The sequence below is a fragment of the Mycolicibacter nonchromogenicus genome (genome assembly GCF_002101775.1).
Classification (GTDB): Bacteria; Actinomycetota; Actinomycetes; order Mycobacteriales; family Mycobacteriaceae; genus Mycobacterium; species Mycobacterium nonchromogenicum.
In genome coordinates this window covers 1-115343 of record NZ_LQPI01000046.1, presented here as the reverse complement: position 1 = coordinate 115343, position 115343 = coordinate 1, and the positions used below count along the sequence as shown (strand labels likewise).

Sequence of the window (115343 nt, the reverse complement as noted above, 5' to 3'; positions counted from 1 at the left end):
TCCACAGAAGTCGTTGTAGCTGGAGTCGCCCAGCGCCAGCACGGCGTAGCGGGTGTCGGTGAGTTGTGGTGTCGCATCAGCAGTCAACTGCTCCCACAGGACGGCGCCGTTGTCGGGCGGGTCGCCGTCGCCGGTGGTGCTGGAGACCACAATCAACTGCCGGGTGGCGGACAACTCGGTCACCGGAAATTCGTTCATCGTGTGCAGCGCGACCGACAGTCCGGCCTCGGCGAGGTGTGCCGCACAGCGGGCCGCAACTTCTTCGGCATTGCCGGTCTGCGAGGCCCACAGCACCACGATCGACTCGGCCCCGATCCCGTCGTCTCGAGATGGTGCCGACGCAGCCGGCGCGGGGTGCCGGGAGAACAGCCCGGCCAGCAGGCCATTGACCCACACTCGGGTGGCCGGCGCCAACGGGGCATCGGCGGGCACCGTCGGCACACCGGCTGCGCTGCGCCCAGCCTCGGTACGCAGCGCGGTCAGCAGTCCACTCAAGTAGATGCGCTCCATGGGGGTGAAAGAGGGCACGGTGGTCACCGATTCCCCACTGAGCCCGAATAATTCGACCAGGGTGTTCACCCGGTCCAGGCTGATCGCCCCGGGCTGCGGCGTAGCGGCTGCGTCCAGTTCGGGCGGTGATTCGGCCACCACCTTGACCAGGGTGACCGCACACGCCTTGTACTCCGGCTGCTGCGACACCGGGTCGACGGCGTCGTTGGTGACGGCATTGATCGACAGGTACTCACCGAACGCGTCATTCCAGTGGAACGGCGCGAAGCAGTTCCCCGGCCGCACCCGGTCGGTGACCACCGCCGGCAGCACGGCCCGGCCCCGGCGCGAAGCGATCTCCACCCGATCGTCGTCGACGATGCCCAGCAGGGCCGCGTCATCGGGATGGATCTCCACGAACGGTCCCGGGTTGAGTTTGGTGAGCGTGGCGACCTTGCCGGTCTTGGTCAGGGTGTGCCACTGATGCGGCAGCCGACCGGTGTTGAGCAGGAAGGGATAGTCGTCGTCGGGCATCTCGTCGGGCAGCAGGTGCGGGCGGGCGAAGAAGACCGCCCGGCCGGACTCGGTGGCGAACGCCAGCCGTGGCACGCTGCCGTCCTCGCGGACCAGCTGCGTCTGGCTGACCCCGTCATTGAGGTAGCGGATCGGGTTTCGGTCTTCGGTGCCCCCGGGCGGGCACGGCCACTGCATCGGCGACTGACGCAACCGCTCGTAGGTGATGCCGCGTAGGTCATAGCCGGTCTGGGGATTGGCGAATCGTTTGATCTCTTCGAACACCTCCTCGGCACTGGAGTAGTCGAATGCCTTGGCGTATCCCATTTCCGCCGCGATTCGGGCGATGATCTGCCAGTCCGGCAGCGATTGCCCGACCGGGTCGGTCGCCTTCTGAAAGAGGGTGAGACTGCGCTCGGAGTTGACCATCACCCCGTCGCACTCGGTCCACAGCGCCGCCGGCAACAGCACGTCGGCGTAGGCGCTGGTCTCGGTCTCGGCGAACGCGTCCTGGGCGATCACGAACTCCGCCTGTTCCAGGCCTTCCAGTACGGTCCTGCGATTCGCCACTGTCGCAACGGGGTTGGTGCAGATGATCCAGCATGCCTTGATCTGGCCATCGGCCATCCGGGAGAACATGTCGATGGTTCCCGCGCCCACATCGGCGCGTAGTGAGCCGCGCGGGATTCCCCAGATGTCCTCGACCACCTGGCGGTCGTCGGCGGAGAAGACACTGCGCTGACCGGGCAGGCCCGGACCGAGGTAGCCCATTTCCCGGCCACCCATCGCGTTGGGTTGACCGGTCAGCGAGAACGGTCCGCTGCCGGGTTTGCAGATGGCCCCGGTGGCCAGGTGCAGGTTGCAGATGGCGTTGGTGTTCCAGGTGCCGTGGGTGCTCTGGTTGAGTCCCATGGTCCAGCAGCTCATCCAGTTGCCCGCCTCGCCGATCCACGATGCGGCCGTGCGGATGTCGGCTTCGGGGATTCCGGTGAGCTCGGCCACCGACTCCGGGGTGAACTGTTCGAGGAAGCTGGGCATGACTTCCCAACCCTGGGTGTACTCGGCGATGAATTCGTCGTCGGTGTGGCCGTTCGCGACGATCAGATGCAGCAGCCCGTTGAGCAGCGCCAGGTCGGTTCCGGGCGCGATCTGCAGGAACAGGTCGGCCTTTTCGGCGGTGGCGGTGCGGCGCGGGTCGACGACGATCAACTTGGCGCCGGCCTTGACGCGGTCCATCATGCGCAGGAACAGGATCGGATGGCAGTCGGCCATATTCGCGCCGCTCACGAAGAACACGTCGGCGTGATCGAAGTCCTGGTAGGAGCCGGGCGGCCCGTCGGCCCCGAGAGACTGCTTGTAGCCGCTGCCGGCGCTGGCCATGCACAGCCGTGAGTTGGACTCGATCTGGTTGGTGTCGATGAATCCCTTGGCGAGCTTGTTCGCCAGGTATTGGGCCTCGATGGACATCTGGCCGGAGACGTAGAGCGCTACCGCGTCGGGCCCGTGCTGGTCGATGATCGTCCGCAGCCGGGTGGCGCAATGGGTGATCGCGTCATCGATGTCGGTCGGCCGGCCCGGCTCGTCGCGGCACGGCCGCACGAGCGCCGATTCCAACCGGCCGGGCGCGGCAAGCAGGTCAGCGGTCGTGGCCCCCTTGGTGCACAGCCGGCCGAAGTTGGTCGGATGGGACTTGTCGCCGACGGATCTGGCCACGTGGCGGCGCCCGGTGGCGGGATCGGTCTCGACCTGCAGCACCATGCCGCAGCCGACCCCGCAGTAGGCGCACACAGTGGTGATGTCCTGTGCTCGCCGGGAGTCGCCGTGCGCGGGCATGGGAAGTCACCTCCTGCGGTTGCTGGCCTTGCCGCCACCATGCCGCGCGCAGGTTTCAAGATCGTTGCCAGACCATTACCACGGGTTGCGATATTCCGGCGGAGTCGGCGGCCGCCGGTGAGGCCGGCTGCAGCCGCGACGCAATGTTGCGCAGATCACTTCCCAGGCCGCTGAGCCGGGCGCAGAACTGCGAATGAATGCCCCGGCAGTTGGGTGGCCTCCGGCCCGATCGCCGGTGACCCCCAGGCCAGTACCAGTTCGCCGTGGGCCGGCACGCTCACCACGTCGGCGCTCAGGTTGCAGATGAGCAGAAGCGGGCCGCGGCGCATGGCGATCCATCGCGTGTCCTCGTCATAGTCGATCATGAGTTCGCTCAACCAGGGGGAGCCGGCTTCGCTGCGCAGCGCGATCAGCTCCCGGTAGACCTGCAGCAACTGTCGGTGGTGTTGCGCTTCGAGTTCGCCCCAGGCCAGTTTGGACCGGGTGAACGTCTCGGGGTCCTGAGGGTCGGGGATTTCGTCGGCGCTCCAGCCGTGATCGGCGAACTCGGCTTTGCGGCCTTCGGCGGTGGCACGTGCCACCTGCGGGTCCTCATGTGCGGTGAAGAACTGAAAGGGGGTGCTCGCGCCCCATTCCTCCCCCATGAAAAGCATTGCCGTGTAGGGCGACAGCAGCACCAGCGCGGCCTTCACCGCGAGCTGCCCGGCGGTCAGGTTCTGCGAGGGCCGGTCGCCGAGCGCTCTGTTTCCGACCTGGTCGTGTGTGCATGTGTAGGCGAGTAGGCGGGTAGCCGGGATCTGCGAAGTCGGCAGCGGCCGGCCGTGACGCCGGCGGCGGAACGAAGAGTAGGTGGCCGCGTGGAAAAACCCGTTACGCAACGTGGTCGCCAAGGTTGCCATGCTGCCGAAATCAGCGTAATAGCCTTGCCGCTCACCGGATACCGCGGTGTGAATGGCGTGATGGATGTCGTCATCCCATTGCGCGGCGATCCCGTAGCCACCGTCTTCGCGGCGGGTGATGGTGCGCGGGTCGTTGCGATCGCTTTCTGCGATCAGCGACAGCGGGCGCCCCAGCTCCGCTGCGAGTGCCTCGGTTTCGGCCGCCAACTCCTCAAGAATGTTGATTGCCGTGGTGTCGACCAGCGCATGCACGGCGTCCAGGCGTAGACCATCGACGTGAAAGACGCGCATCCAGCGCAGCGCGCAGTCGATGATGTAGCGGCGCACTTCGTCGGAGTCGGGTCCGTCGATGTTGATGGCATCGCCCCACGGGTTACGGGCCTGCGACAGGTATGGACCGAAGCGGGGAAGGTAGTTCCCCGACGGGCCCAGGTGGTTGAAGACGGCGTCGATCAGCACTCCCAGCCCGCGGCCGTGGCAGGCATCGACGAAACGTGCCAACCCGTCCGGGCCACCGTAGGGTTCGTGCACGGCGTACCACAGCACACCGTCGTAGCCCCAGCCGTGCTCGCCGGAAAAGGCGTTGACCGGCATCAATTCCACGAAATCGACGCCCAGATCGACCAGGTGGTCCAGCCTGGCGATGGCGGAGTCGAAGGTGCCGGCCGGGGTGAAGGTGCCGATGTGCAGTTCATAGATCACCGCACCCTGCACTGACCGGCCCGCCCAGTCGCCGTCGGTCCAGGTCAGGCCGGCCTCATCCCACACCGCTGAACGCGCGTGCACACCGTCGGGCTGGCGGGCGGACCGCGGGTCTGGCAGTAGCTGCGGGTCGTCGTCAAGCAGATACCCGTAGCGGGCGCCCGGCGCCACGTCGACCGCCGTGCGCCACCACCCATCCTCTGAACGGTCCATGGGGTGGATCACGCCATCGACATCGAGGCCGACGACTGCCGGTGTCGGTGCCCAAACCGCGAAGTCAGTCATCGACACGCTCCAACAGTGCAACCGGGAGTTCGGTGAACAACTCGGCGGCCGGCACCATTCCCCGGTGTCTGACGCCGGCCAGTGCATCCGACCAGGTGCCGGGCGGCAACGCGACCACCGTGTCGCCCCATCCGGTGCCCTGCAGGCGCACCGTCCATCGGCTGACCGCCACCACCACGTCAGTGCCCCGGGAGAAGGCCACCACATGTTCGCCGGCCGCGCCTGACACCGCCACGGGCTGATAACCGCCATCGGTGAAGGTGTCCGGACGTGCTCGTCGCATCCGCAACGCCGTGGCCACCACCCGCATCTTCCGGTGCTGCAAAGACTTCAGCGCCTCACGACGCACGGCGTAGTCGACTGGCCGTCTGTTGTCCGGGTCGACCAGGCTGTCATCGAACAGTTCGGTGCCCTGATAGACGTCAGGGACGCCGGGAACGGTCAAGGCCAGGAGCTTCTGGCCCAGGATGTCGCTTTCGATGTGCGGAGCGAGTTCGGCGACGAACTGCGTCAGCTCGCCTGCGATAGGCCCGTCCAGGATGGCGTCGAGCCACTCGTGCAGCGCATCCTCGAACGCTGCCTCGGGGTCATGCCACGATGTGCGCCGGCCCGCTTCGCGAACCGCCTTCTCGGCATAGCCGTGCAGCCGCTCGCGCAGCGCGGTGCTCACCCGACCGTCGAGTGGCCACACACCGAAGATGTTCTGCCACAGGAAGAGTCCAGTGCCCAGATCCGGAGAGGGCGATCTGGATTCCCACCGGGCGACGAACTCCGCCCACAGCGACGGCACCTGCGACAACACGCCGATGCGCGCCCGGACATCCTCGCCGCGTTTGGTGTCGTGGGTGGACAAGGTGGTCATCGTGTGTGGCCAGAGCCGGACGCGGGTGGCGGCCCGGTGATGAAACTCGGCCGAACCCACGCCGAAGTACTGCGGGTCGCCGCCGACTTCGTTGAGCGACACCAGCCGGGCGTCCCGGTAGAATATGCAGTCTTCGGTTGCCTTGGCGGTCACCGCTCCGCAAAGTTGCTGTAACCGCACCGCGGCTTGTCCACCGTCGGCGATCGCCGCCGCGACGAGCGCCAGCGGTGCATCGAAGTCCGGCCGCTGCGCACGGGTGTTCGCCAGTGCCGCGGGCAGTATCGCCGTCAGTCCCGGGTAATCGCTGCGGTAGACGCCGATGTGACCGAGCAGGGCCGCGATCGCCTCGGGCAGCAACGGATGATCGGTGCCGGTGGCACTCACCACACAGCGGCACAGGCGCGCGAGCTCGCTGCCCAGCGTCTTGGCCGCCGCGATCTCCTTCTGCTGGGCCAGCAGGGCGGGCATCGCGCGGTAGTCGACACCGGCGGTCTCGCAGAGCTCGGTCAACGCCGGTTCCCCGTCCGGGTCGACGAACAGCCCGCCGATCTCCCGCAGGACGTCGTAACCGGTGGAGCCGGCCACCGGAAGGTTGGGGTCGAGCGACTCGTCCACGGCCAGAATCTTTTCGACGACGATCCAGGCGTCGGGGCCGATCAGCCTGCGCAGCCTCTGCAGATACCCCTGCGGATCCGACAGCCCGTCCGGGTGATCGACTCGCACGCCATCGACCAGGCCCGCCTCGAACCAGCGCGCCGGCTCGGCGTGCCAGGCGTCGAAGACGCTGTCGTCCTCTTGACGCAGGCCGGCCAGCGACGTGATCGAGAAGAAGCGGCGGTAGCCACAGCTGCCGTGGCGCCAGCCGACCAGCCGATAATGCTGGCGATCATGGACTTGCGCACCGCTGCCGCCGCCGGTTCCGGGCGCGATCGGGAACACCAGATCACCCAGGCACAGTGACTCACCGTCGACGGTCAGTTCCGCGACGTCGTCGTCAGATCCCAGCACCGGCAGGATGATTCGGCCATCACCGAGCTCCCAGTCGATATCGAAGAACGCGGCGTACCGGGAGGACCGGCCGTGCTTGAGCACGTCCCACCACCAGGGGTTCTGCTGGGGCCTTTGCACCCCGACGTGATTGGGCACGATGTCGACGATCAGCCCCATCCCGCGAGCATGCGCCGCTGCCGCCAGCCGCGCCAGACCCTGCGCGCCGCCCAGTTCGGCCGACACCGTCGTCGGATCGACGACGTCGTAGCCGTGCGACGATCCGCGGACCGCGGTCATTATCGGCGAGAGGTACAGGTGCGAGATGCCCAGTGCGTCGAGATAGTCGAGAAGATTCTCGGCGTCGGCGAAGGTGAACGCGGAGCCGCTTTCGGCGCCCCGCAGCTGTAACCGGTAGGTGGACAGTACCGGCCGGGCCATGCGTCAGCGTACTTTCCGCAGGACGAGCAGCGAACGCCCCGGAACGGACAGCTCACCTGCTGGCTGCACGGCCTGCTCAGTCGCCGATGTCGGCTCCGCGGTGTCCAATTCGACAGTCCATTCTTGCGCGTAATCCTCGCCGGGAACGGCGAACTCGACCGTCTCCTCATGCGCATTGAAGCACAGCAGGAACGAGTCATCCACCACCCGCTGGCCGCGCATGTCCGGCTCGCGGATTGCCCCGCCGTTGAGAAAGACCATGATGCACTTGTCGAAGCCGTTGTCCCAGTCGTCTTGGCTCATCTCCTGACCGGCGGAGGTGAACCACGCGATGTCACCGATCTCGTCGGCGTGGCGTACCGGGCGGCCTTCGAAGAACCGGCGGCGGCGAAACACCGGATGCTCTTTGCGAAGCTGCGTCACCTGGCGGGTGAAGGCCAGCAGATCGGCGTTCTGTTCGGCCAGCGACCAATCCATCCAGGAGAGTTCGGAGTCCTGACAGTACGTGTTGTTGTTGCCCTGTTGGGTGCGCCCCAGCTCATCGCCGTGGGCGATCATCGGCGTGCCCTGCGACAGCAGCAGGGTGGCCAGAATATTGCGCGTCTGTCGAGCCCGCAGTTCCAGAATCTCCGGATCGTCGGTGGGACCTTCGACGCCGCAGTTCCACGATCGGTTGTGGCTCTCGCCGTCGGAGTTGTCGTCGCCGTTGGCCTCGTTGTGCTTCTCGTTGTAGGAGACCAGGTCGCGCAATGTGAACCCGTCGTGTGCGATGACGAAGTTGATGCTGGCACCCGGCCGACGCCCCGTGGCCTCGTAGAGGTCCGACGACCCGGTGAGCCGGGAGGCGAACTCTCCCAACGTCTCCGGCTCACCCCGCCAATAGTCGCGTACGGTGTCGCGGTACTTGCCGTTCCATTCGGTCCACAGTCCGGGAAAATTGCCGACCTGATATCCGCCTTCCCCGACATCCCACGGCTCGGCTATCAGCTTGACCTGACTGACCACCGGGTCCTGCTGAATCAGGTCGAAGAACGCCGAAAGCCGGTCCACATCATAGAATTCACGGGCCAGGGTGGATGCCAGGTCGAATCGGAACCCGTCCACATGCATTTCGGTCACCCAGTACCGAAGCGAATCCATGATCAGCTGCAGTGCATGCGGATTCCGCGCGTTGAGGCTGTTGCCGGTGCCGGTGTAGTCCATATACATGCTTCGGTCGTCGTCGACGAGCCGGTAGTAGGCGGCATTGTCGATTCCGCGGAAGCTGATGGTCGGCCCGAGGTGGTTGCCCTCTGCAGTGTGGTTGTAGACCACGTCGAGGATCACTTCGATACCGGCTTCGTGCAGGGTGCGCACCATGGTCTTGAATTCCGCGACCGCTGCGCCCGGCTGCCGGCTTGCCGCGTATTGACTGTGCGGGGCGAAGAATCCGAAAGTGTTGTAGCCCCAATAGTTCCGCAGGCCCATCCGAAGCAGGCGGTCGTCGTGCATGAACTGGTGCACCGGCATCAGCTCGACGGCGGTGACGTGCAGGGACTGCAGGTGGTCGATGACGGCCGGGTGAGCCAAGCCGGCGTAGGTGCCGCGCAGTTCCTCGGGGATGTCCGGATGGGTCTGGGTCATACCCTTGACGTGGGTCTCGTAGATGATCGTCTCGTTGTACGGGGTCTTCGGCGGCCGGTCGGTCGCCCAGTCGAAGTACGGATTGATCACCACACTGGTCATGGTGTGCCCGAGCGAGTCGACCCTCGGCAGCGTTTCGGCCACCGGCGGCGTGTCTCCGGCGCCCATGTCGTAGGAGAACAGCGCCTGTCCGAAGTCGAAGTCGCCGGCGAACGCCCGGCCGTAGGGGTCGAGCAACAGCTTGCTGGAATCGCAGCGATGTCCGGCCGGCGGGTCGAAGGGCCCGTGCACTCGGAAGCCGTAGTGCTGCCCCGGCGACACCGTCGGCAGGTAGGCATGCCAGACATAGCCGTCCACCTCTTCGAGCGGGATGCAGGTCTGCTCGCCGTTGTCGTCGATCAGGCACAGATCGACCCGCTCGGCGATCTCCGAGAACAGGGCGAAGTTGGTTCCGCCACCGTCGTAGCTGGCCCCGAGTGGGGCGCTGGTGCCCGGCCAGACGTTATGCGACGCCGGTTTCTCGGCTGGATCCCTGACCGCCTCGACCTCGCTCGCCGGATTTCGGGTAGTTCCCATGCTCACCCAATCTCGTCAGGAGTTTCGCCGCCTCGATATGGCGCCGCGAGTTGTGGCTACCCGCCTGCCCGGCGGTCAAACTATGGCAATGACGACACCGCGATTGGCCAGAAAGAGTTGAAATGCACCGCGGACGGGTATAGGCGTTGTCGTGGCGCCCGATGACCTACGCCGGCTGGCAGCGGCGCACGGCGTCGCCACTGCCTATCGCAACGAACGGCGCGAGTTGGTGCAGGTGGACGCCGACGTCGTGGTCCGGGTTCTCCGGCTGCTCGACGTCGAGGCCGGCACCGCAGCCGATCGTCGCCACGAGTTGATCAAGTTGGCCGAACGCGAGCGGGTGAGCGTTTCGCCGCCGACTGCCGCCGTGCGGTTAACCGGGCGCCCGCTGCCGTTCGCCGGAGCCACCGCATTGGTGAGCGAGGACGGCGTGCGCACGCCGGTTCGCGATGAACTGCCCGCCGACCTGCCACCGGGCTGGTATCAACTCGCGCTGCGCAATGGGCAGGAAGTCACGCTGGTGGCGGCTCCCGCCCGGGCTCCGCGGGCACCGGCCACCTGGGGCTGGATGCTGCAGCTGTATGCGCTGCGCTCGGCAGGTTCCTGGGGCATCGGCGACCTGTCCGACCTGCGGGATTGGGTGACCTGGACCGCCGCCGAACACGGCGCCGGGGCGGTGCTGCTCAATCCGCTGCACGCGCCGGGGCCCACGCACCCGATGCAGCCGTCACCGTATACCCCGTCGAGCCGGCGGTTCGCCAACCCACTGGCCCTGCACATCGAAGACCTGGACGCCTACCGCCGCGCCGACCCGGAGACCCGGGCAGAAGTCGATGCGCTGCGGGTCGCCCCGGACACCGCACGAATCGATTACGACCTGGTGTGGGCCGCCAAGCGCGCGGCCCTGGAGTTGCTCTGGCGCGCTGACGGGCGGCCCTGCCCGCTCGACGAGTCGGTGCAGACCCGGGCGCTGCGGGACTGGGCGACCTACTGCGCGCTGGCCGAACGCCAGGGCGGTACGTGGTCCCGGTGGCCTGCCCCGCTGCGCGATGCGACCGGACCCGCGGTGGCCGCCGCCCGGCGGCAGCTGGCGCCGCGGGTCGCTTTTCATGCCTGGGTGCAGCAGCAATGCGCGCAGCAACTGCTGGCGGTACGCGACGCCGCCAAAAACGCGGGCATGGCATTGGGTGTGTTGCATGACCTGGCAGTCGGCGTCGACGGCGACGGCGCCGATGCGTGGGCCCTGGCCGACGTCCTGGCCGTTGGGGCCAGCGTCGGAGCACCCCCGGATACGTTCAGCCCTCGTGGACAGGACTGGTGCCTGCCGCCCTGGCGGCCGGACCGCCTGGCGGCCACCGGCTATCGCGCGGTGCGCGACATGCTGCGCGCCGTGCTGGCCCACGCCGACGGTGTGCGCATCGATCACGTCGCCGGCCTGTGGCGGCTGTGGTGGATCCCGCCGGGCGAAAGCCCCGACCGCGGCACCTACGTGCACTACGACGCCGACGTCATGCTCGCGGTTCTGGCACTGGAGGCGCATCGCGCCAACGCGGTCGTCATAGGCGAGGACCTGGGAACCGTCGAACCGGAAGTCACCCGCGCACTGGCCGACAACGCCATGCTGGGGTGCGCGGTCTCCTGGTTCACTCGTGATGACTCGGTGCCCGGCCAGCCGTTGCTGCCACCGGCGAACTGGCCGTCACGGGTGGCTGCCAGCATCTCCACCCACGACTTGCCCACCGCTGCCGGATTCTTCCGCACCGAACACGTGCGGGCGCGCGCCGAGCGCGGTCTGCTCGACGACGTGGCGGCCGCACAGGACGCCGCCGAGCAGGAACGAGCCGAATGGCTGGCACTGCTGCGTTCCGAAGGGTTTCTCGACGACGACGATCTGGCTCCCGATGAGTCGCTAATCATCGACGCGATGCACCGCTTTCTGGCCGCCACGCCGAGCCGGCTGAAACTGGTCTCGCTCTATGACGTGCTGGCCGAGCCTCGTCAGCCCAACCTGCCCGGCACCGTGGATCAATATCCGAACTGGCGGCTGCCGTTGCCGCAGCCTCTCGAGCAGTTGCAGACCGATCCGCGGATCGCCCGAACCGCAGCGATGTTCACCGACGATCCAGGCGGTCAGACGTCTGCAAGGTAATCATGTCCGGAAGGGGGTACACGTCGAGATATGGCCATCGACGCTGACAACGAATCCGCCGTGGATCCGGCCGACCCCGCGGCAGGCAGTCATGTCGAGGACGGCATCGTCGAGCACCCGAACGCGGACGACTTCGGCGATGCCGCGGCCCTGCCTGCCGACCCCATCTGGTTCAAACGAGCGGTGTTCTACGAGGTGCTGGTCCGGGCGTTCTACGACTCCAACGGGGATGGCGTCGGCGACCTGCGGGGCCTGACCGAGCGGCTGGACTATCTGCAATGGCTCGGCGTTGACTGTCTGTGGCTGCCGCCGTTCTACGACTCACCGCTACGCGACGGCGGTTACGACATCCGGGATTTCTACAAGGTTCTGCCGGAGTTCGGCACGGTCGATGATTTCGTCGAACTGCTCGACGCTGCGCACCGCCGCGGCATCCGGGTCATCACCGACCTAGTGATGAACCACACCTCGGACAGCCACCCCTGGTTTCAACAGTCCCGGCAGGACCCGGACGGCCCCTATGGCGACTACTACGTGTGGAGCGACACCAGCGAGCGGTACGCCGACGCCCGGATCATCTTCGTCGACACCGAGGAGTCCAACTGGACGTTTGACGCGGTGCGCAAGCAGTTCTATTGGCACCGGTTCTTCTCCCACCAGCCCGACCTGAACTATGACAATCCCGCCGTGCAGGACGCCATGATTGATGTGCTGCGGTTCTGGCTGAACCTCGGCATCGACGGGTTTCGGTTGGACGCGGTGCCGTACCTGTTCGAGAGAGAGGGAACGAACTGCGAAAACCTGCCTGAGACACATGATTTCCTGAAGCGATGCCGCAAAGTCGTCGATGACGAATTCCCGGGCAGGGTTCTGCTGGCCGAGGCCAATCAGTGGCCCACCGACGTGGTCGAATACTTCGGCAACCCCAAAACCGGCGGCGATGAATGCCACATGGCGTTCCACTTCCCGCTGATGCCACGCATTTTCATGGCCGTGCGTCGTGAGTCCCGGTTCCCGATCTCGGAGATCATGGCGCAGACACCGCCGATACCGCACCTGGCGCAATGGGGAATCTTCCTGCGCAACCATGACGAGTTGACGTTGGAGATGGTCACCGACGACGAACGCGACTACATGTACGCCGAATACGCCAAAGACCCGCGGATGAAGGCCAACGTGGGGATCCGGCGCCGGCTGGCTCCACTGTTGGACAAAGACCGCAACCAGATCGAACTGTTCACCGCCCTGTTGCTGTCGTTACCGGGCTCACCGATCCTCTACTACGGCGACGAAATAGGGATGGGCGACATCATCTGGCTCGGCGACCGCGACGCGGTTCGCACCCCGATGCAGTGGACACCGGACCGCAACGCCGGGTTCTCCACAGCCAACCCGGGCAGGCTCTACCTGCCGCCCATTCAAGACGCGGTCTATGGCCATCAGTCGGTCAACGTCGAATCGCAGCGCGACACCTCGACGTCGTTGCTGAACTGGACCCGCACCATGCTCGCCATTCGGCGCCGGTATGAGGCCTTTGCACTCGGCGGGTTTCGCGAACTGGGCGGGTCCAATCCGTCGGTGCTGGCCTACGTTCGCGAGATCTCGGGCGAAGACGGGGACACGGTCCTGTGTGTCAACAACCTGTCCCGGTTTCCGCAGCCGATCGAATTGAATCTGCAGCACTGGGACGGTCATACCCCCGTGGAACTCACCGGTTCGGTGGAGTTTCCCCGAATAGGAAAGCTGCCATATCTGCTTACGCTGCCCGGGCACGGCTTCTACTGGTTTCAGTTGTGTGAGCCATGCGAGCAGAAGGAGGACCTGTCATGACCGGTGATACCGGCGAACCAGCGGGCCTGCCGTGGTCGGAATGGCTACCGACCCGACGCTGGTATGCGGGACGGAATCGGCAACTGGCGACGGCTGATCCCGTCGTGGTGGAGGAGTTGGGAGGCGGGCTGCAGCTGGTACTGATCGACGTCAGCTACACCGACGGCGCCGCCGACCGCTACCAGGTGATCGTCAGCTGGGACGTGGACCTGGCACCGGAGTACGCCCAGGCCGCCACGATCGGCAGCTATCGCGGGCGTACCGCCTACGACGCTCTCTACGACGCTGCCGCGACCCGAACCTTGTTGTCGCTGATCGATTCGTCGGCTCAGCGCGGTGACGTCACGTTTATCCCGGAACCGGGGGTGTCGCTGCCGGTTCAGGCTGATTCGCGGGTGTCGGAGGCCGAGCAGAGCAACACCAGCGTCATCGTCGAGGAAAAGGTGGTCCTCAAGGTTTTTCGGCGGATCAGAGCTGGGATCAATCCGGACATCGAACTCAACGCGGCGCTGGGCCGCGCCGGCAATCCCCATGTTCCGCGCCTGTTCGGCTCCTACCAGATCGAGTTGCCGGGCGATTCCGGCGAGCTGCCCTACGCGTTGGGAATGGTCAGCGAATACGCGATGAACTCGGCCGAAGGCTGGGCGATGGCGACCGCGAGCGTTCGCGACCTGTTCGCCGAAGCCGACCTGTACGCCTATGAGGTGGGTGGCGACTTCGCCGGCGAGTCGTACCGGCTCGGGGAGGCTGTCGCATCGGTGCACCGGACGCTGGCCGAGAGCCTCGGGACTTCGGAATCGGTCTTCCCGGCCGAGTTGCTGTTGTCGCGGCTGAGGGCGACGGCGGAGACGGTGCCCGAAGTACGCCCCCACCTGGCCGCCATCGAAGAGCGGTTCGCCGCGCTGGCCGGTGAGTCCATCACGGTGCAACGAGTCCACGGTGACCTGCATCTGGGTCAGGTGCTGCGCACCCCCAACGGGTGGCTGTTGATCGACTTCGAAGGTGAGCCGGGCGCACCGCTGTCGGAACGTCGCAGGCCGGACTCGCCGCTGCGCGATGTCGCCGGCGTCCTGCGGTCCTACGAGTACGCCGCGTACGGGAAACTGGCCGACCTGTCGCGCGAAGGCCAAGACCGTCAACTGGCCACCCGGGCGCGTGAGTGGCTGGACCGCTGCTGTAGCGCGTTCTGCGAGGGCTATGGGTCGGAGTCGGGCACCGATCCGCGAGACAACGCGGCGCTGTTGACCGCCTACGAAGTGGACAAGGCGGTTTATGAGGCCGGTTATGAAGCCCGGCACCGACCGTCTTGGCTGCCGATTCCGCTGCGGGCACTCAGCCGGCTGAGTTAGCACCCTGGTCGTCAACGGGCTCCAGCCACAGCGCCGACAGTGGCGGCAGCACCAGTACCGCAGAGGCGGGACGACCGTGACGGGGCTCGTCGACCGCGTCCACGCCACCGAAATTGCCTGCGCCCCCGCCCTTGTAGTCCACGGCATCGGTGTTGAGCACCTCACGCCACCGGCCCGCGAACGGCAGGCCGAGGTGATAATCGGCATGCGCCACGCCGGAGAAGTTGAACACCGCCGCCAGCACCGATCCGTCCGCCGCGTACCGCAGGAAGCTCAGCACATTGTTGGCCGAGTCGTTGGCATCGATCCAGGAGTACCCGGCAGGGCTGGTGTCTTGACTCCACAGCGCGGGGCGGCTGCGGTAGGCGGAATTGAGATCACGGGCCAGGCACCGGATCCCGGCGGAGAATCCGTCCGCCTCACCCGCTGAGTCGAGCTGGAACCAGTCCAGCCCGCGTTCCTCGGACCACTCGGCACGCTGGCCGAACTCCTGGCCCATGAACAACAGCTGCTTGCCCGGATGCGCCCACTGGTAGGCCAGCAGGCAGCGCACGCCGGCCGCCTTGGCGTGGTCATCGCCGGGCATGCGGCTCCAGAGCGTGCCTTTGCCGTGTACCACTTCGTCATGGCTGATCGGCAGCACGAAGTTCTCGCTGTAGGCATAGAGCATCGAGAACGTCATCTCGTGGTGATGGTAGGACCGATGCACTGGGTCGTGGCCGAGGTAGGACAGGGTGTCGTGCATCCAGCCCATGTTCCATTTCATCGAAAAGCCGAGTCCACCAAGGCTGGTCGGCCTCGAGACACCGGGCCACGACGTCGACTCCTCGGCGATGGTGACGATTCCGCGCGCCGACTTGTGTGCGGTGGCGTTCATCTCCTGCAGGAACTGCACCGCCTCCAGGTTCTCTCGACCGCCGCGGATGTTGGGTGTCCAACCGCCCTGGGGCCGCGAGTAGTCCAGGTAGAGCATCGATGCCACGGCGTCCACTCGCAGCCCGTCGATGTGGAACTCCAGCAGCCAGTACAGCGCATTGGCCACCAGAAAGTTGCGCACCTCGGGTCGGCCGAAGTCGAAGACGTAGGTGCCCCAGTCGAGTTGTTCACCGCGGCGCGGGTCCGCGTGCTCATACAGCGGGGTGCCGTCGAACCGTCCCAACGCCCAGGCATCCTTGGGAAAGTGTGCGGGCACCCAGTCCACGATGACTCCGATACCGTCGCCGTGCAGCGCGTCGACCAAGAAGCGAAAGTCGTCGGGCGTACCGAATCGTGCCGTCGGCGCGTAGTACGAGGTGACCTGATAGCCCCATGATCCGCCGAACGGGTGCTCGGCGACCGGCAGCAGTTCGACGTGGGTGAACCCCTGCTCCGCGACGTAGTCGGTCAGTTCGGTGGCGAGCCGGCGGTAGCTCAGCCCCGGCCGCCAGGACCCGAGGTGCACCTCATAGATGCTCATCGCTTCGAGCGCCGGATTCGCCGTGGCCCGCCGATCCATCCAATCGCCGTCTTGCCAGGTATAGCGACTGGTGGTGACGCGTGACGCGGTGTGCGGCGGGGTTTCCGCGGCGAACGCCATCGGGTCGGCTCGTTCGGTGACCACATCGTCGGCGCCGTGAACCCGAAACTTGTACAGACCGTCGATGGGAAATCCCGGCCAGAACAGCTCCCACACACCGGAAGATCCGAGTGCTCGCATGGGCGCTCCGATGCCGTCCCAGCCGGTGGTGTCACTGATCAGCCCCACTCCCCGGGCGTTGGGCGCCCACACCGCGAAGGACACGCCCGCCACCGTCCCGTCCGGGGTGGTGAACGTGCGCGGATGCGCGCCAAGCACCTCCCACAGCCGCTCGTGTCGCCCCTCGCCGAACAGGTGCAGGTCGATCTCGCCCAGCGTCGGCAGGAAGCGGTACCCGTCGGCCACTGTCTGCGGTTCCGCGGCGCCGGGGTAGTCGATCTGCAGCCGATAGTCGATCAGGTCGGCGAAGGACAGCGTCACGGCGAACAGCCCGTCACCCAGGTGTTGCATCGGGATCCGGTCAGCGCCAACCACAACCGCCACCGCACTCGCGCCCGGGCGCAGAGCTCGGATCACGGTGCGCTCACCGTCGTCGTGGGCGCCGAGGATCGCATGCGGGTCATAGTGCACGCCCGCCATCAGCCGATCGAGATCCTCGGGATGGAGCTGAAGCCCACCGGCCTGGTGTTTGATGCGGGTCATCGGGTCCTCACCTCCGATGCAACAGCTCGGTTCGCGCCTGCGCACTCATCACCGGCATGTTGATGATGTGGGCGACCGCTCGACTCGGGTCGAGCCGCACGTAATTGTCCTGCCCCCATTGGTATTCCTCCCCGCTGATTTCGTCGCGCACCCAGAACCGCTCGTAGGGCGCCATACCCAGCGCCGCCATGTCGAGCGACAGCGTCGCCTCCTCGGCAGCGAACGCGTTCAACGTCACCACCACCAGCACCGTGTCACCACTGGCCGGATCGAATTTGCTGTAGGCCAAAATCGCGTCGTTGTCGACGTGATGGAAATGCAGGGTGCGCAGCTGCTGCAGGGCTGGATGCCGCCGCCGAACGGCGTTGAGCGCACCGATGAACGGCTCCAGCGATCTGTCCTCACTGCGCGCTGCGGCGAAGTCGCGAGGACGCAGTTCGTACTTCTCCGAATGAAGGTATTCTTCGCTTCCCTCATGCAGCGCCTCGTGTTCGAACAGCTCATAGCCGGAATACACCCCCCACGAGGGGCCCATCGTCGCGGCCAGCACTGCCCGGATAGCGAACATGCCGGGACCGTGATGCTGCAGACTGGCGTGCAGGATGTCCGGGGTGTTGACGAACAGATTCGGTCGGCGAAAATCCGCCAATTCGGCGATCTCCTCACCGAACTCCACCAGCTCAGCCTTGGAAGTGCGCCAGGTGAAATAGGTGTAGGACTGGGTGAAGCCGAGCTTGGCCAGACCATATTGCCGGGCCGGCGGGGTGAAGGCCTCGGACAGGAACAGCACCTCGGGGTCGGTGGCCTTCACGGTGGCGATCAACCATGCCCAGAACCCAGGCGGTTTGGTATGGGGATTGTCGACCCGAAACACCTTGACCCCGTGCCGGATCCAGAACTGCACCACCCGAAGCACCTCGGCATGCAGGCCGGCCGGATCGTTGTCGAAATTCAGCGGGTAGATATCCTGGTATTTCTTCGGCGGATTCTCCGCGTAGGCGATCGTCCCGTCCGGCAACTCGGTGAACCATTGACGGTGGCGCCGGACCCACGGGTGATCGGGAGCGCACTGCAACGCCAGATCCAGGGCGACCTCTAAGCCGAGTTCTGCGGCGCTGGCGACGAATTGGTCGAAATCATCGAGTGTTCCCAGCTCGGGGTGCACTGCATCGTGGCCGCCCTCGTCGCTGCCGATCGCCCACGGCGACCCGACATCGCCGGGCTCGGCCACCGCGGCGTTGTTGCGGCCTTTTCGGTGCACCTTCCCGATCGGGTGGATCGGCGGCAGGTACACCACGTCGAACCCCATCTCGGCGATCCGCGGCAGCTCCGACGCCGCGGTGGCCAGCGTGCCGTGTACTGGAGCACCCGCGGAGTCCCATCCCCCGGTGGAGCGCGGAAACATCTCGTACCAGGAGCTGAATCGCGCCAGCGGGCGATCCACCCAGATCCGGTACTGCTGACCTCGGGTGAGCAGGTCCCGCAGCGGATGGCAGGTGACCAGCTGGGTGACCTCCTCCGACAGCGCCGGCGCCGACCGCACCACCCGGTCGCCGGGTTCGCGCAACGCAGCGGCAGCCACCACCACGGGCCGGCGCCGGCTGGGGGGCATGGCCGCAGCGGCCCGGTCCAGCAGCTCGGCGCCGATCAACAGATCATTGGACAACTCGGCCTCACCCTGGCCGGCGTCCAGCTTGGCAAGCACCGTATTGCGCCAGCTGCGGACCGAATCGGTCCATCCGTCGACCCGAAAAGCCCACATTCCGGGCCGGTCCGGGACGAACTGACCGTGAAAGACGAACGGCTCATCACCCGCCCGCATCGGCAGCAACACCGGCTGCGAGCGAGACACCGCCTGTTCCTCGGCACCCGGCTGCGACGCCGGGTCGCTACCGAGACAGCGCGCCACCAGGGTCGCGGCAAGGACATCGTGTCCCTCACGCCACACGGTGGCGGCGACCGGCACCGTCTCCCCGACCACTGCCTTGGCGGGTTGCCTGCCGCAGGACACCACCGGCGTAACGCCATCGACCTCGATTCGGCCCGGCACCCAGGACTCCGTTCGTCGGCTGCGATTCCGACAGTGAGTACCCGCGGTGGCGGAAAGCTACGCGACCGGCGCCCGGTGAGGGCGGTGAGCTACCCGCGCGGCAGCCCCAGCAGCCGCTCGGCGGCCAGGGTCAACAGGATCTGCTCGGTGCCCCCGGCGATCGACAGGCACCGGGTGTTGAGGAAGTCGTGCACTTCGCGTCCGGCCACCGCACCGGCGCCGTCGGCCACGTCCATCCGGAATTCGGCCAGCTCCTGGCGATAGCGCACCCCGATCAGCTTGCGCACCGAGGACTCCGAGCCGGGGTCTTGGCCGCCGACGGCAAGCTGGGCGATGCGCTGATCGAGCAGGGAACCGGCCTGAGCGGCGATGATCAGCCGGGCCAGTCGTTCCGCGGTGGCGGTGTCGGGTTCGCGATCCGCCAGGGTTTTCAGCAGCTCCTCCATCGGGTTGCCCAGCGCGGTTCCGCCGGCGATCGCGACGCGCTCATTGGCCAAGGTGGTGCGGGCCAGCCGCCAGCCGTCGTTGACACGGCCGACGACCTGCTCGTCGGGGACGAACACGTCGTCGAGGAAGACCTCGTTGAACAGGGCTTCGCCGGTGATCTCCCGCAGCGGCCGGATGTCGATGCCCTCGGCGGCCATGTCGACCAGGAAGTAGGTGATGCCCTTGTGCTTCGGAGCGTCGGGATCCGTTCGGGCCAGGCACACGCCCCATTGCGAGTCATGTGCCCGCGACGTCCAGACCTTCTGCCCGGTCAGACGCCAGCCGCCGTCGACCTTCACCGCTTTGGTGCGCAGCGCCGCCAGGTCAGAGCCGGCCCCCGGCTCGGAGAACAGCTGGCACCAGAACACCTCTCCGGTCAGGGTGGCCGGAATGAAGCGCTCGATCTGCTCGGGCGTGCCGTGCTCGAGAATCGTCGGGGCCGCCCACCAGCCGACCACCAGGTCGGGACGGCCGACACCGGCTGCGGCGAGCTCCTGGTCGATCACCAGTTGCTCGGCCGGGCCGGCCGCGCGTCCGTAGGGCACCGGCCAGTGCGGCGCCAGCAGGCCCGATTCGGCCAGCGCCACCTGATGCTGGTCGGCCGGCAATGCCGCGATGCGCGCCACCTCCGCGGCGATCTCGGCTCGGATGTCGGTGGCCTCCCCCAGGTCGACCTCCAACCGGCGGCGCAGGCCGGCGCGGGTCAGCTCGGCGGTCCGCCGCAGCCACCGCTCGGGGCCGCCCAGCGCCTGCCCGATCCCGTAGGCCCGCCGCAGGTACAGGTGGGCGTCGTGCTCCCAGGTGATGCCGATACCGCCGAGCACCTGGATGCAGTCCTTGGCGTTGGCCTTGGCGGCGTCGATGCAGATCGCGGCGGCCACCGCGGCCGCGATGGTCAACTGCTGGTCATCTGCGTCGGCAGCGGCCCGCGCCACATCGGCGGCCGCCACCGCGGCTTGGTCGGCCCGGCACAGCATCTCCGCACACAGGTGCTTGACGGCCTGGAAGCTGCCGATCGGCTTGCCGAACTGTTCGCGCACCTTGGCATATGCGACCGCGGTGTCCAGCGCCCAGCGGGCCACCCCGGCCGCCTCCGCGGCCAGCACCGTGACCACCAGGTTCTCCACCCGGCTGCCGGTCGCGACGACCACTGCCGGCGCTGCCGACAACGTCACCTTGGCCAACGGCCGGGAGAAGTCGGTGGCGGCGAGCGCCTCGACCTGCACCCCGTCCGCGCGGGCGTCCACCAGGATCCAGGTCTGGCCGTCGGATTCGGCCTCACCGGCCGGCAGCAGCAGCAGCGCGTCCGCGGTGGCGCCGAGCACCCGTTCAGCGGTGCCGGAGGCCTGGCCGGCGGCGTCGAAGCTCACCGCCGCAGCGGAAGGGTCGGTCACCACGCCGGCCACCCGTTCGCCGGCGGCCAAGGCTTCGGCCAGGGCCGGATCGGTGACCACCAGGGTGGCCAGGGCGGTGGTCGCCACCGGCCCGGGGACCAGGGCCTTGGCGGCCTCGTCGACCATCGCGCAGAGGTCTTCGAGTCGACCACCGGCGCCACCGGATTCCTCGGGGACCGCGACTCCGAACAGGCCCAGGTCGGCCAACCGGGCGAAAACGGCTTGCCAGGAATCGGTTTCGCCCGCTTCGGCGGCACGAATCGCCTCAGCGGTGCCCGCGGTGGCGGCCCAGTCGCGGACCAGCTCGCGGGCAGCGAGCTGGTCGGCGGCACTGGTCTCCGTGATATGCACTGACACGCTGGGCTCCTCCGGGTCGAGATCGGCTTGAGAGAGGCGGGGCACGAACGCTCCCGCCAACCACTAGAACGTGTTCTAATAGTGCCAGCGTCCGAGCGTCAAGTCGAACCGTTGTGGCTGGACACGTCGGGTCCGGCCGATGTCGGGAACACGAAATGCACGTACGCGGTGCGTATCGTTATGAGCCAGTGGATCGATGGAGGGAGCCGCAGCGCACATGTCGTCAGCTGAGGGCACAGCAGGCCGCGGATCGGCCAGCCAACCGCGCGAGGTGGCCAACCTCTCTGTGCTGACGGAATCTGATCTGGGCTCCGAAGCGCAGCGCGAACGCCGCAAACGCATCCTCGACGCGACGCTGGCCATCGCCTCCAAGGGCGGTTATGACGCGGTGCAGATGCGCGCGGTCGCCGACCGTGCGGACGTGGCCGTCGGCACCCTCTACCGCTACTTCCCGTCGAAGGTTCACCTGCTGGTCTCAGCGATGGGCCGCGAGATCGCGCGGGTGGACACCAAGACCGACCCGGCGACGTTCGCCGCCACCACCCGTCACCAGCGGCTCAATCTGGTGGTCAACAAGCTCAACCGCGCCATGCAGCGCAACCCGCTGCTCACTGAGGCGATGACTCGGGCCTACGTCTTCGCCGACGCCTCGGCGGCCGGCGAAGTCGACCATGTCCAGAAACTGATCGACTCGATGTTCGCCGGAGCCATGAGCGACGGTGAGCCGACCGAGGAGCAGTACCACATCTCTCGGGTGATCTCGGATGTGTGGCTGTCCAATCTGCTTGCCTGGCTGACTCGGCGGGCATCCGCCACCGATTTCACCACCCGACTGGACCTGGCGGTGCGGCTGCTGATCGGCGACGACGACAGTCCCAAGGTCTAGTCCCACTTCGCCACCACGCCCCCGTTAGCCTAGGCGGATGCGCCTCAAGCTCGGCCGCCCCGACATCGGCCGGTATGCCGACCGGTTCGACGTCACGCCCGCAGCGCCGGGCGCGCCCTTGTCGGTGACGTGGCTCGGCGTGACCAGCATGCTGATCGACGACGGGTCGTCGGCGCTGATGACCGACGGTTACTTCTCTCGCCCAAGCCTTGCGCAGGTGGCACTGCGCAAAGTCGCGCCGTCAGCCGCCCGAATCGACGCCTGCCTGGCCCGGGCCGGAGTGCATGAGCTGGCTGCGGTGATCCCCCTGCACTCACACATCGATCACGCGCTGGACTCCGCTGTGGTGGCCCAACGCACCGGCGCGGTGCTGGTGGGTGGCGAGTCGACAGCCAATGTCGGCCGGGGACAAGGACTCCCCGACGAGCGCCTGGTGATCGCCGCCTCGGGCACGCCCATCACGTTGGGCGCCTACGACGTCACGCTGATCGAGTCGCGGCACTGCCCACCGGACCGTTTTCCCGGCATCATCACCGCCGCGGTCGTCCCACCGATGCGGGCCTCTGCCTACCGGTGTGGTGAGGCCTGGTCGGCGTTGGTGGCCCACCGCCCCTCAGGGTGCACTGCGCTGATCATGGGCAGCGCCGGATTCATCCCGGGGTCGTTGGCCGGCCGCCGCGCCGACGTCGTCTACCTGGGCATCGGCCAACTGGGCATTCAGCCTCGTCAATACCTGGTCGACTACTGGAATGAGACGGTCCGCGCCGTCGGCGCTTCGACGGTGGTGTTGACCCACTGGGACGACTTCTTCCAACCATTGTCCAAGCCGTTGCGGGCCTTGCCGTATGCCGGCGACGACCTCGATGTCACGATGCGGGTTCTGTCCGAGCTGGCCGAAGCAGACGGAGTCGGCCTGCACCTGCCCACGGTGTGGCGTCGTGAGGATCCGTGGGCCTGAACCTGGCTCTTGCACTGCTGCTGCTTGCCGTGGTGCTGGGGTTCGCGGTGGCGCGCCCGCGCGGCTTGCCGGAGATGTTCGCTGCGGTGCCGGCCGCCGCCATTCTTGTTGCCACCGGCGCGATCTCGATGCACGCCGCACTGTCCGAGGCCGCCACGCTGCTGCACGTCGTCGCGTTTTTGGGCGCGGTGCTGGTGCTGGCGCAGCTCTGTGACGACGAGGGCCTGTTCGAGGCGGCCGGCGCTGCGATGGCACGAGCCGACGTCGGCCCGCCGCAACACCTGCTGCGCCGCGTCTTCGTCATCGCCGCCGGTCTGACCGCGGTGCTGAGCCTGGACGCGACGGTGGTGCTGCTGACCCCGGTGGTGCTGATGATGGCCCGCCGCCGCCACGCCCCGATGCGCCCGCACGCCTATGCGACCGCGCACCTGGCCAACACGGCGTCACTGCTGCTGCCGGTGTCGAACCTGACCAACCTGCTGGCGTGGCACCACGCCGGCCTGTCGTTCGTCAGATTCACCGCGCTGATGGCGGCACCGTGGCTGGCCACCATCGCGGTCGTCTACCTGATCTTCCGCTGGTTTTTCCGGGCCGATCTGCGCGCAACACCGGCACATCAGCACGCCGGCCCACCGCCCCCGGTACCGGTGTTCGTGCTGGTGGTGCTGGGGCTGACGCTGGCCGGTTTCGTGGTCGCCGAAACCTTCGATGTGCCGGCGGCATGGGCGGCGGTCGCCGGTGCCACCGTGCTGGCCGCCCGCGGTCTGGCGCAACGGCGCAGCACCCCGGCCGGTATTGCGCGCGCCGCCAACCCCGCATTCCTGGTCTTCGTGCTGGCACTCGGCGTGGTGGTGCGGGCGGTGGTGGACAACGGGCTGGGCGCGCAGATGACCACGGTGCTGCCGGCGGGGTCGAGCCTGCCGGCGCTGCTGGGCATCGCGGCCGTTGCCGCACTGCTGGCGAACGTGGTCAACAACCTGCCCGCGACGCTGGTCCTGGCACCACTGGTGGCAACCAGCGGTCCGCTGGCGGTGCTGGCGGTGTTGATCGGGGTCAACATCGGCCCGAACCTCAGCTACACCGGCTCGCTGTCGAACCTGCTGTGGCGGAGAGTGTTGCGCCGCTACGGCGTCGCGGCCGGCGTCGGCGAATACAGCCGCCTGGGGCTGTGCACCGTTCCGGCCACGCTGCTGATCGCAGTGCTGGCCTTGTGGGCGAGTGCGCGACTTCTGGGGGTCTAGTTGACCGGGTGGGCCCGCGGCAGCGGCATGCCCAGCTCGGCCAGCACCGCGCGAAGACGGCTGGGATAGTCGGTGATGAGCCCGTCGACTCCGGCGGCGATCTGCTGCCGCATAGCGTCGGAATCGTTGACGGTCCAGGGAATCACCCGCAGCCCTGCCGCATGTGCGCGTTCGGTGAGTGCTCGATCCACCATCACGTAGTCCGGGGACACGATATCCGCGCCGACCGCCAGCGCCCCCGAAATCGGATCAGGGCCCTGCTCGGCCAGCGCGACCAGCGGGATACCCGGTTCCGCGGCGCGCACCAAAGGCAGGGTGCGCCAGTCGAAACTCTGGATCTGCACGCCGTCCAGCTTTTCGGCGGCGCGCACCGCCGCCAGGATCACGTCGATGATCTGCTGCTGGTTGTCGCCGTCGACCTTGGCCTCGATGTTGTAGCGGACATCCGTGCGGCCGGCCAGCGCGAAGACGTCCGGCAGAGTCGCGATCACGTTGTGCCGCACGACTTCCGCGTCCGGGAATTCCGGCAGCAGGTGTCCACAGTCCAGGGTGCGGATCTGGTCCAGGGTGAGATCGGCTACCCGCCTGCCCACATAGGGGTAGTCGGGATCGCCGGGGAACGCCGGTCCGGTGTCGGTGCACTTCGCCGGCTCGATCACCGGGTCGTGCCACACCAGCGGCTGCGCGTCGCGCGTGAGCACGATGTCCAACTCCAGGGTGCTGACCCCCAGCGCGAGCGATTTCGCGAATGCGCGTAACGATTCCTCGGTGGTCTCGCCGCGGCCGCCGCGGTGCGCCTGCAGGTCGAACGCCGGCGGCTGGGCGACCGTCGTCGCCGACGCGGTGATCGCCGCGACAAGCAGTGCCGCCGCAACCACTGCGCGGCGAATCACCGTCGCTGACGGGCGATCTCGGCCAGCACCACCCCGGCGGCCACCGATGCGTTGAGCGACTCGGTGGGCCCGGACATCGGAATCGACACGATGACGTCGCAGTTCTGCCGGACCAGGCGGGATAATCCCTTGCCCTCCGAACCGACGACCAGCACCATCGGGGTGGTGCCGTCCAGTTCATCGACCACGGTGTCGCCGCCGGCGTCCAACCCGACGATCTGCAGGCCGCGGTCTGCCCACGCCTTCAGTGTCTGGTTCAGGTTGGGCGCCCGCGCAATGGGAACCCGGGCCGCGGCACCGGCACTGGTTCGCCAGGCCACCGCGGTCACCGAGGCCGACCGGCGCTGCGGGATCACCACACCGTGTCCGCCGAATGCCGCGACCGACCGGACGATGGCGCCGAGATTGCGCGGATCGGAGATGTTGTCCAGTGCGACCAGCAACGGGGGCGCCACATCGCTTCGCGCGGCCGCGATCAGGTCGTCAGGGTGCGCGTAGGCATACGGGGGAACCTGCAGCGCGATGCCCTGGTGCAGACCATTGGTGGTCATCTTGTCCAAGTCGGATCGCGGGACCTCCAGGATCGGCAATCCGGAATCGGCTGCGCGGGTGACCGCCTCGGTCAGTCGCTCATCGGCCTCAGCGCCCAGCGCCACATACAGTGCGGTGGCGGGGATTCCGGCCCGCAGGCACTCCAGCACCGGGTTGCGGCCCAGCACGGTCTCGTTCTCGTCGGTGCGCTTGGCGGTCCGGTAGGCCCGCTGCTTCGCCGCGCGCTTGGCGGCCTTGGCCGCCGGGTGGTATTCGCGCTTGTGGGCCGGCGGGGTGGCCCCGCGGCCCTCGAGCCCGCGGCGGCGCTGGCCCCCGGATCCGACCGTCGGCCCCTTCTTGGTGCCGGGCTTGCGCACCGCACCTTTGCGCTTTGAATTTCCGGCCATCTACTCAGACCCCTCCACCAGTAGTGACCATTGCGGACCGTCCCCGGTGTCGGTGACCTCGATGCCGGCGTCCTTGAGCCTGCAGCGGATCTCGTCGGCCAATTGCCAGTCCCGTTCCGCGCGGGCGGTTTCCCGACGTTCCAACTCGGCTCGCACCAAGACGTCGACCGCGGCCAGCGCCGCGGAGGTCTCGTCGCGCGATTCCCAGCGCTCATTGAGCGGGTCGCAACCCAGCACGTCCATCATCGCCCGGATGGCACCGGCTGCGGCCATCGCGCCCTCGCGGTCGCCGGAGTCCAGCGCCCGGTTGCCCTCCGCGCGCGTGCGGTGCACCTCGGCCAGCGCGATGGGCACCGACAGATCGTCGTCGAGGGCTGCGGCAAACCGGTCCGTCCAGGTGGTGGGAACCACCGCACCCACCCGGCTGCGCACCCGGTGCAGGAAGTCTTCGATACCGACGTAGGCGTTGACGGCGTCGCGCAGCGCGGTCTCGGAGAACTCGAGCATCGACCGGTAGTGCGCACTGCCCAGGTAGTAGCGCAGTTCGGCGGGCCGGACACGTTGCAGCACCGCCGACATCGACAGCACATTGCCCAGCGACTTGCTCATCTTCTCGCCGCCCAGGGTGACCCACCCGTTGTGCAGCCAGTACCTGGCGAACCCGTCTCCGGCGGCCCGACTCTGCGCGATCTCGTTCTCGTGGTGCGGGAAGACCAGGTCCATCCCACCGCAGTGAATGTCGAATTCGGGGCCGAGGTAGGCCCGGGCCATCGCCGAACACTCCAGGTGCCAGCCTGGACGGCCAGGACCCCACGGGGTGGGCCAGCTGGGCTCACCGGGCTTGGCGCCTTTCCACAGGGTGAAGTCACGCGGATCGCGCTTCCCGGTGGCAACCCCCTCACCCTGGTGCACATCGTCGATGCGATGACCGGACAGCTGGCCGTAGTCGGGGTAGCTGAGGACGTCGAAGTAGACGTCACCGCCGCCGGTATAGGCGTGTCCAGAGTCGATCAGGCGCCCGATCAGCTCGATCATCTGGGTGATGTGCCCGGTGGCGCGCGGTTCGGCCGACGGCGGCAGCACCCCCAGCGCGTCATAGGCGGCGGTGAACTCACGCTCGTGGGTGGCAGCCCACTCCCACCAGGGCCGGCCCGCTGCGGCGGCTTTGGCGAGAATCTTGTCGTCAATATCAGTCACGTTGCGCACAAAGGCGACGTCGTAGCCGCGGGCCGTCAGCCACCGGCGCAGAACATCGAACGCCACGCCGCTGCGGACATGGCCGATATGGGGCGCCGCCTGCACGGTGGCGCCGCACAGATAAATAGACACATGACCGGGCCGCAGCGGGACAAATTCACGCACGGCGCCGGTAGCCGTGTCGTGTAGTCGCAGGCTGGGGCGATCGGTCACGACGGGCCAGCTTACCGGGCGCGCAGCCTGCGACTGCCACGCGCGCCGCTTCCGAGGACCTGTCGGGAGCGTCGTATCGGTGGACAGGGGGTGTGACGTGGCATATATTGCGGCAGTGAGTAAACGTCTGGTTGCAGCCTCCGGAGCAGTCTTCACCGCGGTCGCTTTCGCGGGTAGCGGGACCGCCTACGCCGAAGAGCCGAACAACAATCAGCCTGCGGCGCAGCAGGCGGAGGTCGCGGCAGCCCCGATCCAGCCCCCGGCCGAGGTCGCGCCCGTCGAGGCTGAAACCCTGCCTGCCCCTGGTGTCGACCCTGCGGTGATCGATGCCCAGCAGGACATGGTGGCTGAGCAGCAGCGCCAGCAGGCGGAGCAGAATGCCGAAACGGCCGAAACTGCCGCCGCGACCGTCAGCGCGACCCAGGCCTCGGCAATGGGTGCCCAGATCGGCATGTCGATGGCGATGATGGCACCGTCGTTGGCCATGATGGGCGTGCCCCTGGTGATGCCCCTGTTGTCCACCGGGCTGACCACTCTGGCCCGGTCGGGCGTGAACGCCGGCACCAACACGGCTGCCACGGCCGGCACGGCCGCCGCCACCGAGGTCTTCGGTGCGGCCGCTTCCACCGACGCCCTCCTTCCCGGCGCGGCCGCTGCGACCGATCTCTTCAGCGCCCCCGTCGAAGCCGTCTCGGCTCCCGTCGCTGACCTGCCCTTCGGCCTGGGCGACATCGACTTCCTGTCGGCTCTGGACACGAGCGCCCTCACGGATACGGCGGACGTCGTCGGTAGCACTGTGGTTGATGCCGCGGCTGCCGGCCTCACCGACAGCGTCACCCAGGGGCTCACCGACACCGTCACCCAAGGCCTCACCGACAGCGTCACCCAGGGTCTCACCGACAGCGTCACCCAGGGTCTCACCGACAGTGTCACCCAGGGCCTCACCGACACCATCACCGTTGGTGTCACCGACGCCGTGACCCAGGGTGTCACCGACACTCTCGCCGAAGCCGTCACCGAAACCGTCGCCGACACCGTCGCGCTGGGTGTCACCGATGCCGTCACCGAGGCCATCACCGACGCCGTTGTACCGGGGGCGGCTGAGGCCGGCGCGGAGCTTGGCACCGGCCTCGCCCTGTGCATCGTCGGCGCCATCTTCGGCGTGGACTGCTAGTTCCCGCCTGACTGCCTAAGCAGGCACAACCAACGCGGTAGCCACCGCGGCCAGTCCCTCACCTCGACCGGTGAGCCCTAGGCCGTCGGTGGTTGTCGCCGACACCGAGACCGGTGCGCCAAGCAGTTCCGACAGCACCCGCTGCGCTTCGGCGCGGCGGACCCCCACCTTCGGCCGGTTCCCGATCACCTGCACCGTGGCGTTCCCGATCACGAATCCGCTGTCGGTGAGCAGCTGGCGTACGTGGCCGAGCATCACAGCACCGGTTACGCGTGCCCAGCGGGGCTCGTCGACGCCGAAAACCGCCCCCAGGTCCCCGAGGCCTGCCGCAGACAGTAGCGCGTCACACAGGGCGTGTACGGCCACATCGCCGTCGGAGTGCCCCGCGCAGCCGTCAGCATCGGGAAACAGCAGCCCCAACAGCCAGCACGGCCGCCCCGGTTCGATCGGGTGCACGTCCGTGCCCAAACCGACCCGCGGCAGCGCACTCACCGATTCACCACCGCCTCGGCGAGCTTGGCATCCAACGCGGTGGTGATCTTGAAGGCCAGCGGATCGCCTTCGACGGTCTGCACCTGGCCGCCGATGTGCTCGACCAGCGCGGCATCGTCGGTGAACTGCGCGCCCGCACCGGCCTGCTGGTAGGCCCGCAGCAGCAGGTCGGCGGCGAAGCCCTGCGGAGTCTGTACGGCGCGCAGGCCGGCCCGCTCAGGGGTGCCCAGGACCGTTCCATTCGCGTCGACCGCCTTGATGGTGTCGGCGACCGGCAGCGCCGGAACCACGGCTCGGTACCCGGCATGCAACGCCTCGACCACCCGGACCACCAGGGCAGGCGGAGTCAACGGACGTGCGGCGTCGTGAACCAGCACGAAGTCGGGCTCGCCGGCGCTGGCCAACGCCAACCGGACGGAATCGATGCGGTCCGGGCCGCCGGCGACCACGGTGGCGGACCCGCCCAGGATCAACTTGGCCTCGTCCGTGCGATCCGGCGGCACTGCGACCACAACCTGGTCGATGACCCCGGACTCTCGCAGACCGGCCACGGCACGCTCAACCAGCGTCACGCCGCCCAACAGAAAGAATGCCTTCGGCAGGCCGGCGCCCAGGCGCACACCCGCACCGGCCGCCGGTACCACGGCTACTGTGCTTGACACCGGACCCCCGGCAGTTCAGAACGACGCAGTAAGGACACTGCGGTCAGGATGCCGCGGCCAGCACCTCGTCGAGGATGGTCTCCGCCTTGGCGTCATCGGTGTTCTCGGCCAGGGCAAGCTCGCCGACCAGAATCTGGCGCGCCTTGGCCAGCATCCGCTTCTCACCGGCGGACAGGCCACGCTCCTGGTCGCGGCGCCACAGGTCACGAACCACTTCGGCTACCTTGTGCACATCGCCGGAGGCGAGCTTCTCCAGGTTGGCCTTGTAACGGCGCGACCAGTTGGTCGGCTCCTCGGTGTGCGGGGCACGCAGCACCTGGAAGACCTTGTCCAGGCCTTCCTGCCCAACAACGTCACGCACGCCGACATATTCGGCGTTGTCAGCGGGAACTCGAACGGTCAGATCGCCCTGCGCCACCTTGAGGACCAGATAGTCCTTTTGCTCGCCTTTGATGGTCCGGGTTTCAATCGCTTCGATCAACGCTGCACCGTGGTGTGGATATACGACGGTGTCTCCGACCTTAAAGATCATCTGATTCGAGCCCCTTTCGCTACCCCATGCTAACACGTCGCCACAACACGCGACCAACAACGGTGCAGGTCAGGGGCACCGCAGCCCCAGATGGGGGGTTGACACGAGGGCCGAAGCATGCTGGGCCGAACCTGATCGGAGCCTGATCAGGGCTGGTCGAGGGGGGTGGTAGACGACCGGTGGCCCTGCGCTACCGCCGGCAGACGGTTGCTACTACAGTGCATAGTCACAAGTCGCGACGGCCGAGCAGGAGACCACACGTGAACTCGTTCAGCAGCGCCTTCAACAAGGCTGCTATCGCGCTGATTGCTGCGGCGGCGCTGGCCGGCTGCGGCACCGGGCAGATCTCTCAGACCGCTGACCAGGCGTCTGCGGTAAACGGCGCCTCCGCCACCGTCGGCGACCTGGCACTGCGCGACGTGCGTATCCAGGCGACCCAGACCGGCGACGCCCTGCAGCCGGGCGAGACCGTCGACCTGGTGTTCGTGGTCAGCAACTCTTCGGCCGACACCGAGGACGAGCTGAGCGACATCAAGACCTCGGTCGGCAAGGTGTCCTCGACCGGCAGTAAGACCGTGCCCGTCGGCGGCGTGCTGGTGGTCAGCGCCCCGGCAGGCCCCGACCTGCCGACGGCTCCCGCCGCCAAGGCACTGCCCGAGGTGGCCAACGCCAACACCGCCGCGGCGACGGTGTCCCTGGACAAGCCGATCAGCAACGGCCTGACCTACGACTTCACCTTCACCTTCAAGAACGCCGGCGACGTGCACGTGGACGTGCCGATCTCGGCCGGCCCGCTGTCGCACCACCACTGATCTGTCGACGCGGGCACTGTCGGACCTGACCGATACGGTCGCGAGGTGGCCAAGGCACGTTCGCTCTTTCGCTGTTCGGAATGCGGGAACACCACCGCGAAGTGGCTGGGCCGCTGCCCGGAGTGCGGCAGCTGGGGTGGTATCGACCCGATAGCAGAGCCGGCGGCACCGGCGGGTGGGCTGCGGCCGGCGGCGCCGGCGCGGCCCGCGGTGCCGATCAGCTCCATCGAGGCGGGTCGCGCCCGACCGGCGCCGACGGGTGTCACCGAACTCGACCGAGTGCTGGGCGGCGGGTTTGTCCCGGGCTCGGTAACCCTGTTGGCCGGCGATCCCGGTGTCGGCAAATCGACGCTGCTGCTCGAGGTCGCTCACCGCTGGGCGTTGGCCGGGCGCCGGGCGCTGTACGTCTCCGGCGAGGAGTCCGCGGGGCAGATCCGGCTGCGCGCTGAGCGCACCGGATGCAGCCACGACGAGATCTACCTGGCCTCGGAGTCCGACCTGCAGACGGTGCTGGGTCATATCGAGGCGGTGCGGCCCACCCTGGTGGTGGTGGACTCGGTGCAGACCGTGGCCGCCGCCGACACCGACGGTGTGGCCGGCGGGGTCACCCAGGTGCGTGCGGTGACGGCCGCGCTGACCGCGGCAGCCAAGAACGCCGATGTGGCGCTGGTTCTGGTCGGGCACGTGACCAAGGACGGTGCGATCGCGGGCCCACGTTCGCTGGAGCACCTCGTCGATGTGGTGCTGCACTTCGAGGGTGACCGCAATTCGGTGCTGCGCATGGTGCGAGCGGTCAAGAACCGTTTCGGCGCCACCGACGAGGTGGGCTGTTTCCTGCTCCGTGACGACGGCATCGAACCGGTTACCGACCCGTCGGGGCTGTTCCTGGAGCAGCGCAGCGAGCCGGTGCCCGGCACCGCGATCACCGTGGCGCTGGACGGCAAGCGCCCGCTGATCGGCGAAGTACAGGCGTTGCTGGCCAAACCGGCAGGCGGCTCGCCGCGCCGCGCGGTCAGCGGCATCGACCACGCGCGGGCCGCCATGATCACCGCGGTGCTGGACAAACATGCCGAGCTTCCGATCGGGGCCGGCGACATCTACCTGTCCACGGTGGGCGGTATGCGCTTGACCGATCCGTCCACGGATTTGGCTGTCGCCATCGCGCTGGCATCGGCCTATGCGGACCTACCGCTGCCGGCCACCACCGTGGTGGTGGGCGAAGTGGGCCTAGCCGGTGACCTGCGTCAGGTCAACGGAATGGATCGCCGGCTCGCCGAGGCGGCCCGGCTCGGATTCACCACCGCGCTGACTCCCCCGGGCGCGCCGGCCACGGTGGGCGGCCTGCGCACCGTGCCGGCCGCCAACATCGTTGCCGCACTGCACCACCTGGTCGAGATCGCCGACCGGCGGACCGGGCATGTGGCCCCGCCGCAGCTGTTGGATCGAACCTAGAGCCGACGCAGGATCAGTTGCCGGGCTGCCCCGCGTCCGGCGGGAGCACGTCCTGCCCCGGCGGCAATGCGTCCGGCCCAGGTTCGACGAGCATGAACGGCACCGTCGCGGATCTCAGATTGCCCAGTTGGACGACCAGGTTGTAGGTCCCGGGCCCGATCGGCTGCCGCGGCAGCGGACATTGCGGTGCCGAACCCATCCCGGTCCAGGTCACCGTGGTGGTCACCTGCTCGCCCGGGTCGAAAGTCTTCACCAGGGTTTCGTTCGACGGAGCGCAGTCCAGGTTCGACCACAGCCGCTGGTTGTCCAGCGAGTACACGTAAGCGGCCAGCACCGCAGCCCCCACATCCCGCTTGCAGGCCACCAGGCCGATGTTGGTGACGACCATGGTGAACTGCGGCTGCTCACCCACGGTGTACTGCGGACCGGTCAGCCCCTTGACCGCCAGTGTCGAGTCGGGGCAGTCGTCGCCCTCCTTGAGCACCGGAGGCGGAACCACCGCGGCGGTCGGGGTGGGAGCTTGAGGTGGCGCCTGCTCTGCGGGAGCCACCACGGGCGTCTTGACCTCTTCAGGCGAGGCGTTCTGCGGCTTGGCGTGCTGCGCGGTGGTCTGCTTCTTCCCGTCGGCATTGTCGGCACCGGCGCTGCTGTGGAAGAGGCCGAAGATGATGGCCGACACGACTGCGATCACGATGAGCGCAATGCCCAGCGCGAGGCCACGTCGTCGCCAATAGATCTGCGAAGGCAGCGGACCCTGCGGTTCCAAATCGAGCACGTTCTCACGGTAGGACGACCTCACCGCGAGTTGTCCGACCCTTCCCGGCGTGTCGTTGCCGCGTTGTGACCTTCGCCGACTATTCGACGCCGGGATCGCCGATGTCGCCCAGGTGTTGGCGCGGCGAGACCCGTCCGTCGGCCAGGTGATAAGTGGCGCCGACGATCGCCAGCGAGCCGGCCTCGATCCGCGCGGCGATCGCCGAGGACCGGGTCGCCAGCTGCGCCACCGTCTCGGTGACGTGGCGGGCTTCGAACTCGTCGACGGCGCGGAGCCCGTCGCGGCGGCCCAACAGGATCGACGGCAGCACCCGCTCAACGATGTCGCGCAGATAGCCGCCCGGCACCGCGCCACCGTCCAATGCCGACAGGGTCGCCGAGATCGCCCCGCAGCTGTCGTGGCCGAGCACCACGATCAACGGAACGTTGAGGACCTCCACCGCGAACTCGATCGAACCCAGCACCGCCGCGTCGACCACGTGGCCCGCGGTACGGACCACGAACATGTCGCCGAGGCCCTGATCGAAGATCAGCTCGGCGGCCACCCGACTGTCGCCGCAGCCGAACACGACTGCGGTCGGTTTCTGACCGTTGGCCAGTGCGGCGCGGCGCGCGACATCCTGGCTGGGGTGGTTGGGCCGGCCTGCGACGAAGCGCTCGTTACCCTCCTTGAGTGCTTTCCACGCTGATATCGGGTTCGAATTGGGCATGCCCGACATTCTGCACGGGTTCGGGTCCCAGCGCTCGATGAACCTCCGAGCCGACGATCTGCTGAGCTGGTTCGCCGGGGCCGAACGCGAGCTGCCTTGGCGGGCCGGTGATGTCACGCCGTGGCAGATCCTGGTGAGCGAGTTCATGTTGCAGCAGACTCCGGTCGCACGGGTGCTGCCGATCTGGCCGGACTGGGTGGCGCGCTGGCCGACCCCGTCGGCGACGGCGGCCGCGAGCCAGGCCGAGGTGCTGCGCGCCTGGGGCAAGCTCGGCTACCCTCGCCGGGCCATCCGGCTGCACGAATGCGCGACCGTGATCGCCCAAGACTTCGCCGATGTGGTGCCCGACGATGTCGAAGTCCTGCAGCAGCTGCCCGGAATCGGCAGCTACACCGCCCGGGCGGTGGCCAGCTTCGCCTACCGCCAACCTGTGCCGGTGGTCGACACCAACGTGCGCCGGGTGGTGGCCCGGGCCGTGCACGGGCAGCCCGACGCCGGCACGCCGTCGGCCAGGCGCGACCATGCCGACGTCGAGGCCCTGCTGCCCGATGCCGACCGGGCCGCCAGGTTCTCCGCGGCGCTGATGGAGCTGGGCGCCATTGTCTGCACGGCGCGCTCGCCGCGCTGTGACAGCTGCCCGCTGAAGCACAGCTGCAGCTGGCGGCTTGCCGGTTCACCACCGGCCACCGGACCCCGCCGGCCCGCTCAACGTTATGCCGGCACCGATCGTCAGGTCCGTGGTCGACTACTGGATGTGTTGCGAGACAACGTTGTTGCGGTGACTCGCGCGGAGCTCGACCTGGCCTGGCCGGTGGATGCCGTGCAACGCGAACGCGCCCTGAACTCGCTGCTGAGCGACGGCCTGGTGGAACAGCGTTCCGACGGCCGCTTCGCGCTGCCCGGTCAGGACAGGAACGACTCGACGGCCTCGCGGTAGATCTGCGGCGCCTCGTCGTGCACCAGGTGCCCCGCGTCGGGAACGTGCAGATACGTGCTGTCGACCGCGAGGCGGTGCATTTCGCGCATCTGCCCCGGCGGGGTCACCGAATTGCCGGCCTCGATCAACAACGTCGCACAGCGCACGCTGCGCCATTGCTCCCAGTAGTCGCGGGTGCCCCACTCGGCGGCGATCTGCAGCCACCACTCGGGCCGGCCATGCAGCCGCCAGCCGGTTTCGGTGTGGTCGAAGGCCTCCAGGAAGTACCGGCCGGCGATCTCACCGAATTCGGCGATCACCGCCTCGGCAGTGGGGAATTCCACCGGCAGGGCATGCACCCACGGCTCCCACGGTCCGGTGGTGCGGCCCCGGAAGTCCGGCGCCATGTCCTCGACCACCAGCGCGGAGATGAGCTCGGGGTGCCGGGCGGCCAGGCACCACGAGTGCAGACCGCCCATCGAGTGCCCGATCAGGCGCACCGGGCCCGGCAGCTGTTCCACGGCAACGGCCAGGTCGGCGACGAAGCGTTCGGTGGAGATCCGGTGCGGGTCGGCGACGTCCCGACCACGGTGCCAGGGGGCGTCGTAGGTGTAGACCGCGCCCAGCCTGGTCAACCACGGCAGTTGTCGCGGCCAGGTGGTGCCGCGGCCCATCAGTCCGTGGACCAGCACCAGCGGTGCCCCGTGTCCACCGCGGTAGGTCAGCAGCTCGGTCGACGCGTTCCCCACCCGGGGCACGGTAGCCTAGGCCCATGTCAGTGGTGAAGATCAACGCAATCGAGGTGCCCGCCGACGCCGGGCCGGAACTGGAGAAGCGATTCGCCAATCGCGCGCACGCGGTGGAGAACCAGCCCGGTTTTCTTGGCTTCCAGCTGCTGCGCCCGGTCAAGGGCGACGACCGCTACTTCGTGGTGACGCACTGGGAGTCCGACGAAGCGTTCCAGGCCTGGGCTCAGGGACCCGCCGTCGAAGCCCACGCCGGGCAGCGGGCCAAGCCGGTGGCCACGGGCGCCTCGCTGCTGGAGTTCGAGGTCGTGCTTGACGTCTCCGGAACCGCCGCCCAGGCCTAGCCCCGTGCGACGCCACCTGGCGGCATGGACGACCGCGCTGATCCTGGTGCCCCTTGCCGCCGGCTGCGCATCTTCACCGGCAGCACCCGCCGACGCCGGTTCCGACAGCGGCGTGACGATTTCGACCAAGACTCCGCCGGGTCTGCGCGCCAAGCAGACCATGGACATGCTGAACTCCGATTGGCCGATCGGCCCGGTCGGGGTGGCGACCCTGGCCGCACCGGACAAAGTCGAGCAGGTGGTCACCACCATGGAATCGCTGTGGTGGGACCGGCCTTTCCACCTCGACAGCGTCGACATCGGCGCCGCCGAGGCGACCCTGCACCTGACCACCTCCTACGGTGCCCGTCAGGACATCAGGATCCGCACCGACGACAACGGCATGGTGTACCTGTTCAAACCCACCACCGAGACTCCGACCATCAATTCCTGGCACGACCTCGAGGCCGTGCTGAAGCGGACCGGTGCGCGGTACTCCTACCAGGCATCGCGGATCGAGGGTGGGGCCTGTAAACCGGTCGCCGGTGCCAACACCACGCAGTCACTGCCGCTGGCATCGATCTTCAAGTTGTACGTGCTGCTGGCGGTGGCCAACGAGGTGCAGGCGGGCCGGGTGTCCTGGGACGATCCGCTGACCATCACGGGCCGGGCCAAAGCGGTCGGCTCGTCCGGTCTGGAGGAATTGCCCGACGGCGCCAGTGTCTCGGTACGCAGAGCCGCCGAGAAGATGATCGCCACCAGCGACAACATGGCCACCGATCTACTCATCGGCCGGGTGGGGACGCGCGCGGTCGAGCGGGCCCTGGCCGCAGCCGGTCACCACGACCCGGCGAGCATGACGCCGTTTCCCACTATGTACGAACTGTTCTCGGTGGGCTGGGGCAAACCCGACCTGCGCGAGCAGTGGCAGCACGGGTCGCCGCAGGAGCGGGCGAAACTGCTGCAGCAGGCCGATTCCCGGCCCTATGAGCCGGATCCGATTCGCGCGCACATCCCGGCGTCGGCCTACGGTGCCGAGTGGTACGGCAGCGCGGAGGACATCTGCCGGGTACACGTCGCGCTGCAGGACGCCGCGGTGGGCAAGGCGGCACCGGTGCGGGAGATCCTGTCCGCGGTGCGGGGCATCGACCTGCCGCGAAGCGACTGGCCCTATATCGGCGCCAAGGCCGGCGGACTGCCCGGCGACCTGACCTTCAGCTGGTACGCCGTCGAGCAGAGCGGCCAGCCCTGGGTGGTCAGCTTCCAGCTCAACTGGCCGCGCGACCACGGCAAGAGCGTCGGCAGCTGGATGCTGCAGGTGGCCAAGCAGGCGTTCGGCCTGCTGCCCACGCAGCACTAGCGGCCCACGCAGCACTAGCGGCGAGCGCAGCACTCGCGGCGAGCAGTCGCGAAAGCCCCCAATTCCTTACGGAAAAGGGGGCTTTCGTGACTGCTCGGCAGTTACTCCGCGGTCGGTGCGCCTGCCTTGGCCAGGTCGGACGTCTCCGCAGCCGGCTTGGGGCGACCGGCAAAGGTGAACACCGCGTTCTCGTGCGCACCCTCGCCGTCCCAGTTCTCGACATCGACGGTGACCAACTGGCCGGGACCGAGCTCTTCGAACAGGATCTTCTCCGAGAGCTGGTCTTCGATCTCGCGCTGGATGGTGCGCCGCAACGGACGCGCTCCCAACACCGGGTCGAAGCCCCGCTTGGCCAACAGGGACTTGGCCTTGTCGGTCAGCTCGATGTCCATGTCCTTGGCCTTGAGCTGCTTGGCCACCCGGCCGATCATCAGATCGACCATCTGGATGATCTCTTCCTTGGTGAGCTGGTGGAAGACGATGATGTCATCGATACGGTTCAGGAACTCCGGGCGGAAGTGCTTCTTGAGCTCGTCGTTGACCTTGAGCTTCATCCGCTCGTAGTTGTTCTCCCCACCGCCCTGGGTGAAGCCCAGTCCGACCGCCTTGGAGATGTCGGAGGTGCCCAGGTTGGAGGTGAAGATCAGCACGCAGTTCTTGAAGTCCACCGTGCGGCCCTGCCCGTCGGTGAGCCGACCGTCCTCGAGAACCTGCAACAGGCTGTTGTAGATCTCGGAGTGGGCCTTCTCGATCTCGTCGAACAGCACCACCGAGAACGGCTTGCGCCGCACCTTCTCGGTGAGCTGGCCGCCCTCTTCGTAGCCGACGTAGCCCGGAGGGGCGCCGAACAGCCGCGACGCGGTGAAGCGGTCGTGGAACTCACCCATGTCGATCTGGATGAGTGCGTCGTCGTCACCGAACAGGAACTCGGCCAGCGCCTTGGACAGCTCGGTCTTACCGACACCGGACGGGCCGGCGAAGATGAACGAGCCCGAGGGCCGCTTGGGGTCCTTCAGTCCTGCGCGGGTACGCCGGATCGCCTTCGAGACCGCCTTGACGGCGTCCTCCTGGCCGATGATGCGCTTGTGCAGCTCATCTTCCATCCGCAGCAGGCGGGTGGTCTCGGCCTCGGTCAGCTTGAACACCGGAATACCGGTCCAGTTGCCCAGCACCTCGGCGATCTGCTCGTCGTCGACCTCGGCCACGACATCCAGATCACCGGACCGCCACTGCTTCTCACGCTCCGCACGCTGCGCGACGAGCTGCTTCTCCCGGTCCCGCAGACTGGCCGCCTTCTCGAAGTCCTGCGCGTCGATCGCAGACTCCTTCTCCCGGCGCGCGTCGGCGATCTTCTCGTCGAACTCACGCAGGTCCGGTGGCGCGGTCATCCGGCGGATACGCATCCGGGCACCGGCCTCGTCGATCAGGTCGATCGCCTTGTCCGGCAGGAACCGGTCATTGATGTAGCGGTCGGCCAGGGTGGCCGCCGCCACGATCGCCGAGTCGCTGATCGAAACCCGGTGGTGGGCTTCGTAGCGGTCGCGCAGGCCCTTGAGGATCTCGATGGTGTGCTCCACGGTGGGCTCACCGACCTGCACCGGCTGGAACCGGCGCTCCAGTGCGGCGTCCTTCTCGATGTACTTGCGGTACTCGTCGAGAGTCGTGGCGCCGATGGTCTGCAGCTCACCGCGGGCCAGCTTCGGCTTGAGGATCGAGGCCGCGTCGATCGCGCCCTCGGCCGCGCCGGCACCCACCAGGGTGTGCAGCTCGTCGATGAACAGGATGATGTCGCCGCGGGTGTTGATCTCCTTGAGGACCTTCTTCAGGCGCTCCTCGAAGTCACCGCGGTAACGGCTGCCGGCCACCAGCGACCCCAGGTCCAAGGTGTAGAGCTGCTTGTCCTTCAGCGTCTCGGGGACCTCGCCGGCCACGATGGCCTGCGCCAGGCCCTCGACCACAGCTGTCTTGCCGACGCCGGGCTCACCGATGAGCACCGGGTTGTTCTTGGTGCGCCGGCTCAACACCTGCATGACCCGCTCGATTTCCTTCTCGCGGCCGATCACCGGGTCGAGCTTGCCCTCCATGGCGGCCGCGGTCAGGTTGCGCCCGAACTGGTCGAGCACCAGCGAGGTGGACGGTGAGCCGGACTCACCGCCGCGTCCACCGGTGCCGGCCTCGGCGGTCTCCTTGCCCTGGTAGCCACTCAGCAGCTGGATCACCTGCTGGCGGACCCGGGTCAGGTCAGCGCCCAGCTTGACCAGAACCTGGGCGGCGACGCCCTCACCCTCACGGATCAGACCGAGCAGAATGTGCTCGGTGCCGATGTAGTTGTGGCCGAGCTGCAGCGCCTCACGCAGGCTCAGCTCAAGTACCTTCTTGGCGCGCGGGGTGAACGGGATGTGCCCGGACGGCGCCTGCTGGCCCTGGCCGATGATCTCCTCGACCTGGCTGCGCACCCCCTCCAAAGAGATGCCCAGCGACTCCAGCGACTTGGCGGCGACGCCTTCACCCTCGTGGATCAGGCCCAACAGGATGTGCTCGGTCCCGATGTAGTTGTGGTTGAGCATCCGGGCCTCTTCTTGGGCCAGGACGACAACCCTGCGGGCTCGGTCCGTAAATCTCTCGAACATCGGTGGCTACCTGCTCTCCCTCGCGATCGGCACTTGGTCGGCCTCGGCTCGGCCGGCGTGCCTGCCGTCCACTCTAGTGGGCGGCGCGGCGCGCCGTGACCTGCCTTGTAGTGCGTACTGAATCGACCGTCCGATAGCCCGCCCGAAAAAGCCTGGCACCGGATGTAAGGGAGCAACGTCTCAACCCACCGAAAGTGTTCCGACGGGCGCAGGATTCGCCACCGGCGAAACTACCGACTCCCCCGCCGAGCCTGCCCGACCCCCGCCGGTCTAGGTGGCGGCGTGAAATGCGTCGATGATGTCTGCCGGGATACGCCCGCGGGTCGACACGTTGTGCCCATTGCGGCGGGCCCATTCACGAATCGCGGCGCTCTGCTCACGGTCGATGGTTCCACGACGCCCGCTGCCGGAACGGCCCCGCCGACGGCCTCCGACCCGACGGCCGGCGTCGGCCCACTTCTTCAGTTCTGCGCGCAGTTTCGTAGCATTCTTGCTCGAAAGGTCGATCTCGTAGGTCACCCCGTCCAGGCCGAATTCGACCGTTTCGTCGGCGGCACCCTCACCATCGAAATCATCGATCAAGGTGACGGTCACTTTTTTCGCCATTGGTACCCCTTGGTTAGCTTTCCTGCGCGCAATCGTACGCAAAGCCGTATTCGACCTCGCCGACTAATCTGCCACAAAAAAACTCCTGCTTCAACACAACATGCTTCGGTGCAGTTCAGTTGGCTTGGCGGCGAACAATCGGAAACAATACAGTCTCTCTAATTGATAGACCCGTCAAGACCATCAACAGGCGGTCGATACCCATTCCGGTACCTGTGCAGGGCGGCATCGCGTGTTCCATCGCCGCCAGAAAGTCCTCGTCGAGTGCCATCGCCTCGTCATCGCCGGCAGCCGCGGCGCGGGCCTGCGCGGCGAACCGCTCGCGCTGCACCACCGGGTCGATGAGCTCGGAATAGCCGGTGGCCAGTTCGACACCGCGCATATAGAGATCCCACTTCTCGGTAACGCCTTCGATGCTGCGGTGCTGGCGGGTCAACGGCGTGGTCTCGACCGGGAAATCCCGAACGAATGTCGGGGCGCTCAGCGTGTTCCCGACAGCGTGTTCCCAGAGTTCTTCGACAAGTTTGCCGTGCCCGTAGCCGCGGTCTTTCGGTATTTCCACGCCGAGTCGATCCGCGAGCGCCCACAGCTCGTCCGCCGAGGTGGCCGGGGTGATCTCCTGGTCGACTGCGGCGGACAACGACGGATACATTTCGACCGTCGCCCATTCGCCGTCAATGTCATAGATACTGCCGTCGGGCAGCGGCAGTTGACGGGTCCCGATCACCTCATCGGCGACCTCTTGAATAATCTCCCGGGTTGCCACCGCCGAGTCGTCATACGTGCCGTAGGCCTGGTAGGTCTCCAGCATCGAGAACTCGGGCGAATGCGTGGAATCGGCGCCCTCATTACGGAAAACCCGATTCAGTTCGAAGACCCGGTCGAACCCACCGACCACGCACCGTTTCAAGAACAGTTCTGGTGCGATTCTCAGGTAAAGGTCGGCATCCAGGGCGTTCGAATGGGTGACGAAAGGCCTGGCGGCAGCGCCACCGGCCAATGTCTGCAACATCGGTGTTTCGACCTCGAGGAATCCGCGCCGCTCAAGCGCGTTACGCACCGCGCGAATGACCGCGATCCGCTGCCGCGCCACAGTCCGCGCCTCCGGCCGCACGATCAGGTCGACATAGCGCTGCCGAACCCGCGACTCCTCGCTCATCTCCTTGTGCGCGACCGGCAGCGGCCGCAATGACTTGGAGGCCATCTGCCAGGCGTCAGCCAACACCGACAGCTCGCCGCGCCGGGAGCTGATCACCTCGCCGTGCACGTAGACGATGTCGCCGAGGTCGACGTCGGCCTTCCACGCGTCAAGCTCCTGCTGTCCGACACTGGCCAGGCTGATCATCACCTGAAGCTGCGTGCCGTCACCCTCCTGCAGTGTCGCGAAGCACAGTTTGCCCGAGTTACGGGCGAACACCACCCGGCCCGCGACGCCGACGACGTCGCCGGTGGCGGTGTCGGCGGCCAGGTCGGGGTACCCGGCCCGGATCTGAGCCAGGGTGTGGGTGCGATCCACTGCCACCGGGTAGGGGTCACGGCCTTCGGCCAGCAGGCGAGCTCGCTTGTCGCGACGGATCCGGAACTGCTCAGGGAGGTCGGATTCGTCCTGCGTGTCAGGGGAAACATCGGCGGAGCTCACGACCCGCCAGCTTAGAGGAACAGGGGCGAGAGAACGAAAAGCCGGCTCAGCGGGCCGGACGCAGCCTGCCCCGCTGGCTGTCCCGGTTGCGCTCGAACACCAGCCGCAGTCCGTCCAGGGTGAGATTGGCGTCGTGATGGGCGACCGTCTCCAGGTCGGCCAGCAACAACGGTGCGGAGTGACCGGTGGCCACCACGGTCACGTCGTCTCCGGCGCCCGCAGCCTCCTCCCGGACCCGGCGGACCAACCCGTCGACCAGTCCGGCGAACCCGTAGATCGCGCCGGCCTGCATGCATTCGACCGTGTTCTTGCCGATCACCGAGCGCGGCCGGGTGAGTTCGACCCGGCGCAGGCCGGCGGAGCGGGCAGCGGCGGCGTCCGAGGAGATCTGGATGCCGGGCGCGATGGCACCGCCCAGGAATTCACCCTTGGCCGAAACCACGTCTACGCAGATGGACGAACCGAAGTCGACGACGATCGCTGCCGTCTTGAACTTGTGAAACGCGGCCAGGGCGTTGACGATCCGGTCCGCCCCCACTTCTTTGGGGTTGTCCACCAGCAGAGGTATCCCGGTGCGTACACCCGGTTCGATCAACACGGCGGGCACCGAAGCCCAATACTGGTCCAGCATCAGCCGGACTTCGTGCAGCACCGACGGGACGGTGGACAGCGCGGCGGCGCCGGTGAGTTGTTCGCCGTCGTCGCCGATGAGGCCGTCCAGAGTCAGCGCCAGCTCGTCGGCAGTGATCTCCGCCTCGGTCCGAATCCGCCACTGCTGTACGACGTTTGCATGGTCACCGGAACCGGCGATCAGGCCGATGACGGTGTGGGTGTTGCGGACGTCTATCGCCAGCAACACGGCTAATGCACGCTCCTGGGCGAAACCAGATCCGAGACGTCATCGGGGACGAAGGCCGGGTCGTCACCGAGATCCACCGGCTTGTTGTCGGCGTCGACGAACACGATCCGCGGCCGGTAGTCGCGGGCCTCGGCATCCTCCATGGTGCCGTAGGCGATAAGGATGACCAGGTCGCCGGGGTGCACCAGATGCGCTGCCGCACCGTTGATTCCGATGACACCGCTGCCCCGCTCGCCGGTGATGGCATAGGTCACCAGGCGGGCGCCGTTGTCGATGTCGACGATCGTGACCTGCTCACCCTCAAGCAGGTCAGCAGCCTCCATCAGATCGGCGTCGATGGTCACCGAGCCGACATAGTGCAGGTCAGCATGAGTGACCGTGGCACGGTGAATCTTCGACTTCAGCATCGTCCGAAACATCAATTCCTCCGGGTTGATACGTCGGATTCAGTTTCGCCTCTCCGCTGGGGCTCGCTGAACCGCCGGGTTGATACATGCGTTCCATCTGGACCGGTCTGCGAACCGGCTGACGCCAACTCGGCGTCGACGGGCTGTCCGAGGGTGATCGCCGCGTTGTCGATCAGTCGTGTGGTGCCCACCCGGGCGGCGATCAGCAGCCGTGCCGAACCGTCCGCAGGCGCCGGTCCGAGGTCGACGCCTCGAACCTCCAGGTAGTCGACATCGACGGCAGGCACTGCGGACAACACCGCGCCGGCGGCATCCAGGGCCGCCTGGGCGCCGGCCGCAGCCGCACGTTCGCCGGCCGCCAGAGCGGCGGACAGGGCCGTCGCGGCTTCGCGCTGCGCGGGGTCCAGGTAGCGATTACGCGACGACATGGCCAGGCCGTCGGCTTCGCGCACCGTGGGAACACCCACCACGGTCACGTCGAGATTGAGGTCGGTGACCATCTGGCGCACCAACACCAGCTGTTGATAGTCCTTCTCGCCCAAGAACACTCGATCGGGGTTGACGATCGACAGCAGTTTGCAGACCACGGTGAGCATGCCGGCGAAATGGGTCGGGCGCGCGGCGCCTTCGAGTTCGGCTCCCAGCGGCCCCGGATGCAGGCAGGTGCGCGGGCCGTTCGGGTACATGGCCGCGGCAGTCGGCGTGAACACCAGGTCGACCCCGGCGGCACGCAACGCGGCCAGGTCGTCGTCCAGAGTGCGGGGGTAGGCGTCGAGATCCTCTCCGGCACCGAACTGCAGCGGGTTGACGAAGATCGACACCGCCACCACCGCGCCGGGCACCCGCTGCGCCGCACGAACCAGCGACAGGTGGCCTTCGTGCAGGGCGCCCATGGTCGGCACCAGCATCACCCGGCGGCCGGTCGAGCGCAGCGCGCGGCTGACCCGGGCGATGTCTTCCGGCCGCTCATAGACGTTGAATCCGCCGGCGGTGAAGGTGGGCTGCGGGCCGCGAACCAGGTGGGAGCTCACCGGGCCAGCACCTCCAGCACGTCGTCGGCTGCACCGGCGCGGTGCGCGGTGCGCAGGGCGTTGGTGCGATAGGCCTCGGCCAGGTCTGTGTCCACCCTGGCCAGGACCCCCAGGTGCCGGGCCAGGGTGGCCGAGTCGCCGCGGGCCACCGGGCCGGTCAGTGCGGCGTGCCCGTCCCGCAGGGTGTTGGCCAGGGCGGCGCGCACCAGCGGTCCGAGCACCCGCTCGGCGATGCCGTCGGGGTCTTCGGCCACGTTGGAGCCGAGCCGTCCCGGCAGCGCCGCCCGCAACGCCGCCAGCGCGTCGTCGATCACGGTGACCAGGTGGTTTGCGCCGTGACAGAGCGCAGCGTGGTAGAGGGTGCGGGCGGATTCCTCCACCCGGAACGGTTCCGCGCCGATCTCGAGTGTCAGTGCCTCAGCGATGGCGAACCCGATCTCGTCGGCGGCGGTGATGCCGAAGCAGCTCTCCGACAACCGGTCGATGTCCTCTTCTGAGCCGGTGAAGGTCATCGCGGGATGGATGGCCAGGGGCAGGCAACCCTGTTCGGTCAACGGCGCAAGTACGCCGATCCCGGTGGCACCGGAGGTGTGCATCACGATCGTCCCGGCGCGCACCGCGCCCGTGGCGGCCAGCCCGGACACGATGCCGGCCAGTTCGGTGTCGGGAACGGCGAGCAGCAGCAGTTCCGCATCCGAGGCGACATCGGGCGCCGGCCGGATCAGGCTGTCGGGCAGCCGGTGCCGGGCGCGCTGCCGTGATTCCTCGGAGATGGCGCTGCACGCCACCACGACGTGCTCGGCGCGCTCGAGCGCTACACCGAGTGCGGTGCCGACGCGGCCGGCCGAGATAACGCCGACCTTGAGCCGGGCGGGCCGCAGTCCGTCGAACTGCGCCATGCAGACGACCTCACAGGTTCTCTTGGTATTCGTTCCAGTCCCGCGCTGCGGGTACCGGACGGTCGCCGGTGAGTCTATCCCGATCTGTCCCGGCGCTGCGAGTGACGTTGGTCGCAGTTGGCCGCGGTTCAGTCCTCGCGGCGGCGGCGCCGACCGCCTTCGGTCGGGGTGGTCTGCAGCCGGGCCAGCAGATCAGCCACCGACTGACCGCCGGTGCGGGGGCTTTCGGCGCTCCCGTCGGCGCCGGCGGAATGCCGGGCCGCGGGCGTGCCGGCGTGGGCGGGCGCTGCCGGCTCGGCGGGCTCAGTCACCGGCGAGGCCGGGCTGGCCGGCGGCTGTAGTTGGTCATCGGCCGGTTCCGCCGCGTGCCGGGAGCGCGCCCGACGGCGTCCCCCCGCCTCGTGACGTGCCGACTCGGCGACGTCCACCGGACCGGAGTCGGCCGGACTGGAGTGGCGCCCGTGGCGGCTCGGCGCTTCGGTCTGCTGCTCGGACACGCCATGGCGTCCGGCGTCCGCCGGAACGTCCGCGGCCCAGCGGCTGCCGGGTGTGCCGGGTGGCAGCCACTCCCCCTCGGCGCCAACGGGTTTCCAGGAGGATGCCGCCGGGGATGCAACCCAGGAAGGCTGCGGGGCCGATTGTGGCTCGGGGGCCGACGGAGCCGATTGTGGCTCGGGGGCCGGTTGTACCGGGGCCGGCTGAGGGGCGGGCGGAGGCTGCGGCGGCTCCGGCTCGCGGCGGGATTCGGGCGCGACGAAGGGCTGCGGCGGCTGCGCCCAGCGGGAGGCGGCCGGTGCAGGCGGCGGGGCCTCCTGGGGGGTCCAGCGGGGCGCCTCGTCGGCGCTGCGGCGATGCGAACCGCGGCGGCCCTCGGCGTGCGGCGCCTGCGGCTTCTGCGGAGCCGGGGGCACGGAGCCGCCGGTGGGCGGAATCCTTACCTCGGGAACGTCGATGATCGGGTTCTCGGCGGTCTCGGTGACCGAGTCGGGCGGGTAGCTCGGGGTGGTCGACGACGCGACCCGGGTGGCGCCGGTGGTGGGTTGCTCACTGGAGCGCGCCCAGTCGCTGTAGGCACGAACCGTTGTGCGCTCGGTCTCCAGCGCCGGCCGCTGGCTCAGGTCGGCGTCGAAGAGGATCTCGAGGTTGGTGCGCAGCGCGGACAATTCGGCGCGCAGCGCAGCAACCTCATCGGCGGCCTGCGCGCGCAGTTCGGCGGCCAGCTCGCGACGCAGCTGCGACTCCACGGTCAGCTCGTACTCGCGGCGTGCCGATATCTCCCGATCCAGTTGCAGGTCGTAGACCAACTTCAGGTCTCGGGCCCGGGCCTGGTCCACATCGCTTTGCCGCCGATAGATCACCGAGACGAACGCCGCCGCAACCGCGGCCCACAGCGCGATGATCACGGCGAGTTTGAGCAGTTCCACCCGATTGGTGAACACCAGCGCCGAGCTCGCGGCGATCGCGAGGATCAGCAACGCCGTCATCAATGTCCAGCCCGGCCTGCGAACTCCACGCCGACCCGGGGCGCGGGACAGGACCGAATTCATCTGCGCCGCGCTCTCCCGCAAGCGGGAGGTGCCCCCTCCTCGCCGCGGTGTCCCGGAACGTTGCTGGCACGCATTGCCCGACTGTACCTGTACGAGGTCAATCCGCGTGTCGCAGCGCTCCGGCGATTCTTACCCGGGTTGATTTCCGGTCGACTCGGTGGGTGCGCCCGGATCGTGCGGCGACTTGCACCGGTTCTGCAGCCACAGCGCGGCGGCCAGCAGGGCCAGCGCGCTGGCCGCGGCGACCACGGCACCGCCGGTGTCCTGGGCCGCAACCTGCAGCGTGGACCGGCGCGGCAGCAGGAAGCCCAGCACACCCAGCCAAAAGCCTCCGACCAGCGCGCCCATCCACGCCGACGCCTTGGCAACCACCACGGTGCGTGCCACCGCGAGCGGATGCAGCCGGCCGGCCCCGATCCCGATCTCGCCGTCTTCGATCTTCGCGCCGACGTATCGGCCCCAGGCCACCTCGGCGACCGCGACCGCCAGCAGCGATATCCCGGTCCATACCGTGATCGGCGGGAACCACCGGTACAGCAGTGGGACCGCGAGGTAGCTGAGGACGGCGACCACGGCTACCGCGGCGCTCACGTCACGTTTGCGGGTCGGGCCCATCAGAACCGCAGCACCAGGTCGGTCAGCACCACTCCGGCACGCTCTTCGGGTTCCAGCTCCTCGAGCAGTTCTGCCACCGCACGTGGTCGCTCGCCCACGCTCAGTTGAGCCTCCGGCTCGACCTCCAACCACGGCACCAGGACGAACGCGCGCAGATGGGCGCGCGGATGGGGCAGGGTCAGGTCCGGGTCGTCGGAGATCATCTCCATCCCCTCGGCGTTGCGGCAGCTGATCACGTCGACGTCCAGGGTCCGCGGTCCCCACCGCTGGATGCGCACCCGCTCGGCCGCCTGCTCCAGTTCATGCGCGCGTCGTAGCCAGACCTGGCCGTCGGCGGCCGGGTCGTCGACGATCAGCACCGCGTTGAGGAAGGGCCCCTGCTCGACTCCGCCCCACGCCGCGGTCTCGTACACCCCAGAGGCCGCACGCACCGTGGCGGCCAGGCCGTCGACCGCCGACTGCAGCAGGGCCAGCCGGTCCCCCAGATTGGACCCCACCGAAAGCACGGCCCGTGTCATTGGCGCCGCTCCTCCTCATCGCTCCGCTCTGCATCGTCGGCGGCCCGACTCACAGCGGAACCACCTTGCCGCGGCGGTCATTGCGCGATCGCCGGGCCACCACCGCAACATCGGCGAAAGCCAGCGGGATGGGGGCGTGCGGCTTGTGCAGCGTGACCTCCACGGCCTGCACCCGCGCATCACCCATCACCTCTTCGGCGATCTCGGCGGCGACCGTCTCGATCAGATCGCGCGCGGGGCCTGCGACGATATCCGCGGCGCGCTGTGCGAGCAGTCCGTAGTCGTAGGTGTCGGCCAGGTTGTCGCTGGCCGCCGCGACGGCGAGGTCCATCCAGACCGTGATGTCGACGATGAAGTCCTGGCCGTCGGCACGCTCGTGGGCGAACACACCGTGGTTACCGCGAACCTTCAAGCCGCGCAACTCGATCCGATCAGTCACCGCTTGCGCCTCCTTGACTCCAGGCTGCCAGGACCCGCAGCGCGTCGACCGAGGCCCGCACGTCGTGCACCCGCACGCCCCAGGCGCCGTGCAGCCCGGACAACGCCGATATCACCGCGGTCGCCGTTTCGCGCTCGGCGGGCGGCCGCGGCGTGCCGTCCTCGTCGGCCAGCAGCGTACCGAGGAACCGCTTGCGTGACGCACCGATCAGAACCGGTAGACCGATATCCACCAGCTGCGGCAACCCATGCAGCAGAGTCCAATTGTGTTGCGCGGTTTTGGCGAAACCCAGACCGGGATCGACGATCAACTGCGCCGGGTCCACGCCGGCGGCCACCGCTGCGTCGACGGCGGCGAGCAGATCCCGACGGACCTCGGCGGCGACGTCGCCGTAGCGCGGCACCAGATGCGGATTGTCGGGATCGACCGGCCGCCAGTGCATCAGCACCCATCGGGCGCCCGAAGATGCAAGCAGCGGCGCCATGGCGGGGTCCGCCGCTCCTCCGGAGACGTCATTGACGATCGTGGCACCCGCGTCCAGCGCGGCTTCGGCGACAACGGCGTTCATCGTGTCGATGCTGACCGTAATGCCCTGGTCAGCAAGTTCTCTGACCACCGGAAGGACGCGTTGCGCCTCCGCCCGCGGATCGGCGCGCACCGCGCCGGGCCGGGTGGACTCGCCCCCGACGTCGATGATCGCCGCACCCTGGTCTGCCAGGTGGCGGCCGTGCTCAACAGCGCGGTCGACGTTGAGGTAGCGCCCGCCGTCGGAGAAGGAATCGGCGGTGACGTTGACCACCCCGACGACCTGCACGCGTGTCGGGCTCACCTGTGCCGAATAAGTTCCAGGGCCTCAGCGCGTGACGTGCTGTCGGTCTTGAACTGCCCGCGGACCGCCGACGTGGTGGTGATCGCACCGGGCTTGCGCACTCCGCGCATCGCCATGCAGAGGTGCTCCGCCTCGACCACCACGATGACTCCGCGCGGATTGAGTTTGCGCATCAGAGCGTCGGCGACCTGCGCGGTCAACCGCTCCTGCACCTGCGGCCGCTTGGCGTAGAGGTCGACCACCCGCGCCAGTTTGGACAGACCGGTGATCCGGCCGTCGTAGCCGGGGATGTAGCCGACGTGCGCGACGCCGTGAAACGCCACCAGGTGGTGCTCGCAGGTCGAGTACAGCGGGATCTCCTTGACGATCACCAACTCTTCGTGCTCTTCGTCAAAAGTGGTCTCCAGCACCGCATCCGGGTCGGTGTAGAGCCCGGCGAACATCTCCCGATACGCGCGCGCGACCCGCGCCGGGGTGTCGAGCAGACCCGCCCGGTCGGGGTCTTCGCCCACCGCGATCAGCAGCTCGCGCACGGCGGCCTCAGCCCGCGCCTGATCGAAAATTGCCGACGTCATCGTCGACCCCGCTTTCTCAGTCACCGGACGGCTGCTCGGACCGGTTGTTCTCCGCACCATTTCCACCGTCGCCGGTCTCACCCGAGGGCGGCGGTGGCGGCGGCTGGCCCGTACCGGGGTACGGCTGCGGCTGGTGCTGATAGGGCGGGTAGTGCTGGGCGGGCGGGTAACTGTGCTGCGGCCACTGCTGAGGCGGATACCAGTAACCGCCCTGCTGCGGCGCCTGCTGCTGTGGGGCGGGCGGCCAGCCGGGAGCGTGCCAGCCCGCCGGGGCCCCGTAGTCGGGTTGGGTGCCCGCGTCAGCACCCGCGGGCGCGCCGTTGCTGCCGTTGGACTGACCCGACCGGGCCGCCGCCTCTTTGGATGCCTGCGCGATGGCGGCCTTGAACGCCGGCTCCGGCTTTGGCTGCGGCCACGGCTCGCCCCGCTCCATGGCCAGCTCACCGGGGGTCTTGATCGGTGGCTTGTCGGACGGGATCCGGCCGCCGAAGTCGTCGAACGCCGTAAGCCGGGGACGCTTGTTCACGTCGCCGAAGATCTTCTCCAGATCCGCGCGGTGCAGCGTCTCCTTCTCCAACAGCTCGGCGGCCAGCACGTCGAGGACGTCGCGGTATTCGGTGAGAATCTCCCAGGCCTCGGTGTGCGCGGCCTCGATCAGCTTGCGCACCTCGTCATCGATGTCGCGGGCCACCTCGTGCGAGTAGTCGGACTTGGTCCCCATCGCCCGCCCGACGAACGGGTCGCCGTGGTCACTGCCGTAGCGGACCGCACCGAGCTTTGCGCTCATGCCGTACTCGGTGACCATGGCGCGCGCCACCGCGGTGGCCTTCTCGATGTCGGAGACCGCGCCGGTGGTCGGCTCGCGAAACACCAGCTCCTCGGCGGCGCGCCCACCCATGGCGAAGACCAGCTGGGCGATCATCTCCGAGCGGGTCCGCAGGGTCTTGTCCTCTTCGGGCACCGCCACCGCGTGGCCGCCGGTACGGCCCCGGGCCAGGATGGTGACCTTGTAGACGGGGTCGATGTCGGGCATCGCCCACGCCGCCAGGGTGTGGCCGCCCTCGTGGTAGGCGGTGATCTTCTTCTCGCGCTCGCTGATGATCCGGCTCTTGCGCCGCGGCCCGCCGATCACCCGGTCAACCGCCTCTTCGAGCGCGGCGCCGGTGATCACGGTGCCGTTCTCGCGTGCGGTCAGCAACGCCGCCTCATTGATCACGTTGGCCAGGTCGGCGCCGGACATGCCGACGGTGCGCTTGGCCAGCCCGTCCAGGTCGGCGTCGGGCGCGATGGGCTTGCCCGCCGCATGCACCCGCAACACGGCTCGCCGGCCCGCGATGTCGGGGTTGGTCACCGGGATCTGGCGGTCGAAACGGCCGGGCCGCAGCAGGGCGGGGTCGAGGATGTCGGGCCGGTTGGTGGCCGCGATCAGGATGACCCCGGCCCGGTCGCCGAATCCGTCCATCTCCACCAGCAACTGGTTGAGGGTCTGTTCGCGTTCGTCGTGGCCACCGCCCATGCCGGCGCCGCGCTGGCGGCCGACCGCGTCGATCTCGTCGACGAACACGATGCACGGGCTGTTCTGTTTGGCCTGCTCGAACAGGTCGCGCACCCGGGAGGCGCCGACACCGACGAACATCTCCACGAAGTCCGAGCCGGAGATGGTGAAGAAGGGCACGCCGGCCTCTCCGGCGACGGCGCGGGCCAGCAGCGTCTTGCCGGTGCCGGGCGGGCCGTAGAGCAGCACACCCTTGGGGATCTTGGCGCCCAGCGCCTGGTAGCGGCTCGGGTTCTGCAGGAAGTCCTTGATCTCGTAGAGCTCCTCGACCGCCTCGTCCACGCCGGCGACGTCGGCGAAGGTGGTCTTGGGCATGTCTTTGCCCAGCTGCTTGGCTCGGGACTTGCCCATGCCGAAGCCCATCCGGGCGCCGCCCTGCATCCGGGAGAACATCACGAACAACCCGATCAGCAGCAGCATCGGCAGCATGTAGATCAGCAGTGAGCCGAGCAGGCTGCCCTGGTTCACCACGGTGTTGATCTCGGCCTTCTTGGCGGTCAACGCGGTGTAGAGCGGAACCGCGTACCCCGTCGGGTACTTGGTGATCAGCTTGTCGACCTTCTCGGCCCGGCCGGACTTGTCGGCCTTACCGCCGGCTTTGTCGGTCACCTCAACACTGGTGAGCGGGGTCTTCAAGACCAGGCGCAGCTGTTGCTCGCGGTCGTCGAGCTGGGCGCTCTTGACGTTGCCACTGTGGATCTGAGCCACCGCGACCGAGGTGTCGACCGGCTTGTATCCGCGGGTGTCATCGCTGAAATAGAAGAACGACCAACCGAGCAGCAACACCACTGCGACCGCGGTTACGGTGCGGATCACGTTTTTGCGATTCATCAGACATCGGCCGGACGCGGCCAAATCCTTCCAATACATGCAGCTGGGCATGTTCAGGCTACCGTCCCTCGCGGTTTATACGCCTGGCCGGACTCGGAACCCTGTTCGATCGCGGCCCGTTTGTGCTTTGGTGTGACGGTGGCTCCCGTAATCGAACGAGCAACTCAACGATTCGTCGACACCAACGGCGTGACCCTGCGGGTCACCGAAGCGGGCGAGCGTGGCGCCCCGGTGGTGTTGCTGGCTCACGGATTCCCGGAATTGGCGTTTTCCTGGCGCCATCAGATCCCGGCCCTGGCCGCCGCGGGATTCCACGTATTGGCGCCCGATCAGCGCGGATACGGCGGCTCGTCGCGACCGGAGGAGATTGCGGCCTACGACATCGCCTCGCTCACGGCTGACCTGGTCGGCCTGCTGGACGACGTGGGCGCCCAGCGCGCGATCTGGATCGGCCACGACTGGGGCGGGCCGGTGGTGTGGAGCGCCGCGCAGCTGCATCCCGACCGGGTGGCCGGCGTCGTGGGGCTCAGCGTGCCGCCGGTGCCCCGCCCGCAGGCCCCTCCGACGCAGGCCTTCCGCAATATCTTCGGCGAGAACTTTTTCTACATGCTCTATTTCCAGGAGCCGGGCGTAGCCGACGCGGAACTGGATTCCGACCCCGCCCGCACCATGCGCCGGATGATGGGCAGCCTCAGTCCCGACGACCACGAGTCGGCATTGCTGATGACGGCCCCCGGGCCGATGGGCTTCATCGACCGGCTGGCCGAGCCGACGGCACGTCCGGACTGGATCAGCGCCGACGAGCTTGACCACTACATCGCAGAGTTCACCCGAACCGGATTCACCGGCGGGCTCAACTGGTACCGCAACCTCGACCGCAACTGGGAGATCATGGCCAATCCATCCGCCCCCACCATCGATGTTCCGACCCTGTTCATCGCTGGGTCCGCCGACCCGGTGCTGACCTTCACCCGCCGTGACCGCGCCACCGAACTGGTGACCGGCCCCTACCGCGAGGTGATCATCGACGGCGCCGGCCACTGGCTGCAGCAGGAGCGGCCCGACGAGGTCAACACGGTTCTGCTGGAGTTCCTGGCGGGCCTGCCGGCGGGAGCCGCGTCGTGACCGCCCGGCCGCTGCGCTTCGGGGTTTTCATCACGCCGTTTCACGCGCTGGGTCAATCACCGACGGTCGCACTGGAATACGACCTGGAGCGCGTCGTCGCGCTGGACCGGCTGGGCTTCGACGAAGCCTGGTTCGGAGAACATCATTCGGGCGGCTACGAGCTGATCGCCTGCCCCGAGGTGTTCATCGCCGCCGCTGCCGAACGCACCAAGCACATCCGGCTGGGCACCGGCGTGGTTTCGCTGCCCTATCACCACCCGCTGATGGTGGCCGACCGGTGGGTGTTGCTGGATCACCTGACCCGCGGCCGGGTGATGTTCGGCGCGGGACCGGGCGCGCTGCCCACCGATGCGCACATGATGGGCATCGACCCCGTCGAGCAGCGCCGGATGATGCAGGAGTCCCTCGAGGCGATCCTGGCGCTGTTCAGGGCGGAACCGGGCGAGTTGATCACCCGCCATTCGGACTGGTTCACCCTGCGCGACGCCGCCCTGCACATTCGTCCATACACCTGGCCATACCCGGAAGTCTCTGCGGCCGCCATGATTTCCCCGTCCGGTCCACGGCTGGCCGGCGCGCTGGGCACCTCGCTGTTGTCCCTGTCGATGTCGGTGCCGGGCGGGTTCGCCGCACTGGAGAACACCTGGGAGGTGGTGCGCGATCAGGCCGCCAAGGCCGGCCGCGACGAACCGGATCGCAATGACTGGCGGGTGCTGAGCATCATGCACATCGCCGACACCCGCGAGCAGGCGGTGGCCGACTGCACCTATGGACTGCAGGACTTCGCGAACTACTTCGGCGCGGCCGGTTTCGTACCGCTGGCCAGCGAAGTCGAAGGATCGCCGCAGACGCCGACCGAGTTCGTCGAGGCCTATGCCGCGGCTGGAAGCTGCTGTATCGGAACTCCCGACGATGCGATCGAACACATCACCGACTTGCTGGAGCGTTCCGGCGGGTTCGGCACCCTGCTGTTCCTGGGCCACGACTGGGCCTCCCCGGAGGCTACGTATCACAGCTACGAGCTGTTGGCCCGCAAGGTGATTCCACACTTCAAAGGCCAACTCACCGCACCCAAGGCATCACACGAATGGGCTCGCGGCATGCGCGACACACTGTTCGGCCGAGCCGGCGAAGCGATCAAGAACGCCGTCGTCGAGCACGTGACCGAGTCGGCCTCCGCCGAAACGAACAGTTCGTCCTGATGCGCGCGGCGGTGCTGCGCGACGGGCGGATGATCTACCGCGACGACGTGCCGGAGCCGACGCCTGGTCCGGGTCAAGTGCTCGTCGCGGTGACCGCCTGCGGAATATGCGGATCCGACCTGCATTTCGCCTCGCACGGCGAGCAGGTGCTGGCCGCTACGCAGGCCATGTCGGGCAGCCCCTCCGCAGGGGCGTCGGTCGATCTGGACGCCGATATCTACATGGGTCACGAGTTCAGCGCAACGGTGCTCGAAGCCGGCCCGGGAACCGACACGTTTGCCGCCGGAACGCCGGTCACCTCGATCCCGGTCTTGTTGGCCGCCAAGGGTGTTGAGCCGATCGTCTACTCCAACACCACGTTGGGAGGCTACGCGGAGAAGATGCTGCTGTCGGCTCCGCTGCTGGTGCCCATCCCCAACGGGCTGGATCCCCGCCACGCCGCTTTGACCGAGCCGATGGCCGTGGGACTGCATGCGGTCAACAAATCCGGCATCGCGCCCGGCGAGACGGCGCTGGTGCTGGGGTGCGGACCGATCGGGATGGCGATCATCGCGGCCCTGCGAAACGCCGGCGCGGAAGACATTGTGGCCGCGGACTATTCGTCCGTACGGCGGGAACTTGCGACCACGATGGGCGCACATCGCACCCTCGACCCCGCCCAGGGGTCGCCGTTCGACGCCGTCACCCCCACGGTGATATTCGAGGCCGTCGGCGTGCCGGGCATCATCGATGACGTGCTGCGACGGGCACCGGTACGCAGTCGGCTGGTGGTGGCCGGCGTGTGCATGGAATCCGACACCGTGCACCCGTTCTACGGCATCGCCAAAGAGATCAGCGTGCAGTTCGTGTTCGCCTACGAGCCCGCGGAGTTCGCCGCGTCACTGCGGGCCATCTCCGAGGGCCGCATCGACGTGGCCCCGCTGATCACCGGTGAAGTCGGACTCGACGGCGTGGGTAGGGCTTTCGACGAATTGTCCGACCCCGACCGGCACTGCAAGATCCTGGTCACGCCTTAGGGAACGCACCGGCGTCGACCAGCTGCTTCGACCAGCCGCCGACCCGCTCGACCAGCTCCCCCAGGCCGTCGCCGAGGCGGGTGACGATCGGGGCACATGCCGCATCTGTTGCCGTCTCGACGGCCTCGCGAGCATCGCGTCCGGCCTCGCTGAGCACCCCGTCACGCGCCAGGCCACGCTCGGCCAGCCGCTCCTCGCCGGCAGTCAGTTCGTCATCGCTCCATGCCCGCGACCGGACGTAGGTACGCGGCGGGTACCCGCGGTACAGCTCGGTGATCAGGCCGATCTCGACAGCGTCGAATCCCGCCGCAACCCAGGCGTTCACGTGCGCGTCGCCGCGGAATTCACGAAGTCGGTCAGTCAGCAGCCAGGCGTCGGTCAGCGGCTCGCCCACCAGCCCGTCGGCCACCACCCCGGCGAACAGCGGCTTACCCGCCACCGAGAGACCGTCCACGGCACGGCGCAGCAGTTCCACCACGCGGTCAAGGCCGGCTGGGGCCGCACCCAACACCCGGCGCAGTTGGGCCACCGCACCCTCGGTTCGCGCCGCCCGGATGGCTGTCGCGTTGGTCAGCTTCCAGCCGTAGTCGACGGCGGGGACGACCACCGCCGGGTTGAACACCGCGAACGTCGCGGCGATCACTTCGCCGGGTGCCTGCCCCAGCGCGGATCCCCGGCTGCAGAAGTACGCTGGCCCGTCCGGCATTTCGACCCCGTCGGCGGTCGCTGGACTGCCACCGAAACCCAGTGCCGCGTACCCACGATGACACTCGGGGGAGAAGTACACCTGACCGGCGAACGGCTCGATGGCGCTGGACAGTGCTCGCGACGGCGCAGTGGTCATCGCCTCAGTGTGCCGCATGGGACTTTTCCGCCGGTGCGCGCGTCGACTCCGATAAGGTGCCACTCATGCCGACACACAGTGCCCGGGTGGTTCTCCGCTGGTCGACATCGCTGGCGCTGGCCGGCATGGCCGCCCTCGTGATGGCCGGCTGTGATGCCGCGCCGGACGGCGGCGGGTCGGAGATCGGGCGCCAGGTGACTGTGGTGGGCAACGGTGAGGTCCAGGGCGTGCCGGACACGCTGACCACCGAGGCGGGCATCGAGTTCGTCGCCGCGGACGTCACCAGCGCGATGAACCAGACCAGCGAGCGCCAACAAGCAGTGATCGACGCCCTGGTGGACGCCGGCGTCAAACGCAAGGACATCAGCACCACGCAGGTCAGCCTGCAGCCCCAGTACGGCAGTTCCGACGGCGGTTCGGCGAACATCATCGGTTACCGGGCCGGCAACACCATCCGGGTCAAGGTCGAGCGCGACTCCGCATCCCAGGTACTGGCGGTGATCGTGCGAGCCGGCGGGGACGCCACCCGGATCAATGGAGTCAGCTACTCCATCGACGACGATTCGGAGCTGGTCCGCGACGCCCGGGAGCGGGCCTTCAACGACGCCAAGGACCGCGCCGAGCAGTACGCCCAGTTGTCGGGTCTGCGACTCGGCCAGGTGATCTCGATCTCCGAGGTCGCCGACGGGACGCCACCCACTCCGGTCGGGGGGATGCCGTTGCCTCGCGCCATGGCCGCCGCTCCCCCGGTGGAGCCCGGTCAGCAGACCGTGAGCTTCACGGTGACGGCGGTCTGGGAACTGAATTAGTTCACTGACCTGCTGATCGGCCTTCTTGTCGGAGGGTCCACGTACTATCGAAACTATGTTCGAACGGGCGTGGTCCACGACGACAGAGTCGTCAGCATTGGTGGATCGCATCTGCGCCTCGAGCAGGCTGCAGAATCAGGCCGCCGGGCAACGGTTGGCAGCGATCGGGGAATTGGACAGCCTGCGGGCTCGCCAGCACGCCGCCAATGAGCAGTGGGTGACCGACACCTTCGTGGCGGTTGCGGCCGAAGTGGCCGCCGCACTGAACGTCACCGAGGCGCTGGCTGCCAGCTTCGTGCGCTATGCGCGGGCGATGCGGGATCGATTGCCGCAGTGCGGCGCTCTGCTGGTCGCCGGCAACATCGACTATTGGATGTTTCAGTCCGTGGTGTTTCGCACCGATCTGATCACCGATCCCGACGTCTTGGCCCGGGTCGATACCGTGCTGGCGGCCAAGGTGGCACGGTGGTCGTCGTTGTCCCAGGGCCGGTTAGCCGGCTATGTCGACAAGATCGTGGCGCTGGCGGATCGTGACGCGGTACGGCAGATCCGGCGCAGCCAAGCCAGCCGGGAGGTGGTCATCACCGACACCGGCCATGGCGTCAGTGAACTCTACGGGCGCCTGCTGACCCCGGACGCCCGGATCCTTGACGCCCGGCTCGACGCGCTGGTCGCCACCGTGTGTGAGCTGGATCCGCGGACTCGCCAGCAGCGCCGCGCCGACGCCCTGGGTGCACTCGCCGCCGGGGCGGACCGGCTGGATTGTGGTTGCGCGCGCCGGGAATGCCCCGCGGCAGGCAAGCCCTCCGCCAAGCCCGTGGTCATTCATGTCATCGCCGAACAGGCCAGCCTGGATGGGAGCAGTCAGACGCCGGGCAGTCTCATCGGTGACGACGCCCTGATCCCCGCCGAGCTGCTGGCTGAATTGGCGCGCACCGCCCGGCTGCAGCCGCTGCGGTCTCCCACCGAATACGCACCCGAGCGGGGCTACGTCCCGTCGCGAGCCCTGGCGGACTTCGTACGCTGCCGCGACCTCACGTGTCGCTTCCCCGGCTGCGACAAACCGGCCATCGACTGCGATCTGGACCATACGGTGCCCTACGCCGATGGTGGGCTCACCCATGCCTCCAACCTCAAAGCCCTGTGCCGCCAACATCATCTGGTGAAAACGTTCCTGCGCTGGACCGACCAACAGCTACCGGATGGCACGGTGATCTGGCGTGCCCCCTCCGGGCACACCTATGTCACCACCGCGGGCAGCGCACTGTTGTTTCCGCAACTGTGTGTCCCCACCGGAGAGGTGGTCGTCCGACCGAGCGGACCTCGGTGCGCAGCCGACCATGACCGGACGCTGCGAGTACCGCAACGGACTCGCACCCGCGCCGCTGATCACGCCCGCTACGTCGCGGCCGAGCGCAGCCAGAATCGCAAGGCCCGTGAAGCCCGTCGCGCCGCCCGCCAAGCCACCTGGTTCCCGGCCGTGGCCCCCGCCAATACTGACGAGGAACCGCCGCCCTTCTAACGGGTTTCAGGCCAGTCGGGTGATCTCCACCACCACATCCAAATCCGTTGCCTTGCCGCCGATGTAGGTGCCCTTCAGCGGCGGCACGTCGGAATAGTCTCGGCCAACCCCGACCGACACATGCCGCTCGGTGATCGGCGTGTCATTGGTCGGGTCATAGCCCCACCATGCCCCGGTCCAGGCTTCGATCCACGCGTGACTCTCCCCCACTACGGTTGCCCCGACCTCACCGTCGGCCTTGGGATGCAGATAGCCCGACACGTAACGCGACGGGATCCCCACACTGCGCAGCAACACCAAGGTGAGGTGGGCGTAGTCCTGGCAGACGCCCTTCCTTTCGGTCCAGGCATCTACCGCCGAGCTGTGCACCCCGGTGGTCCCGGGCACGTACTTCATCTCCGAATAGACCCAGGAACAGACCGCTTTAACGGCTTCCCGGGGCGCAAGCCCCTTGGTCAACCGCCGGGCGGTGGCGGTCAATGTCCGATTGCGCGGCACATATGCGGTGTGGGTGAGCAATTCGTTGAATCGGTCCACCACGTATTCGCCGGCCAGGTCATCCCAGTCCACCGGTTCGGCATCCTCGGGATAGATGTCGGACTCGGTCTCCACCACCGACGTGCAGGACACCTCCAATTCTTCATGGGGCGCATGAAGATCGAACGCCGCCACCGAAGTTCCCCAATAGTCGACATAGCGGTACACCCGAGTCGCGGGAGCCGTTTCCACCCGGCTGGAGATCACATTCTGCCGATTGTCGCTGCGGGGCGTCAGACGCGTTTCGTTATATGACGAGGTGACCGGCGCGTTATAGGCGAACCCGGTCGCGTGCACTACTCGCAGTCGCCAACCCATCAGTCGCCCTCCACAACATATCGGCCGTCGTAGTCTCGGCTTCCACTAGCTCCTGCCCCGGTCCATGAGACATACGGGGTCACATGGAAATACTGCTGGGTCACCGCTTCGGTTACGTCCTTGCACGTCTCCTGCAGGCCGATCAGCCTGTCCCGCAGGTCTTCCAGAAGCAGTCCCGGTGGCATGAATTCCAGCGCGCTGCGCGCCCGCCCGATCAGACGCTGCGCTTCTGCCCGGGCCCCGACGCGACTGTCGTTACGGCTGTCGAGCGCGATCAGGCACTGCTCGGCGAGCGTGATCGCATGGAAGACCGAGCGGGGAAACAACCTATCCAGCAACAAGAACTCCACCACCCGGTTCGCATCGAGAGCCCCGCGATAGGTCCGCATGTAGGTGTCATGGGCACCGGCCGACCGCAGCACCGTCACCCAGGCCGGCGACCCGGACCGATCACCGGCCCGCGACAGCAACATCCGCACGGTCATGTCGACTCGCTCGACCGACCGTCCCAACAGAAGGAAGCGGTAGCCGTCGTCACGGCTCAAGGTGGCATCCGCCAGGCCGGCGAACATCGCCGACCGGTTCTTCACGTACGCCAGGTATTCATGGGGACCCACCCGCCGAGCGGCCCGTTCGGCCTCGGTCAAGCCGTTGAACGTGGTGTTCAGGCACTCCCACATCTCGCTGGACGTGACTTCTCGTGCACCGCGGGCGTTTTCACGCGCTCGGGCGATGCTGTCGGCAATCGATCCCGAGCCTGAACCCGCGTACGCCACCCGCTCAATCAACTTCCATACGGTCTGGGTCTGCCCGACATCGGGCGGGTCCAGTCCCAACACCTGCATCACCAGGCGGCAGGTACGGTCGGGGTCTACCGTGGCGTCTTCAAGCAGCTGGTGCACCGCCACATCGAGGATTCGCGCGGTGTCGTCGGCCCGCTCGACATAGCGGCCGATCCAGAACAACGATTCGGCATTGCGGGCCAGCATCATCGGAGGTCACCGCCTTCGGCGAACGCTTGCTGCTGTTGCTGTTGCTGCTGTTGCTGCTGCTGGACCTGCAGGTCGCCTCCAGGCAGCCCCGGACCCTGATCGGCGGTGTTGTCGGTCGGCAGATCTTGGCGCCGCACCAGCTGGTCACCGGACAGCTCATGTTCCTTGTCCGCTCTGCGCGGTGCCAAAACCCAAGTGTCCTTGGACCCGCCGCCCTGGCTCGAGTTCACCACCATGGATCCCTCCGTCAGCGCCACCCGGGTAAGACCACCGGGCAACACCCAGACGTCTTCGCCGTCGTTGACCGCGAAGGGGCGAAGGTCAACGTGGCGGGGCGCCAGTCGATCGCCCACCTTGGTGGGAACCGTGGACAGCTGCACCACCGGCTGCGCGATCCAGTCCCGCGGGTTTGCCTTGATCTTCTTGGCCAGCGCGTTGAGTTCCTGGCGAGTTGCCTGCGGCCCGAAGACGATCCCGTACCCGCCGGATCCCTCGACGGGCTTGATCACCAATTCCTCGATTCGATCCAAGACCTCCTCACATTCGGCCTCCACCCAACAGCGCAGCGTGTCGACGTTGGCGAGGATCGGCTTCTCGCCCAAGTAGTACCTGATGATCTGCGGCACGTAGGTGTAGATGAGCTTGTCATCGCCCACCCCGTTGCCCACCGCACTACTGATCACCACGTTGCCCGCGCGGGCCGCGTTGACCAGCCCGGGCACCCCGAGCACCGAATCAGGCCGGAACTGGAGCGGATCCAAAAAGTCGTCGTCGATACGGCGATAGATCACGTCGACGCGCTGCTCACCCTCGGTGGTGCTCATGTACACGAAGTTGTCGCGGCAGAACAGATCTCGTCCCTCTACCAGCTCCACGCCCATCTGACGGGCCAGCAGCGAGTGCTCGAAATAGGCGGAGTTCGAGGCCCCGGGGGTCATCACCACCACCGTCGGGTCGGCCTCGTTGGAGGCCGCGGCCGCCCGCAGCGCCCGCAACAGGTGGGTGGCGTAATCACCGACCTGCCGCACCCGGTGGGTGGCGAACAGGTCCGGAAACACCCGGGCCATCGTGCGACGGTTCTCCATCACATACGACACACCCGACGGAGACCGTAGATTGTCCTCAAGCACCCGGAATTCGCCCTGATCATCGCGCACCAGATCGATTCCCGCGACGTGGATACGCACCCCGTTCGGCGGCTTGATGCCGGCGGCCTGCCGGTGGAAGTGGGCGCAAGAGGTGACCAATCGCTTGGGGACGACCCCGTCGCGCAAGATCTCCTGATCGCCGTAGACGTCGGCCAGGAAGCACTCGAGGGCTCGAACCCGCTGCGCGATACCGCGTTCCAGTTTGGTCCACTCGGTCGCCGAAATCACCCGTGGCACAAGATCAAGAGGAAAGGGCCGCTCCTTCCCGGACAGCGAGAAGGTGACCCCCTGCTCAATGAACGCGCGGCCCAGCGCATCGACCCGGGCCTGCAGCTCCTCATTGTCGGCGGGAGCCAACGCGTTGTGAATGCCCCGATATGCGGCCCTCGGGTTGCCCTTGTCGTCGAACATCTCGTCGAAGCTGGCGCTGTAGCTGGTGTCGGACCGCTGATAACCCGAGAAGATCGACTTACCCCTACGGGCCCTGCCATTTCGCGTTGATGCTGACACAGCCTTCACACCTACCGATCCTGTTACAGACCCGCTAGCGGGGCAGCCCGGAACTCTGACCGCGGCATCGTTGGCGTGTAGTCCGAGATCTTATCGGCACGCTGTCGCGTCGGGCCGTTCAGGGTTTGCCAGGTGCTGCTGACCGTATCGGAGAACCGGTTGTGCCGATGAGAAATCGACACTCAGCCCTGATAGACCCGCGGGTCCAGGGTGCCGATGTAGGGCAGGTCACGGTAGCGCTCGGCGTAGTCCAGTCCGTAGCCGACGACGAAGTCGTTCGAGATGTCGAAGCCCACGTAGGCGATGTCGACGCCGGCGACCAGTGCGTCGGGTTTGCGCAGCAGCGTGCACACCCGCAGGGACCGGGGCTTGCGGGCGGCCAGATTGCGCAACAGCCACGACAGGGTCAGACCGGAGTCGACGACGTCTTCGACGATCAGGACGTCGCGGTCGCTGATGTCGCGGTCGAGGTCCTTGAGGATGCGCACCACCCCCGACGACGACGTCGACGAACCGTAGGAGCTGACTGCCATGAACTCGAACTGGGTGGGCAGCGGAATGGCCCGGGCCAGATCGGTGACGAACAACACCGCGCCCTTGAGCACGGTGATCAGCACCAGGTCGCCGTTCTCGGCACGGCCCTCGGCGTACTCGGCGGTGATCTGCTCTGCGAGTTCGGCGGTGCGGGTCCGGATCTGTTCCTCGGTCAGCAGGACCGATCTGATGTCACCCGCGTACAACTCGGGTTTCTTCCCCGGCAAGATCGCAGCCACCAGCACAGCGTGCCATGGCGAGAGTTCGACAACCAACTGCGGCGGAGGAAATACGCGCTCAAGACTCAGACCGGCTCGCTGCGCAGCCGCAGCAGGCCGTCGCCTCGAACGGCGAACAGCCGCTGTCCCCGCAGGTCCGATCCGATCGCCACACCGCCCTGCCCGCGCCATGCGGTCACCAGCCGGTCCACCGCGCGAATCTGCAGGTCGGTGAGGCCGCGGCCGCCGCCGTCGATCAGCCAGCGGCGGATCACCGCCAGGCGGACCGGGCCCGCCAGGGCCGCCAGCGCCGAGGCGTCCAACGCGGCGCCGGCGGTGGCGCCGGGCAGCGCCTGCTCGGCCAGGGCGTCGATGAGCTCGGTGTTCTCCCGCAGTGCGGTCGCGGTCCGGGCCAGGGCTTCGGCCACCCCGCCGCCCAGCACGTCCTCCAACAGCGGCAGCACTTCGGCACGCAGCCGTACCCGGGTGAAGCGATCGTCACCGTTGTGCGGGTCGAGCCACGGGGTCAGGCCCAGCTCTGCGCAGGCCTGTGCGGTCACGGTGCGTCGCACCCCCAGCAGCGGCCGGCACCAGGGTGGGTCGTATGGCCGCATCCCGGCCATCGACCTGGGTCCCGAACCGCGGCCCAGCCCGAGCAGCACCGTTTCGGCCTGATCGTCGAGTGTGTGGCCCAGCAACACCGGGTCTTGGCCGCGGGCCTGCGCCAGTGCGGCATAACGCGCGCTGCGTGCGGCGGCCTCTGGACCGCCCTGAACTCCAACGGTCACCGGAATGACCTGCGCGTCAATGCATCCCAGTTCGAGTGCCTGACGTCGGGCGGTCTCGGCCACGTGAGCCGAACCGTCCTGCAGGCCATGGTCGATGATCAGCGCGGTCGTGGGCCGCGCCCGGGCGGCTACCGCGGTCAGCGCCAGCGAATCCGGCCCACCGGACAGCGCGACCGCCCAGCCTGCCCCCTGCGGCAGACACTGATCGGCGAACGCCGTCAGCGCGGAGCGCAGCGCAGCTACAGCACCCGGTCGATCCACCGCTGCGGCTCTTCGATCTCGGCGGGCAGCGGCAGGGTCTGCGGACCAGACCACACCGCGTTGAACCGGTCCATTCCGACGCGGCCGACCACTGCGTCGACGAAGGCCTTGCCTCGGGTGTACTGGCTCAGCTTGGCGTCCAGGCCCAGCAACGCACGCAGCAGTCGTTGCAGCGGCGGTTGGCTGCGCTGACGGCGTTCCTCGAAACGACTTCGAATGGTCACCACCGACGGCACCGCCCGCGGCCCGACCGCGTCCATCACGTGATCGGCGTGGCCTTCGAGCAGCGTGCCCAGCATCAGCAACTGGTCCAGGGCGGTGCGCTGCTCCTCGGACTGCACCGCTCGCACCAGACCCAGGACTCCCGACGGACCCGGCGACTCGGCGTCCTGGCGCCCCCGCAGATAGTCGGCCAGCCGGCCCACCATGTGGCCCAGGTCCGGGCTGCTGTCACCGGTCAGGACTGCCAGCGCCTCCGACATGTAGCCGGCCAGCCACGGATTGACGCTGAACTGCACGCGATGCGTCACCTCGTGCAGGCACACCCACAGCCGGAAGTCTGCCGGCGTCACCTGCAACTGGCGCTCGATGGCGATCACGTTGGGATAGACCAGCAGCAGTGCGCCACCGCCGATACAGAACGGGTCGTATTGGCCGAGGATGCCCGAGGAGACGAACGCCAGCACCGCGCCGGTCTGCGCCCCGGTCAGCCGGCTGGTGAGGAAGCCGGCGGGCCGCTCGGACGCGCCCATCATCACCCGCATGGATTCGGCGGCCGCGGCGATCCACTGCGGCCGGTCGACCACGCGGGCTTCGGGGACCGGGCCGTCCTCGCCGAGGCCGGTGACCTCGCGGACCAGGGGCTCTGCGGCGCGGGCACTGGCGTGCAGTTCCTCGATCACCTGGCGGCGCGTGTAGTCGGTCATCGGCGGCGCGGGGCGCGCCAGCCAGCCACCGACCGTCGCGGCGAACCCGAAGTCCACCGCGCTGCCGACGTCGGATGCGCTCATCCGCAGCCGCAGGTTCGCAGGACCGCGGCCAGCGCGTCGATCGCCGTCCGCCCGGTGGGCCCAGCGTCGTTGGAGATGAATGCGAACGTCAGCACCCGCTGGTCGCGGTCGGTGACGATGCCGGCCAGCGCGTTGGTGCGGGTCAGCGAACCGGTCTTGGCCCGCAGCCAACCGGCCGCACCGCGCCCGGTCTTGGGGTTGAGGAACCGCTCGGAGAGCGTGCCGCTGCCGCCGGCAACCGGCAACATGTCCAGCAGCGGACGCAACTCGGGCAGGTCCGGTCCAGCAGCCGCCTGCACCACCGCATCGAGGGTCCGGGCCGACAACCGGTCGTCGACCGACAGCCCGCTGCAGTCCTGCAGGGCGGCTCCACTGACCGCGATGTGGGCGGTGGCCAGCCGGTTGGTCACCGCGTCGACCGCACCGGCGAACGAGCGGGGCCGCCCCATCGCCGCAGCCACCTCGCGGCCGATGGATTCGGCCATCACGTTGTCCGAGGCGTTCATCATCTCGCCGAGGCGGACCACCAGCGGTGCCGATCGGACCGCTCCGAGCTCGCGCCCGGTCACCGACGAGGTCGCGATGCTCACCCGGTCCGGGTCGACGCCCAGCATCGCGGCCAGGGCCCGTCCGGCATCCAGGGCAGGCGTGGTGGATCGCCGGGACTCGACGGTGGTCGGCTGGACGCGGCCGCCGTCGACCATCACCGCCTCGATCGGGGCGATGTCGCCTCCGTCGATGTCCTCGACGTCCCAGCCCTGGGCCATGGTCGGGCCGGTGAAGGCCGAGGTGTCGACCTGAACCTCGGTGACGCTCACCCCGCTGCGGCGAACCTGATCGGCCAGATCGCTGAGGCGTGCGGCTTCGCGATACCAGGTCTCCTGACCCGCCTCGGCCGTCGACAACGTGGGGTCACCGCCGCCCACCAGTACCACCACGCCGGGCTGATCACCCGCCGTCACCCGGGTGGTGACCCGGGCCTCCCGATCCAGCGCCAGCAGGGCCGCCGCCGCGGTGAGCACCTTGTTGGTCGACGCCGGCTGCATGGGCAGGTCTTCCTGCTGGGTCCACAGCGCCTTGCCGGTCAACGCATCGGTGATCCGGCCGGTGAGGCGGCCCAGATTCGGGTCGGCCAGCGCCGGGGCCAAGGCCGCAGCCAGCGCCCTGCCCGCCGGTGCCGGGGCGTCGTCGGAGACCGGAACCACCCCGGGGTTGGCGGTCGCCACCGGCGCCGCAGCCACGACACGCGCGCCCGCGCCGGATTCGTCCGGGAGCGCAACGACGGCGATGACCACCACCGCGGCGGCCAGCGCCAGCACCGCGGCCGCGATACCCAGATGGGCGCTGCCGTGCCGCCACCGAGTGGGTTGCATGTCTCTCCTGCCTTCTCAGGCGCAATTGTGCCGGACGGGCGGAGTCCCGGCGTGTATCCGGGCCGCTCTAGACTGTCCCGGTGCAATTCGACGTGACCATCGAAATCCCCAAGGGCCAGCGCAACAAGTACGAGGTCGACCACGCCACCGGGCGGGTCAAGCTCGACCGCTACCTGTACACGCCGATGGGCTACCCCACCGACTACGGGTTTATCGAGGACACCCTCGGCGAGGACGGCGACCCGCTGGACGCCATGGTGCTGCTGCCTCAGTCGGTGTTCCCCGGCGTGCTGGTCGAGGCGCGTCCGGTCGGAATGTTCCAGATGACCGACGAAGCCGGCGGCGACGCCAAGGTGCTGTGCGTGCCGGCCGGTGACCACCGGTGGGACCACATCCAGGACATCGGCGACGTGCCCGACTACGAGCTGGACGCCATCAAGCACTTCTTCGTGCACTACAAGGATCTGGAGCCGGGCAAGTTCGTCAAGGCCGCCGACTGGGTGGGCCGTGCCGAAGCCGAGGCCGAGATCACCCGGTCGATCGAGCGGTTCAAGACCTCCGGTCACTGATCCGCCCGACCGCCGCGTCAATCCGGCGGTTACGGCTGTCGCAGTACGTCCAGCAGCAGTGTGAGCTGGACGTCGAACACGTCTCGCGGCGCCGACAGGGTGTCTTCGCCGTATCCGCCGAACACCTCCAGGCTGACCGCGCCCACCAGGGCTGCCCACAGTAGGAAGCATTTGGCGACGACGGCATCGTCGCCGGGGAAGCCGAACTCGTCGCGCACGCGCTGAAAGTCTGCCGACAGCGGTTGCGCTGCGCCGTCTTTCCCCACCCCGATGTCGCCGGCTGCCATGCCCACTGCGATCGCCTCGAACAACGCAGCGACAACCCGGGTGCCCGGGCCCACGGTCCGCTCGGCCGGTGCGTGATAACCGGGTACCGGACTGCCGTAGAGCAGTGCCCATTCGGCCGGACGCGCCAATGCCCAGGTCCGCACCGCATGGGCGATCACCACGATGTCCTCGCTCCACGGCCCCGGCACGCGGGCCTCGGCCACCGAGTCGGCCAGATCGTTGTAGGCGTCGACCAGCAGCAGGGTGATCAACTCGTCGCGACTGCCCACGTACCGGTACACCGCCGAGGACACCATGCCCACCTCGCGGGCGACCGCGCGCAGCGACAACCCGGCCGCCCCGTGGGCACGCAGGTGACGCCGCCCTACCTCGATGATCTGAGCCTCGATGCGTTCCCGCGACTCCTGCCGTTTGCCCATGGCAGCAGTCTGGCACATATGAGAGCACTGCTCTTGTTTTGACGATCGCGATGTGTCACGATCACAGCAATACGAGAGCACTGCTCTCGAAATCGTGAACAGAGGGAGACCCCATGGCCGCCGGATATGACCGACCCAATGCCGCTGCCCGATTCGCCAATGCGGTGATCCGCACGCTGGCCGAGGCGGGCATCAGCATTGCCGGCACCCGCGCCATCTCCGTGCGCGGCCGCAAGAGCGGCAAGCGCCGCGGCGTCGTGATCAACCTGCTGACCGTGGACGGGGTGGACTACCTGGTGGCGCCGCGCGGCACCACCGAGTGGGTTCGCAACGTGCGCGCAGCCGGCGAGATCGAGGTCGGGCCGCGGTGGCGTCCTAGGCCGGCTCGGGCCACCGAGCTGTCCGACGACGACAAGCCGGAGGTGCTACGGCGCTACCTGCAACGGTGGTATTGGCAGGTCAAGGGCTACGTGGCCGGGCTGACGCCGGGTTCCAGCGACGACGAACTGCGGGCCGCGGCGTCGTCGTTCCCGGTCTTCTCACTGCGCTGAGGACGTCCCGCGGGTCCGGTACAGGCTGGCCACCGTCGTCAGGGCCAGCACCCCGACCACCACCCCCAGACTGACCGGGGTGGGGATCTCCTGGACATTGATCGGCTGACCGGAGTTGATGAACCACAGCTCGTTGGTGCGCAGTGCGTGCAGCACCATCCGTACCCCGATGAACCCCAGGATCACTGCCAGCCCCTGGGACAGATACACGAACCGGCTCAGCAGCTTGCCGAGAATGAAGTAGAGCTGACGCAACCCCATCAGGGCGAACACATTGGCGGTGAACACCAGGTAGGGCTGGCGCGTCAGTCCGTAGATGGCCGGAATCGAGTCCATCGCGAACACCACGTCGGTGGTTCCCAGCGCCAATCCGACCAGGAACATGGGCGTGACAGCCCACGCGCCGGAGCTGTCCCGGACGAAGAACCGCACGCCGGCCCAGCGATCGGTGGCGTTGAAGTGCGTGCGCGCAAACCGCACGATGAAGTTGTTGCCGCCCTCGCCATCGCCCTCGCCGGTGGGGTCGTCGTGGCGGAGCAGTTTGATCGCGGTGTAGGCCATGAACGCACCGAACACGTAGAACGTCCAGGACAGCCGCTGCACCGCAACCGCGCCGAGCGCGATGAACACCGCCCGGAACGACAACGCCATCACGATGCCGACGAACAGCGCCTCCTGCCGGTACTTCTTGGGCACGTTGAAGCTGTTCATGATGATCACGAACACGAACAGGTTGTCCACGGACAGGCTGTACTCGGTCAGCCAGCCGGCATAGAACTGCATGCCGTACTTCGCCCCGTGAAAGTGCCACACCCAGACACCGAACGCCACCGCCAGGCCGAGGTAGAACGTCAGCCATCCCGCGACCTCGCGGATCGACGGCTCGCGCACCCGCCGGCCGATGACGAGCAGGTCGAATCCGAGCACCGCGCCCAGTCCCGCGAAAGTCAGCAGCCATTCCAGCCTCGACGGGTCCAACGGGGAGCCTCCGGTCAGCGAGTCGGTTCAGCGGGCTGCCCGACCGTACCCCGCAACCCGCTTAGTATTTGCGCCGTGGTGACCGATGTCGGCGGTACCGGATCCCCCGAGTTACCCCGTGGGCTCGCCACCGGGCCGGTGGCCCGCGCCAGTATGGCCCGGGTCGGCACCGCGACCCTGCTCAGCGCCCTGTGCGGCTACGCGGTGCTGTATCTGGCCGCACGCGACCTGGACCCGGCGGGGTTCTCGGTGTTCGGCGTGTTCTGGGGAGCCTTCGGACTGGTCAACGGCGCTGCGAACGGCCTGCTGCAGGAGACCACGCGGGAAGTCCGGTTCGCCGCCGAGCGCCCCGCATCCGCGCCCGGCCACTCCCCCACGCCACACACCCGTCCACTGCGGGTTGCCGGATTGACCGGGCTGGTGGCGGCCGCGGTGGTTGCCGCCAGCTCGCCACTGTGGGGCGGCCACGTTTTCGTCGAAGCGCGCTGGTTGTCGGTCGGCCTGCTGTGCTTCGGGCTGGCCAACTTCGCGGTACACGCCACGCTGCTCGGCATGTTGGCCGGCGCCAATCGCTGGACGCAGTACGGCGCACTGATGGTGACCGATGCCGGCATCCGGGTGGCCGTGGCCACCGCGACATTCGTCATCGGCTGGGGCCTGGTCGGGTTCCTGTGGGCCACCGTGGCCGGCGCGGTGGCCTGGCTGCTGCTGCTGGCCGCCTCACCCACGGCCCGCTCCGCGGCGCGACTGCTGACCCAGGTGAGCACGGCGGGATTCCTGCGCGGTGCCGCGCACTCGATCACCGCGGCCGGAGCCAGCGCGATCCTGGTGATGGGATTTCCGGTGCTGCTGCAGGCCACCTACGGCGAGTTGGGGGCTGCGGGTGGTGTGGTGATCCTGGCGGTCACGGTGACCCGGGCACCGCTGCTGGTGCCGTTGACCGCCATGCAGGGCAACCTGATCGCGCACTTCGTCGACCAGCGGGGCCACCGGCTGCGGGCACTGCGCACCCCGGCGGGGTCGGTCGCCGCGCTGGGCGCGGTGGGCACGGTGGCGGCGGGCCTGCTCGGCCCCTGGCTGCTGCGCACGGTTTTCGGCGCGGATTATCGCGCCGACGGGTTGCTGTTGGCCGGACTGACCACAGCAGCCACCGCGATCGCGCTGTTGACGCTGACCGGGGCGGCGACCGTCGCCGCGGCACTGCATCGGGCTTACGCCCTGGGCTGGGTGGGCGCCACCGTGGCCTCGACCCTGCTCCTGCTGCTGCCGTTGGACCTGTCGACCAGAACCGTGGTGGCTCTGCTGTGCGGCCCCCTGGTGGGAATCGCGGTGCATCTGGCCGCGTTGCGCACCGATTCGTGAGCCGGGCAAGCGTGTATTTTCGAGACCATCGACACCCGCTACCCCGATGTCTGGGTCATCGTCCCGGCGTTCAACGAGGCGACCGTCATCGGTGACGTGATCGCCGGGATCCGTTCGGTTTTCGACGATGTGGTCTGTGTGGACGACGGAAGCACCGATGACACCGCCGCCGCCGCAAGGCACGCGGGCGCCTACGTCGTGCGGCATCCGGTCAACCTCGGCCAGGGGGCTGCCATTCAGACCGGGGTCGAGTTCGCCCGCGCCCAGCCCGGCGCCCGGCTGTTCGCCACCTTTGACGCCGACGGCCAGCACCGGGTGGCCGACCTGATCCGCATGATCGACCATCTCGAGAACACCGGCCTCGACATCGTCATCGGCACGCGGTTCGCCGCACCTGATGCAGCCGCGGCGGTGCCGCCGCTCAAACGAGTGATCCTGCGGGCCGCGGTGTGGCTCAATCCGCGAATACGCCGACTGGGGCTCTCCGATGCCCACAACGGACTGCGGGTGTTCAACCGGCGGGTGGCCGATGGTCTCGACCTGGCCCTGAACGGGATGGGCCACGCCGGGGAGTTCATCGCTCTCATCGCGGAAAACTGCTGGCGGGTAGGCGAAGTGCCGGTCGAGGTGCTCTACACGGACTACTCGAAGTCCAAGGGGCAGCCGCTGCTCAACGGTGTCAACATTCTGTTCGACGGATTGCTGCGCAAGAGGATGTCGCGATGAACTGGATCAAGGTTCTGCTGATCGCGGCGGTGTTGATGCTGCTGGTCTACCTGCTGTTGTCGCGCCGCTCCGCCCAGTCGCGAGCCTGGGTGAAAGTCGGCTATCTGGTGTTCGTAGTGGCCGGCATCTACGCCGTGCTGCGCCCCGACGACACCACCGTGCTGGCCAACTGGCTCGGGGTGCGTCGCGGCACCGATCTGATGCTGTACGTGCTGATCATGGTTTTCGCCTTCACCACGCTGAGCACCTATATGCGGTTCCGCGATCTGGAGTTGCGCTATGCCCGACTGGCGAGGGTAATCGCACTCGCCCAAGCCCAACCGCCCCAGCCGCTGGAACCGCCACCCACCCAGTAATTCGACAACAGTTGTTCCCGCGGTAACAGTGGGTTTGCCCGCTGTCTTGATCGAGCCCGCACCGTTGCAGGTATGCGGGCAACCGAAGTCCTGGCAGAACCTCTGGCCGACGCGACCGCGGCGCTGCTGACGGTACCGGTGGTCGAGTTATACGCAGCGCTCTGGCGCATCGGCCTGCTGGAGGCCCGATGCCCGGAGACAAGGCGACCGCTGCGGCAGGTGACCCTGCTTCAGCCGGCGTAACGCGACGGCCTCAGCGCACCAGTTCCAGCTTCGCGGAAGACTTCTTGGCCGGGGCCTTCTTGGCTGGGGTCTTCTTGGCGGGCGTCTTCTTGGCGGGCGTCTGCTTGGCGGGTGCCTTCTTGGCTGGCGCCTTCTTGGCGGGCGCCTTCTTGACCGGGGCCTTCTTGACCGGGGCCTTCTTGACCGGCTTGGCCGGAGCCTTCTTGGCGGGCGCCTTCTTGGCGGGCGCCTTCTTGGCGGGCGCCTTCTTGGCGGGGGCCTTCTCGGCTGCCGGCGCCTCTAGCGCCGGTACCAGCGTCAGCGCCCGGGCGGGGGGCTCGATCTCCTTGGGGGACGCGTCGATTGCCTTGGTCGCGCTCGAGAATCGGCTGGCCACGGCCACTGCGGCGGTGGCCGCGGCGGCTGTGCCCAGACCCTGCGCCCAGCCGATGGGGCCGACCGGAGTGCAACCGAGCAGCTGGCTGACCCCGGGCGTGGAGACCATCCCCGCGAACAGCACAAAGGATCCGGCGGCCGTGGCCAGCACCATCGGTGCCCGCGAATCGACAATGGTCTGACCGAGTTCGGTGGTCACCAGCGAGATCAGCGCCACCGTTGCGGCCCGCTGCGGCAGACCCGTTGCGGAGGCCATGGCCCAGGCGGCGGTGCCCGCCGCGGCGGTGACTCCGCCGCGGAACGCCACCGCGCGCCACAGTTTGCGCTCGTCGAGTCCGGGCACCGCGTCACCGATCGGGCCGGCGGGAGTGCTCACCGCCACGGCGGTGGCCGGCAGTGCGTCGGTCAGGGTGTTCATCAGCAGCAGCTGCCGGGTGTTCAGCGGTGAATTCCCGGTGATCGCCGTGCCGATGACGGAGAACATCACTTCGCCGGCGTTTCCGCCCAGCAGTCCGGAGATGGCCAGTTGCACGCCCCTCCACAGTCGGCGGCCCTCGTCGATCGCGTCGACCAGCGCGCCGATCTTGCCGTCGGTCAGCACAACATCGGCGGTGGCATGCGCCGAGTCGCTGCCGTGCGCAACAACCCCCAGGCCCACTGTGGCGGCGCGGATCGCGGCGGCGTCGTTGGCGCCGTCGCCCACCATCGCCGTCACCCGTCCAGCCCGCTCCAGGGTCTGAACGATCTGCACCTTGTTCTCCGGCGACATCCGGGCGAAGATCACCCGCTCGCAGACCACACGCTCTTGTTCCTTGCGGTTCAAGGCATTCCACTCCGAGCCGGTGATGACGTGCTCGGGGGCGACGGTCACGCCCATCTCGGCGGCGATCGCGGTGGCTGTGATCGGGTGGTCACCGGTGATCATCCGGATGTCGACACCACGGGCGGCCAGGTCGGCCAGCAGCTGCGGAGCATCCGCCCGGGGAGTGTCGGCCAGGCCCAGGAAGCCGAGCAGTGTCAGACCGGCGGCCCCGCTGCCCACCAGCCGTTCGGTGGCTTCTGGCTCTTCGCGGACCTCCCGCGCCTGGGCGGCGGTCAGCTTGCCGTGGGCGACCGCGATCACCCGCAACCCCTGAGCCGCCATCTCAGCCACCTGCTGCTCGACCTTCGCGTCGGCGTTCTTGCAGGCCCCCAACACCACTTCCGGTGCGCCCTTGACGAGCAGCTCCGTTCCCAGCACCGACGCCGAGAAGGCGCGACCGGAGCGGAACGGCAGGTGCGCGTCGGGTTCGGTCCAGCGCCGGGCACCGGCGGCGGCCGCCGCACCCTCGACGATGGCCTGGTCGGTGGCGTGCGCGTGAGCCGCACCGTCGGGAGCCGGCGCCGCCTGTGCGGCAGTGCCGAGTACGTCGTCGTCGGAATATCCCGCGAGCGGGCGCACCGTGGCGACCCGCAGACGGTTCTCACTGAGCGTTCCGGTCTTGTCGAAGCAGACCACCTCGACCCGGCCGAGCGCCTCAACCGACCGCGGGATTCGCACCAGCGCACCGGTTTTGGTCAGTCGCTGCGACGACGCGTGCTGAGCCAGGGTGGCCATCAGCGGCATCCCCTCGGGGACGGCGGCGATAGCGACCGCGATCGCATTGCCGAGCGCAACCCGCAGGCCGCCCTGGCGCAACAGGCCGAGCGCACCGACCGCCACACCGCCGGCGGCGCTGTACGGGAAGGTCCGGTACATCAGCTGGGACAGGTGGTGCTGCAGGCCGACCTCGGGCAGCTCGCCGGCGGCCAGTTCGGCAGCCCGCCGGGCCTGGGTGTCGGCACCCACCGCGGTCACCATGGCCAGCGCCTTGCCCGCGATCACCGTGGTACCGGCGTAGAGCATGGAGCTGCGCTCGGCCAGCTCGGCACCGGGTGTGGGGTCCAGCTGTTTGCCGACCGACAGCGATTCGCCGGTCAGCGCCGACTCGTCGACCTCCACGTCGGACACCTCGATGGTCCGGGCGTCGGCGGGCACCACCTCGTTGCTGCGCACCTCGATCAGGTCACCGGGCAGCAGCTGTTCGGCGGGGATCTCGTGGTAGGTCGGCGAACCGTCGGCGTCCATCAGCACGACGCGGGCCGGCGGCGCCTGCTGGGCCAGCAGGGTGTTCAGCCGGCTCTCGGCCCGCAGCCGCTGGTAGGCGGCCAGCATGGCGTTGCCGGTGAGCACCGTGCCCACCATCACCGCGTCGATCGGCGAGCCCAGCATGGCGGTAGCCGCCGAGCACAGCGCCAGGATCGGCGTCATCGGGTCGGACAACTCTTCCCGCACGGCGTGGAAGTACGGCCAGAACACGCCTTGGGCTTCGGCATCCACCGGCGCGCGTTCGGACAGCGGCGTCAGCGCGTCCGGCGTCAACAGCTCCCGCGCCTGCTCGACTGTCATGGCGTGCCACTCGTAGGCCGGTGCCGGCTTGGGTGCGTGCGCACGCAGCACCCGTCGGGCCAGCAGGTATCCCGACAGCATTCCGGCGCCCGCACCGACGGTCACCGGGCCCGGTCCGCGGCTCTGTCCCGTGCTGACGCCGGGGATGGTCGCCCGAACCCCGCGGACCAGCAGCAGCCCGGCGATAGACGACGCCCCGATCGAGATCGCGATCCCACGCTCGGTGGCCGTGCGGGCGGCCGGCAGCGCGCGCAGCACGTGCCAAGCTCCGGCGAGGTCGGCCAGCAGCAGGTCGGCGTAGAACGGCGGAGGCACGCCGTCCTCTTCGCTGGTCGGCATGACACCCAGCGCCAGATCCGCCGCCGCCAGCGCCTGCGCTGCTGAGGTGGACAGCACCGCCACGGTGCGGCCGGACTGCTGCAGATCGGTCACGGCCGCGGCCAGTGCGCCGTCGAGATCGTCGCCGGAGACCGGCCGGATGTCGTCGAAACCCGGACGCAGCTCGCCGAGGATCGCGGTGTCCACCGTGACCAGCTCCGCGCCGGAGGCGCGTCCTTCCAGCACCACCGCCGAGGCCAGCGCATGATGCGCGGGCAGGATCAACGCTTCCACCGGCTCCTTGGCCGACCCGCGACCCGTCATGCCGGGAACCCGGTGCCAACCGGGGCGCAGTCCGGCCTTGTCGAGCAGGCTCTGCGCGCTGTTCCACGCCTTCGGCAGCTCGTGCTCGCCGGCCCCACGGATCTGCACCACCCGGCGTTGTTCACCGGTCAGCGCCCGCGGGTCGATGACCACGGTGTCGATCTTGTCGAGTTGACGCAGGCTTTCCGGCCGCAGCGGCAACACCTCGTGCGAATCGGCAAGTCCCTGTCCCAGCGTCGCGGCGAACGACTCGCAGCTGGTGCGCACCGCTTTCGGTGAGGTGGCCAGGATCGCACTCGAGGTCATGTCCACGTTGCGGGTCAATGCGCCCACCGCCCCGGCGGCGACCAGTTGCGCCATCGCGGCGCCCTTCATGTACCGCTCGGCGGCACCGTCCGGCCGCGGGATCGGCCGCGCGGAGATGTGCACGTCGGAGTGCTCTGCGAAGCGGGCCAGCTCCGGCTCGTAGCGGTTCCAGGCCAGCGCCCCGGCACGGGTCTCGGCGGCTTTGAGCCCCTCCACCATCAGGTCCACCGCCAGGATCGCCGGCGACATGGTGATGACGTGAGCCCCGAGCGAGACCAGCGAAAGCACCTGCTCGGCCTTCTCCGGCCCGATCCGGCTTTCCAGAGCGTTGCGCACCAACGGCTGGTAGCGGGCCACCGACGCCGCGGCGTCGAAGACCTTGGGCGCGGCCGGCAGGCGCATCGCGCTGCCCACGGTGGCGATCGCCAACCCCACCGCGTTGACCCCCACCATCGCACCCTTGGTGGCCAGCAGCAGCCCGTCGCCGGGCAGCGCTGCGGTCTCGGTCAGTGCGGCTTTGTCTTGCGCCTGCTTTTCCAGGGCGTCCACCGTGGCGCACAGGTCGGCCAGTGAAACGTGGTCGCCGATCTCGACGATCACCCGCGACAGCGGGCGGTTCAGCCGCACGGAGGTGACGCCGGGCTGGGCCCGAAGGGCTTCCAGCACCCGGGCGCCGAGATCTTCGCCGTCGGTGTCATCGAGCCCGGGCACCTCGATCCAGGCCCGTCCGGCGCCGCGCCAGCTGCGCCGGCTGGTCAGATCGGAGCGGTCACCGGCCAGAATCTTGGCGCCTTCGCGCAGCGGGATGGCAGCGAGATCCAGGCTCGCCGAGGCGACGGCGCCTACGGCGTCCAGTCCGAAACGGCCGAGTGCGAACACATCCATGGGTTAAACCTCCAGCGTCATTGCAGCGCTGGAGGTCTCTTCCGCCGGCGCCCCGGCCCACAGCCCCGGTCACCCGATGAGGGGCGACGTGATGACGACACTGCGAATTGGGGAATACTCCCCTCCGACCGGCCAGTATGCCACAGACTCAGGAGGTCTTGGCCTGCCGGAAGTACTCCACGGTGCGTGTCACACCTTCGGTCAGCGAGACCTGTGGGCGCCAGCCCAGCACGTCCGCGCCCCGCGAGATGTCCAAGCAGGACCGCTTCAGGTCGCCGAGGCGCGGCGGGTGGAACTCGGGGTCGTCGGGCGCGCCGACGGCGGCCGCCACCGCCGTATGCAGCTGCCGGTCGGAGGTTTCCACCCCGGTGCCGACGTTGAATCGCTGCCCGTTACCGAGCTCACCCGAGGCCCGGACGAAGGCGTCCACCACGTCGTCGACGAACACGTAGTCACGGGTGTTGGAGCCGTCCCCGAACACCTTGGTGGGCCTGCCCTCCAACAGCGCCTGGGCGAAGATCGCCACCACACCGGCCTCGCCATGCGGATCCTGGCGGGGACCGTAGACATTCGCCGGCGCGATGGCCGAACACTGCAGGCCGTAGAGGTGGCCAAAGGTGTTGAGGTAGATCTCACCGGCCACCTTCCCGGCCGCATACGGCGAAGCGGGATCGGGCGGGACGTCTTCCCCGGTCGGGTAGCTCTGCGGGGTGCCGTAGATCGACCCGCCCGAGGAGGTGTGCACGATCTTGCGCACGCCCGCCTTCCGGGCGGCCTCGGCCAGCCGGATCGTGCCGATGACGTTGACCGAGGCGTCGAGGACCGGGTCGGCCACGGAATGACGTACGTCGATCTGGGCGGCCAGATGGAAAATCACCTCGGGGCGATGCTGCGCCACGATCGCCTCCAGATCGCCGGAGACGATGTCTGCCTCGACGAAGCTGAAGTCGGCGTCGCCGGCCAGATGCTCGATGTTGAGGGCCCGGCCGGTGGCGAAATTGTCCAGCCCGACTACCTGGTGCCCGTCCGCCCGCAGGCGGTCGACCAACGTCGATCCGATGAACCCGGCTGCCCCGGTGACCAGTGCTCGCACCGGCCCACCATACCGACAGGTAAGAAAGACGGGTGCCCCGCCGACGACGGTGCGGAGCGAAGCGATGAGGAGGGGGTGGCCGCAGATGCGCACCCGAATCGCCGCTGTGCCCTGGGTGTGCTGGGCGGCGATGGGTTTGATCGCCGCCGGGCTGGTGGTGCGGGCGGTGGTGGCGTTCGGGGGCTACTTCTACTGGGACGACCTGATCCTGATCGGCCGGGCCGGCACCCACCCGCTGTTGTCGCCGGCCTACCTGTTCGACGACCACGACGGACACGTGATGCCGGGCGCCTATCTGGTGGCCGGCGCCCTCTCCAAGCTGTGGCCGCTGCAGTGGGCGGCGCCCGCAACCAGCCTGGTGGTCTTGCAACTGCTGTCGTCGTGCGCGCTGCTGCGGGTGCTGTGGGTGATTCTGGGCTGGCGGCCGGTGCTGCTGATACCGCTGACCTTCGCGCTGTGGACACCGTTGGGTCTGCCGGCCTTCGCATGGTGGGCGGCGGCGCTGAACTCGCTGCCGCTGTGCGCCGCGCTGGCTTGGGTGTGCGCCGACGCGATCCTGCTGGTGCGCACCGGGAATCGGCGCTACGCGTTCACCGCAACCCTGGCCTTTCTGGGCGGCCTGTTGTTCTTCGAGAAGTCCGCGGTGATCCCATTCGTCGCCTTCGCGGTGACCGCACTGCTGAGCTATGTCGGTGGGCAATCACTGGCCGGTGCGATCGCCGGGACGTGGCGGGCCGGGGCGCGGATGTGGACGGCGATGCTGGTGGTGACCGCGGGGTGGATCGGGGTCTACCTGGCCGTGGTGAATCAGAAGCGCTGGAGTTTCGACCTCGAGATGACCCGCGACCTGCTGGTGCGCTCGATCACCCACGGCATCGTGCCGAGCCTGGCCGGTGGTCCGTGGACGTGGGCACGTTGGGCCCCGGCCTCGCCGTGGGCACTGCCGGGACCGGTGGTGATGACGCTCGGCTGGCTGGTGCTGGCCGGCCTGTTGGCGGTGTCGCTGGCACGCAAGCGCCGGGTGGCGCCGGTGTGGGCGGCCGCGGCCGGATATGCGGCGGCCTGCCAGGTGCCGATCTATCTGATGCGCTCCTCGGCGTTCACCGCCCTGGAGTTGGCCCAAACCCTGCGCTACCTGGCTGATCTCGTCGTGGTGCTGGCGATTCTGGGGGCGGTGGGGTTGGGCGCCCCGAATCGGGACTCGTCACGGTGGCTGGACGCCTCACCGCTGCGCACCGTGGCGGTGACCGTCCTGGCCGTCGCGTTCACCGCGAGCAGCCTGTACTCGACGGTGACGTTTCTGGCCTGCTGGCGTGACGATCCGGCTCGCACGTACCTGCAGAACGCGCGGCACGGCCTGGCCGCCGTCCGCGCCGGCTCCGATGCGCCGATGCTGGACCAAGAGGTCGACCCGCTGGTGCTGCAACGCGTCGTCTACCCGGAGAACCTGGCCAGCCACCTGTTCGCGCTGCTTCGCGACAGACCCGAATTCGCTTCGGCGACAACTGAGTTACGGATGCTGACCAACATCGGGACGGTGACCGACGCCCAGGTGACCTGGGTCCGCTCCCTGGTGCCCGGCCCGGTGCCGCACTGCGGTTATCTGATCCAGCCGGACCGGCCGGCGACCCTGGCGCTGGACGGCCCGCTGCTGCCCGCGGACTGGACCGCCGAGATCAACTATCTGGCCAACTCCGACGGCGCGATGACACTGTCGCTGTCCGACGGTCCCGACGTGCGCGTGCGGGTGCGACCGGGCCTCAACCGTGTCTTCGTGCGGCTTCCCGGCGCCGGACACAACGTGTCGGCGCGCGCCGACACCGCAGCGCTGTCGGTCTGCATCGCGGCCGGCCCGGTCGGCTACCTGGCGCCGCGGTAGAGACGGGTGGGAGTGATGGACGATCACGCGACGCATCAGCGCAAATCCGGCGAACTGCGGCGCCAGCTGGGCACATTCGACGCCGTGACGATCGGGCTCGGCTCGATGCTCGGCGCCGGCATATTCGTGGCGTTGGCGCCGGCGGCCCACGCCGCCGGCGCGGCGATGCTGATCGGATTGGTCGTGGCGGCGGTCATCGCCTACTGCAACGCGACCTCCACGGCGCGGCTGGCGGCACGGTATCCCACCTCCGGCGGCGCCTACGTGTACGGGCGCGAGCGACTGGGCCCTTTCTTCGGGTATCTGGCCGGGTGGGGATTCGTCGTCGGCAAGACCGCGTCGTGCGCGGCGATGGCCCTGACCGTGGGTATCTATGCGTGGCCCGCGCACGGGCATGCGATCGCGGTGGCGGTGGTGGTCGGGCTGACCGCCGTCAACGTGCTGGGCGTGCAGAAATCGGCGTGGCTGACCCGGGTGATCGTGGCGGCAGTGCTGGCGGTGCTGGCTGCGGTCGTGGTGACCGCCCTGGGCGCCGAAGCCACGCACTCCTTGCGGTTCGACCACTCGGCGGTGTCGGTGCCGGGGGTGCTGCAGGCAGCGGGCCTGCTGTTCTTTGCGTTCGCCGGCTACGCCCGCATCGCCACGCTGGGCGAGGAGGTGCGGGACCCAGCCCGCACCATTCCCCGCGCGATCCCGATCGCCCTGGCCATCACACTGGTGGTGTACGCGCTGGTGGCGGTGGCGGCATTGAAAGTTCTTGGCCCACAAGGTCTGGCCGGTGCATCCGCGCCCCTGGCGCAGGTCGTGACGGCCGCCGGGGCGGGCAAGCTGAGCCTGGCAGTCCAGATCGGAGCGATTCTCGCGGCCACCGGGTCCCTATTGGCCCTGATTCTGGGAGTGTCGCGGACCACCCTGGCCATGGCCCGTGACCGGTATCTGCCCGGATATCTGACCGCGGTGCATCCCCGGTCCGGGGTGCCGCACCGCGCCGAGATCGCGGTCGGCCTGGTAGTCGCCGTACTGGCCGCCACGACCGATATCCGTGGCGCCATCGGGTTCTCCTCGTTCGCGGTCCTGGTGTACTACGCCGTGGCCAACGCCGCGGCCGCGACCCTGTCCCCCGCCGAGGGACGGCCGTCGCGTCCGATCCCCATCATCGGCCTGGTGGGCTGCGTCGTCGTCGCGTTCGCGTTGCCACTCAGCTCGGTCCTGGCCGGGCTCGTGGTGTTCGCCGTGGGCATCGCCGGCTACGGCGTGCACCGCCGACGCGGGCGGCACCAACAGTAGGCCCAGGAACAACGCGCCGAGCCGACCACGACGCGCCGCGACCCGCGACCGCGCTGGGTACGTTCTACAGTCGTGCCCTCACTGCAAGTCCCTGCGCAATACCTGCGCGGTTCCGCGGCGCCGCAGGCCCGCACCCTGATCGACATTCTGCAGGAGACCGCCGCCCGCTACCCCGACGCGCCCGCCATCGACGACGGCAATGTGGTGTTGACCTATGCGGAGCTGATCGAGGACATCACCGACAGTGTCGCGTGGCTGGGGGCACGCGGCATCGGGCGGGGCGATCGCATCGGCATCCGAATGCCGTCGGGCAATTACGCGCTGTACGTGGCGATCCTGTCGACGCTGGCCGCCGGCGCGGCCTACGTGCCGGTCGACGCCGACGACCCACCCGAGCGCGCCGAGCTGGTGTTCAGCGAAGCCCAGGTGGCCGCGGTGATCACCGAACGGGGATTGACCCGCGGCCCAGGTACGTCGCGCGGCTGGCGAGCCACCGCACCGAAGACCAGCGACGACGCCTGGATCATCTTCACCTCGGGGTCCACCGGCACCCCGAAAGGCGTGGCGATCACGCACCGCAGCGCGGCGGCCTTCGTCGACGCCGAAGCCCAGTTGTTCTTGCAGGACAACCCGATCGGGCCCGGCGACCGCGTATTGGCCGGGCTTTCGGTGGCGTTCGACGCGTCCTGCGAAGAGATGTGGCTGGCCTGGCGCTACGGCGCCTGCCTGGTCCCGGCACCACGGTCACTGGTGCGCAGCGGGATGGACCTGGGGCCGTGGCTGGTGGCGCGCGACGTGACCGTGGTTTCCACGGTGCCGACGCTGGCGGCACTGTGGCCGGCCGAGGCGCTCGAGGCGGTCCGGCTGCTGATCTTCGGCGGCGAATCCTGCCCACCGGAGCTGGTGGCCCGGCTGGCGGTGGACGGTCGCGAGGTGTGGAACACCTACGGCCCCACCGAGACCACGGTGGTGGCCTGCGCGGCGCGGCTCGACGGCACCGGCCCGGTACAGATCGGGCTGCCGCTGATGGGCTGGGACCTGGCCGTGCTCGGCCCCGATGAGACGCCGGTGGCCACCGGCGAGGTGGGCGAGCTGGTGATCGGCGGCGCCGGGCTGGGCCGCTACCTGGACCCCGACCGCGACGCCGAGAAGTACGCGCCGTTGCCGGCGCTGGGATGGCCGCGGGCTTACCGCAGCGGCGATCTGGTGCGACTGGACGCCGACGGGCTGGTGTTCTGCGGCCGAGCCGATGACCAGGTCAAGGTCGGCGGCCGGCGCATCGAGCTGGGTGAGGTGGACAGCGCCCTGGTGACACTTCCCGGGGTCAGCGGCGCTGCGGCGGCGGTGCGGACCAGCGCCACCGGGAGCCCCCTGCTGGTCGGTTACCTGGTCAGCACCGATCCGGACTTCGATCTGGAGGCCGCGCGCGCCGCACTGGGCCGGCAACTGCCCGCCGCGCTGGTGCCCCGGCTGGTGCTGGTCGACGAACTGCCCACCCGGACGTCGGGCAAGGTGGACCGCGATGCGCTGCCCTGGCCGGTGGGACCGGAGCCGGGTGCCCTGCCCGGCGGAGTTCTCGGGGCCGACCCGGACAGCACGCTGGGCTGGCTGGCCGGACTGTGGCGCGACGTCCTGGGCGCTCCCGTCGACGACGAGCAGGCCGACTTCTTCGCGCTCGGCGGCGGATCGCTGCAGGCCGCACAGCTGGTGGCCGCGGTGCGGCAGCGCTACCCGCAGACCACCGTCGCCCAGCTCTACGACCGTCCCCGACTCGGCTCGCTAGCCGGGTTTCTCGACGACATGGGTCGGCGCGATCCCGACGAGCAGGCCGCGTCCCGCACGATTGAGCCCACACCGTGGCAGACCCAAGCCGCGCAGGTGCTGCTGTCGGTGCCGCTGGCCACGCTGACCGGGTTGCAGTGGGTGACGTGGCTGGCGTTGCTCAACAACGTGGTTCTGGCGGTGCGCCCACTGCCCTGGCTGGTGGGACTGAACTGGTGGTGGGTGATCGCCGCGTTCGTGCTGTTCGTGACCCCGCTGGGCCGGATGGGCATCGCCGCACTGGGGGCGCGCGCACTGCTTGCCAATCTGCGGCCGGGCACCTATCGCCGCGGCGGCCCCGAGCACCTGCGGGTGTGGATCGCCGAGCGGCTCGCCACCGCCAGTGGCGCCGAGAATCTGTCCGGCGCACCGTGGCTGGTGTATTACGCGCGGGCGCTGGGTAACAAGGTCGGCGAGGGCGTGGATCTGCACTCCGCCCCGCCGGTGACCGGGATGCTGACGCTGGGCCACCGGTGTTCCATCGAGCCGGAGGTGGACCTGGCCGGGCATTGGATCGACGGCGACGCATTCCACGTCGGTCCGATGACGGTCGGCAACGATGCCACCATCGGGGCCCGCACCACGCTGTTTCCCGGCGCTGTGATCGGCAAGGACGCCGATGTCGCTCCCGGGTCCGGGGTGGTCGGCGAGGTGAAGAAGGGCCAGTACTGGACCGGGTCGCCGGCCGTGAAATCCGGTAAGGCACACCACCCCTGGCCGGATCACCGGCCGCCCCCGCGCCGGATCTGGGCCGCGGTGTACGGGCTGACATCGCTGGCGCTCGCCGCCCTCCCGCTGCTGGCGCTGGGCGCCGGATTGGCCGTGCTGGTCTACGCGGTCCGTGACTGCGCCACCCTGGGCGAGGCGATCCGCCCGGCGGTGCTGAGCATCCCGCCGGCCGCACTGGTCGCGATGTTCGGCTACGCCGCGCTGACCGTGATCGGGGTGCGACTGTTGTCGATCGGCCTGCGCGACGGCTACCACCCCGTGCGCAGCCGGGTGGGTTGGCAACTGTGGGCCACCGAACGCTTGATGGACGCCGCACGCGAATACCTTTTCCCGCTCTACGCGGGCCTGATCACGCCGTGGTGGCTGCGCCTGCTGGGCGCCGAGGTGGGCCGTGGCACCGAGATCTCGACCGCGCTGGTGATTCCGAAGTTCACCACGATCGCCGACGGTGCCTTTCTCGCCGACGACACCATGGTGGCGTCCTACGAGTTGGGCGGCGGCTGGATCCATGTCGCGCCGGCCACCATCGGCAGGCGTGCGTTCCTGGGCAATTCTGGGATCACCCAGCCGGGCCGGCAGGTTCCCGACAACTCCTTGGTGGCTGTGCTGTCGACAGCACCCCACAAATCCAAGACCGGCTCGTCGTGGCTGGGCAGCCCGCCGGTGCGACTGCGGCGTAAGGCTGCCGACCTCGACGTCGAGCGAACGTTCGACCCTCCGCTGGCTCTGAAGCTGATGCGGGCGGTCATGGAGACCTTCCGGCTGATCCCGGTCATGGTGACCTTTGCGATCGGTGCCGCGGTCTTGGGCGTGTTGCAGTGGGGGGCAACGCAGTACGGCTATGGCTGGACCGCCCTGGGCAGCGGCGTGACGCTACTGGCCGCGGGAGCGGTCGCCGGCGGGAGTGCGGTGGCCGCGAAGTGGCTGATCGTGGGGCGGATCCGGGCGGCACAGCGTCCGCTGTGGTCGTCGTTCGTGTGGCGCAACGAGGTCTCCGACGCCTTCGTCGAAACAGTTGCCGCCCCGTGGTTCGCCCGCGCCGCGACCGGTACCCCGGTGATGAATCTGTGGTTACGCGCGCTCGGCGCCGGCATCGGCCGCGGCGTGTGGTGTGAGACGTACTGGCTGCCCGAAGCCGACCTGGTGACGCTGGCCCCCGGCGCGACGGTGAACCGCGGCTGTGTGGTGCAGACCCACCTGTTCCACGACCGGATCATGCAGATGGACACCGTCACGCTGGACGCCGGCGCCACGTTGGGACCCAACTGTGTGGCATTGCCCGCGGCCCGGCTGGGCGCCGGCGCCACCGTCGGGCCTGCTTCGCTGGTGATGCGCGGTGACGAGGTACCGGCGGGCACTCGCTGGCAGGGCAATCCGATTGCGCCGTGGCTGGTGCCGGGCAAAAAGCGCGGCGCGTCGGCCCCCGCGAGTCAGGAGCCCGCGGCATGAGCAAGCCCGCCAAGACTCCGCCGAAGGCGGCCAAGGCCCCCGCGCCGGCCGTAGACCCCTATCTGCCCGACAGCGGCAACAGTGGCTACCGGGTCTCGCGCTACGAACTCGATCTGGAATACAAGGTCGCCAGTAACCGGCTCTCGGGCACCGCCAACATCACCGCGATCGCGCTGTCCGCACTGCGCGAGGTCAGCCTGGACCTGGCCGAGACGCTGTCGGTGGCCAAGGTCTGGGTCAACGGTCGCCCACCTGCCCGATTCTGGGCCTCAGCGGCCAAACTGCGGATCAAGCTGGCCGCCACGGTGCCTACCGGTGCCGCACTGGTGATCGTGGTCCGGTACTCGGGTTCACCGCGCCCCAGCGAAACCCTCTGGGGTGAAGTGGGTTTCGAGGAGCTGTCCGACGGGGCGCTGGTCTCCGGGCAGCCCAACGGCGCACCGTCGTGGTTCCCCTGCGACGACCACCCCTGCACCAAGGCCAGCTACCGGATCCAGATCAGCACCGACAGCCCCTACTACGCGCTGGCCAACGGCGAGCTGCTGTCGCGGCGGGTCCAGGCCTCGCGCACCACCTGGACTTACGAGCAGGCCGAGCCCACCCCGACCTATCTGGTCACCCTGCAGATCGGCCGGTATGTGACCCGCCGACTGCCGGGCTCGGCGGTGGCGATCCGCGCGGTGCTGCCCGCGCGCCTGCAGAGGGAGTTCGAACGGGATTTCGCGCAACAGTCGCAGATGATGGAGCTGTTTGTGCGCCTGTTCAGCCCCTACCCGCTGGCGGCCGGCTACACCGTGCTGGTGACCGACGACGACTTGGAGATACCCCTTGAAGCACAGGGGATTTCGATCTTCGGGGCCAATCACTGCGACGGCACCGGAGCATCTTCCCGGCTGATCGCCCACGAACTGGCCCACCAATGGTTCGGCAACAGCGTCACCCTGCGGCGCTGGAGTGACATCTGGCTGCACGAGGGGTTCGCCTGCTACGCCGAATGGCTGTGGTCCGAGCATGCCGGGGGGTCCAGCGCCGACCAGTTGGCGCGGCGTTACCACCGGCAGTTGGCAGGCCTGCCGCAGGATCTGCTGCTGGCCGATCCCGGGCCCGCCGACATGTTCGACGACCGGGTGTACAAGCGCGGAGCGCTCACGCTGCATCTGCTGCGCGGCCGCTTGGGCGACGACGCCTTCTTCACGCTGCTGCGCGACTGGACGTCGCGCTACCGCCACGGCAACGCCGGCACCGAAGACTTCACCGCGCTGGCCGCCGGATACACCGACGAACCGCTACAGCCGTTGTGGCAGGCCTGGCTGTACTCCACCGCACTGCCGCCGCTGGCCGACTCCTAGGCGGATCGGGCTGCTGACCGCGGCCGCCGGGACCGGTGCGGCAGGACCCGCCGTTGCGACCAGCTCAGGTCGAAGTCGACGACCAGCGCGGCCGGCACCGCCAGTGCCACCGGGGTGAACATCGGCGATTCCTGGTCGCCGGCGATGCCGGTGAGCACCCGGCCGCCGTAGCCGTCTTCGGTGCCGGGCACCGTGACGCGCACTCGCGCCGACACCGCGCCCGGGCGCGGACGCAGGTAGAAGACGCTGCCCGGCTCCACCGGACCGGTCAACTCGTTCCCGTCGGCGTCCAGCAGCACCGCGCCCTCGGCGCTGAGTTCCGCGGAGTCTGCGACCGACAGGCGCAGCGGCCCCACCAGACCGTCGGCCAGGACGGCGTCCGAGGTGTTCAATCCGGGTGCGGTGGTGCGCGCTCGTGCCGCACCGGCCAGCAGATAGCCGTAGAGTGCCACGATGCGGTCGGCATTGCGGTAGGTGCTGGTGCCGTGCAGCCCGAAGTCGACATCGCCGAGGGTGGCTGAGGTCGCCGACCCGGCCACCGCCAGACGGTAGAACCGGTGCCCCCCGACGGTGGCGCCCACGCCGAGCGCCTTGCGATGAGAGCCGGTGGTCTCAACGGCCAGCCGCGACGACTTCACCTCCCGCCAGGCACGGCCGTCGTCGGATTTGTGCAGCGTCACCGTCACCGGCCCGGCGGCGAGCAGTTCGACGGTGTAGCCGCCCAACTCGAGGGCCTCTTCGAACTCCACGGTCACCCCGTCGGCGTCGCGCAGCACCCGGACCGGTTCGGTGCGGGCACGAGTGTCCAGCTCCAGACCGTTGGTCAACCGCCAGATCGCGGCCTGGGTGGCGGCAATCGCCTCATGTTCGGTGATGTTGCCGCGGCCCAGCCGATGTCCGGCCTCGCGCAGCCGACGGCTCAACTCGACGGTGGTCAGCCGCGGAACCGAGTTGCGCAGGATCCAGTCGACCTGAACCTCTCGGGGGTCACGGGCGTCAGCACGCAGGTTCGGAACCGCCGACCAGGTGTCGATCCGGTACTGCGACGGCCGCGTGGGGGCGATGCCGTGGAAGTCCAGCGAGTACGCCGCGATGCCCGGGTTCAGGCGAATCAGATCGGTGCGCGCGCTCGTTCCGTCGGTGAACACGATCCGGTCCACGGTGTGCGAATACGTGCCGCCGTGATAGCGGGTCATCCGGTCGATGTCGACGGCCGGACGGGGCTGCACCCGGCGGCGGACGGAAACCGTGGGTTCGGTGTCGAGCAGGGGAAGAACGGGGGTTGAAACGGTCATGCCGAGTCGACTTTCTGGTCTGAAGCGCGCACGGCAGCATCTCGCCGAGAGAGGGCGGGCTGCGACGCAGAGGAATCAGGGCGTCAGAAGATCAACAACAACAGCACGCGGCAGGGCGGCACGAAACGTGCGGCTGCGGCAGCGTGATGTTCGACATAGGCATACCCTACGACATGCACCGCAGCAGCGCGAACAGCGAGGTTTCAATTCGCCCTGAGCGCAACTGGTGGGCAAACCGGGACGATAGTCCATGATTGGCGCCGTTACTCATCAGGAGGAAGCAATGACGTCCGCTCAGAACGAATCTCAGGCGTTGGGGGACCTCGCCGCACGGCAGCTTGCCAATGCGACGAAGACCGTCCCGCAGCTGTCGACCATCACGCCGCGGTGGCTGCTGCACCTCCTGAACTGGGTCCCCGTCGAGGCCGGTATCTACCGGGTGAACCGGGTGGTCAACCCCAACGAGGTCGCCATTGCCGCCGAGCAGGGCGCCGGGTCGGCAGAACCACTGCCGCAGACGTTCGTGGACTACGAGACCAGCCCCCGCGAGTACACCCTGCGTTCGATCTCGACGCTGCTCGATGTGCACACCCGGGTCTCCGACCTGTACTCCAGCCCGCACGACCAGATCGCACAGCAGCTGCGGCTGACCATCGAGACCATCAAGGAACGCCAGGAGTTTGAACTGGTCAACAACCCCGAGTACGGCCTGTTGGCCCAAGTCACGCCGGAGCAGACCATCTCCACCCTGACCGGCCCGCCCACCCCCGACGACCTGGATTCGCTGATCACCAAGGTGTGGAAGACCCCCGGTTTCTTCCTGACCCACCCGCTGGGGGTGGCCGCCTTCGGTCGCGAGGCCACCCGCCGCGGGGTGCCGCCGGTGGTGGTGAACCTGTTCGGTGCACAGTTCATCACCTGGCGCGGCATCCCGATCGTGCCCAGCGACAAGGTGCCGGTGGAGGACTCCAAGACCAAGTTCCTGCTGATCCGCACCGGCGAGGAGCGTCAGGGCGTCGTCGGGTTGTTCCAGCCCGGCCTGGTCGGCGAGCAGGCACCGGGCCTGTCGGTCCGGTTCACCGGCATCAACCGGTCGGCGATCGCGTCCTACCTGGTCACGCTGTACAACTCGCTGGCCGTTCTCACCGATGATGCGCTCGCTGTGCTCGACGACGTCGCGGTGGACCGTTTCCATGAGTACAAGTGACCCCAGGCCGGTAGGCACCGGGGGCGACCTGCCGATCAGCGCGGCTGAGCTGGAGGTTCTGGCCAACCAGCTGTTCGCCGCCGGCGGACCCGGCCCGGACTCCCCGCCGCAGACCACCGCGGTGGCGCCTCGGGGCGGTGTCCCCGACGCGTCCGGGCTGCTGCCGCCGGGCCTGGCCGATCTCTCCGCGTTCGCGGTGCCGCGCGGCATCGTGCCGACGGCGCCCGGGGTGCTGGCCGGTTCCCCGGCCGGGGTCGTCGGTGTCGCACCGCGTGGGTCGGCCCCCGGCTGGCCGGGGAGTGCGCCGACGGTTCCGCAGCTGGATTGGCACGGCACCCCCGTGCCGGCGGCCGGTGGTGACGAGGCCAACTACGCCTTCCTGTCGCATCGGGTGCCGGCCGCCGAGCCGGCTCCGACGGTGCCGGACTCACACGAGATCTTCGACGTCAACGCGGTACGCGCGGACTTCCCGATCCTGCGCGAGACCGTCAACGGCAAGCCGTTGATCTGGTTCGACAACGCCGCCACCACGCAGAAGCCGCAGGCGGTGATCGACCGGCTGTCGTACTTCTACGCCCACGAGAACTCCAACATCCACCGGGCGGCACACGAGCTCGCAGCCCGTGCCACCGACGCCTATGAAGACGCCCGTGACACTGTGCGGCGCTTCGTGGGTGCGCCGCGCAGCGAGGACATCGTCTTCGTGCGCGGCACCACCGAGGCGATCAACCTGGTGGCCTATGCCTGGGGCGGCAAGAATCTGCGCCCCGGCGACGAGATCGTCATCACCCACCTGGAGCACCACGCGAATATCGTTCCGTGGCAGCTGATCTCGAAGAAGACCGGGGCGGTGCTGAAGGTGGCGCCGGTGGACGACGCGGGCAACCTGCTGCTGGGCGAATTCGAAGATCTGTTGGGTCCGCGGACCAAACTCGTTGCCGCCACGCATGTCTCCAACGCGCTGGGCACCGTCACCCCGGTGCATGACATCGTCGAGCTCGGGCACCGCTACGGCGCTCGAGTGCTGATCGACGGGGCGCAGTCGATTCCCCACATCCCCATCGACGTGCAGTCGCTGGGCGCGGACTTCTTCGCGTTCTCCGGGCACAAGATCTTCGGCCCCACGGGGATCGGAGTGCTCTACGGCACCGAAGAGGCGCTGGCCGAGACGCCGCCGTGGCAGGGTGGAGGCAACATGATCGCCGACGTCACCCTGGAACGCTCGCTGTATCAGGAACCGCCCAACAAGTTCGAGGCGGGGACCGGGAACATCGCTGACGCGGTGGGCCTCGGCGAAGCCCTGCGCTACGTGGAACGCGTCGGCATTGAGCGCATCGCCGCCTATGAGCACGCCCTGCTGGAGTACGCCACACCACGCCTGGCCGAGATCCCCGGGGTGCGGCTCGTGGGCACCGCCGACGAGAAGGCCAGCGTGTTGTCGTTCGTGCTGGCCGGCCACGACCCGGTGGAAGTGGGCAAGGCACTCAACTCCGAGGGCATTGCGGTGCGTGCCGGTCACCACTGCGCGCAGCCGATCCTGCGCCGCTACGGCTTGGAGGCCACCGTGCGACCGTCGTTCGCGTTCTACAACACCTTTGAAGAGATCGACGTTTTCATCAGAGCCGTACGGCGCATCGCCGAAGGGAGCGCCTAGCTCCTATGGCGGCCTCGGCAGGAAAGGGCAATTGATGGGCAAGATCTACGGCAACGTCACCGAGCTGGTCGGACGTACTCCCCTGGTGCGGCTCAACCGGCTGACCGAGGGGCTGGGCGCCCAAGTGGTGGCCAAACTCGAGTTCTATAACCCCGCCAACAGCGTCAAGGACCGCATCGGCGTCTCGATCATCGACGCCGCGGAGAAATCCGGCCAGCTGCGCCCCGGCGGCACCATCGTCGAGGCCACCAGCGGTAACACCGGTATCGCCCTGGCGATGGTCGGCGCCGCCCGCGGGTACAAGGTGATCCTGACCATGCCGGACACCATGTCCACCGAGCGCCGGGTGATGCTGCGCGCCTACGGCGCCGAGATCGTGCTGACGCCCGGCTCCGAGGGGATGGCCGGTGCGGTGGCCAAGGCCAAGCAGATCGTCGCCGACACCCACAACGCCCTGTCCGCGAATCAGTTCGCCAACCCGGCCAACCCGGCCGTCCATGAACGCACCACCGCCGAGGAGGTGTGGGAGGACACCGACGGCGCCGTCGACATCTTCGTCGCCGGCATCGGTACCGGCGGCACGCTCACCGGCGTCTCGCACGTCCTCAAGGCACGCAAGCCCGAGGTCCAGATCGTGGGCGTGGAGCCCAAGGACTCCGCGATCCTCAACGGCGCCGACCCCGGTCCGCACAAGATCCAGGGGCTGGGACCCAACTTCATCCCCGAGGTGCTCGACCGCAACGCCTACGACGAGATCATCGACGCCCAGTTCGATGACGCCATCCGGGTGTCTCGCGCCCTGGGCACCCAGGAGGGCATCCTCGGCGGAATCTCGGCCGGCGCCAACGTGTGGGCCGCCCTGGAGCTGGCCAAACGGCCCGAGAACGCCGGGAAGCTGATCGTGGTGGTGATCCCGGACTTCGGCGAGCGCTACATCTCGACGCCATTGTTCGAACACATCAGGGAATGATCGCGTTCGTGAGCCTGTGGAGAACGCTGCGCGAGGACCTGCGCAACGCGCGCGCCCATGACCCGGCCGCGCGGGGCGACTTCGAGAACGCCCTGGTCTATTCCGGACTGCACGCGATCTGGGCGCATCGGCTGGCGCACCGGCTGTGGGCAAGACCGGCGCTGCGCGGGGTGGCCCGCGTGCTGGCTCAGGCCACCCGGTTCGCCACCGGAATCGAGATCCACCCCGGCGCGACCATCGGCCGGCGATTCTTCATCGACCACGGTCTGGGCGTGGTGATCGGTGAGACCACCGAGATCGGTGATGACGTCATGGTCTACCACGGCGTCACCCTCGGCGGGCGTTCACTGAATCAGGGCAAGCGCCACCCGACCATCGGCAATGGCGTGACGGTGGGCGCCGGCGCCAAGGTGCTCGGCCCCATCACCATCGGCGACGGCAGCGCTATCGGCGCCAATGCCGTTGTTACCCAAGATGTTCCGGCAGACTGCATCGCCACGGGAATACCGGCCGCGGTGCGGCATCGCACCGAGAAGCAGCGCGAGCCGTTGGTGGATCCGACCAGCTACATCGACCCGGCGATGTACATCTGAGTCATCGCGGCTGCGTCCTGCATGGAGCCACCTAGGAGAATCGAACTCCTGACCTATTCATTACGAGCCAATGACTCCGGGAGATCTCGCTCCCAGTGACGGCGCCGCGCAACCGCGTTGAGCGGCAGTGTTATTACTCAGCTAGTCCGGCGGGAGCTGCCGGAGGCTCGGCTGGGTGTGGCCTGCTCCGTAGCCTCGCGGCGGTACCGGTCTAGGGCGTCGGCAACCGAATTGCCTCTGGCACCCTATGCAATCCAGCAACCCGGCTGCGGCAACCGGCCAGCGTCGATGGCGTAGCCAGTCGGCTCGACCCAGCTGTCAGATTCCGTGGCAGCCGTCTGCGAGTACCAGGTCGACTACCAGCCGGGCTTCGTCGTAGCTGTTGTAGATGCCTCGGTCGGTCAGGGACAACGCCAGGTCAACCGGCTGCATCTCCGGGTATTGGTAATGCCACGAACAGATCATCGGTTCGGCGATACGAGCCTGCGGGGTGGCCAGCGGGGGAACCGAGGTGGTGGGGCCCGATGGTGGAACCACGATGGTGGGTGGTGCAGGGGGCGGCGCAGCTGCAGACGTCGGGACCGGCGGCGCGGCGACTGGCGCGGGCGCGGTGGAGCTGGACGACGGCGCAGCCGCGATGGGCGCGGTGGAGCTGGACGACGGCGCAGCCGCGATGGGCGCGGTACCCGGCGCAGTGCTGCGGCCGAGCATGAACATGGCTGCGGCCAGCGCCCCGGCGGCTGCCAGCACCAGCGCGAGAATCCAGCCCGTGCGCGACGGCGGCTGATAGTCGATGACCGGAACACTGCTGGTGTGGTCGCTGTAGGCCAACTGGCCAGCGCTCGCAGTCTCGGACGGATCAAGCTCAGTGGTCGGCTGCGGCTCGTCGGCGGCTGCCGCTTGGGTGACTTCGTCGTCAGCCATAGGGGAACCGTAACCCCGTCGCCTCGCTCTCAGTGACCGACAACCCGTCGCCGACCACCGCCATCACAGCCTGATACCTCTGCTCAGCCACGCTCAACTCCTCCCTCATCAAGGGCTCAACCGAAGTAGCTGTCAAGCATCACCCGAAGCCACGATGCCAAGCCTCCATCCGATACATCAGCTGGCGCGAATACGACGTCCCCACCGCAGCATGTGATCTAGCTCGGTGGCTGAGCCAGGCGACTCAGGAATGCGTGAACAGCGGATGGGTCTTCGGTTGCACGCAGCAGTCGATGACTGACGGGAAGATTCTGTAAGGCTACACGGATGGCATGGCGGTCATCGGGACGCGCCTGGCTGATGACCGCGCGAGGATCCCCCAGCGCGACGTCAGCGAGTGCGACCAAGTCTTGGGCATGCCGCTCGGGGTTGCGGGTGTCCACGATCCATGCGCGGGCTTTCACTACCAAGGCACCCAGCAGGTTCGGGCGGCGGATGTAACCCACACGCCCGCTGAGGTTCACCGGCACCCGCTCGGCTCGGGTCAGTGCCTGGTTACCGCCGTCCGCCTGAAGACCCGGACGCCCCGAAGTCGTCGTCGGGTAGCGCTGCTGGCGGTCGAGTCCTTCGGGGATCATCACGTCGATGGTGGTGTTGCCCCGAGCGAAACGGTAACCGAAGCCGTCGCTGGTAGGGCTTTCGGTGAATCCGCTGTCGGTCAAATATGCCGCGGTGCCGCGCAACGCATCACGGCGCGTCCAGACTCCGACGACCATGTCGCCGTCATCGGTGGGACGGTGCCCGGTGGTGGAATGCTCAGCCAGATGAAGCGCCGTCATCTGCCCACCCACCAGCACCCAGGGAGGCGGGCCAGTCTCCTCAAAGTCGAACAGTGTCGCCCACATCGCTTCCTGGTGTTCGGGCATCTGCGGCAACGCGACCGGCTCACGTTCGATCGTCGGAATTTTCTCCGGGACAGTGCGCAGCACCTCGCTCCAGGCATGCAGGTCGCCGAGGGTGAGGGAGATTGCTTCGCTTTTGGCCAGTTCGCGCAGCACTCGGATGTGCTGCTTGCGTTCATCCTTCGCCAGTGCCGGCGCGAGTCCTATCCGGGTGCACAGACGGTTCACCGCCTTACCGATATCCGCAGCGCTGGCCGAATCCTGTTGTGGGGCAGATGTCTTGATGGCACAAAAAATCTCGGTGGCACTGGGCACCGATTGCCCGGTGATAGCCGCGATCGCAACCAAGGCCGCGGCGTTGTCCCCAGTGCCCGGTTCTGACACGACTCACCCTTCCCGCACCGCGCGCAGCGCGTCATTGATCAGTGCGCAACCCGCAGCGCGGGTGCGCGCGTCGGCGTCGTCAGCGAGGTCGGCTCCGGCGATCAGCCGTGGCGCAGCCGCATTGTCGAACGGCGCGGCATCGGTCACCCGTAATGTGAGGTTGCCCCGCGCACTGTCGATCAAGACGAACTTTTCCACCAACTCGCGGCGGGTCTGATCGTTGACGTAGGCGTCGGCAGATCCGCCGGCTGCCAGCCCAAGGCTGTACTCCGATGCGGCGCTGATCCCGGTGGCCAGGACACCGTCGGCGGCCAAGAGCTGCGCCAGGTCGCGTTCGCCGACGCGGTAGCGGTCCACCGAATTCGCCCGCCGCGACAGCCACCGCCGCACCAACGCGCAAGCGTCTACGTCGCGGTCCGCGGAGTGCACCAGGCGGCTGCGCAAGCGGTAGCGATCGGCCGCGGTAAGCCCGTCATCGAGGCCGTCGCACAACGCAGCGGCAGCCCAGGCGATGCGCGGCGCGAAGGATCGCCCGGTGGCACCAGCAGCCACGAGGTCGGCGTGGCGGTCCAGGCTATCGGCGTCAATCAGCCACTGTCTACCGGCGCGCCTCGCGAGCAGTGCTCCCGCAGCGATGAGCGCGCGCACCCGGGAGGGGTGTACGCCCAGGCGCTCGGCAGCTTGCAGCGTGGTGACACTACTGGACATATGCACAACTATAGTCATAACGATATAGTTGTGCATATGTCAGGTTGGGTGCCCCGTCCCAACGTGCGCACGCACTGGCGGGCGATCCGCGGCGAGGACTTCAAGTGGGTTGTCCCGCACTCGATCCGCAAGTCCGTCGTCACCGCGGTGGAACGCTCGATGGGGCTGGAAGCCGCAGCCCGGCAGGCCGGGCACAGCAGCAGCGAAATCACCCGCCGCCACTACGTCGAGCGGTCCGTCACGGTGCCCGACTACACCGCCGCCCTGGCCGAGTATTCGCGCCCTATCCGCGCCCTACAGGCTGTCAAAGAGGAACAGGCGGGTGATTACCCCGCCTGAACTGCATGGAGCCACCTAGGAGAATCGAACTCCTGACCTATTCATTACGAGTGAATTGCTCTACCGACTGAGCTAAGGTGGCGCGCCCCGCCTAAACCGGGCCGGGCCAGTCTACAGGTCGTCTCGCAGGGCCTGTCCGACGGTGGCCACCATGGCGCCGACGGCGAAGCGGGGCTTGACGTTGGTCGCCAGTGCTTCGCGGCATTCGAGCACCGCCTCGATGCAGCGCAGCAGCCGATCCGGCGGTGCGTGGGCGGCGATGGCCGCCACCGCATCGGTCATGTCCGGGTGATTCGGCCGGGCCACACCCGCTGCTGCCGTGGCGGCCAGCAGGGCGTCGCGGAAGTAGGTGGCCAGATCGATCAGGGCCCGGTCCAGCGCATCGCGGGCGGCCCGCTTCTGGCGCGAACTCTGCCGGCGCTCCAGGTCCTTGATCACCCCGGCGGTGCCGCGCAGCGTGCCGGCGGTGCCTTTGCCGGTGCCGCCGGCGCCCAGCGCGGTGCGCAGTTCCTCGGTCTCGGCTTCGTCGCGGTCGGCGGTCAGATCCCGGGCCTCAGACTCCGCGGCGGCCACCAACTCGTCGGCCGCGGTGAACGCCCGCGACGGGGTGGCCGCGTCGCGCACCAGCGACAGCGCCCGCCGGCGGCGCTGCTGGGCATCGGAATCGGTGGCCAGCCGTCGGGCCCGGCCCACGTGGCCGCCGCTGACCGCAGCCGCCCAGTCCGCGGTCTCGCGATCGAGCCCGTCGGTCTCGATCAGCACCTGGGCGATAGCGGCCGGCGACGGCGTCACCAGCGCCACGTGGCGGCACCGGGACCGCAACGTGATGGAGATGTCCTCGGGGTCGACCGAGGGGGCGCACAACAGGAACACCGTCGAGGGCGGCGGCTCCTCAACGACCTTCAGCAGGGCGTTGCCCGCGCCCTCGGTGAGCCGGTCGGCGTCCTCGACCACCACGATCTGCCAGCGGCCGGTCCCGGGCCGCCGGGAGGCGGCCTGCACGATGGCCCGCATCTCATCGACGCCGATGGACAGCCCCTCCGGCACCACTCGCCGCACATCGGCGTGGGTGCCGGCCATGGTTGTGGTGCAGGCGCGGCACCGGCCGCAGCCGGGGCCGCCGTCGGCCTCGTCGGCGGTGCACTGCAGCGCGGCGGCGAAGCACACCGCCGCGATCGACCGCCCGGATCCGGGCGGGCCGGTGATCAGCCAGGCGTGTGACATACCGCCCGCGGTCATCCCACTGTGCGCTGAATCACGGCGAGAAGCCCGTGCGGCGGCCAGCAATTCGGCTTCGACCGACTGCTGGCCCACCAAACGCGCGAAAACCCCGGACATCATCGGTCACAGTAGTGGCTTAACCGGACATTTGGACTCGGGCTTTGTCGTCTCGCCCGATACGGTGTGCTGGTGAGCACCACGACCATGGTCGGGCGGATCAGCCGATTCGTCCGCTGGGTCGTGCGCACGCCCTGGCCGGTCTTCACGCTGAGCATGCTGCAGGCCGACATCATCGGGTCGCTGTTCGTCTTCGGTTTCCTGCGGTTCGGCCTGCCCGACGAAGACCGCATCAACCTGCAGGACCTGCCGCGCCTGAACCTGGCGCTGTTCGCCGTCGTCCTGCTGTGCCTGTTCGCCATCGGCTTCTCGCTCAGCACCGCTCTGCTGATGCCGGTGTTCCGCTGGCAACGCCGGGAGGCGCTGCTGGCCGATGTGGAGATCCCGGACTCCGACCCGGCAGATACCGAACTGGCCCGGTCCCGGGCGCTGCGGATGCCGTTCTACCGCTCCCTGATCAGCATCGGTTACTGGACGGTCGGCGGGGTGGTGTTCGTCGCCATCAGCTGGCAGGTGGTGCACAAGGTGGTGCCGGTGGTGGTCACCGCCACCGCGCTGGGGGCCGCCGCCACCGCGATCATCGGCTACCTGCAGTCCGAGCGAGTGCTGCGCCCAGTCGCCGTCGCAGCCCTGCGTGACGGCACTCCGGAGAATCTGCGGGCGCCGGGGGTGATCCTTCGGCAGCTGCTGACCTGGCTGCTGTCGACCGGGGTGCCGGTGCTGGCGATCGTGCTGTCGGTGTTGGCCGGCAAGGCATCGTTGCTCAACGCCTCACCGGACAAACTGTTCACCCCGATCCTGCTGATGGCGCTGGCCGCGCTGGGGATCGGGCTGGCCGGCACCGTGCTGGTGTCGATGTCGATCGCAGACCCGCTGCGCCAACTGCGCTGGGCGCTGGGCGAGGTGCAGCGCGGCAACTACAACGCCCACATGCAGATCTACGACGCCAGCGAGCTCGGGCTGCTGCAGGCCGGCTTCAACGACATGGTGCGCGACCTGGCCGAGCGGCAGCGGTTGCGCGACCTGTTCGGCCGCTACGTCGGCGAAGACGTGGCCCGGCGAGCCTTGGAGCGCGGCACCGAGCTGGGCGGCCAGGAACGCGACGTGGCGGTGCTCTTCATCGACCTGGTGGGTTCCACCCAGCTGGCTGCGACGCGGCCACCCAGCGAGGTCGTCAACCTGCTCAACGACTTTTTCCGGGTCGTGGTGGAGGCCGTCGGACGCCACGGCGGTTTCGTCAACAAATTCCAGGGTGACGCGGCGCTGGCCATCTTCGGTGCACCCATCGAGCACCCGGACGCCTCAAGCGCGGCCTTGGCAGCGGCCCGCGAACTGCACGACGGCCTGCTGCCGGTGCTGGGTTCCGAAGAGTTCGGCATCGGGGTCTCGGCCGGCCGGGCCATCGCGGGCCACATCGGCGCCCGAGCCCGTTTCGAATACACCGTGATCGGCGACCCCGTCAACGAGGCTGCCCGGCTGACGGAGCTGGCCAAGCTCGAGGAGGGCCACGTGCTGGCTTCGGCGGTCGCGGTCAGCGGCGCCGTGGACGCCGAGGCGCTGTGCTGGGAGGTCGGCGAGATCGTCGAGTTGCGTGGGCGCACTGCTCCCACTCAGCTGGCGCGGCCGCTGAATCTTGCTGCGCTGGAACCGACTTCGGACGAGGCGGCCGACGACACCGAAACCTCGGTCTCGGCCGACTGACTCAGCTCTTGGCAGCCTTTTTGGCGGCCGCTTTCTTCGCCGGCGCCTTCTTGGCGGGGGCCTTGCGGGCCGTCTTCTTGGCGGCCTTCTTCGCCGGCCCCCGCGCGCGGCGGTCGGCGAGCAGTTCGGCGGCACGCTCATCGGTGATCGTGGCCACCTCGTCGCCCTTGCGCAGGCTGGCGTTGGTCTCACCGTCGGTCACGTAGGGACCGAACCGGCCGTCCTTGATCACCATCGGCTTGCCGCTGGCCGGGTCGGTACCCAACTCCCGCAGCGGCGGAGCCGCCGCCGACTGGCGGCCACGGCGTTTGGGTTCGGCGTAGATCTTCAACGCCTCGTCCAAGGTGATCTCGAAGATCTGCTCCTCGGTGGCCAGCGACCGAGAATCGGTGCCGCGCTTCAGGTATGGCCCGTAGCGGCCGTTCTGCGCGGTGATCTCCTCGCCGGACTCGGGGTCGACACCCACCACCCGCGGCAACGACAGCAGCTTCAGTGCATCCTCGAGCGTCACGGTTTCCAGGCTCATGCTGCGCAGCAGCGAACCGGTGCGCGGCTTCGGGCCGGTCGGCTTCTTGCCCTTCTTGGCAGTGCTGCCGGACTCGTCGTCCGGGGGCGGCGGCAGGACTTCGGTGACATACGGGCCGTAGCGGCCGTCCTTGGCGACGATCTCGTGCCCGGTGGCCGGGTCGACACCGAGCGACCGGCCCTCCTGCGGGGTGGCGAAGCGTTCCTCGGCCAGCGCCAGGGTCAGCTCGTCGGGGGGCAGCGAGTCGTCCAGGTTGGCCCGCTGCGGAGTGGGCTCGCCGTCGTCGCCGGTGATCATGCGCTCCAGGTACGGGCCGTTCTTGCCCACCCGCACATAGATCGGCCGGCCCTCGGCGTCGTCGAACAGCCGGATCGAGTTGATCTCGCGGGCGTCGATGCCCTCCAGGTTGACCCCGACCAGCTTCTTCAGGCCGCCGGCCCGCGCGATCGAGTCGTCGACGCCGTAGTCGCCACCGAAGTAGAAGTTGTGCAGCCAGTCGACCCGGCGCTGGCGTCCGGCCGCGATCCCGTCGAGCTCGTCCTCCATGGCGGCGGTGAAGTCGTAGTCGACCAGCCGGCCGAAGTGCTGCTCGAGCAGCCCGATCACGGCGAAGGCCACCCAGGTGGGGACCAGGGCGCTGCCCTTCTTGTAGACATAGCCGCGGTCCTGGATGGTCTTGATGATCGAGGAGTAGGTCGAGGGCCGCCCGATGCCCAGCTCCTCGAGTGCTTTGACCAGCGAGGCCTCGGTGTAGCGCGCCGGCGGATTGGTGGCGTGGCCGTCGGGGGTCAGCTCGGTGGCGTCCACCCGCTGGCCCTGGGTGAGCTGCGGCAGCCGGCGCTCGGCGTCGTCGGCTTCACCGCCGGCCAACTCGTCGACGGTCTCCACGTAGGCCTTGAGGAAGCCGGCGAAGGTGATGGTGCGGCCACTGGCGGCGAACGTCACCTGCTGGCTACCGGACTGTCCGCCGATCCGCAGGCTCAGCGTGGTGCCACGGGCGTCGGCCATCTGCGAGGCGACGGTGCGCTGCCAGATCAGCTCGTAGAGCCGGAACTCGTCGCTGCCCAGCTCGTTGCGGACCGCGTCGGGGGTGGCGAAGGTCTCGCCGGCCGGCCGGATCGCCTCGTGGGCTTCCTGGGCGTTCTTGACCTTGCGGGTGTACTGCCGCGGCGACGGCGAGACGTACTCCTCGCCGTAGAGCTGGCGCGCCTGCGTGCGGGCGGCATCGATAGCCGACTGCGACAGCGTCGTCGAGTCGGTACGCATATAGGTGATGTAGCCGTTTTCGTAGAGCCGCTGGGCGATGCTCATGGTCCGCTCGGCGGAGAACCGCAGCTTGCGACCGGCTTCCTGCTGCAACGTCGAGGTCATGAAGGGCGCGTAGGGCCGCCGGGTGTAGGGCTTCTCCTCCACCGACGTCACCGACAACGACGCGCCCTGCAGGCCCGCCGCCAGGGCGGTGGCCGCGGCTTCGTCGAGTACCCGCACCTCGTCCGGCTTCTTCAGCGCTCCCAGCGAGTCGAAGTCGCGACCGCTGGCCACCCGCAGGTCGTCGACGGCCACCAGTCGGGCGCTGAAGTTGGGCGGGGACGCTGTCGGGTCGGAGACGCTGGCGTCCAGTTGGGCGACGACATCCCAGTAGGAGGCGCTGCGGAACGCCATCCGCTCGCGTTCGCGCTGCACGATGATGCGGGTGGCCACCGACTGGACGCGGCCCGCCGACAGCTTCGGCGCGACCTTCTTCCACAGCACGGGGCTGACCTCGTAGCCGTACAGCCGGTCCAGGACGCGCCGGGTCTCCTGCGCGTCTACCAGGTCGATGTCCAGGTCGCGGGGGTTCTCGGCGGCGTTGCGGATCGCCGGCTCGGTGATCTCGTGGAACACCATTCGCTTGACCGGGATGCGCGGCTTGAGGGTCTCCAGCAGATGCCAGGCGATCGCCTCGCCCTCCCGGTCACCATCGGTGGCCAGATAGAGCTCGTCGACGTCCTTGAGCAGGCCCTTGAGCTCGGCGACGGTGCTCTTCTTGTCGGGACTGACGATGTAGAGGGGTTCGAAGTCGGCATCGACGTTGACACCGAGCCGCGCCCACGCTTCGGTCTTGTACTTGGCCGGCACGTCGGCGGCGTTGCGCGGCAGGTCCCGGATATGCCCTCGAGAAGACTCGACGATGTAGTTGCGGCCCAGGTAACCCGCGATTTTCCGTGCCTTGGTGGGCGACTCGACAATGACGAGCCGCCGCACGGGTGAATTATCGCCGTTGCGGGCGCTCACCGTCTTAGAGTCAGCCACCTTGCGCTTACCACTCCACTTCTGTCCGCACCGCCGCGTCGCGCCTCCGGTGGACAACTGACAATCTCGCACTCACGACCGCGCCGATGCAAACCGGCGTTCAGCAGTGCATTCTCTCAAAGCCCGTCCGGATGACCCGGGATCGTGGCTCCGACACGCGGCCATTGACGTAACGCCTCGGGATCCGCGGGTGATTCCCCGACGTTTTCGACCAGCCGCGACAACCTGCGCCGGCCGGTGATCCGCAGCGCCGGATGACCCCCGCGCGTCCCGATCAGGGTGGGCGCGATTCCGACCCGCATCATGGCCGAGGCCAGCGGTTCGTAGGTGTCCGGCGCGTGCGGGTCGAGTCCGAGCAGGTAGCGGTCGTCCTCGGCGGAACCCGCCGCCAGCGTCCACGCCCGCAGCTCACGCGGACCCGGCAGCCACTGCGGCGGAACGGTCTTCACCGCCCCGCGGGTCCATGCCCGGGCCAGCACGCGCAGGCGCGCGTCGACCGCAGTCCGCACCAGCGGGGTGTCTTCTTCGGTGCGAGTGACCTCGGACATCAGACCTGCCTCGCCGATCAGCTCGGCCAGTGCCACGGCTCGCCAGGTGGCGTCGACCACGACCGACAGCCGCGCTCCGTCGCCCACGACGACGATCTGTCCCGGGCCAGCCAGCACCCCGGTGAGGTCGGTGACGCTCGGCGGCACCGACTCTGCCGAAAAGAAGGAAAGCTGGCTCACGTCACAGACAGTAAGCCGGTGAACCATCCGGCGGCATCCGGGGCAGTCTTACCCACCCGAAACGAAACCCCCCGGCCTAGCTCCGTTGGTGGAAGCTGCCCGGGGGGTGACGTCAAATTCCGTAGCTCAGACGGCGCGGACGCCGGTGGCCTGGGGGCCCTTGGGGCTCTGCCCGACCTCGAACTCAACCCGCTGATTTTCCTCGAGGGTACGAAAACCGGACCCTTGGATTTCCGTGTAGTGGACAAACACGTCCGCTGACCCGTCCTCGGGCGCGATGAAGCCGAAGCCCTTCTCTGCGTTGAACCACTTCACAGTTCCCTGTGGCATTTGTCGATCTTTCCTTACTCTTCTTGCCCGGTGCGGTGCGCACCGTTGTTCGGGGCACCGATTTTTCGCTGCCCCGGGCCTGTTCCAACCGCCGTACCCTGGCGGTCGGCCGATGCTGACACCGACGCTCCCTCGCGGGCACTGCGGCCGCAACCACAGATCCTGCGAAGGCTTAACACGAACACAGAAGCTACGACCGCCATCAGTCAACCATGTTCATCGCGCCGAGGACAGACTGCGGTGCCGAAATCTCGGCCGAAGGGTGAACAATACGGCGGCGGGCATTCGAGGCCGGCGGTTCAGCGAGACTCGACGTAGGAGAGGCGAGGCTGGGGCCGCCGCATAAACCAGGTAATTGAGGATGGAGCCAATGACGGCGAATTTCGGCGGGGAATTGCTCGCCGCCGCGCTCGCCGGGGTGGAAATGGGTGAAGACCCGCTTCGTCACGTCGCCGACCTGCCGGCCTCAGCGGGCCGCACCGGGGCCTGGCCGGACTGGGCCGAGCCGGATGTGATCGGTGCCTTCACCGGGCGCGGTATCGAGGTGCCGTGGTCGCATCAACTGGCCGCCGCCGATTTGGCGCACGCCGGGCAGCACGTGGTGATCAGCACCGGGACGGCGTCGGGGAAATCGCTGGCTTATCAGCTCCCGGTGCTGCAGGCACTGGCCGACGATCCGCGCGCCCGGGTGCTGTATCTGTCACCGACCAAGGCGCTGGGGCACGATCAGCTGCGCGCGGCACACGCCCTGACCGCGGCGGTGCCGCGCCTGTGCGGCGAGGCCACAGCCGTGGCACCCACCGCCTACGACGGCGACAGTGCCACCGAGATCCGCCGGTTCGCCCGGGAACGGTCCCGCTGGATCTTCTCCAACCCGGACATGATCCACCTGTCGCTGCTGCGCAACCACGCCCGCTGGGCTGCCTACCTGCGCGGACTGCGCTTCGTGATCGTCGACGAATGCCACTACTACCGGGGGATCTTCGGCTCGCACGTGGCGATGGTGCTGCGACGGCTGCTGCGGTTGTGTGAGCGTTATGCGGCGCCGGGTGCGGTTGCCGGGCCCACCGTGATCTTCGCCAGCGCCACCACCGCCGCACCCGGCGCCAGTGCGTCGGCGCTGATCGGCAGGCCCGTTTCTGAGGTCACCGAAGACGGATCGCCGCACGGCGCCCGGACCGTGGCGCTGTGGGAGCCGGCCCTGCGCACCGATGTGACCGGCGAGAACGGTGCCCCGGTGCGCCGCGCCGCGGGCAGCGAGGCGGCCCGGGTGATGGCCGACCTGATCGCCGAGGGGGCACGCACCCTGACCTTCGTGCGCTCGCGTCGGGGCGCGGAACTCACCGCGCTGGCGGCCCGCACCCGCCTGGAATCGGTCGCCCCGGCCCTGGTCGACAAGGTCGCCTCCTACCGGGCCGGTTACCTGGCCGAAGATCGCCGCGCCTTGGAGCGTGCGCTGGCCGACGGGGAGCTCTACGGCCTGGCCACCACCAACGCCTTAGAACTCGGAGTGGATATCGCCGGGTTGGACGCGGTGGTGATCGCCGGCTTCCCCGGCACGGTGACCTCCTTCTGGCAGCAGGCGGGCCGGTCGGGCCGGCGGGGTCAGACGGCGCTGATCGTGCTGGTCGCTCGCGACGATCCGTTGGACACCTACCTGGTGCACCACCCCGCGGCGCTGCTGGACAGGCCGGTCGAGCAGGTGGTGATCGACCCGTCCAATCCCTATGTGCTGGGGCCGCAACTGCTGTGCGCGGCCGCCGAGCTGCCGCTGACGGTCACCGAGGTGGCGCAGTGGGGCGCCGAGGAGGTGACCGGCGCGCTGGTGGACGACGGATTGTTGCGGCGGCGAGCCGAGAAGTACTTCCCGGTGCCGGGGCTCGACCCGCACGCGACGGTGGAGATCCGCGGGTCGGCCGGCGGGCAGGTGGTGATCGTGGAAGCCGACACCGGCCGACTGCTGGGCAGCGTCGATGCCGGGCGAGCGCCGGCCACGGTGCACACGGGCGCGGTGTATTTGCATCAGGGCGAAAGTTATGTGGTCGATTCGCTCGACATCGAGGGTCAGATCGCGTTCGTGCACGCTGAGGATCCCGGCTACACCACGTTCGCTCGCGAGATCACCGACATCGACGTGACGGGCGAAGGCGAACGCGCCTGGTTCGGTCCGGTCAGTCTCGGTCTGGTTCCGGTGACGGTGACCCGCCAGATCGTCGGCTATCTGCGGCGGTTGCCGACCGGGGAGGTGCTGGACTTCGTCGACCTGGACGTTCCGCCGGCGACGTTGCCCACCATGGCGGTGGTCTACACCGTCACGGCAGAGGCGCTGGCGGCCTGCGGGGTCCCCGAGCCTGCGATCCCGGGAGCGTTACACGCCGCCGAGCACGCGGCGATCGGGCTGCTGCCACTGGTGGCCAGCTGCGATCGCGGCGACATCGGCGGCCTGTCCACCGCCGTCGGCCCGCTGGCGCTGGGCGGTCTGCCCAGCGTCTTCGTCTATGACGGCCATCCGGGCGGTGCCGGCTTCGCCGAGCGGGGCTTCCGCGCGGCGGCAACCTGGCTTTCCGCCACCGCGGACGCGATCGAATCCTGCGAGTGCCCGAACGGCTGTCCGTCGTGTGTGCAATCGCCCAAGTGCGGTAACGGCAACGACCCATTAGATAAGGAAGGCGCGGTGGCAATACTGCGTCTGGTGCTCGGCAAGCTGGACGGCGCGGGCAGGCAGTGACTGCGGGAGTCGGCCGACCCCCCGAACGGCCGACTCCCCCGAGCCCCTACCCCGGCGACTGCGTCGCAGTCACAGGCGTCACCGCGCATCACGCGGGACCGTAAGACGAACGGTCGAAGATGCGATCCGTTCCCCACCCGATACGTGACCGGATGCGGCCGTAAGTTACCGGCTACACCGGAACCTCCGCAACTCGACCGCGCGGCGCTCGGGACGAAAATTGCGTCAGTTCCGGGAAATTACCCGCGGTTAACGCTGGTAGAGGGCCGGTGGCCGTAATATCGCGACTTGTGGCGAACGACTGGTTGCTGGTGGAGACCCTCGGTGGTGAACCGGTAGTCGTCGCGCAGGACCGTCAGCTGAAGAATCTGGTGCCCCTCACGCAGTTCCTGCGACGCAGCCCACACCACGCGGCGATTCGGACCGCGATCGCCGAAACAGTGCGCACCAATCAGAGCCTGGCCAGCATCACGCCCCGCCCCAATCGGGTGATCCGCACCGAGCCGGTGGTGATGTCCGACGGCCGGGTGCACGGGGTGCATGTCTGGACCGGGCCGGCCGACACGGAACCGCCCGGGCGGCCCATCCCCGGCGCATTGAAGTGGGACCTGACCCTGGGCGTGGCCACCGACACCGTGGAGTCGCTGACCAACAGCGGCAAGGACCCCGAGGTGGAGGCAACGCACGGTCGCGCGTTCGTCGAACAGCTGCCCACCCGGGAGTTCAGTCCCAACGAGAACAAATTGCTGGCCCTGGCGATCCGGGCCGAAGCGGGACAGACGATCTGCAGCAGTTGGGATGTCACCGATTTCACCGGCGAGAACATTCGAGTGGGCTTCGTGGTGCGCACCGCCCGCGAGGTCGTCCCCGGCGGGCAGGAGCATCTGGTGACGCGCGGGCTGAACTGGCGCTGCCATTTCGACGGCGCAGTGCATCGTCCCGACTACTTGGCGCAGCAGATCCTGCGCGCACTGGCCCAGCCGGGCGTGTACCGGGCCATGGGGGATCTGTCCAACCGGCGAATGCTGAAGTGGCTGGATGGACCGTGCCCGTTCTACGACTGGCGCAGTCCGGAGGCATCGCGCATTCATCCCGACGACCAGGAGCGGGCCACTCGGATGGAAGCCGACATGGCTCGTTTGCGGGCGCCGGCCAGCGGCGTGCTGCGGCTGCGCCAGCAGGACGGCGGCTGGGCGCCGCTCCACGTCACCGTCACCCAGGTAGAGCTCGACGAGGGGACCATGGCCGGGCTGGTCGCGCTGCGACTGCCCAACGACGCCGAACTCGCCGACGCCGGGTTGAGCGCCGCCGCGGAGACCTCCTAGCCGACCGGCCCGGCGCGCGCCGTCGCCCGGGCGGGACCGAGGCGCCAGCCGGGCACCGGCATCGCGACGGTGACCACCGCGTCGAGTCCGTCCACTGTGCAGCTGATGTCACCGGCGTGCATCCGCGAGCCCAGCATCGTCGCCCACGCGCAGGCCTCGGCGGGCCCGGCCGGAACCCCGCTCGCGCCGGCCAAAGCCGCCAGGTCGGCGATGGCCTGGGCACGGTGTCGGGCGATGACCGCGGCGCCGAGCACGAAGCCGCCGCCGGTGATGCTCAGCAGCACCACGATCATCGCGGCAGCGGCCACCGTGGCCGCGCCGGCGTCACCGCGACGGTTCGACCGCCGCGACCGCTTCGGCGGTGATCGCCAAGCCGGGCAACAGAACCGGCCGGGCGGTGACGCGGGCGACCACCACGTCGCCTTCGGTGCGCAGTGCGACTGTCGCACCGTCGGGGGCGACGCGTCCCACCACGGCGGTGACCGCGGCGGTGTCGCCCCGCGCCGCCAGCCGGGCGGCCTCCCGCGCGGCGTCGACGCAGCGGATCTGGGCGGACACCGCGGTGATCCCGGCCAGGCAGAACACCAAAACGCAGACCAGGGCCGCCAGCGCGAACGCCGCCTCGACGGTGCTGGCGCCGGAGTCCGCGACGATTCGTGCACGGCCGCGCACCACCCTCAGACCTTGGTGTTCAGTGCCCGGCCGATCACGCGGTTCAGCGCTGAGACGATCGAATCGCCGGTGACCACCGTGTAGAGGATGGCGCCGAAGGCCGCGGCAGCGATAGTGCCGATGGCGTATTCCACCGTGGACATCCCGGAGTCGTCGGATGCCAGCAGCACCATCTTCAGCGACAGCACACGAAACACGTTGCGCGCCCATGCTATCTGAGTTTTCACAGCGCCTCCTTCATCGATCCCTCTCCTTCACAGCAGGCCTGAGCTCAGTACGCCGCCGGCCAGCCCGGCCACGACCGGCACGATGCCCAGGCAGACGAACGCGGGCAGAAAGCACAGTCCGAGCGGCCCGGCGATCAGCACGCCGGCCCGCTCCGCGGCGGCCGTGGCCGAATGCGCGGCCTCTTCGCGACACTGTGCGGCGAGTTCACCGAGCCCGGTGGCCAACGCGGTGCCCGATGACCCCGACCGCCGGGCCAGACGCAGGACCGCGACGGTCGTCGGGGCGAGCTCCCCGACAGCCGGATCGTTCGGCGCCGACCAGGCAATGCCCGGTTCGGCACCCAGCGCCAGCAGCTCCGCCCCGCGATGCAACGCCGCCGCCAGCTCCGGCGGAGCGTGCCGGGCGGTGGCCGCGGCCGCTGCCGACACCGACATTCCGGCGGTCAGGCAGAGCGCGAACACCTCGAGGTCGGCCGCCAGCGCCAGCGCGTCGCCGCCCGGAGCGGCCCGCCGCGGCGCCGGCCGCTGCAGGCGAGGCTGCCCAGCCCGCGATCGCACCGTCGCCGGTCCGGCGGCAGCGACCACCGCCACCGCCAGAAGGATCGCGGCGGCGGTCATACGGCCCCGCCCGCATGGCTGGTGATCCGGTCTGACCACAGCAGCCCGGCGCAGACCAGGCATATCCCGATCAGCGACAGCACCCCACCGGTTCCGCCGAGCAGAAAGACCACCGGCCGAGCTCCGATCAATTGCCCCAGCAGCACACCCAGGACCGGGAGGCAGGCCAACAGCGTCGCCGAGGCGCGGGCGCCGGCCATTCCGGCGTCGACTCGTGCCGAGAATCTCTGCCGCGCCGAGACATCGCGTTGCGCCGCCTGCATCAGCGTGGCGATCGCCAGGCCGTGTTGGCCGCCGAGCTCCCAGTAGGCGGCGAGCCGCTCCCACAGCGAGGGCAACGCCGAACAGGCGGCGGCGTCACGCAGGCCGGTCGCGACGTCGGCTCCGAGTTGGGCCCGGGCGGCGACACCGCCCAGACCGGCCGCCACCGCGGGATGGGTGGACTCGGCGGCCGCGAGCGCAAACGCCCGCACCGGATGCGCTCCGACACGCAGCTCACCGGCCAGGGCGTCCAGCGCGGTCTCCAGGGCACCCGATTCGGCGACCGCCCGGCGGCGACGCAGACCACGGCGGCGGCGCGCGACGGCGGTGGTGCCCAGCACGGCGCCGGCCAACCAGATGCTTTGCGGCAGAAACAGCGCAGCCAGCCCAACCGCCGCAGCCGCGGCGGCGAAGAGGGCCCAGCGGCCGGTCCGTCCGGCGACCCGACCGCGCAGCAGCGGACCGGCCGGCGCGATCCGGCGGCGCGGCGAAACAACGAGCAGTGTCGCCGCGGCCAACGCCAGTGCGGCGGTGGTTGGGCCGCTCATGCGGGCATCCGTTCGCGCAGCAGGGCACGGAATTCGACGGCGTGATCGGTCAGGCCTCGCCCGATCTGCCACACCGGTGCGGCCTGAACCTGCCCGGCGGCGGTGCGGCGCAGCATCGAGATGTCGGTGAGCCGCCGCTTGCCGTCGTGGGCCCGGGCGACGTGCAGCAGCACCTGGACCGCCGCTGCCAGCTGGCTGTGCAGGCCGGCCCGGTCCAGACCCCCCAGTGCGGCAAGCGCTTCCAGGCGGGCCGGGACTTCGGCCGAATTGTTGGCGTGCACGGTTCCGGCGCCGCCGTCGTGGCCGGTGTTCAGTGCGGCGAGCAGGTCGACCACTTCGGCGCCCCGCACCTCGCCGACCACCAACCGATCCGGCCGCATCCGCAGCGCCTGCCGCACCAGTTCGCGCAGGCCCACCTCGCCGGCGCCTTCGACGTTCGCCGCGCGGGCCACCAGCCGGACCAGGTGCGGGTGGCGCGGCTGCAGCTCGGGTGCGTCTTCGACGCACACCACCCGCTCGGCCTCGCTGACGGTGCCGAGCAGGGCGGCCAGCAGCGTGGTCTTCCCGGCGCCGGTGCCGCCGGAGACCAAAAACGCCAGTCGGGCGGTGATGATGTCGGCCAGCAGCGCGGCCGCCTGCGGCGCGATGGCACCGGCGGCGGTCAGTGCGGCGAGATCTTGCGTGGCCGGGCGCAACACCCGCAGCGACAGGTAGGTTCCGCCGGCTGCCACCGGTGGCAGGATCGCGTGGAGGCGCACGGTGAATTCGCCGGTGGCTCCGACGTTGAAGCCGTGCAACTGCCCGTCGACCCAGGGCTGGGCGTCGTCGAGCCGGCGCCCCGCGGCCACCGCCAGCCGTTGGGCCAACCGTCGCACCGCGGCTTCGTCGGCGAACCGAACCTCGCTGCGCCGCAGCCCTGCCCCGTCGTCGACCCATACCGCGTCGGGGGCGGTGACCAGGACGTCGGTGGTGCCCGGGGAGCACAGCAGGGGTTCCAGCACGCCGGCGCCGCTCAGTTCGGTCTGCAGCACCCGCAGACTGGACAGCATTTCGGTGTCGCCGAGCACTCCACCGGATTCCGCGCGGATTGCGGCGGCAACCGCCTGGGGACGCAGTTCCGTCGATTGACCGGCCTCTGCGGCAAGGCGTTCCCGCACTCGGTCGATCAGCGAATCTCTCATGACGCCAGCGCTTTCCGCTGCGGCAACAGCTCCAGCACCTGACCGGCTGCCGCCGCCAGCGCGGACCGGCGGTGCAACCGCAGACCGGCGTGTTCGAGTCGCTCGGCCAGTCGGGGCTCGGCCCGCACCGCGGCCAGCAGCGGCAGCCCGACGATCTCTGCCACCTCCGCGGCGGTCAGACCGCCGGGCGCCGGTCCGCGCACCACCAGGCCGACATGGGGATTGACCGCGCGCAGCCGCGGTGCGATTGCGGCGCCGGCCGCGCACGACCGTACGTCGCAGGAGCTGACCACCACCACGAGATCGGCGACGCTCATCGCGGCTTCGGCCGGATCGACCAATGACCGGGGCAGATCGCAGATCACGGTGACCCCGCCACGACGTGCCGCATCCACCACCGCCTCGACGGTGCCGGCGTTGACGTCAGTGATCTCGTGGGAAGCGTCGCCGCGGCGGGCTCCCGACAGCACACTCACCCCGAGCCGGCGGGGCAGCGCTTCACGAAGCGCCGCCCAGTTCAGCCGCCCACTGTGCTGCGCCAGGTCACGCCAGCCCAAGCCGGCAGCGCCTTCGGTGCCCACCAGCAGATCGACACCCCCGCTCCAGAGATCGAGGTCGACCAGCAGCGCATCACCTGCACGCTGGGCCATGGCCGTGGCCAGCAGCGATGCGCCCGCACCCCCGCGGGCGCCGATCACCGCGATGACGTCGCCGCGCCGCGATCCGTCGGGCACCGACTCGCCGGCCTCAGCCAGCTCGGCCACCAGCTCGTTGCCGTCGGCAGGCAGCACCATCACCCGTTGCGCGCCGATCGCGACAGCGGCCTGCCAGCTGAGGGTGGTGGGTGGCTCACCGGTGAGCACGATGACGTGGGGACGGCGCGGCAGCCGGGCCTGGCCGCAGCGGACGGCCGCCTGTTCGTCGAGGACCACGGCAGCAGCGGCCGACCAGGCCCTGCGGTGGGGCACCTCGGCGCCGAGGTGGACGGCCCGTAGACCCGCGGCTGCGGCCACCCGGTCCACTTCGTCGCGCAGCGGCATCTGGGTGACAAGGGCCAACAGGCCGGCGGCTGCGCTCACCGGTTCACTGTGGCGCGACGACCCCCGCCACGACGTAGGACCGTCACCAACTGGGGATGAAAATTCCTACTGTGGATAACTCGAAGTTATGTGTTACCGGCTAAATCAAACTAATCGGATGAAAAGCCCGATCTGCAACACGTTCCAGTCAACTCGAGGGCTCTCCGGCGAACAAATTACCGGTTAAAAAAGACGACCCCCGCCAGGGGGGGAGGAGGCGGAGGTCGTCGCGTATCAACCCCGGGGGGTCGGGCCGATACACCCTCAGCATAAGCCGAGTGATGCCACTATACACACGACCAGGTGGTCCGGCGCAAGTATTTGCAAGTGTTGCTATCAAACGGCGACCTAAATCTCGCACTACGTGTGAAGTGCTCTTTCTTCGTTAGCGCCGGGTTAGCAGGCCTAGCGGACCTATGCTGTGGCGGTGACCGCATCCACTCCGCAGCCACAGTCGGCGCCCGCCTCACTCGCGGCCGCCACCGATCCTTCCGGGGCCCCCCGAACCCGCACCGCGGCGTTCCTGGACCTCGACCAAACGGTCATTGCCAAGTCCAGCGCGCTGGCCTTCAGCAAACCCTTTATGGACCAAGGACTGATCAACCGTCGTACGGTGCTCAAGTCGAGTTATGCCCAATTCCTGATGCTGTTGTCCGGCGCCGACCATGACCAGATGGAGCGGATGCGCGCCCACCTGACCAACATGTGCACCGGTTGGGACGTGGAACAGGTCAAGTCGATCGTCAACGAGACGATGCACGACATCGTCACGCCGCTGATCTTCGCGGAGGCGGCCGAGCTGATCGCCGATCACAAACTCTGCGGCCGCGACGTCGTGGTGGTCTCGGCCTCCGGGGAGGAGATCGTGGCTCCCATCGCCCGGGCATTGGGCGCCACCCACGCCATGGCGACCCGGATGGTGGTCGCCGACGGCAAGTACACCGGCGAGATCGCGTTCTACTGCTACGGCGAAGGCAAGGTGCAGGCCATCCGCGAGCTGGCCGCCCGCGAGGGCTACCCCCTGGAGCACTGCTACGCCTACTCGGACTCGATCACCGACCTGCCCATGCTGCAGGTGGTCGGACACCCCTCGGTGGTGAACCCCGATCGCGCCCTGCGCAAAGAGGCGATCGCCAACGGCTGGCCGATACTGACTTTCTCGCAGCCGGTGTCGCTGCGTGACCGCATCCCGGCGCCCTCGGGGGCTGCACTGGCCACCACGGCTGCGGTCGGCTTCAGCGCACTGGCCGCCGGCGCACTGACCTACTCCCTGCTGCGCCGACTGGTGCCCTGAGCGACCTCCAGCAAACTTCACGGGTCACAATCCGATGACACCGCGCGCCTCGGGCGCGATTGACCCTTGATGTGTCGTGTGTCACGTAGTACAAAGGAAGCACGGAAGCCGGCAAGGCCAGGGTCGACCCGGAAGAGAAGGATCGATCTCCCGAGCCGCACTTCCCAGTACGGAGAGCGGTACCCACGCGGAGCCACAGCCGCGAAGATGGCAGAAGTGTTGCGGGCCTGCGTAATTGCGGAACGTGATCGGTGTCGACAGCCCTTTGGGTGGGGCAGCAGCCGAAGAACACCGCAGGAGCGCCGAGGCCACCCACGCAGCCCACGTTGGACGCTTGGTAACCGTGTACCGTGCTAGCGGGCGGCGAGCCGAATCATTCGGAGCGCCGCCCGCTTCGTTGTCTCAGGACGTTTCGCAGCAGCGGTGAATCACCGCTCAGCGACCCGCCTCAGCAATCCCCAGCGCATCGAGCGCACCGGTGCGCATCGCGCCGCAGCACAGCAGCAGCCAGGCGGTGACGCCCTCGGCTGAGCCGCTCGCGAAGTCCGCCGCCGCCCGCCGGTAATCGCGCGCGTTGCGCATCCAAGTCACCTCGGGCACGCCCAGGCCGTGGCGGTCCAATCCGCTGGCGATGGTGACCAGCCGCGCCGCGCCGCGAGCCACCACGCCGTCGGCGCTGCCGAACGGCGCAAGCGTCAGAAGTTCGCCGTGCACCACCGCCGCGAAGACCGGGGCCGCCACCGACGTACCGCCGGTGGCCAGGTCGGCCAACATCTCCAGCCGGCGACCGACCGCCGCGCCGCCCTCGGGCCGGCCGAGCCGTTCCTCGTCGACGAGGTCCGCGGCGGCCAGCACGTGCAGCCGGGCCAAGGCCTGCAGCGGCGCACGCCGCCACACCTCGACCAGACCGGTCTCCCCGCCTTCCAGAGCCTGGGCCACCCGCAGCGCCCCGGCGAACACCGGGTCAGAGGTCGCCTCGGCGTCCACGGCCGAGGGACCCCCGTCGAGCACCGACGATGCCCGCGCCGCCCGCAACGAAGCCTCCGCAGCACTGACCGGCCAGCCCCGCATGTTGGTCTTGTGCCGATGCACCCGAGCCAACTCGTCACGTACCTGTTCACTGGCCTCGGACACACCGGGCAGCTGAACTAATGGGGCCAGTGGATCCTCCGCGGTGGTCACGGGCTGTGACACTACCGGCGAGGAGATCGAGGTGATTAGGCTCGGTGACCGTGACCGCAACCCCTGCCGCCTCAGCGTCGACGTACCCTCCCTCCGCCGCGTTCGCCGCGCAGGCCAACGCCGGTCCTGAGTTGTATCGCGCCGCCGAAGCCGATCGGCTCGGGTTCTGGGCGGAGCAGGCCAAGCGGTTGAGCTGGGCGACGCCCTTCACCGAGGTGCTCGACTACTCAGACGCTCCGTTCGCGCGCTGGTTCGGCGACGGCAAGCTCAACGTCGCCTACAACTGCGTGGACCGCCACGTCGAAGCCGGCCTCGGCGACCGGGTGGCGATCCACTGGGAGGGAGAGCCGCACGGCGAGGCCCGCACCATCACCTACGCCGACCTGCTTGTCGAGGTCTCCCGGGCCGCCAACGCCCTGACCGCGCTCGGTCTGGTCGCCGGCGACCGGGTGGCGATCTACCTGCCGATGATCCCCGAGGCGGTCATCGCGATGCTGGCGTGCGCGCGCCTGGGCGTGCTGCACACCGTGGTGTTCGCCGGGTTCTCCGCGCACGCGCTGCGCTCCCGGATCGACGACGCCGAGGCGAAGCTGGTCATCACCTCTGACGGACAGTTCCGCCGCGGCCAGCCGGCGCCACTCAAGCCCGCGGTCGACGAGGCCTTGGCCGAAGAGAGCAGCGTCGAACACGTGCTGGTGGTTCGGCGCACCGGCGGCGAGGTGTCCTGGAACCCCGACCGCGACCTGTGGTGGCACGACGTGGTGAATCCGGCTGCGCCGCAGCACACCCCGGAAGCGTTCGACGCCGAGCAGCCGCTTTTCCTGCTGTACACGTCGGGGACCACGGGCAAGCCGAAGGGCATCGTGCACACCAGCGGCGGCTATCTGACGCAGGCGGCCTACACCCACCACTACATGTTCGACCTCAAGGCCGCCTCCGACGTCTTCTGGTGCACGGCCGACATCGGGTGGGTCACCGGCCACACCTACGCGGTGTACGGGCCGTTGGCCAACGGTGCCACCGAGGTGATCTATGAGGGCACCCCGGACTTCCCGGACCACCACCGGCACTTCGACATCATCGAAAAGTACGGCGTGACAATCTATTACACCGCGCCCACCTTGATCCGCACGTTCATGAAGTGGGGCCGCGAAGTGCCCGACGCCCACGACCTGTCCAGCCTGCGGCTGTTGGGCTCGGTCGGCGAACCGATCAATCCGGAGGCCTGGCGCTGGTACCGGCGGGTGATCGGCGCGGACGCGGTTCCGGTGATCGACACCTGGTGGCAGACCGAGACCGGCGCGGCGATGATCACCCCGCTGCCCGGAGTCGCCACGGCCAAGCCGGGCGCTGCGATGACTCCGCTGCCCGGGATTTCGGCTCGCATCGTCGACGATCACGGCGATCTGTTGTCGCCGGACGATGCCGGCGGGGAACCGGTGTCGGGCTACCTGGTCATCGATGCGCCGTGGCCGGCGATGACCCGCGGGATCTGGGGCGACCCGGAGCGGTTCGTCGCTACCTACTGGTCGCGCTTCGCCGAGCAGGGCTGGTACTTCGCCGGTGACGGCGCCCGCTACGACGCCGACGGCGACATCTGGGTGCTGGGCCGGATCGACGACGTGATGAATGTTTCCGGGCACCGGATCTCCACCGCTGAGGTGGAGTCCGCGTTGGTCGGTCACGAGGCGGTGGCCGAGGCCGCCGTCGTCGGCGCCGTCGATGAGCAGACCGGCCAACGGATCTGCGCGTTCGTGGTGCTGGCGGCCTCGCACACCGATGTGGGCGGCGCGATCGTCGAGGACCTGCGTGAGCGGGTCACCGTGGAGATCTCGCCGATCGCCAAGCCCCGCGACGTGCATGTCGTGCCGGAACTGCCCAAGACCCGCAGCGGCAAGATCATGCGGCGGCTGCTGCGTGACATCGCTGACGGCCGCGAACTCGGCGACACCTCAACCCTGGTGGACCCCAGCGTGTTCGACGCGATTCGGGCGGCCGACTAGGACAACGCGGGCCTAGCTGTGATGTCCAGGGAGGTTGGTCAGCCGGGTGATCGGCGGTTTGCCTCCGATGGCGGAGTGTGCGCGGTGGTG

95 protein-coding genes and 1 tRNA gene (1 of these 96 running past the window's edge) are annotated in these 115343 nt (G+C 68.6%); 37 read left to right on the top strand and 59 right to left on the bottom strand.

The features are described 5' to 3' along the window. From AWC18_RS12430 to glgX, 4 genes are all read right to left on the bottom strand, one after another. Positions 1-2835, bottom strand: the 5' portion of a protein-coding gene (locus AWC18_RS12430) for a bifunctional nitrate reductase/sulfite reductase flavoprotein subunit alpha (protein ID WP_085138917.1). 1317 nt of this gene lie to the left of the window's left edge; 2835 of the gene's 4152 nt are visible here — the first part of the coding sequence; the start codon lies at positions 2833-2835; its stop codon lies beyond the left edge, outside the window. Positions 2836-2990: 155 nt separating this feature from the next. Continuing rightward, complete coding sequence (treZ, locus tag AWC18_RS12425) at positions 2991-4721, bottom strand: malto-oligosyltrehalose trehalohydrolase (RefSeq protein ID WP_085138916.1); 1731 nt, start codon at positions 4719-4721, stop codon at positions 2991-2993. Next, positions 4714-7011, bottom strand: coding sequence for a malto-oligosyltrehalose synthase (treY, locus tag AWC18_RS12420; protein ID WP_085138915.1), 2298 nt, complete (start codon positions 7009-7011; stop codon positions 4714-4716). Before treY ends, treZ begins: the two co-directional genes overlap by 8 nt. A 3-nt stretch (positions 7012-7014) precedes the next feature. Further along, entirely contained in the window at positions 7015-9210 is a 2196-nt protein-coding gene (gene glgX / locus AWC18_RS12415) for a glycogen debranching protein GlgX (protein ID WP_085138914.1), read from the bottom strand. A 151-nt stretch (positions 9211-9361) separates the two neighbouring features. Here glgX and malQ point away from each other — a divergent pair, with 151 nt between their 5' ends. From malQ to AWC18_RS12400, 3 genes are read left to right on the top strand one after another with little or no spacing between them, the layout of a single operon-like run. After that, a complete protein-coding gene (malQ, locus tag AWC18_RS12410) occupies positions 9362-11359 on the top strand; it encodes a 4-alpha-glucanotransferase (protein WP_085138913.1) in 1998 nt (665 codons plus the stop codon). Between the two features lie 30 nt (positions 11360-11389). Beyond that, entirely contained in the window at positions 11390-13189 is a 1800-nt protein-coding gene (gene treS, locus AWC18_RS12405; protein WP_064997633.1) for a maltose alpha-D-glucosyltransferase, read from the top strand. After that, positions 13186-14538: a maltokinase N-terminal cap-like domain-containing protein gene (locus tag AWC18_RS12400; protein WP_085138912.1), complete on the top strand. Its 1353-nt coding sequence runs from the start codon at positions 13186-13188 to the stop codon at positions 14536-14538. Before treS ends, AWC18_RS12400 begins: the two co-directional genes overlap by 4 nt. Here AWC18_RS12400 and glgB read toward each other — a convergent pair. The 3 genes from glgB to AWC18_RS12385 form a co-directional block, all read right to left on the bottom strand. Beyond that, positions 14522-16756, bottom strand: a complete 2235-nt coding sequence (glgB, locus tag AWC18_RS12395; RefSeq protein WP_085138911.1) for a 1,4-alpha-glucan branching protein GlgB — start codon at positions 16754-16756, stop codon at positions 14522-14524. The genes AWC18_RS12400 and glgB overlap by 17 nt on opposite strands. A gap of 7 nt (positions 16757-16763) precedes the next feature. Continuing rightward, a complete protein-coding gene (locus AWC18_RS12390; RefSeq protein WP_064997636.1) occupies positions 16764-18806 on the bottom strand; it encodes an alpha-1,4-glucan--maltose-1-phosphate maltosyltransferase in 2043 nt (680 codons plus the stop codon). 89 nt (positions 18807-18895) lie between these two features. Further along, positions 18896-21031 (bottom strand): acyl-CoA dehydrogenase family protein, encoded by a 2136-nt coding sequence (locus tag AWC18_RS12385; protein WP_085138946.1) that lies wholly within the window; start codon positions 21029-21031, stop codon positions 18896-18898. A gap of 229 nt (positions 21032-21260) precedes the next feature. Between AWC18_RS12385 and kstR the strand changes: the two genes are divergently transcribed. From kstR to AWC18_RS12370, 3 genes are read left to right on the top strand one after another with little or no spacing between them, the layout of a single operon-like run. Continuing rightward, positions 21261-21929, top strand: coding sequence for a cholesterol catabolism transcriptional regulator KstR (gene kstR / locus AWC18_RS12380; protein ID WP_064997637.1), 669 nt, complete (start codon positions 21261-21263; stop codon positions 21927-21929). A gap of 37 nt (positions 21930-21966) precedes the next feature. Beyond that, positions 21967-22887, top strand: a complete 921-nt coding sequence (locus tag AWC18_RS12375) for an MBL fold metallo-hydrolase (RefSeq protein WP_085138910.1) — start codon at positions 21967-21969, stop codon at positions 22885-22887. Beyond that, positions 22884-24128 carry an ArsB/NhaD family transporter gene (locus AWC18_RS12370; protein WP_085138945.1) on the top strand — a complete coding sequence of 415 codons (1245 nt, stop codon included), beginning with the start codon at positions 22884-22886 and terminating at the stop codon, positions 24126-24128. Before AWC18_RS12375 ends, AWC18_RS12370 begins: the two co-directional genes overlap by 4 nt. On the opposite strand, the gene AWC18_RS12365 is transcribed toward AWC18_RS12370, so the two are convergent. Genes AWC18_RS12365 through cysS form a run of 3 tightly spaced genes read right to left on the bottom strand, consistent with a single transcriptional unit; the run spans position 24125 to position 27369 of the window. Next, positions 24125-25021, bottom strand: a complete 897-nt coding sequence (locus AWC18_RS12365; protein WP_085138909.1) for a glycerophosphodiester phosphodiesterase family protein — start codon at positions 25019-25021, stop codon at positions 24125-24127. The two genes, AWC18_RS12370 and AWC18_RS12365, sit on opposite strands and share 4 nt — an antisense overlap. After that, complete coding sequence (rlmB, locus tag AWC18_RS12360; RefSeq protein WP_064997640.1) at positions 25018-25959, bottom strand: 23S rRNA (guanosine(2251)-2'-O)-methyltransferase RlmB; 942 nt, start codon at positions 25957-25959, stop codon at positions 25018-25020. The genes AWC18_RS12365 and rlmB overlap by 4 nt, the downstream gene beginning before the upstream one ends. Beyond that, complete coding sequence (cysS, locus tag AWC18_RS12355) at positions 25960-27369, bottom strand: cysteine--tRNA ligase (RefSeq protein WP_064997641.1); 1410 nt, start codon at positions 27367-27369, stop codon at positions 25960-25962. A gap of 115 nt (positions 27370-27484) precedes the next feature. Here cysS and AWC18_RS22225 point away from each other — a divergent pair, with 115 nt between their 5' ends. Next, a complete protein-coding gene (locus AWC18_RS22225) occupies positions 27485-28543 on the top strand; it encodes a hypothetical protein (RefSeq protein WP_085138908.1) in 1059 nt (352 codons plus the stop codon). 15 nt (positions 28544-28558) lie between these two features. Here AWC18_RS22225 and ispF read toward each other — a convergent pair whose 3' ends face one another. From ispF to carD, 3 genes are read right to left on the bottom strand one after another with little or no spacing between them, the layout of a single operon-like run. After that, positions 28559-29035: a 2-C-methyl-D-erythritol 2,4-cyclodiphosphate synthase gene (gene ispF, locus AWC18_RS12345; RefSeq protein ID WP_085138907.1), complete on the bottom strand. Its 477-nt coding sequence runs from the start codon at positions 29033-29035 to the stop codon at positions 28559-28561. Further along, on the bottom strand, positions 29032-29697 hold the full coding sequence (gene ispD, locus AWC18_RS12340) for a 2-C-methyl-D-erythritol 4-phosphate cytidylyltransferase (protein ID WP_064997644.1): 666 nt from the start codon (positions 29695-29697) through the stop codon (positions 29032-29034). The genes ispF and ispD overlap by 4 nt, the downstream gene beginning before the upstream one ends. A 43-nt stretch (positions 29698-29740) precedes the next feature. Then, positions 29741-30229 carry an RNA polymerase-binding transcription factor CarD gene (gene carD / locus AWC18_RS12335; protein ID WP_064997645.1) on the bottom strand — a complete coding sequence of 163 codons (489 nt, stop codon included), beginning with the start codon at positions 30227-30229 and terminating at the stop codon, positions 29741-29743. A gap of 260 nt (positions 30230-30489) precedes the next feature. Here carD and AWC18_RS12330 point away from each other — a divergent pair, with 260 nt between their 5' ends. Both AWC18_RS12330 and radA read left to right on the top strand, forming a co-directional pair. Further along, the gene (locus AWC18_RS12330; protein WP_234806514.1) at positions 30490-31041 is read left to right on the top strand and encodes a copper chaperone PCu(A)C domain-containing protein; all 552 of its coding nucleotides are present in this window, start codon (positions 30490-30492) and stop codon (positions 31039-31041) included. A gap of 45 nt (positions 31042-31086) precedes the next feature. Beyond that, positions 31087-32493, top strand: coding sequence for a DNA repair protein RadA (gene radA, locus AWC18_RS12325; protein WP_085138906.1), 1407 nt, complete (start codon positions 31087-31089; stop codon positions 32491-32493). A 13-nt stretch (positions 32494-32506) separates the two neighbouring features. Here the strand turns inward: radA and AWC18_RS12320 are convergent, their stop codons facing one another. Together AWC18_RS12320 and AWC18_RS12315 are read right to left on the bottom strand one after the other, a co-directional pair. After that, positions 32507-33268 carry a hypothetical protein gene (locus AWC18_RS12320; RefSeq protein ID WP_064997647.1) on the bottom strand — a complete coding sequence of 254 codons (762 nt, stop codon included), beginning with the start codon at positions 33266-33268 and terminating at the stop codon, positions 32507-32509. Between the two features lie 79 nt (positions 33269-33347). Continuing rightward, positions 33348-33977, bottom strand: a complete 630-nt coding sequence (locus tag AWC18_RS12315) for a carbonic anhydrase (RefSeq protein ID WP_064997694.1) — start codon at positions 33975-33977, stop codon at positions 33348-33350. Positions 33978-34014: 37 nt separating this feature from the next. On the opposite strand from AWC18_RS12315, the gene AWC18_RS12310 reads away from it, so the two are divergent. Beyond that, positions 34015-34914: an iron-sulfur binding domain-containing protein gene (locus AWC18_RS12310; RefSeq protein ID WP_208858362.1), complete on the top strand. Its 900-nt coding sequence runs from the start codon at positions 34015-34017 to the stop codon at positions 34912-34914. Here the strand turns inward: AWC18_RS12310 and AWC18_RS12305 are convergent. After that, entirely contained in the window at positions 34881-35642 is a 762-nt protein-coding gene (locus AWC18_RS12305; protein WP_109470339.1) for an alpha/beta fold hydrolase, read from the bottom strand. The two genes, AWC18_RS12310 and AWC18_RS12305, sit on opposite strands and share 34 nt — an antisense overlap. A 23-nt stretch (positions 35643-35665) precedes the next feature. Here AWC18_RS12305 and mhuD point away from each other — a divergent pair, with 23 nt between their 5' ends. Together mhuD and AWC18_RS12295 are read left to right on the top strand one after the other, a co-directional pair. Continuing rightward, positions 35666-35983 (top strand): mycobilin-forming heme oxygenase MhuD, encoded by a 318-nt coding sequence (gene mhuD, locus AWC18_RS12300; RefSeq protein WP_064997650.1) that lies wholly within the window; start codon positions 35666-35668, stop codon positions 35981-35983. Positions 35984-35987: 4 nt separating this feature from the next. Then, positions 35988-37322, top strand: a complete 1335-nt coding sequence (locus AWC18_RS12295; RefSeq protein WP_085138904.1) for a serine hydrolase — start codon at positions 35988-35990, stop codon at positions 37320-37322. A gap of 101 nt (positions 37323-37423) precedes the next feature. Here the strand turns inward: AWC18_RS12295 and clpC1 are convergent, their stop codons facing one another. From clpC1 to ftsH, 14 genes are all read right to left on the bottom strand, one after another. Next, complete coding sequence (gene clpC1 / locus AWC18_RS12290; protein WP_064997652.1) at positions 37424-39952, bottom strand: ATP-dependent protease ATP-binding subunit ClpC; 2529 nt, start codon at positions 39950-39952, stop codon at positions 37424-37426. Between the two features lie 270 nt (positions 39953-40222). Beyond that, a complete protein-coding gene (lsr2, locus tag AWC18_RS12285) occupies positions 40223-40558 on the bottom strand; it encodes a histone-like nucleoid-structuring protein Lsr2 (RefSeq protein ID WP_064997653.1) in 336 nt (111 codons plus the stop codon). A 115-nt stretch (positions 40559-40673) separates the two neighbouring features. Further along, a complete protein-coding gene (lysS, locus tag AWC18_RS12280; RefSeq protein WP_064997654.1) occupies positions 40674-42197 on the bottom strand; it encodes a lysine--tRNA ligase in 1524 nt (507 codons plus the stop codon). Between the two features lie 46 nt (positions 42198-42243). Beyond that, the gene (locus AWC18_RS12275; protein WP_064997655.1) at positions 42244-43056 is read right to left on the bottom strand and encodes a type III pantothenate kinase; all 813 of its coding nucleotides are present in this window, start codon (positions 43054-43056) and stop codon (positions 42244-42246) included. A 2-nt stretch (positions 43057-43058) separates the two neighbouring features. Further along, positions 43059-43475 carry an aspartate 1-decarboxylase gene (panD, locus tag AWC18_RS12270; protein ID WP_064997656.1) on the bottom strand — a complete coding sequence of 139 codons (417 nt, stop codon included), beginning with the start codon at positions 43473-43475 and terminating at the stop codon, positions 43059-43061. Further along, the gene (gene panC, locus AWC18_RS12265) at positions 43475-44482 is read right to left on the bottom strand and encodes a pantoate--beta-alanine ligase (RefSeq protein ID WP_085138943.1); all 1008 of its coding nucleotides are present in this window, start codon (positions 44480-44482) and stop codon (positions 43475-43477) included. Before panC ends, panD begins: the two co-directional genes overlap by 1 nt. 8 nt (positions 44483-44490) lie before the next feature. After that, positions 44491-45393 carry a Rossmann-like and DUF2520 domain-containing protein gene (locus AWC18_RS12260; protein ID WP_085138903.1) on the bottom strand — a complete coding sequence of 301 codons (903 nt, stop codon included), beginning with the start codon at positions 45391-45393 and terminating at the stop codon, positions 44491-44493. A gap of 128 nt (positions 45394-45521) precedes the next feature. Then, positions 45522-46940, bottom strand: coding sequence for a DUF6779 domain-containing protein (locus AWC18_RS12255; protein ID WP_064997658.1), 1419 nt, complete (start codon positions 46938-46940; stop codon positions 45522-45524). Between the two features lie 129 nt (positions 46941-47069). After that, positions 47070-47555: a DUF3180 domain-containing protein gene (locus tag AWC18_RS12250; protein WP_064997659.1), complete on the bottom strand. Its 486-nt coding sequence runs from the start codon at positions 47553-47555 to the stop codon at positions 47070-47072. Beyond that, a complete protein-coding gene (gene folK / locus AWC18_RS12245; protein ID WP_085138902.1) occupies positions 47555-48073 on the bottom strand; it encodes a 2-amino-4-hydroxy-6-hydroxymethyldihydropteridine diphosphokinase in 519 nt (172 codons plus the stop codon). The genes AWC18_RS12250 and folK overlap by 1 nt, the downstream gene beginning before the upstream one ends. Positions 48074-48122: 49 nt before the next feature. Continuing rightward, the gene (folB, locus tag AWC18_RS12240; protein WP_085138901.1) at positions 48123-48512 is read right to left on the bottom strand and encodes a dihydroneopterin aldolase; all 390 of its coding nucleotides are present in this window, start codon (positions 48510-48512) and stop codon (positions 48123-48125) included. After that, entirely contained in the window at positions 48505-49341 is an 837-nt protein-coding gene (gene folP / locus AWC18_RS12235) for a dihydropteroate synthase (RefSeq protein WP_085138900.1), read from the bottom strand. Before folP ends, folB begins: the two co-directional genes overlap by 8 nt. After that, a complete protein-coding gene (folE, locus tag AWC18_RS12230; protein ID WP_064997663.1) occupies positions 49338-49916 on the bottom strand; it encodes a GTP cyclohydrolase I FolE in 579 nt (192 codons plus the stop codon). The genes folP and folE overlap by 4 nt, the downstream gene beginning before the upstream one ends. Before the next feature lie 16 nt (positions 49917-49932). Next, the gene (ftsH, locus tag AWC18_RS12225) at positions 49933-52302 is read right to left on the bottom strand and encodes an ATP-dependent zinc metalloprotease FtsH (protein WP_064997664.1); all 2370 of its coding nucleotides are present in this window, start codon (positions 52300-52302) and stop codon (positions 49933-49935) included. Between the two features lie 150 nt (positions 52303-52452). On the opposite strand from ftsH, the gene AWC18_RS12220 reads away from it, so the two are divergent. Genes AWC18_RS12220 through AWC18_RS12210 form a run of 3 tightly spaced genes read left to right on the top strand, consistent with a single transcriptional unit; the run spans position 52453 to position 55645 of the window. Beyond that, positions 52453-53427, top strand: a complete 975-nt coding sequence (locus AWC18_RS12220; protein ID WP_109470342.1) for an alpha/beta fold hydrolase — start codon at positions 52453-52455, stop codon at positions 53425-53427. Next, positions 53424-54629 (top strand): LLM class flavin-dependent oxidoreductase, encoded by a 1206-nt coding sequence (locus tag AWC18_RS12215; RefSeq protein ID WP_085138899.1) that lies wholly within the window; start codon positions 53424-53426, stop codon positions 54627-54629. The genes AWC18_RS12220 and AWC18_RS12215 overlap by 4 nt, the downstream gene beginning before the upstream one ends. After that, positions 54629-55645 carry a zinc-binding dehydrogenase gene (locus tag AWC18_RS12210; RefSeq protein ID WP_085138898.1) on the top strand — a complete coding sequence of 339 codons (1017 nt, stop codon included), beginning with the start codon at positions 54629-54631 and terminating at the stop codon, positions 55643-55645. Before AWC18_RS12215 ends, AWC18_RS12210 begins: the two co-directional genes overlap by 1 nt. Here AWC18_RS12210 and AWC18_RS12205 read toward each other — a convergent pair. Beyond that, positions 55635-56489 carry an SCO6745 family protein gene (locus AWC18_RS12205; protein WP_085138942.1) on the bottom strand — a complete coding sequence of 285 codons (855 nt, stop codon included), beginning with the start codon at positions 56487-56489 and terminating at the stop codon, positions 55635-55637. The genes AWC18_RS12210 and AWC18_RS12205 overlap by 11 nt on opposite strands. Positions 56490-56554: 65 nt before the next feature. Between AWC18_RS12205 and AWC18_RS12200 the strand changes: the two genes are divergently transcribed. Together AWC18_RS12200 and AWC18_RS12195 are read left to right on the top strand one after the other, a co-directional pair. Beyond that, on the top strand, positions 56555-57298 hold the full coding sequence (locus tag AWC18_RS12200; protein ID WP_085138897.1) for an SIMPL domain-containing protein: 744 nt from the start codon (positions 56555-56557) through the stop codon (positions 57296-57298). Between the two features lie 55 nt (positions 57299-57353). Beyond that, entirely contained in the window at positions 57354-58820 is a 1467-nt protein-coding gene (locus AWC18_RS12195; RefSeq protein WP_085138896.1) for an HNH endonuclease signature motif containing protein, read from the top strand. 6 nt (positions 58821-58826) lie between these two features. Here AWC18_RS12195 and AWC18_RS12190 read toward each other — a convergent pair whose 3' ends face one another. The 7 genes from AWC18_RS12190 to dacB form a co-directional block, all read right to left on the bottom strand. Continuing rightward, entirely contained in the window at positions 58827-59675 is an 849-nt protein-coding gene (locus AWC18_RS12190) for a transglutaminase family protein (RefSeq protein WP_064997677.1), read from the bottom strand. Beyond that, positions 59675-60664 (bottom strand): alpha-E domain-containing protein, encoded by a 990-nt coding sequence (locus AWC18_RS12185; RefSeq protein ID WP_109470343.1) that lies wholly within the window; start codon positions 60662-60664, stop codon positions 59675-59677. The genes AWC18_RS12190 and AWC18_RS12185 overlap by 1 nt, the downstream gene beginning before the upstream one ends. After that, positions 60664-62325 carry a circularly permuted type 2 ATP-grasp protein gene (locus AWC18_RS12180; protein ID WP_420093335.1) on the bottom strand — a complete coding sequence of 554 codons (1662 nt, stop codon included), beginning with the start codon at positions 62323-62325 and terminating at the stop codon, positions 60664-60666. Before AWC18_RS12180 ends, AWC18_RS12185 begins: the two co-directional genes overlap by 1 nt. 182 nt (positions 62326-62507) lie before the next feature. Then, positions 62508-63104 (bottom strand): hypoxanthine phosphoribosyltransferase, encoded by a 597-nt coding sequence (gene hpt / locus AWC18_RS12175; protein WP_420093334.1) that lies wholly within the window; start codon positions 63102-63104, stop codon positions 62508-62510. Positions 63105-63163: 59 nt separating this feature from the next. Continuing rightward, a complete protein-coding gene (gene tilS / locus AWC18_RS12170; RefSeq protein ID WP_064997680.1) occupies positions 63164-64126 on the bottom strand; it encodes a tRNA lysidine(34) synthetase TilS in 963 nt (320 codons plus the stop codon). After that, a complete protein-coding gene (locus AWC18_RS12165) occupies positions 64105-65136 on the bottom strand; it encodes an Rv3626c family coenzyme F420 biosynthesis-associated protein (RefSeq protein ID WP_064997681.1) in 1032 nt (343 codons plus the stop codon). The genes tilS and AWC18_RS12165 overlap by 22 nt, the downstream gene beginning before the upstream one ends. After that, on the bottom strand, positions 65133-66509 hold the full coding sequence (gene dacB / locus AWC18_RS12160) for a D-alanyl-D-alanine carboxypeptidase/D-alanyl-D-alanine endopeptidase (RefSeq protein WP_085138894.1): 1377 nt from the start codon (positions 66507-66509) through the stop codon (positions 65133-65135). The genes AWC18_RS12165 and dacB overlap by 4 nt, the downstream gene beginning before the upstream one ends. A gap of 80 nt (positions 66510-66589) precedes the next feature. Here dacB and AWC18_RS12155 point away from each other — a divergent pair, with 80 nt between their 5' ends. Further along, a complete protein-coding gene (locus tag AWC18_RS12155; protein WP_064997683.1) occupies positions 66590-67078 on the top strand; it encodes an inorganic diphosphatase in 489 nt (162 codons plus the stop codon). A 29-nt stretch (positions 67079-67107) separates the two neighbouring features. On the opposite strand, the gene AWC18_RS12150 is transcribed toward AWC18_RS12155, so the two are convergent. Further along, complete coding sequence (locus AWC18_RS12150) at positions 67108-67785, bottom strand: TetR/AcrR family transcriptional regulator (protein ID WP_109470344.1); 678 nt, start codon at positions 67783-67785, stop codon at positions 67108-67110. Between the two features lie 113 nt (positions 67786-67898). Here AWC18_RS12150 and AWC18_RS12145 point away from each other — a divergent pair, with 113 nt between their 5' ends. Further along, complete coding sequence (locus tag AWC18_RS12145; RefSeq protein WP_085138893.1) at positions 67899-68336, top strand: nitroreductase/quinone reductase family protein; 438 nt, start codon at positions 67899-67901, stop codon at positions 68334-68336. Here the strand turns inward: AWC18_RS12145 and AWC18_RS12140 are convergent. After that, entirely contained in the window at positions 68325-69314 is a 990-nt protein-coding gene (locus AWC18_RS12140) for a TerC/Alx family metal homeostasis membrane protein (protein WP_082961066.1), read from the bottom strand. The genes AWC18_RS12145 and AWC18_RS12140 overlap by 12 nt on opposite strands. 78 nt (positions 69315-69392) lie before the next feature. On the opposite strand from AWC18_RS12140, the gene AWC18_RS12135 reads away from it, so the two are divergent. The 4 genes from AWC18_RS12135 (at position 69393) to AWC18_RS21665 (ending at position 72001) form a co-directional block, all read left to right on the top strand. Beyond that, positions 69393-70676 carry a polysaccharide biosynthesis protein gene (locus tag AWC18_RS12135; RefSeq protein WP_420093336.1) on the top strand — a complete coding sequence of 428 codons (1284 nt, stop codon included), beginning with the start codon at positions 69393-69395 and terminating at the stop codon, positions 70674-70676. Positions 70677-70703: 27 nt separating this feature from the next. Beyond that, entirely contained in the window at positions 70704-71402 is a 699-nt protein-coding gene (gene ppgS / locus AWC18_RS12130) for a polyprenyl-phospho-N-acetylgalactosaminyl synthase PpgS (RefSeq protein ID WP_085138892.1), read from the top strand. Continuing rightward, positions 71399-71758 carry a DUF2304 domain-containing protein gene (locus AWC18_RS12125; RefSeq protein ID WP_064997688.1) on the top strand — a complete coding sequence of 120 codons (360 nt, stop codon included), beginning with the start codon at positions 71399-71401 and terminating at the stop codon, positions 71756-71758. Before ppgS ends, AWC18_RS12125 begins: the two co-directional genes overlap by 4 nt. A 72-nt stretch (positions 71759-71830) precedes the next feature. Then, on the top strand, positions 71831-72001 hold the full coding sequence (locus tag AWC18_RS21665) for an Rv1535 domain-containing protein (protein ID WP_165758001.1): 171 nt from the start codon (positions 71831-71833) through the stop codon (positions 71999-72001). 10 nt (positions 72002-72011) lie between these two features. Here AWC18_RS21665 and AWC18_RS12120 read toward each other — a convergent pair whose 3' ends face one another. Continuing rightward, the gene (locus tag AWC18_RS12120; RefSeq protein ID WP_085138891.1) at positions 72012-76637 is read right to left on the bottom strand and encodes a cation-translocating P-type ATPase; all 4626 of its coding nucleotides are present in this window, start codon (positions 76635-76637) and stop codon (positions 72012-72014) included. 148 nt (positions 76638-76785) lie between these two features. Further along, positions 76786-77730, bottom strand: coding sequence for an NAD-dependent epimerase/dehydratase family protein (locus AWC18_RS12115; protein WP_085138890.1), 945 nt, complete (start codon positions 77728-77730; stop codon positions 76786-76788). A gap of 130 nt (positions 77731-77860) precedes the next feature. Between AWC18_RS12115 and AWC18_RS12110 the strand changes: the two genes are divergently transcribed. The 4 genes from AWC18_RS12110 (at position 77861) to AWC18_RS12095 (ending at position 86244) form a co-directional block, all read left to right on the top strand. Beyond that, complete coding sequence (locus AWC18_RS12110; protein ID WP_109560071.1) at positions 77861-79609, top strand: hypothetical protein; 1749 nt, start codon at positions 77861-77863, stop codon at positions 79607-79609. 15 nt (positions 79610-79624) lie between these two features. Beyond that, positions 79625-80896 (top strand): APC family permease, encoded by a 1272-nt coding sequence (locus AWC18_RS12105; protein ID WP_085138888.1) that lies wholly within the window; start codon positions 79625-79627, stop codon positions 80894-80896. A gap of 72 nt (positions 80897-80968) precedes the next feature. Then, a complete protein-coding gene (locus tag AWC18_RS12100; protein WP_085138887.1) occupies positions 80969-84895 on the top strand; it encodes a Pls/PosA family non-ribosomal peptide synthetase in 3927 nt (1308 codons plus the stop codon). Beyond that, positions 84892-86244: a M1 family metallopeptidase gene (locus AWC18_RS12095; RefSeq protein WP_085138886.1), complete on the top strand. Its 1353-nt coding sequence runs from the start codon at positions 84892-84894 to the stop codon at positions 86242-86244. The genes AWC18_RS12100 and AWC18_RS12095 overlap by 4 nt, the downstream gene beginning before the upstream one ends. On the opposite strand, the gene AWC18_RS12090 is transcribed toward AWC18_RS12095, so the two are convergent. Beyond that, positions 86241-87539: a TQXA domain-containing protein gene (locus AWC18_RS12090; RefSeq protein ID WP_085138885.1), complete on the bottom strand. Its 1299-nt coding sequence runs from the start codon at positions 87537-87539 to the stop codon at positions 86241-86243. The genes AWC18_RS12095 and AWC18_RS12090 overlap by 4 nt on opposite strands. Positions 87540-87822: 283 nt before the next feature. Here AWC18_RS12090 and AWC18_RS12085 point away from each other — a divergent pair, with 283 nt between their 5' ends. From AWC18_RS12085 to epsC, 4 genes are read left to right on the top strand one after another with little or no spacing between them, the layout of a single operon-like run. Next, entirely contained in the window at positions 87823-88746 is a 924-nt protein-coding gene (locus tag AWC18_RS12085) for a family 2A encapsulin nanocompartment shell protein (protein ID WP_064998316.1), read from the top strand. Continuing rightward, complete coding sequence (locus AWC18_RS12080) at positions 88688-90400, top strand: family 2A encapsulin nanocompartment cargo protein cysteine desulfurase (RefSeq protein ID WP_420093333.1); 1713 nt, start codon at positions 88688-88690, stop codon at positions 90398-90400. Before AWC18_RS12085 ends, AWC18_RS12080 begins: the two co-directional genes overlap by 59 nt. Before the next feature lie 34 nt (positions 90401-90434). Further along, positions 90435-91370: a cysteine synthase A gene (gene cysK, locus AWC18_RS12075; protein ID WP_064998314.1), complete on the top strand. Its 936-nt coding sequence runs from the start codon at positions 90435-90437 to the stop codon at positions 91368-91370. An 8-nt stretch (positions 91371-91378) separates the two neighbouring features. Then, positions 91379-91963 (top strand): serine O-acetyltransferase EpsC, encoded by a 585-nt coding sequence (epsC, locus tag AWC18_RS12070; RefSeq protein WP_064998331.1) that lies wholly within the window; start codon positions 91379-91381, stop codon positions 91961-91963. A gap of 318 nt (positions 91964-92281) precedes the next feature. Here epsC and AWC18_RS12065 read toward each other — a convergent pair whose 3' ends face one another. From AWC18_RS12065 to AWC18_RS12055, 3 genes are all read right to left on the bottom strand, one after another. Further along, positions 92282-92887, bottom strand: coding sequence for a hypothetical protein (locus AWC18_RS12065; RefSeq protein WP_085138883.1), 606 nt, complete (start codon positions 92885-92887; stop codon positions 92282-92284). A 218-nt stretch (positions 92888-93105) separates the two neighbouring features. After that, positions 93106-94173: a hypothetical protein gene (locus AWC18_RS12060; RefSeq protein WP_085138882.1), complete on the bottom strand. Its 1068-nt coding sequence runs from the start codon at positions 94171-94173 to the stop codon at positions 93106-93108. Positions 94174-94176: 3 nt separating this feature from the next. Then, entirely contained in the window at positions 94177-94881 is a 705-nt protein-coding gene (locus AWC18_RS12055) for a helix-turn-helix domain-containing protein (RefSeq protein WP_064998311.1), read from the bottom strand. A 147-nt stretch (positions 94882-95028) separates the two neighbouring features. On the opposite strand from AWC18_RS12055, the gene AWC18_RS12050 reads away from it, so the two are divergent. Continuing rightward, positions 95029-95220 carry a hypothetical protein gene (locus AWC18_RS12050; protein ID WP_064998330.1) on the top strand — a complete coding sequence of 64 codons (192 nt, stop codon included), beginning with the start codon at positions 95029-95031 and terminating at the stop codon, positions 95218-95220. 6 nt (positions 95221-95226) lie between these two features. On the opposite strand, the gene AWC18_RS12045 is transcribed toward AWC18_RS12050, so the two are convergent. Further along, a tRNA-Thr gene (locus AWC18_RS12045) sits at positions 95227-95302 on the bottom strand. A 29-nt stretch (positions 95303-95331) separates the two neighbouring features. After that, positions 95332-96558 (bottom strand): DNA polymerase III subunit delta', encoded by a 1227-nt coding sequence (locus AWC18_RS12040; RefSeq protein ID WP_207504804.1) that lies wholly within the window; start codon positions 96556-96558, stop codon positions 95332-95334. An 87-nt stretch (positions 96559-96645) separates the two neighbouring features. Between AWC18_RS12040 and AWC18_RS12035 the strand changes: the two genes are divergently transcribed. Next, positions 96646-98259 carry an adenylate/guanylate cyclase domain-containing protein gene (locus AWC18_RS12035; RefSeq protein WP_234784481.1) on the top strand — a complete coding sequence of 538 codons (1614 nt, stop codon included), beginning with the start codon at positions 96646-96648 and terminating at the stop codon, positions 98257-98259. 1 nt (position 98260) lies between these two features. Here AWC18_RS12035 and topA read toward each other — a convergent pair whose 3' ends face one another. The 3 genes from topA to AWC18_RS12020 form a co-directional block, all read right to left on the bottom strand. Next, on the bottom strand, positions 98261-101059 hold the full coding sequence (gene topA, locus AWC18_RS12030) for a type I DNA topoisomerase (RefSeq protein ID WP_420093332.1): 2799 nt from the start codon (positions 101057-101059) through the stop codon (positions 98261-98263). A 134-nt stretch (positions 101060-101193) separates the two neighbouring features. Then, positions 101194-101805: a hypothetical protein gene (locus tag AWC18_RS12025; RefSeq protein ID WP_085138881.1), complete on the bottom strand. Its 612-nt coding sequence runs from the start codon at positions 101803-101805 to the stop codon at positions 101194-101196. Between the two features lie 126 nt (positions 101806-101931). Beyond that, positions 101932-102135, bottom strand: coding sequence for a cold-shock protein (locus AWC18_RS12020; RefSeq protein WP_005138711.1), 204 nt, complete (start codon positions 102133-102135; stop codon positions 101932-101934). A 370-nt stretch (positions 102136-102505) separates the two neighbouring features. Between AWC18_RS12020 and sftH the strand changes: the two genes are divergently transcribed. Continuing rightward, complete coding sequence (sftH, locus tag AWC18_RS12015; protein ID WP_085138880.1) at positions 102506-104863, top strand: DNA 3'-5' helicase SftH; 2358 nt, start codon at positions 102506-102508, stop codon at positions 104861-104863. A gap of 290 nt (positions 104864-105153) precedes the next feature. Then, positions 105154-106188, top strand: a complete 1035-nt coding sequence (locus AWC18_RS12010; protein WP_085138879.1) for a PAS domain-containing protein — start codon at positions 105154-105156, stop codon at positions 106186-106188. Here AWC18_RS12010 and AWC18_RS12005 read toward each other — a convergent pair. The 7 genes from AWC18_RS12005 to ssd form a co-directional block, all read right to left on the bottom strand. Continuing rightward, entirely contained in the window at positions 106185-106496 is a 312-nt protein-coding gene (locus tag AWC18_RS12005; protein WP_234806512.1) for an Rv3654c family TadE-like protein, read from the bottom strand. The two genes, AWC18_RS12010 and AWC18_RS12005, sit on opposite strands and share 4 nt — an antisense overlap. Positions 106497-106512: 16 nt before the next feature. Continuing rightward, positions 106513-106860, bottom strand: coding sequence for a TadE family type IV pilus minor pilin (locus AWC18_RS12000; protein WP_064998327.1), 348 nt, complete (start codon positions 106858-106860; stop codon positions 106513-106515). 5 nt (positions 106861-106865) lie between these two features. Further along, positions 106866-107033 (bottom strand): DUF4244 domain-containing protein, encoded by a 168-nt coding sequence (locus tag AWC18_RS11995; protein ID WP_082961124.1) that lies wholly within the window; start codon positions 107031-107033, stop codon positions 106866-106868. An 81-nt stretch (positions 107034-107114) separates the two neighbouring features. Further along, positions 107115-107705 (bottom strand): type II secretion system F family protein, encoded by a 591-nt coding sequence (locus tag AWC18_RS11990; RefSeq protein WP_064998305.1) that lies wholly within the window; start codon positions 107703-107705, stop codon positions 107115-107117. Continuing rightward, positions 107702-108514 (bottom strand): type II secretion system F family protein, encoded by an 813-nt coding sequence (locus AWC18_RS11985; protein ID WP_064998304.1) that lies wholly within the window; start codon positions 108512-108514, stop codon positions 107702-107704. Before AWC18_RS11985 ends, AWC18_RS11990 begins: the two co-directional genes overlap by 4 nt. Then, the gene (locus tag AWC18_RS11980) at positions 108511-109695 is read right to left on the bottom strand and encodes a TadA family conjugal transfer-associated ATPase (protein WP_064998303.1); all 1185 of its coding nucleotides are present in this window, start codon (positions 109693-109695) and stop codon (positions 108511-108513) included. Before AWC18_RS11980 ends, AWC18_RS11985 begins: the two co-directional genes overlap by 4 nt. Further along, positions 109692-110735 (bottom strand): septum site-determining protein Ssd, encoded by a 1044-nt coding sequence (gene ssd, locus AWC18_RS11975; protein ID WP_064998325.1) that lies wholly within the window; start codon positions 110733-110735, stop codon positions 109692-109694. The genes AWC18_RS11980 and ssd overlap by 4 nt, the downstream gene beginning before the upstream one ends. Positions 110736-111201: 466 nt before the next feature. Between ssd and AWC18_RS11970 the strand changes: the two genes are divergently transcribed. Next, on the top strand, positions 111202-112068 hold the full coding sequence (locus AWC18_RS11970) for an HAD-IB family hydrolase (RefSeq protein ID WP_064998324.1): 867 nt from the start codon (positions 111202-111204) through the stop codon (positions 112066-112068). Between the two features lie 435 nt (positions 112069-112503). Here the strand turns inward: AWC18_RS11970 and AWC18_RS11960 are convergent, their stop codons facing one another. Continuing rightward, a complete protein-coding gene (locus AWC18_RS11960) occupies positions 112504-113250 on the bottom strand; it encodes an oxidoreductase (protein WP_085138878.1) in 747 nt (248 codons plus the stop codon). 50 nt (positions 113251-113300) lie between these two features. Between AWC18_RS11960 and acs the strand changes: the two genes are divergently transcribed. Next, entirely contained in the window at positions 113301-115253 is a 1953-nt protein-coding gene (gene acs, locus AWC18_RS11955) for an acetate--CoA ligase (protein WP_085138938.1), read from the top strand. The last annotated feature ends 90 nt before the right edge of the window (positions 115254-115343 follow it).

Coding starts and splice junctions, on each gene's coding strand:
- AWC18_RS21665 (WP_165758001.1), top strand. CDS start 71,831: ATGCGGGCAACCGAAGTCCTGGCAGAACCTCTGGCCGACGCGACCGCG.
- AWC18_RS12205 (WP_085138942.1), bottom strand. CDS start 56,489: ATGACCACTGCGCCGTCGCGAGCACTGTCCAGCGCCATCGAGCCGTTC.
- folE (WP_064997663.1), bottom strand. CDS start 49,916: ATGACGTCGGCAATTTTCGATCAGGCGCGGGCTGAGGCCGCCGTGCGC.
- AWC18_RS12190 (WP_064997677.1), bottom strand. CDS start 59,675: ATGGGTTGGCGACTGCGAGTAGTGCACGCGACCGGGTTCGCCTATAAC.
- AWC18_RS11995 (WP_082961124.1), bottom strand. CDS start 107,033: ATGGTGCTGCTGGCATCCGACGACTCCGGGATGTCCACGGTGGAATAC.
- rlmB (WP_064997640.1), bottom strand. CDS start 25,959: ATGGCCGGAAATTCAAAGCGCAAAGGTGCGGTGCGCAAGCCCGGCACC.
- AWC18_RS12165 (WP_064997681.1), bottom strand. CDS start 65,136: ATGAGCGCATCCGACGTCGGCAGCGCGGTGGACTTCGGGTTCGCCGCG.
- treY (WP_085138915.1), bottom strand. CDS start 7,011: ATGGCCCGGCCGGTACTGTCCACCTACCGGTTACAGCTGCGGGGCGCC.
- treS (WP_064997633.1), top strand. CDS start 11,390: ATGGCCATCGACGCTGACAACGAATCCGCCGTGGATCCGGCCGACCCC.
- clpC1 (WP_064997652.1), bottom strand. CDS start 39,952: ATGTTCGAGAGATTTACGGACCGAGCCCGCAGGGTTGTCGTCCTGGCC.
- folK (WP_085138902.1), bottom strand. CDS start 48,073: ATGACACGGGCCGTGCTTTCGGTGGGGTCCAATCTGGGGGACCGGCTG.
- AWC18_RS11980 (WP_064998303.1), bottom strand. CDS start 109,695: ATGAGAGATTCGCTGATCGACCGAGTGCGGGAACGCCTTGCCGCAGAG.
- AWC18_RS12200 (WP_085138897.1), top strand. CDS start 56,555: ATGCCGACACACAGTGCCCGGGTGGTTCTCCGCTGGTCGACATCGCTG.
- kstR (WP_064997637.1), top strand. CDS start 21,261: ATGTCGTCAGCTGAGGGCACAGCAGGCCGCGGATCGGCCAGCCAACCG.
- AWC18_RS12150 (WP_109470344.1), bottom strand. CDS start 67,785: ATGGGCAAACGGCAGGAGTCGCGGGAACGCATCGAGGCTCAGATCATC.
- AWC18_RS12185 (WP_109470343.1), bottom strand. CDS start 60,664: ATGCTGGCCCGCAATGCCGAATCGTTGTTCTGGATCGGCCGCTATGTC.
- AWC18_RS12040 (WP_207504804.1), bottom strand. CDS start 96,558: ATGTCCGGGGTTTTCGCGCGTTTGGTGGGCCAGCAGTCGGTCGAAGCC.
- AWC18_RS12120 (WP_085138891.1), bottom strand. CDS start 76,637: ATGGATGTGTTCGCACTCGGCCGTTTCGGACTGGACGCCGTAGGCGCC.
- AWC18_RS12375 (WP_085138910.1), top strand. CDS start 21,967: ATGCGCCTCAAGCTCGGCCGCCCCGACATCGGCCGGTATGCCGACCGG.
- AWC18_RS12250 (WP_064997659.1), bottom strand. CDS start 47,555: ATGGGCCCGACCCGCAAACGTGACGTGAGCGCCGCGGTAGCCGTGGTC.
- panD (WP_064997656.1), bottom strand. CDS start 43,475: ATGTTTCGGACGATGCTGAAGTCGAAGATTCACCGTGCCACGGTCACT.
- dacB (WP_085138894.1), bottom strand. CDS start 66,509: ATGCAACCCACTCGGTGGCGGCACGGCAGCGCCCATCTGGGTATCGCG.
- lsr2 (WP_064997653.1), bottom strand. CDS start 40,558: ATGGCGAAAAAAGTGACCGTCACCTTGATCGATGATTTCGATGGTGAG.
- glgB (WP_085138911.1), bottom strand. CDS start 16,756: ATGACCCGCATCAAACACCAGGCCGGTGGGCTTCAGCTCCATCCCGAG.
- AWC18_RS12095 (WP_085138886.1), top strand. CDS start 84,892: ATGAGCAAGCCCGCCAAGACTCCGCCGAAGGCGGCCAAGGCCCCCGCG.
- AWC18_RS12055 (WP_064998311.1), bottom strand. CDS start 94,881: ATGTCCAGTAGTGTCACCACGCTGCAAGCTGCCGAGCGCCTGGGCGTA.
- treZ (WP_085138916.1), bottom strand. CDS start 4,721: ATGACTGACTTCGCGGTTTGGGCACCGACACCGGCAGTCGTCGGCCTC.
- AWC18_RS12080 (WP_420093333.1), top strand. CDS start 88,688: ATGATGCGCTCGCTGTGCTCGACGACGTCGCGGTGGACCGTTTCCATG.
- glgX (WP_085138914.1), bottom strand. CDS start 9,210: ATGGGAACTACCCGAAATCCGGCGAGCGAGGTCGAGGCGGTCAGGGAT.
- AWC18_RS12090 (WP_085138885.1), bottom strand. CDS start 87,539: ATGACCGTTTCAACCCCCGTTCTTCCCCTGCTCGACACCGAACCCACG.
- AWC18_RS12125 (WP_064997688.1), top strand. CDS start 71,399: ATGAACTGGATCAAGGTTCTGCTGATCGCGGCGGTGTTGATGCTGCTG.
- carD (WP_064997645.1), bottom strand. CDS start 30,229: ATGATCTTTAAGGTCGGAGACACCGTCGTATATCCACACCACGGTGCA.
- sftH (WP_085138880.1), top strand. CDS start 102,506: ATGACGGCGAATTTCGGCGGGGAATTGCTCGCCGCCGCGCTCGCCGGG.
- AWC18_RS12035 (WP_234784481.1), top strand. CDS start 96,646: ATGGTCGGGCGGATCAGCCGATTCGTCCGCTGGGTCGTGCGCACGCCC.
- ftsH (WP_064997664.1), bottom strand. CDS start 52,302: ATGAATCGCAAAAACGTGATCCGCACCGTAACCGCGGTCGCAGTGGTG.
- cysK (WP_064998314.1), top strand. CDS start 90,435: ATGGGCAAGATCTACGGCAACGTCACCGAGCTGGTCGGACGTACTCCC.
- AWC18_RS11985 (WP_064998304.1), bottom strand. CDS start 108,514: ATGAGCGGCCCAACCACCGCCGCACTGGCGTTGGCCGCGGCGACACTG.
- AWC18_RS11990 (WP_064998305.1), bottom strand. CDS start 107,705: ATGACCGCCGCCGCGATCCTTCTGGCGGTGGCGGTGGTCGCTGCCGCC.
- AWC18_RS12065 (WP_085138883.1), bottom strand. CDS start 92,887: ATGGCTGACGACGAAGTCACCCAAGCGGCAGCCGCCGACGAGCCGCAG.
- AWC18_RS12255 (WP_064997658.1), bottom strand. CDS start 46,940: ATGAATTCGGTCCTGTCCCGCGCCCCGGGTCGGCGTGGAGTTCGCAGG.
- AWC18_RS12105 (WP_085138888.1), top strand. CDS start 79,625: ATGGACGATCACGCGACGCATCAGCGCAAATCCGGCGAACTGCGGCGC.
- AWC18_RS12315 (WP_064997694.1), bottom strand. CDS start 33,977: ATGCCCAATTCGAACCCGATATCAGCGTGGAAAGCACTCAAGGAGGGT.
- AWC18_RS12400 (WP_085138912.1), top strand. CDS start 13,186: ATGACCGGTGATACCGGCGAACCAGCGGGCCTGCCGTGGTCGGAATGG.
- AWC18_RS12110 (WP_109560071.1), top strand. CDS start 77,861: ATGGGTTTGATCGCCGCCGGGCTGGTGGTGCGGGCGGTGGTGGCGTTC.
- AWC18_RS12260 (WP_085138903.1), bottom strand. CDS start 45,393: ATGGCGCAGTTCGACGGACTGCGGCCCGCCCGGCTCAAGGTCGGCGTT.
- AWC18_RS12310 (WP_208858362.1), top strand. CDS start 34,015: ATGAACCTCCGAGCCGACGATCTGCTGAGCTGGTTCGCCGGGGCCGAA.
- mhuD (WP_064997650.1), top strand. CDS start 35,666: ATGTCAGTGGTGAAGATCAACGCAATCGAGGTGCCCGCCGACGCCGGG.
- ssd (WP_064998325.1), bottom strand. CDS start 110,735: ATGCCGCTGCGCGACGAAGTGGACCGGGTGGCCGCAGCCGCGGGTCTA.
- AWC18_RS12085 (WP_064998316.1), top strand. CDS start 87,823: ATGACGTCCGCTCAGAACGAATCTCAGGCGTTGGGGGACCTCGCCGCA.
- AWC18_RS12210 (WP_085138898.1), top strand. CDS start 54,629: ATGCGCGCGGCGGTGCTGCGCGACGGGCGGATGATCTACCGCGACGAC.
- AWC18_RS12195 (WP_085138896.1), top strand. CDS start 57,354: ATGTTCGAACGGGCGTGGTCCACGACGACAGAGTCGTCAGCATTGGTG.
- AWC18_RS12020 (WP_005138711.1), bottom strand. CDS start 102,135: ATGCCACAGGGAACTGTGAAGTGGTTCAACGCAGAGAAGGGCTTCGGC.
- AWC18_RS12145 (WP_085138893.1), top strand. CDS start 67,899: ATGGCCGCCGGATATGACCGACCCAATGCCGCTGCCCGATTCGCCAAT.